Source organism: Micromonospora sp. WMMD737 (genome assembly GCF_049179055.1).
GTDB classification, from domain to species: Bacteria; Actinomycetota; Actinomycetes; order Mycobacteriales; family Micromonosporaceae; genus Micromonospora; species Micromonospora reichwaldensis.
This window is the reverse complement of sequence record NZ_JBMHMH010000001.1, coordinates 575869-688939: the sequence shown is the minus strand read 5'-3', so window position 1 is coordinate 688939 and position 113071 is coordinate 575869. Positions and strand designations below refer to the sequence as shown.

General features: G+C 73.5%; 102 protein-coding genes, 2 pseudogenes and 1 riboswitch (1 of these 105 cut by a window edge). Of the genes and pseudogenes, 39 read left to right on the top strand and 65 right to left on the bottom strand.

The window, feature by feature from the left end:
• On the top strand, window positions 1–240 hold the end of the coding sequence (locus ACN27A_RS02370; protein WP_421449452.1) for a carbohydrate-binding protein. 1104 nt of this gene lie to the left of the window's left edge; the window shows 240 of its 1344 coding nt (coding positions 1105–1344); the start codon falls outside the window, past its left edge; the stop codon is at window positions 238–240.
• Between the two features lie 87 nt (window positions 241–327).
• Here the strand turns inward: ACN27A_RS02370 and ACN27A_RS02365 are convergent, their stop codons facing one another.
• The 9 genes and pseudogenes from ACN27A_RS02365 to ACN27A_RS02325 form a co-directional block, all read right to left on the bottom strand.
• Complete coding sequence (locus ACN27A_RS02365; protein WP_421449451.1) at window positions 328–1011, bottom strand: response regulator; 684 nt, start codon at window positions 1009–1011, stop codon at window positions 328–330.
• Window positions 1008–3070: pseudogene (locus ACN27A_RS02360) on the bottom strand (DUF4118 domain-containing protein). Before ACN27A_RS02360 ends, ACN27A_RS02365 begins: the two are co-directional and overlap by 4 nt.
• A 91-nt stretch (window positions 3071–3161) precedes the next feature.
• Window positions 3162–3359, bottom strand: a pseudogene (locus ACN27A_RS02355) (potassium-transporting ATPase subunit C); the annotation flags it as partial.
• 294 nt (window positions 3360–3653) lie between these two features.
• Window positions 3654–4790, bottom strand: coding sequence for a CaiB/BaiF CoA transferase family protein (locus ACN27A_RS02350; RefSeq protein ID WP_421449450.1), 1137 nt, complete (start codon window positions 4788–4790; stop codon window positions 3654–3656).
• Between the two features lie 181 nt (window positions 4791–4971).
• Window positions 4972–6570, bottom strand: coding sequence for a glycoside hydrolase family 64 protein (locus ACN27A_RS02345; RefSeq protein ID WP_421449448.1), 1599 nt, complete (start codon window positions 6568–6570; stop codon window positions 4972–4974).
• A 119-nt stretch (window positions 6571–6689) separates the two neighbouring features.
• Complete coding sequence (locus tag ACN27A_RS02340) at window positions 6690–8210, bottom strand: family 43 glycosylhydrolase (protein ID WP_421449447.1); 1521 nt, start codon at window positions 8208–8210, stop codon at window positions 6690–6692.
• A 31-nt stretch (window positions 8211–8241) separates the two neighbouring features.
• Window positions 8242–9717 carry a family 43 glycosylhydrolase gene (locus ACN27A_RS02335; protein ID WP_421449445.1) on the bottom strand — a complete coding sequence of 492 codons (1476 nt, stop codon included), beginning with the start codon at window positions 9715–9717 and terminating at the stop codon, window positions 8242–8244.
• 236 nt (window positions 9718–9953) lie between these two features.
• Window positions 9954–10943 (bottom strand): LacI family DNA-binding transcriptional regulator, encoded by a 990-nt coding sequence (locus ACN27A_RS02330; RefSeq protein ID WP_421449444.1) that lies wholly within the window; start codon window positions 10941–10943, stop codon window positions 9954–9956.
• Between the two features lie 257 nt (window positions 10944–11200).
• Window positions 11201–11962 (bottom strand): SIR2 family NAD-dependent protein deacylase, encoded by a 762-nt coding sequence (locus tag ACN27A_RS02325; RefSeq protein ID WP_421449442.1) that lies wholly within the window; start codon window positions 11960–11962, stop codon window positions 11201–11203.
• A gap of 359 nt (window positions 11963–12321) precedes the next feature.
• Here ACN27A_RS02325 and ACN27A_RS02320 point away from each other — a divergent pair, with 359 nt between their 5' ends.
• Window positions 12322–13050 (top strand): DUF899 domain-containing protein, encoded by a 729-nt coding sequence (locus ACN27A_RS02320; protein WP_421449440.1) that lies wholly within the window; start codon window positions 12322–12324, stop codon window positions 13048–13050.
• 19 nt (window positions 13051–13069) lie between these two features.
• Here ACN27A_RS02320 and ACN27A_RS02315 read toward each other — a convergent pair whose 3' ends face one another.
• Window positions 13070–13738 (bottom strand): M23 family metallopeptidase, encoded by a 669-nt coding sequence (locus ACN27A_RS02315; RefSeq protein WP_421449438.1) that lies wholly within the window; start codon window positions 13736–13738, stop codon window positions 13070–13072.
• A gap of 184 nt (window positions 13739–13922) precedes the next feature.
• On the opposite strand from ACN27A_RS02315, the gene ACN27A_RS02310 reads away from it, so the two are divergent.
• The 3 genes from ACN27A_RS02310 (at window position 13923) to ACN27A_RS02300 (ending at window position 20776) form a co-directional block, all read left to right on the top strand.
• Window positions 13923–16346 (top strand): low temperature requirement protein A, encoded by a 2424-nt coding sequence (locus tag ACN27A_RS02310; protein WP_421449437.1) that lies wholly within the window; start codon window positions 13923–13925, stop codon window positions 16344–16346.
• An 81-nt stretch (window positions 16347–16427) separates the two neighbouring features.
• Window positions 16428–19772: a hypothetical protein gene (locus tag ACN27A_RS02305; RefSeq protein ID WP_421449435.1), complete on the top strand. Its 3345-nt coding sequence runs from the start codon at window positions 16428–16430 to the stop codon at window positions 19770–19772.
• Between the two features lie 134 nt (window positions 19773–19906).
• Window positions 19907–20776 carry an LPXTG cell wall anchor domain-containing protein gene (locus tag ACN27A_RS02300; protein ID WP_421449434.1) on the top strand — a complete coding sequence of 290 codons (870 nt, stop codon included), beginning with the start codon at window positions 19907–19909 and terminating at the stop codon, window positions 20774–20776.
• A 54-nt stretch (window positions 20777–20830) separates the two neighbouring features.
• Here ACN27A_RS02300 and ACN27A_RS02295 read toward each other — a convergent pair whose 3' ends face one another.
• From ACN27A_RS02295 to metH, 7 genes are all read right to left on the bottom strand, one after another.
• Window positions 20831–23287 (bottom strand): right-handed parallel beta-helix repeat-containing protein, encoded by a 2457-nt coding sequence (locus ACN27A_RS02295; RefSeq protein WP_421449432.1) that lies wholly within the window; start codon window positions 23285–23287, stop codon window positions 20831–20833.
• 157 nt (window positions 23288–23444) lie between these two features.
• Entirely contained in the window at window positions 23445–24440 is a 996-nt protein-coding gene (locus ACN27A_RS02290; protein ID WP_357577512.1) for a ribonucleotide-diphosphate reductase subunit beta, read from the bottom strand.
• 35 nt (window positions 24441–24475) lie between these two features.
• A complete protein-coding gene (locus ACN27A_RS02285) occupies window positions 24476–26821 on the bottom strand; it encodes a ribonucleoside-diphosphate reductase subunit alpha (RefSeq protein WP_421458351.1) in 2346 nt (781 codons plus the stop codon).
• Between the two features lie 206 nt (window positions 26822–27027).
• A riboswitch (cobalamin riboswitch) is annotated at window positions 27028–27242 on the bottom strand.
• Window positions 27243–27571: 329 nt separating this feature from the next.
• Window positions 27572–28636, bottom strand: a complete 1065-nt coding sequence (locus ACN27A_RS02280) for an N-acetylmuramoyl-L-alanine amidase (RefSeq protein ID WP_357577503.1) — start codon at window positions 28634–28636, stop codon at window positions 27572–27574.
• 169 nt (window positions 28637–28805) lie between these two features.
• Complete coding sequence (locus tag ACN27A_RS02275) at window positions 28806–29147, bottom strand: hypothetical protein (protein ID WP_421449429.1); 342 nt, start codon at window positions 29145–29147, stop codon at window positions 28806–28808.
• A gap of 155 nt (window positions 29148–29302) precedes the next feature.
• Window positions 29303–29545 (bottom strand): hypothetical protein, encoded by a 243-nt coding sequence (locus ACN27A_RS02270; protein WP_421449427.1) that lies wholly within the window; start codon window positions 29543–29545, stop codon window positions 29303–29305.
• 454 nt (window positions 29546–29999) lie between these two features.
• The gene (gene metH, locus ACN27A_RS02265) at window positions 30000–33515 is read right to left on the bottom strand and encodes a methionine synthase (RefSeq protein WP_421449426.1); all 3516 of its coding nucleotides are present in this window, start codon (window positions 33513–33515) and stop codon (window positions 30000–30002) included.
• 261 nt (window positions 33516–33776) lie between these two features.
• Between metH and ACN27A_RS02260 the strand changes: the two genes are divergently transcribed.
• Both ACN27A_RS02260 and ACN27A_RS02255 read left to right on the top strand, forming a co-directional pair.
• Window positions 33777–34646 (top strand): PAC2 family protein, encoded by an 870-nt coding sequence (locus tag ACN27A_RS02260; protein WP_101409578.1) that lies wholly within the window; start codon window positions 33777–33779, stop codon window positions 34644–34646.
• Window positions 34647–34771: 125 nt separating this feature from the next.
• A complete protein-coding gene (locus ACN27A_RS02255; RefSeq protein WP_421449424.1) occupies window positions 34772–35563 on the top strand; it encodes a GntR family transcriptional regulator in 792 nt (263 codons plus the stop codon).
• A 190-nt stretch (window positions 35564–35753) separates the two neighbouring features.
• Here ACN27A_RS02255 and mshC read toward each other — a convergent pair whose 3' ends face one another.
• The 4 genes from mshC to ACN27A_RS02235 all read right to left on the bottom strand — a co-directional run bounded on the left by mshC (window position 35754) and on the right by ACN27A_RS02235 (window position 39470).
• A complete protein-coding gene (gene mshC / locus ACN27A_RS02250; RefSeq protein WP_421449422.1) occupies window positions 35754–36992 on the bottom strand; it encodes a cysteine--1-D-myo-inosityl 2-amino-2-deoxy-alpha-D-glucopyranoside ligase in 1239 nt (412 codons plus the stop codon).
• Between the two features lie 87 nt (window positions 36993–37079).
• Entirely contained in the window at window positions 37080–37898 is an 819-nt protein-coding gene (locus tag ACN27A_RS02245) for an SCO1664 family protein (RefSeq protein ID WP_421449420.1), read from the bottom strand.
• Window positions 37895–38479 carry a DUF3090 domain-containing protein gene (locus ACN27A_RS02240; protein WP_421449417.1) on the bottom strand — a complete coding sequence of 195 codons (585 nt, stop codon included), beginning with the start codon at window positions 38477–38479 and terminating at the stop codon, window positions 37895–37897. Before ACN27A_RS02240 ends, ACN27A_RS02245 begins: the two co-directional genes overlap by 4 nt.
• 277 nt (window positions 38480–38756) lie before the next feature.
• Window positions 38757–39470, bottom strand: a complete 714-nt coding sequence (locus tag ACN27A_RS02235; RefSeq protein ID WP_421449415.1) for a histidine phosphatase family protein — start codon at window positions 39468–39470, stop codon at window positions 38757–38759.
• A gap of 731 nt (window positions 39471–40201) precedes the next feature.
• Between ACN27A_RS02235 and ACN27A_RS02230 the strand changes: the two genes are divergently transcribed.
• Window positions 40202–40798, top strand: a complete 597-nt coding sequence (locus tag ACN27A_RS02230) for a hypothetical protein (protein WP_421449412.1) — start codon at window positions 40202–40204, stop codon at window positions 40796–40798.
• Window positions 40799–41217: 419 nt separating this feature from the next.
• Here ACN27A_RS02230 and ACN27A_RS02225 read toward each other — a convergent pair whose 3' ends face one another.
• Complete coding sequence (locus ACN27A_RS02225) at window positions 41218–42054, bottom strand: undecaprenyl-diphosphate phosphatase (RefSeq protein WP_421449409.1); 837 nt, start codon at window positions 42052–42054, stop codon at window positions 41218–41220.
• Window positions 42051–43103 carry an LLM class F420-dependent oxidoreductase gene (locus ACN27A_RS02220; RefSeq protein ID WP_151454297.1) on the bottom strand — a complete coding sequence of 351 codons (1053 nt, stop codon included), beginning with the start codon at window positions 43101–43103 and terminating at the stop codon, window positions 42051–42053. The genes ACN27A_RS02225 and ACN27A_RS02220 overlap by 4 nt, the downstream gene beginning before the upstream one ends.
• A 177-nt stretch (window positions 43104–43280) precedes the next feature.
• Here ACN27A_RS02220 and ACN27A_RS02215 point away from each other — a divergent pair, with 177 nt between their 5' ends.
• On the top strand, window positions 43281–44252 hold the full coding sequence (locus tag ACN27A_RS02215; protein WP_132237889.1) for an aldo/keto reductase: 972 nt from the start codon (window positions 43281–43283) through the stop codon (window positions 44250–44252).
• 27 nt (window positions 44253–44279) lie between these two features.
• Here ACN27A_RS02215 and ACN27A_RS02210 read toward each other — a convergent pair whose 3' ends face one another.
• The 3 genes from ACN27A_RS02210 to ACN27A_RS02200 are packed head-to-tail and all read right to left on the bottom strand — an operon-like array spanning window position 44280 to window position 46586.
• Window positions 44280–45176: a hypothetical protein gene (locus ACN27A_RS02210; RefSeq protein WP_421449406.1), complete on the bottom strand. Its 897-nt coding sequence runs from the start codon at window positions 45174–45176 to the stop codon at window positions 44280–44282.
• A 22-nt stretch (window positions 45177–45198) separates the two neighbouring features.
• Complete coding sequence (locus ACN27A_RS02205; RefSeq protein WP_421449405.1) at window positions 45199–46260, bottom strand: WXG100 family type VII secretion target; 1062 nt, start codon at window positions 46258–46260, stop codon at window positions 45199–45201.
• Window positions 46257–46586, bottom strand: coding sequence for a hypothetical protein (locus ACN27A_RS02200; RefSeq protein ID WP_132237895.1), 330 nt, complete (start codon window positions 46584–46586; stop codon window positions 46257–46259). Before ACN27A_RS02200 ends, ACN27A_RS02205 begins: the two co-directional genes overlap by 4 nt.
• A gap of 92 nt (window positions 46587–46678) precedes the next feature.
• On the opposite strand from ACN27A_RS02200, the gene ACN27A_RS02195 reads away from it, so the two are divergent.
• Together ACN27A_RS02195 and ACN27A_RS02190 are read left to right on the top strand one after the other, a co-directional pair.
• On the top strand, window positions 46679–47098 hold the full coding sequence (locus ACN27A_RS02195; RefSeq protein ID WP_421449402.1) for a YbaB/EbfC family nucleoid-associated protein: 420 nt from the start codon (window positions 46679–46681) through the stop codon (window positions 47096–47098).
• Window positions 47095–48063 (top strand): SseB family protein, encoded by a 969-nt coding sequence (locus ACN27A_RS02190; RefSeq protein WP_421449400.1) that lies wholly within the window; start codon window positions 47095–47097, stop codon window positions 48061–48063. The genes ACN27A_RS02195 and ACN27A_RS02190 overlap by 4 nt, the downstream gene beginning before the upstream one ends.
• Before the next feature lie 16 nt (window positions 48064–48079).
• Here the strand turns inward: ACN27A_RS02190 and ACN27A_RS02185 are convergent, their stop codons facing one another.
• The 3 genes from ACN27A_RS02185 to ACN27A_RS02175 form a co-directional block, all read right to left on the bottom strand.
• On the bottom strand, window positions 48080–48241 hold the full coding sequence (locus tag ACN27A_RS02185; RefSeq protein WP_421449399.1) for a hypothetical protein: 162 nt from the start codon (window positions 48239–48241) through the stop codon (window positions 48080–48082).
• Between the two features lie 82 nt (window positions 48242–48323).
• A complete protein-coding gene (locus ACN27A_RS02180; protein WP_026874506.1) occupies window positions 48324–48530 on the bottom strand; it encodes a helix-turn-helix domain-containing protein in 207 nt (68 codons plus the stop codon).
• A complete protein-coding gene (locus ACN27A_RS02175) occupies window positions 48530–49009 on the bottom strand; it encodes a DUF2975 domain-containing protein (RefSeq protein WP_357577487.1) in 480 nt (159 codons plus the stop codon). Before ACN27A_RS02175 ends, ACN27A_RS02180 begins: the two co-directional genes overlap by 1 nt.
• Before the next feature lie 139 nt (window positions 49010–49148).
• Between ACN27A_RS02175 and ACN27A_RS02170 the strand changes: the two genes are divergently transcribed.
• Window positions 49149–49340: a DUF5703 family protein gene (locus tag ACN27A_RS02170; protein WP_013734349.1), complete on the top strand. Its 192-nt coding sequence runs from the start codon at window positions 49149–49151 to the stop codon at window positions 49338–49340.
• Between the two features lie 76 nt (window positions 49341–49416).
• Here ACN27A_RS02170 and ACN27A_RS02165 read toward each other — a convergent pair whose 3' ends face one another.
• Together ACN27A_RS02165 and ACN27A_RS02160 are read right to left on the bottom strand one after the other, a co-directional pair.
• Window positions 49417–50070 carry a hypothetical protein gene (locus tag ACN27A_RS02165; RefSeq protein ID WP_311414919.1) on the bottom strand — a complete coding sequence of 218 codons (654 nt, stop codon included), beginning with the start codon at window positions 50068–50070 and terminating at the stop codon, window positions 49417–49419.
• A gap of 60 nt (window positions 50071–50130) precedes the next feature.
• Window positions 50131–51453, bottom strand: a complete 1323-nt coding sequence (locus ACN27A_RS02160) for a M20/M25/M40 family metallo-hydrolase (RefSeq protein WP_421449395.1) — start codon at window positions 51451–51453, stop codon at window positions 50131–50133.
• Window positions 51454–51612: 159 nt separating this feature from the next.
• On the opposite strand from ACN27A_RS02160, the gene ACN27A_RS02155 reads away from it, so the two are divergent.
• From ACN27A_RS02155 to ACN27A_RS02140, 4 genes are all read left to right on the top strand, one after another.
• Window positions 51613–52821 (top strand): RNA-guided endonuclease InsQ/TnpB family protein, encoded by a 1209-nt coding sequence (locus ACN27A_RS02155; RefSeq protein ID WP_421449393.1) that lies wholly within the window; start codon window positions 51613–51615, stop codon window positions 52819–52821.
• Window positions 52822–52971: 150 nt separating this feature from the next.
• Window positions 52972–53580 carry a hemerythrin domain-containing protein gene (locus ACN27A_RS02150; protein WP_421449390.1) on the top strand — a complete coding sequence of 203 codons (609 nt, stop codon included), beginning with the start codon at window positions 52972–52974 and terminating at the stop codon, window positions 53578–53580.
• A 110-nt stretch (window positions 53581–53690) separates the two neighbouring features.
• Window positions 53691–54686, top strand: coding sequence for a LysR family transcriptional regulator (locus tag ACN27A_RS02145; RefSeq protein WP_421449387.1), 996 nt, complete (start codon window positions 53691–53693; stop codon window positions 54684–54686).
• Between the two features lie 19 nt (window positions 54687–54705).
• Window positions 54706–54948, top strand: coding sequence for a hypothetical protein (locus tag ACN27A_RS02140; RefSeq protein ID WP_132237913.1), 243 nt, complete (start codon window positions 54706–54708; stop codon window positions 54946–54948).
• A gap of 48 nt (window positions 54949–54996) precedes the next feature.
• Here ACN27A_RS02140 and ACN27A_RS02135 read toward each other — a convergent pair whose 3' ends face one another.
• From ACN27A_RS02135 to ACN27A_RS02125, 3 genes are read right to left on the bottom strand one after another with little or no spacing between them, the layout of a single operon-like run.
• A complete protein-coding gene (locus ACN27A_RS02135) occupies window positions 54997–55347 on the bottom strand; it encodes a DUF3140 domain-containing protein (protein ID WP_132237915.1) in 351 nt (116 codons plus the stop codon).
• Complete coding sequence (locus ACN27A_RS02130; protein WP_165947855.1) at window positions 55347–55514, bottom strand: hypothetical protein; 168 nt, start codon at window positions 55512–55514, stop codon at window positions 55347–55349. The genes ACN27A_RS02135 and ACN27A_RS02130 overlap by 1 nt, the downstream gene beginning before the upstream one ends.
• 13 nt (window positions 55515–55527) lie before the next feature.
• Window positions 55528–58083 carry an ATP-dependent Clp protease ATP-binding subunit gene (locus ACN27A_RS02125; RefSeq protein WP_421449385.1) on the bottom strand — a complete coding sequence of 852 codons (2556 nt, stop codon included), beginning with the start codon at window positions 58081–58083 and terminating at the stop codon, window positions 55528–55530.
• Window positions 58084–58275: 192 nt separating this feature from the next.
• Here ACN27A_RS02125 and ACN27A_RS02120 point away from each other — a divergent pair, with 192 nt between their 5' ends.
• The 6 genes from ACN27A_RS02120 (at window position 58276) to ACN27A_RS02095 (ending at window position 64269) form a co-directional block, all read left to right on the top strand.
• Entirely contained in the window at window positions 58276–58674 is a 399-nt protein-coding gene (locus ACN27A_RS02120; RefSeq protein WP_421449383.1) for a hypothetical protein, read from the top strand.
• 133 nt (window positions 58675–58807) lie between these two features.
• On the top strand, window positions 58808–59068 hold the full coding sequence (locus tag ACN27A_RS02115) for a hypothetical protein (protein ID WP_089000636.1): 261 nt from the start codon (window positions 58808–58810) through the stop codon (window positions 59066–59068).
• A gap of 9 nt (window positions 59069–59077) precedes the next feature.
• Window positions 59078–60466, top strand: coding sequence for a hypothetical protein (locus ACN27A_RS02110; protein WP_421449381.1), 1389 nt, complete (start codon window positions 59078–59080; stop codon window positions 60464–60466).
• The gene (locus tag ACN27A_RS02105; RefSeq protein ID WP_421449379.1) at window positions 60459–63131 is read left to right on the top strand and encodes an FtsK/SpoIIIE domain-containing protein; all 2673 of its coding nucleotides are present in this window, start codon (window positions 60459–60461) and stop codon (window positions 63129–63131) included. Before ACN27A_RS02110 ends, ACN27A_RS02105 begins: the two co-directional genes overlap by 8 nt.
• Complete coding sequence (locus ACN27A_RS02100; RefSeq protein ID WP_421449377.1) at window positions 63128–63793, top strand: hypothetical protein; 666 nt, start codon at window positions 63128–63130, stop codon at window positions 63791–63793. Before ACN27A_RS02105 ends, ACN27A_RS02100 begins: the two co-directional genes overlap by 4 nt.
• Before the next feature lie 119 nt (window positions 63794–63912).
• Window positions 63913–64269: a YciI family protein gene (locus tag ACN27A_RS02095; RefSeq protein ID WP_421449376.1), complete on the top strand. Its 357-nt coding sequence runs from the start codon at window positions 63913–63915 to the stop codon at window positions 64267–64269.
• 151 nt (window positions 64270–64420) lie between these two features.
• Here the strand turns inward: ACN27A_RS02095 and ACN27A_RS02090 are convergent, their stop codons facing one another.
• Both ACN27A_RS02090 and ACN27A_RS02085 read right to left on the bottom strand, forming a co-directional pair.
• Window positions 64421–65689 (bottom strand): cupin domain-containing protein, encoded by a 1269-nt coding sequence (locus tag ACN27A_RS02090; RefSeq protein ID WP_421449373.1) that lies wholly within the window; start codon window positions 65687–65689, stop codon window positions 64421–64423.
• A gap of 9 nt (window positions 65690–65698) precedes the next feature.
• The gene (locus ACN27A_RS02085; protein ID WP_132237929.1) at window positions 65699–65986 is read right to left on the bottom strand and encodes a hypothetical protein; all 288 of its coding nucleotides are present in this window, start codon (window positions 65984–65986) and stop codon (window positions 65699–65701) included.
• 236 nt (window positions 65987–66222) lie between these two features.
• Here ACN27A_RS02085 and ACN27A_RS02080 point away from each other — a divergent pair, with 236 nt between their 5' ends.
• The gene (locus tag ACN27A_RS02080) at window positions 66223–67002 is read left to right on the top strand and encodes a PIG-L deacetylase family protein (RefSeq protein WP_421449370.1); all 780 of its coding nucleotides are present in this window, start codon (window positions 66223–66225) and stop codon (window positions 67000–67002) included.
• 97 nt (window positions 67003–67099) lie between these two features.
• Here ACN27A_RS02080 and ACN27A_RS02075 read toward each other — a convergent pair whose 3' ends face one another.
• From ACN27A_RS02075 to ACN27A_RS02035, 9 genes are all read right to left on the bottom strand, one after another.
• A complete protein-coding gene (locus tag ACN27A_RS02075; protein WP_421449369.1) occupies window positions 67100–67528 on the bottom strand; it encodes a DUF2267 domain-containing protein in 429 nt (142 codons plus the stop codon).
• 301 nt (window positions 67529–67829) lie between these two features.
• Window positions 67830–68702: a DUF72 domain-containing protein gene (locus ACN27A_RS02070; protein ID WP_357577472.1), complete on the bottom strand. Its 873-nt coding sequence runs from the start codon at window positions 68700–68702 to the stop codon at window positions 67830–67832.
• 48 nt (window positions 68703–68750) lie between these two features.
• Window positions 68751–69149, bottom strand: coding sequence for a TraR/DksA family transcriptional regulator (locus tag ACN27A_RS02065; protein WP_089000644.1), 399 nt, complete (start codon window positions 69147–69149; stop codon window positions 68751–68753).
• 161 nt (window positions 69150–69310) lie between these two features.
• The gene (locus tag ACN27A_RS02060) at window positions 69311–69949 is read right to left on the bottom strand and encodes a uridine kinase (RefSeq protein ID WP_132237939.1); all 639 of its coding nucleotides are present in this window, start codon (window positions 69947–69949) and stop codon (window positions 69311–69313) included.
• Between the two features lie 170 nt (window positions 69950–70119).
• Window positions 70120–70722, bottom strand: coding sequence for a winged helix-turn-helix domain-containing protein (locus ACN27A_RS02055; protein WP_421449368.1), 603 nt, complete (start codon window positions 70720–70722; stop codon window positions 70120–70122).
• 390 nt (window positions 70723–71112) lie between these two features.
• Window positions 71113–71667 carry a winged helix-turn-helix domain-containing protein gene (locus tag ACN27A_RS02050; protein WP_421449365.1) on the bottom strand — a complete coding sequence of 185 codons (555 nt, stop codon included), beginning with the start codon at window positions 71665–71667 and terminating at the stop codon, window positions 71113–71115.
• Window positions 71668–71714: 47 nt separating this feature from the next.
• A complete protein-coding gene (locus ACN27A_RS02045; protein ID WP_421449363.1) occupies window positions 71715–72209 on the bottom strand; it encodes a rhodanese-like domain-containing protein in 495 nt (164 codons plus the stop codon).
• A 110-nt stretch (window positions 72210–72319) separates the two neighbouring features.
• The gene (locus ACN27A_RS02040; protein ID WP_421449361.1) at window positions 72320–72775 is read right to left on the bottom strand and encodes a cysteine dioxygenase; all 456 of its coding nucleotides are present in this window, start codon (window positions 72773–72775) and stop codon (window positions 72320–72322) included.
• A gap of 88 nt (window positions 72776–72863) precedes the next feature.
• Window positions 72864–73241 carry a signal peptidase I gene (locus ACN27A_RS02035; RefSeq protein WP_132237948.1) on the bottom strand — a complete coding sequence of 126 codons (378 nt, stop codon included), beginning with the start codon at window positions 73239–73241 and terminating at the stop codon, window positions 72864–72866.
• Window positions 73242–73304: 63 nt separating this feature from the next.
• Between ACN27A_RS02035 and ACN27A_RS02030 the strand changes: the two genes are divergently transcribed.
• Both ACN27A_RS02030 and ACN27A_RS02025 read left to right on the top strand, forming a co-directional pair.
• A complete protein-coding gene (locus ACN27A_RS02030) occupies window positions 73305–73703 on the top strand; it encodes an ankyrin repeat domain-containing protein (protein WP_421449359.1) in 399 nt (132 codons plus the stop codon).
• Between the two features lie 45 nt (window positions 73704–73748).
• A complete protein-coding gene (locus ACN27A_RS02025) occupies window positions 73749–74702 on the top strand; it encodes a DUF3500 domain-containing protein (protein ID WP_421449358.1) in 954 nt (317 codons plus the stop codon).
• Window positions 74703–74924: 222 nt separating this feature from the next.
• Here ACN27A_RS02025 and ACN27A_RS02020 read toward each other — a convergent pair whose 3' ends face one another.
• The 6 genes from ACN27A_RS02020 to ACN27A_RS01995 all read right to left on the bottom strand — a co-directional run bounded on the left by ACN27A_RS02020 (window position 74925) and on the right by ACN27A_RS01995 (window position 82863).
• On the bottom strand, window positions 74925–75428 hold the full coding sequence (locus ACN27A_RS02020) for a DUF2231 domain-containing protein (protein WP_421449357.1): 504 nt from the start codon (window positions 75426–75428) through the stop codon (window positions 74925–74927).
• Window positions 75429–75592: 164 nt separating this feature from the next.
• The gene (locus ACN27A_RS02015; RefSeq protein WP_421449355.1) at window positions 75593–76333 is read right to left on the bottom strand and encodes a GAF and ANTAR domain-containing protein; all 741 of its coding nucleotides are present in this window, start codon (window positions 76331–76333) and stop codon (window positions 75593–75595) included.
• A 185-nt stretch (window positions 76334–76518) separates the two neighbouring features.
• Window positions 76519–78810 carry an accessory Sec system translocase SecA2 gene (gene secA2, locus ACN27A_RS02010; protein ID WP_311410267.1) on the bottom strand — a complete coding sequence of 764 codons (2292 nt, stop codon included), beginning with the start codon at window positions 78808–78810 and terminating at the stop codon, window positions 76519–76521.
• Window positions 78811–78907: 97 nt separating this feature from the next.
• A complete protein-coding gene (locus ACN27A_RS02005; protein WP_421449353.1) occupies window positions 78908–80722 on the bottom strand; it encodes an ABC transporter ATP-binding protein in 1815 nt (604 codons plus the stop codon).
• Window positions 80723–80774: 52 nt separating this feature from the next.
• Window positions 80775–81863 carry a zinc-binding dehydrogenase gene (locus ACN27A_RS02000; RefSeq protein WP_421449351.1) on the bottom strand — a complete coding sequence of 363 codons (1089 nt, stop codon included), beginning with the start codon at window positions 81861–81863 and terminating at the stop codon, window positions 80775–80777.
• The gene (locus ACN27A_RS01995; RefSeq protein WP_421449350.1) at window positions 81856–82863 is read right to left on the bottom strand and encodes a Gfo/Idh/MocA family protein; all 1008 of its coding nucleotides are present in this window, start codon (window positions 82861–82863) and stop codon (window positions 81856–81858) included. The genes ACN27A_RS02000 and ACN27A_RS01995 overlap by 8 nt, the downstream gene beginning before the upstream one ends.
• Window positions 82864–83071: 208 nt before the next feature.
• On the opposite strand from ACN27A_RS01995, the gene ACN27A_RS01990 reads away from it, so the two are divergent.
• The 5 genes from ACN27A_RS01990 (at window position 83072) to ctaD (ending at window position 88873) form a co-directional block, all read left to right on the top strand.
• Window positions 83072–84070 carry a glucosyl-3-phosphoglycerate synthase gene (locus ACN27A_RS01990; RefSeq protein ID WP_207914435.1) on the top strand — a complete coding sequence of 333 codons (999 nt, stop codon included), beginning with the start codon at window positions 83072–83074 and terminating at the stop codon, window positions 84068–84070.
• A 73-nt stretch (window positions 84071–84143) separates the two neighbouring features.
• The gene (locus tag ACN27A_RS01985; protein WP_421449348.1) at window positions 84144–85301 is read left to right on the top strand and encodes a glycosyltransferase; all 1158 of its coding nucleotides are present in this window, start codon (window positions 84144–84146) and stop codon (window positions 85299–85301) included.
• A gap of 180 nt (window positions 85302–85481) precedes the next feature.
• A complete protein-coding gene (locus ACN27A_RS01980) occupies window positions 85482–85934 on the top strand; it encodes a DUF4383 domain-containing protein (RefSeq protein ID WP_151456370.1) in 453 nt (150 codons plus the stop codon).
• A 104-nt stretch (window positions 85935–86038) separates the two neighbouring features.
• Window positions 86039–86767: an ATP-binding protein gene (locus tag ACN27A_RS01975; protein ID WP_421449347.1), complete on the top strand. Its 729-nt coding sequence runs from the start codon at window positions 86039–86041 to the stop codon at window positions 86765–86767.
• Between the two features lie 105 nt (window positions 86768–86872).
• Entirely contained in the window at window positions 86873–88873 is a 2001-nt protein-coding gene (ctaD, locus tag ACN27A_RS01970; protein WP_421449345.1) for a cytochrome c oxidase subunit I, read from the top strand.
• Between the two features lie 63 nt (window positions 88874–88936).
• On the opposite strand, the gene ACN27A_RS01965 is transcribed toward ctaD, so the two are convergent.
• Both ACN27A_RS01965 and ACN27A_RS01960 read right to left on the bottom strand, forming a co-directional pair.
• Entirely contained in the window at window positions 88937–90079 is a 1143-nt protein-coding gene (locus ACN27A_RS01965; RefSeq protein WP_421449343.1) for a SigB/SigF/SigG family RNA polymerase sigma factor, read from the bottom strand.
• Between the two features lie 228 nt (window positions 90080–90307).
• Window positions 90308–91720: a hypothetical protein gene (locus ACN27A_RS01960; protein WP_421458350.1), complete on the bottom strand. Its 1413-nt coding sequence runs from the start codon at window positions 91718–91720 to the stop codon at window positions 90308–90310.
• 223 nt (window positions 91721–91943) lie between these two features.
• On the opposite strand from ACN27A_RS01960, the gene ACN27A_RS01955 reads away from it, so the two are divergent.
• Window positions 91944–92174 carry a CDGSH iron-sulfur domain-containing protein gene (locus ACN27A_RS01955; RefSeq protein WP_311410258.1) on the top strand — a complete coding sequence of 77 codons (231 nt, stop codon included), beginning with the start codon at window positions 91944–91946 and terminating at the stop codon, window positions 92172–92174.
• A 182-nt stretch (window positions 92175–92356) separates the two neighbouring features.
• Here the strand turns inward: ACN27A_RS01955 and ACN27A_RS01950 are convergent, their stop codons facing one another.
• From ACN27A_RS01950 to ACN27A_RS01940, 3 genes are read right to left on the bottom strand one after another with little or no spacing between them, the layout of a single operon-like run.
• Entirely contained in the window at window positions 92357–93445 is a 1089-nt protein-coding gene (locus ACN27A_RS01950) for an iron-containing redox enzyme family protein (protein ID WP_421449341.1), read from the bottom strand.
• A gap of 51 nt (window positions 93446–93496) precedes the next feature.
• A complete protein-coding gene (locus ACN27A_RS01945; RefSeq protein WP_421449338.1) occupies window positions 93497–95257 on the bottom strand; it encodes a thiamine pyrophosphate-binding protein in 1761 nt (586 codons plus the stop codon).
• On the bottom strand, window positions 95250–96374 hold the full coding sequence (locus ACN27A_RS01940) for a Vms1/Ankzf1 family peptidyl-tRNA hydrolase (protein WP_421449336.1): 1125 nt from the start codon (window positions 96372–96374) through the stop codon (window positions 95250–95252). The genes ACN27A_RS01945 and ACN27A_RS01940 overlap by 8 nt, the downstream gene beginning before the upstream one ends.
• A 142-nt stretch (window positions 96375–96516) precedes the next feature.
• Between ACN27A_RS01940 and ACN27A_RS01935 the strand changes: the two genes are divergently transcribed.
• A complete protein-coding gene (locus ACN27A_RS01935; protein ID WP_421458349.1) occupies window positions 96517–97065 on the top strand; it encodes a hypothetical protein in 549 nt (182 codons plus the stop codon).
• A gap of 47 nt (window positions 97066–97112) precedes the next feature.
• Window positions 97113–97973, top strand: a complete 861-nt coding sequence (locus tag ACN27A_RS01930; protein WP_421449334.1) for an alpha/beta fold hydrolase — start codon at window positions 97113–97115, stop codon at window positions 97971–97973.
• 4 nt (window positions 97974–97977) lie between these two features.
• Here ACN27A_RS01930 and ACN27A_RS01925 read toward each other — a convergent pair whose 3' ends face one another.
• Complete coding sequence (locus tag ACN27A_RS01925) at window positions 97978–98316, bottom strand: DUF3817 domain-containing protein (protein WP_421449331.1); 339 nt, start codon at window positions 98314–98316, stop codon at window positions 97978–97980.
• A 183-nt stretch (window positions 98317–98499) separates the two neighbouring features.
• On the opposite strand from ACN27A_RS01925, the gene ACN27A_RS01920 reads away from it, so the two are divergent.
• Window positions 98500–99978: a glutamate--cysteine ligase gene (locus ACN27A_RS01920; RefSeq protein ID WP_132238122.1), complete on the top strand. Its 1479-nt coding sequence runs from the start codon at window positions 98500–98502 to the stop codon at window positions 99976–99978.
• An 81-nt stretch (window positions 99979–100059) separates the two neighbouring features.
• Here ACN27A_RS01920 and ACN27A_RS01915 read toward each other — a convergent pair whose 3' ends face one another.
• Window positions 100060–100746 carry a GNAT family N-acetyltransferase gene (locus ACN27A_RS01915; protein WP_421449329.1) on the bottom strand — a complete coding sequence of 229 codons (687 nt, stop codon included), beginning with the start codon at window positions 100744–100746 and terminating at the stop codon, window positions 100060–100062.
• Between the two features lie 360 nt (window positions 100747–101106).
• On the opposite strand from ACN27A_RS01915, the gene ACN27A_RS01910 reads away from it, so the two are divergent.
• The gene (locus ACN27A_RS01910) at window positions 101107–102105 is read left to right on the top strand and encodes a hypothetical protein (protein ID WP_421449327.1); all 999 of its coding nucleotides are present in this window, start codon (window positions 101107–101109) and stop codon (window positions 102103–102105) included.
• 72 nt (window positions 102106–102177) lie between these two features.
• On the opposite strand, the gene ACN27A_RS01905 is transcribed toward ACN27A_RS01910, so the two are convergent.
• Entirely contained in the window at window positions 102178–103350 is a 1173-nt protein-coding gene (locus ACN27A_RS01905) for a zinc-dependent alcohol dehydrogenase (protein WP_421449325.1), read from the bottom strand.
• Between the two features lie 26 nt (window positions 103351–103376).
• Entirely contained in the window at window positions 103377–104330 is a 954-nt protein-coding gene (locus tag ACN27A_RS01900) for an SRPBCC family protein (protein WP_421449322.1), read from the bottom strand.
• Window positions 104331–104544: 214 nt separating this feature from the next.
• Here ACN27A_RS01900 and ACN27A_RS01895 point away from each other — a divergent pair, with 214 nt between their 5' ends.
• Window positions 104545–105390: a CHAP domain-containing protein gene (locus ACN27A_RS01895; protein ID WP_311410246.1), complete on the top strand. Its 846-nt coding sequence runs from the start codon at window positions 104545–104547 to the stop codon at window positions 105388–105390.
• A 93-nt stretch (window positions 105391–105483) separates the two neighbouring features.
• Here ACN27A_RS01895 and ACN27A_RS01890 read toward each other — a convergent pair whose 3' ends face one another.
• Window positions 105484–106446: a trypsin-like serine peptidase gene (locus ACN27A_RS01890; RefSeq protein WP_421458348.1), complete on the bottom strand. Its 963-nt coding sequence runs from the start codon at window positions 106444–106446 to the stop codon at window positions 105484–105486.
• A gap of 492 nt (window positions 106447–106938) precedes the next feature.
• On the opposite strand from ACN27A_RS01890, the gene ACN27A_RS01885 reads away from it, so the two are divergent.
• The gene (locus ACN27A_RS01885; protein ID WP_421449320.1) at window positions 106939–107421 is read left to right on the top strand and encodes a cation:proton antiporter regulatory subunit; all 483 of its coding nucleotides are present in this window, start codon (window positions 106939–106941) and stop codon (window positions 107419–107421) included.
• Between the two features lie 39 nt (window positions 107422–107460).
• On the opposite strand, the gene ACN27A_RS01880 is transcribed toward ACN27A_RS01885, so the two are convergent.
• Entirely contained in the window at window positions 107461–108600 is a 1140-nt protein-coding gene (locus ACN27A_RS01880) for a helix-turn-helix domain-containing protein (RefSeq protein WP_421449317.1), read from the bottom strand.
• A complete protein-coding gene (locus tag ACN27A_RS01875; protein ID WP_421449315.1) occupies window positions 108587–108823 on the bottom strand; it encodes a hypothetical protein in 237 nt (78 codons plus the stop codon). The genes ACN27A_RS01880 and ACN27A_RS01875 overlap by 14 nt, the downstream gene beginning before the upstream one ends.
• 156 nt (window positions 108824–108979) lie before the next feature.
• On the opposite strand from ACN27A_RS01875, the gene ACN27A_RS01870 reads away from it, so the two are divergent.
• Window positions 108980–110248 carry a hypothetical protein gene (locus ACN27A_RS01870; RefSeq protein WP_421449313.1) on the top strand — a complete coding sequence of 423 codons (1269 nt, stop codon included), beginning with the start codon at window positions 108980–108982 and terminating at the stop codon, window positions 110246–110248.
• On the opposite strand, the gene ACN27A_RS01865 is transcribed toward ACN27A_RS01870, so the two are convergent.
• On the bottom strand, window positions 110228–111262 hold the full coding sequence (locus ACN27A_RS01865; protein WP_421449311.1) for an NAD-dependent epimerase/dehydratase family protein: 1035 nt from the start codon (window positions 111260–111262) through the stop codon (window positions 110228–110230). The genes ACN27A_RS01870 and ACN27A_RS01865 overlap by 21 nt on opposite strands.
• Before the next feature lie 65 nt (window positions 111263–111327).
• On the opposite strand from ACN27A_RS01865, the gene ACN27A_RS01860 reads away from it, so the two are divergent.
• Window positions 111328–111606: a hypothetical protein gene (locus ACN27A_RS01860; RefSeq protein ID WP_421449309.1), complete on the top strand. Its 279-nt coding sequence runs from the start codon at window positions 111328–111330 to the stop codon at window positions 111604–111606.
• A gap of 176 nt (window positions 111607–111782) precedes the next feature.
• Here the strand turns inward: ACN27A_RS01860 and ACN27A_RS01855 are convergent, their stop codons facing one another.
• Window positions 111783–113006: a pectate lyase gene (locus ACN27A_RS01855; RefSeq protein ID WP_421449307.1), complete on the bottom strand. Its 1224-nt coding sequence runs from the start codon at window positions 113004–113006 to the stop codon at window positions 111783–111785.
• Between the last annotated feature and the right edge of the window lie 65 nt (window positions 113007–113071).

Here is a 113071-nt window from a genome sequence, read left to right as displayed (position 1 = left end):
TGCCTCAACGCCGGACTGGTCGTGCAGGGCACCACCATCCGGGTCCCGTACGACAAGCAGGTCCCCGGGCTGCCGGCGCAGCCCGGCGCCGGGGGCGGCCACATGGCCCCGGCGACGGTGGCCCAGGCGTGGAACACCTACCGGGGCGGCCTGAAGGGCCTGATGACCTGGTCGCTGAACTGGGACGGGTCGAAGGGCTGGACCTTCGGCGACAACGTGCGGGCCCTCCAGGGCCGCTGAGCCACCCGTCACCCGGGCGTCGACCGCCGGCCGCACCCCCCGCGGCCGGCGGTCGGCACCTCGGAACGCGCGGCGCCGACGCCGCGGTCAGGGCCGGAACCGGTAGCCCATGCCGGGCTCGGTGATGAGGTGGCGCGGGCGGGCCGGATCGTCCTCCAGCTTGCGGCGCAGCTGGGCCATGTACTGGCGCAGGTAGTTGGTCTCGTTCTGGTACTCGGGACCCCAGACGTCGTGCAGGAGCTGGCGCTGGCTGACGAGCTTGCCCGGGTGACGCAGCAACTGTTCGAGCACCCCCCACTGGGTGGGGGTGAGCCGGACGTCGGCGCCGTCGTCCCGGGTGACCGTACGGGCGGCGAGGTCGACGGTGTGCCGGCCGACGCGCAGCGTGGCGGTGGTCGCGTCGGCGCTGACGTGCAGTCGCCGGGTCACGGCGCGGATCCGGGCGAGGAGTTCGTCGATGCCGAAGGGCTTGGTGACGTAGTCGTCGGCGCCGGCGTCCAGGGCCGCGACCTTGTCCTGGCTGCCGGCGCGGCCGGAGAGCACGATGATCGGCACGTGCGTCCAGCCCCGCAGGCCCCGGATGACCTCCACCCCGTCGATGTCGGGCAGGCCGAGGTCGAGCACCACCAGGTCGGGTGGGTCGCTGGCGGCTGCCTTGAGCGCCGCCGTGCCGGCCGCGACGGCCTGCACCTCGTAGCCCCGGACCCGCAGGTTGATCCGCAGCGCACGGACGATCTGCGGCTCGTCGTCGACGACCAGGATGCGGGTCATTCCTGCTGCCCCTCCGCGGCGCTCGGGGTGGCGGCGGGTAACCGCAGCACCATGGTGAGGCCGCCCCCGGGGGTGGTCTCGGGAGTGATGCTGCCACCCATCGCCTCGGCGAGGCCGCGGGAGAGGGCCAGGCCCAGGCCGACGCCGGTGGCGTTGTCCCGGTCGCCCAGGCGCTGGAACGGCAGGAAGACGTGCTCCCACTGGTCCTGCGGGATGCCGGGGCCGACGTCGAGGACGCGCAGCTCCACCTGGCCGGCGTGGGCGCTGGCGGTGATGGCCGGGGGCCGCCCGGGCGGGCTGTGCCGCAGCGCGTTGGCGACGACGTTGACCAGCACCCGCTCCAGCAGCCCCGGGTCGGCGACGGCGGCGGGCAGGTCGGCGGGGATGTCGGTGCCGACGTCGGCGGCCTGCGGGCCCAGCTCGTCCAGGGTTCTCGGCACCGCGTCCTCCAGCCCGATCGGCACGCGGGTCACGCCGAGGGCACCGGCCTGCAGGCGGCTCATGTCCAGCAGGTTCGCCACGAGCCGCCCGAGCCGGTCCAGGGACTCGTCGGCGGTGGCCAGCAGCTCGTCCCGGTCGTCGGCGTCGAACTCGACGTCGGGGCTGCGCAGGCTGCTCACCGCGGCCTTCGCCGAGGCCAGCGGCGTACGCAGGTCGTGGCTGACCGCGGCGAGCAGCGCCGTACGCATCCGGTCGGCCTCGGCGAGCGGCCGGGCGCTGGCCGCCTCCTCGGCGAGGCGTTCCTGCCGCAGCGCGACCGCTGCCTGCGCGGCGAACGCCTCCACGACGCGCCGGTCCGCCGCCTCCAGCCGCCGTCCGGAGAGCCGCGCAGGACCCCACCGGCCACCGTGGCCAGCGTCTGCGCGTCGGCGGAGGCGCGCGCCGCCTCCCTGGTGCGCCGCGCCGCGACGTCGACGACCCCGCTGACGGCCACGGCGACGGCGACGAAGACGCCCAGGGCGAGCAGGTTGTCGGCCTCGGCGATGGTCAGCGTGCGGAACGGAGGCGTGAAGAACCAGTTGAGCAGCAGGGAACCGCCCAGCGCGGCGACCAGCGCCGGCCACAGCCCGCCGACGAGCGCGACCCCGACGACGCCGGTGAGGAAGAGCAGGATGTCGTTGGTGAGGCTGAGGTCCGGCAGGGCCCGCAGCAGGACCGTCAGCAGCGGCATGCCGAGCCCGGCGAGGCCGAAGCCGAGCAGCCGGCGCCGCCGCGACAGCGCGGCCGGCACGCCCGCGCCGCGCCGCCCCCGGCCCATCTCCGGGTGGGTGACCAGGTGCACGTCGATCGGCCCGGACAGCGCGGTGGTGGTCACCCCCACGCCACGGGAGATCAGCTGGGCGAACCGGCCGCGCCGGCTCGCGCCGAGCACCAGCTGGGTGGCGTTCACGCCCCGGGCGAAGTCGAGCAGCGCCGCCGGGATGTCGGCGCCGAGCACCTGGTGGTACGTGCCACCGAGGCTCTCCACCAGCACGCGCTGCCGGGCGAGCTGCGCCGGATCGGCGCCGGCCAGCCCGTCGCTGCGGGCGACGTGCACGGCCAGCAGGTCCGCGCCCTTGCTGCGGGCCGCGACCCGCGCGGCGCGGCGGATGAGCGTGGCGCCCTCCGGTCCGCCCGTGAGCGCCACCACCACCCGCTCGCGGGCCTCCCAGGTCTCGGAGATGCCGTGCTGGGTGCGGTAGGCGCCAAGCTGCTCGTCGACCTTGTCGGCCAGCCACAGCAGGGCCAGCTCGCGCAGGGCCGTGAGGTTGCCGACGCGGAAGTAGTTGCCCAGGGCCGCGTCGATCCGGTCCGGCCGGTAGATGTTGCCGTGCGCCATCCGGCGGCGCAGCGCCTCCGGGGTCATGTCGACCAGCTCGACCTAGGTCACCACCCGACGCGGCAGCACCTCCAGGTCGCCGACCATCGCGGCGGTCTGGGCGCGACCGTGGGTCTCGACCAGGCCGACCACCACGTCGGTGCCGCGCTCGGCGCGCCGCCGGGCCTCCTCCAGCATCGCGTACGTCTTGCCGACGCCGGGCGCGGCCCCGAGGTAGATGCGCAGTTCTCCCCTGGGCACGCAGCCATCCTCCCTGATCACCGGCACGGCCGGTCGTCGGACCACGGACCACGGGTGGGGCGGGGCGCCCGGCCCCGCCCCACGCCGCCCCTCACGCGACGGGCAGCGCCTCGTCGAGGGCGAGGTTGAGGGCGAGCACGTCGACGGCGGGGGCGCCCATGAACCCGAGCACCCGGCCCCGGGTGTGCGCGGCGACGAGGCGCCGGACCGCCGCCGGGTCCGCGCCCCGCTCACGGGCCACCCGCGCCACCTGGATGTCGGCGTACGCCGGACTGATGTGCGGGTCGAAACTCCGTGCCCGCGCGCCGGACAGGGGTCGTCACGCGATCATGACGGCGGCGGCGCGTTTCTTGACGCGTTCTTCACGCGGCCGGGTCGCGGCGGTGACGCCGCTCACCGACGCCCTCCGCCCGGAGCACGCGGACGGGGACGCCGCAGCCGCGCGAGGTCCGACTACCGGTCGGGCGGGGACGGGCGTCAGCCAGGCGGGCGCGCGTCAGCCAAGCGAGCGGGCGTCAGCCAGGCGGGTGTCAGCCGGGCGGACGTCAGCCGGGCGGGCAGGCGTGAGTCGCTCGGGCGGGCGTCAGCCGGCCAGCCAGTTCCGGATCTCGTCGCCGTGCTCGTCGAGGCCCGGCGGCGGCAGGTCGTAGCGCGCCGGGGTGGCGCTCAGGCCGATCGGGTGGCGGATGCCGGGCACGCCGCCGGTGGTGACGACCGGGTCCAGCCCCAGTTCCCGCGCCAGGTCGACGCCCCCGGCGACCGTGTTGATCGGGGCGCACGGCACGCCCGCCGCGCGCAGGTCCCGGAACCACTCGTCGCGGCTGCGCAGGACCAGTCGCGCGACCAGGAGGGGCCGCAGGGCCTCCCGGTTGACCGTCCGGTCCTGGTTGCGCCCGAACCGGGGGTCGTCGGGCAGGCCGGGCAGGCCGAGGACCTGGCACAGCTTGCGGAACTGGCCGTCGTTGCCGGCGATGACGACGAGGTCGCCGTCGGCGGTGGGCAGCGGCTCGTACGGGAAGAGGCTCGGGTGCCCGTTGCCCATCCGGAACGGCGTCGCGCCGCCGGCGACGTGGCCGCTGGTCTGGTTGACCAGGCCGGACAGCGCGGAGGAGAGCAGGTCCACCTCGACGTGCTGGCCGGTGCCGCAGCGGTCGCGGTGGTGCAGCGCGGCGAGGATGCCGACGGCGGCGTGCAGGCCCGCGATCACGTCGAACACGGCGACCCCGGCCTTGTAGGGCGGACCGTCCGGCTCGCCGGTGAGGCTCATCAGGCCGGACGCGGCCTGGACCACGAGGTCGTAGCCGGGCAGGTTGGCACCGGCGCCGGCGCCGAACCCGCTGATCGAGGCGTAGACGATCCGCTCGTTGACGGCGGCGACGCTGTCGTAGTCGAGGCCGAAGCGCCGCAGGCCGCCGGGCCGGAAGTTCTGGATCATGACGTCGGCGCGGCGGGCCAGTTCCCGGGCGACGGCCAGGTCGTCGGGGTCGGCGAGGTCGAGGGCGACGGACCGCTTGTTGCGGTTGACGCCGAGGTAGTAGGTGGAGGTGCCCTCCCGCACGGGCGGCAGCCAGGCCCGGGTGTCGTCCCCGCCGGGCCCCTCGACCTTGACCACCTCGGCGCCGAGGTCGGCGAGGAGCATTGTCGCGTACGGTCCGGCGAGGATCCGGGAGAAGTCGGCCACGAGGATGCCGCTGAGCGGCCCGGGCCCTTGCTCCCCCATCGCCGCTCCCCTTCCCGTCGACGCCCCGGCCGGCGCGGCGGATCGTGGCACCTGCCGGGTGCCGACGGCCGGCGCTCCGATGGCAGGACCACGATGGCACAGCGGGCGCGACGCACGTCGGTCGCCCCGACGGTCCGGGCCGGGGCGGATGGCGACGGGTCGCCGCCATCCGCCGGGCGGGTCAGCCCTTGCGCCACTTCTGGTTGGCGGTGCCCGCGCAGTCCCAGAGCTGGAGCTTCGCGCCGTCGGCGCTGTTCCAGTCCCGGATGTCGACGCACCTGCCGGCCTGGATGTTGACCAAATCGCCGGCCGCGGTCAGGGTGAACCGCTGCGCGCCCGTGCCGTTGCACGTGTAGAGCTGGACGACCGCGCCGTTGCCGGTCGCGCCGCCGTCGACGTCCATGCACTTGTCGTTCTGGCTGCGCAGGGTGTCGCCGGTGAACGTCCACTTCTGCGCGGCGGTGCCGTTGCAGTTCCACATCTGCAACTGCGCCCGGTCGACGAAGTTCGAGTTCGGCACGTCGATGCACTTGTTGTTCCAGTTGCTCAGCACGGGCACCCCCGTGCCGGGGTTCCCCGGCCCGCCGCTCCCGGCCCCGAACGGGCTCAGGACGAGTCCGGCCGCGCGGGGGTCGCCGTCGTGGACCAGGGACTCGAACGCGCCGACGTCGTCGAAGGCGAAGGCGTACGCCTTGCCGTCGACCATGTTGGCGTGGATGACGCGGGCGTAGTGGTTCGTCGGGTTGTTGCGGTAGAACTGGGCGGCGTCGGTGCTGGGCTGGGTGTCGATGGTGCCGAGCGTGCCGCGGTTCAGCGCGGCGCAGAGCGTCCGGGAGATCGGGCCGACGACCGGGTCGTTGGGTGCGGGCAGGTCCCCGTCGCAGCCCCAAACGCTCGCCGAGGAGGGCCGGTTGAAGGAGGCGACCCGCTGGCCGGCGCTGTTGGTGAACGTCATGACGTTGCCCGAGGTTCGCCCGAAGTAGCGGGTGTTCGGCTGGTCGGCGAACGGCACCACGGTCAGCGTCCTGGTCGTGTACGCGTTCCAGGCCGACGCGATGTAGGAGTCCAGGTAGGTGGCGCTGAACAGGCCGGCGCCGGCCGCCTTGCCGGGCGCGAGAACCCGCAACACGGTCCCGTCGGAGCGGGTGTGGACCGTGTTGGCCCAGCCCGGCTGGGACCGGATGCCCTCGATGATCGCGTTGCGGCCCCCGGCCACGACGTCGCCGGTGCGCTTGGTGACGCCGGTGGCACCGGTCACCGTGACCGCGTGCGGCACCGCGAACATGTCGACCTGCGAGCTGTTGAGCCACAGTCCGGCGTCGTTGTAGGTGAACTCGCTCCAGTCGAACAGGATGTCGCGGTTGGCGTCGCCGGCCGCCCACGGCGCGGGTTGCACGAGGCCGTCCGGGGTGAGGAAGAACTTGAGCTTCTCGCCGAAGGAGAAGTAGACGCGGCCGGAGAACCCGCGCGGGAACCGGATGGTCGTGCTGCCGCCGTTTCCGGGCCCCGGGATCGACGCGTCCGGCGCGGGCGACGGCGGGAGCTGCCCGCCCGACCACGGGACGAAGGTGCCGCCCTGGTTGACGTAGCCGAGGCGGCCGCTGGAGAGCTGCACGCCGATCACGTACAGGTGGACGGCCTCGCCCCGACCGGTGCTGTTGGTGACCGTGACGGGCAGCAGCGCGGGGCCGACGGCGTGGGCGGGGGCGGCGGCGAGGGTCACCGGGACGGCGGCGATCAGCGCGGACACGGCGGCGAGCAGCCTTCTTCGAAACTTCACGAAAAGTCCTCCTCGGGGTGGCGGCGGAGTGAGAGAGCGCTCTCTCAGCGTCGCGCCGAGGCGGCTCTCCTGTCAATAGACACTGGCCGATGCGACCCGCGCGCCGGCTCGTGGACCGCCTACTCCAGGTGGAAGGTGGCGGAGGCTCGGTCGGCGCTCGAACTCACCGCCTCGAGCTGGAGCAGTCCGGCCCGGTGGCGCACGTACCGGCCCGGGAAGTTCTGCGACTCGAGGGAGAGCCCGGCCCCGGCGGCCAGGCCGGACCGCCGGTGGAAGCTCGCGTCGCCTCGGAAGAGCGTAGAGCCGTCGTCGCGCTCGACGTACAGGGCGAAGTCACGGTGGCGCAGGTAGTGGCCCGGGAGGTTGGTCGACTCCAGCGACGCCGATCCGGCGCCAGCGAGGCCGGCGACGATGCGGAACTGTGAGTCGGCCAGGCTCGTCACGTTCGGCTCGACGCGGGCCCGGTAGTCGTAGTGCCGGACGTAGCTGGTGGTCAGGTCGTGCGAACGCAGCCGGACGGGCGTGGCCCCGTCGGGCACCGGGATGCCGAAGTTCGGGGTGCCGTCGGCGTTCCAGTACAGCTTCTGAATCCTGGTCCGCCGGTTCGGATCATTGAGCGGATCGCCCACGATGTCCCGGTAGTTGCGGTCGTGGTAGACCAGGATGTCGCTCTGCCCGTCCTCCGAGACGGTGAAGGAGTTGTGGCCGGGGCCGTACTGGCCGGTGGCCGGGTTGCTGGCGAACACCGGGGTCGGGCTCCTGCTCCAGGAAGCGGCGTCGAGCAGGTTCGCGGTGGCGGAGGCACTGAGCATCCCGAGGCAGTAGTTGGCGTCCGTGGCGCTGGCCGAGTAGGTCAGGAAGAGGCGGCCGTCGCGCTGGATGACGGCGGGTCCCTCGGCCACCCGGAACCCGCGGGTCTCCCAGTCGTACGTCGGCACGACGAGCCGGGTCACCGTGCCGGTGATCTGCCACGGGTTGCCACCCATCCGGGCGAGGTAGACGTTGGAGTTGGTGGAGACGCCCGGCTCCTGCTGTGCCCAGGTCAGATAGCGCACCCCGTTGGCCACGAAGGTCGAGGCGTCCAGGCTGAAGGTGTCCCACGGGGTCGTGATCCGGCCGCGCTCGGTCCACGACCCGGTCCGTGGGTCCGGGCTCGCGTTCTCCAGCACGTACATCCGGATCCGCCACACGTCGTCGGTCCGGCCCGCGGCGAAGTAGACGTACCACCTGCCGTTGATGAAGTGGATCTCCGGCGCCCAGATGTGGGCGCCCATCTCGCCGTTGGCGTGCCGGTACCAGATCGTCGTCTCCGCCGCCGTCGCCCGCCCCTGCAACGTGCTGGCCCGGCGCAGCACGATCCGGTCGTACTGCGGCACCGTCGCGGTCATGTAGTAGTAGCCGTCGGTGTGCCTGACGATGTGCGGGTCGGCCCGCTGCTCCGCCAGCGGGTTGATGTGGTTAACCGCCGGTGCGGCGTGCGCCGGCCCGGCCATGGGCAGGCCGAGCGGCATGGCGAGGGCCAGCACCGCCGCGGCCAGGGCCGACCGCAGACGCGGCACGGTACGGCGGCCGGCGCGCTGCGTACCGGCGGCCCGGTGGACGACGCCGCCGCAGGGGCGGGGTGGACGGGATGGCTGCATCTGTCCTCCACGGGGTTGCGGCGGCCGTCGATCAGTAGAGGTAGGGCCAACCGGCCGCGTCGTAGCCGATCCTGTTGACGCCGAGCAGCGACGCCCCGTTGTCGGCGTAGTAGTGGTAGAAGAGGTGGTCGCCGTCGGTGTCGGCGAGCACGGCCTGGTGGCCGGGGCCGTGGACGCCGCCGTGCGAGGCCAGGACCTGCGTGCCGCCGCCGGAGAGCATGTCGCGGCCGGCACGGTCGACGAACGGCCCGGTCGGGACGGCGGCGCGGCCGACCATCACCCGGTAGGTGCTGCCGGCGCCCTGGCAGCAGCGGTCGAACGAGACGTACAGGTAGTACCAGGCGCCACGCTTGACGATGACGGGCGCCTCGACGCCCGGCCCGTAGTTGGCCAGACTGTGCATCGCCGTGCCCAGCCGACGCCCGGTTGCCGGGTCGATCTGGATCAGCTTGATGCCGGACCAGAACGAACCGAAGCTCAGCCACCAGCGGCCCTGGTCGTCGACGACGAGGTTCGGGTCGATGGCGTTGAAGGCGTCCGTGGTGCGTGACTCGACGACCAGGCCCTCGTTGGTCCAGCTGCCCGACGCGCCGGTGGTGCTGGTGGCGAGGAAGATCGCCGACCGGTTCGAGCCGAAGGTCGAGGCCGAGTAGTACAGGTGGTAGCGGCCGTCGCGGTACGACAGGTCCGGCGCCCAGAGGTTACGCGCGCCGCCGGTGTAGGTGGAGATCCACGGCGCACCGCCGGGAAAGACCGAGCCGGCGTTGCGGAAGGTGACCCGGTCGGTGGAGGTCATCAGCGCGACGTCGTTGCCGGTGTGGGCGACGAGGTAACCGCCCTCGGGGCGCCTGACCACGGTCGGATCGTGCACGCCGATGTCGCCGGTGACCCTGCCGGGCTGCGGGTAGGAGGCGGGCGGGATGCCCGTGGGCGGCGGTGTCGTGGTGGGCGGGGCGCCGCCGAGGCGGACCAGTTGCCACTGCTGGTTGGCCCCGTCGAGATCACGGTAGGCGGCCAACATCCCACCATCCGCCGTCGACCAGTCCCACCCGTCGACGACCTTGCCGCTCGACCGGTTGACGAACCGCACGTACCCGCCCACCGAATCCTGCAACCGGAACTGCTGCGTCGCCACCCCGGTGTCGGCCCGCTGCACCAACCGCGTCCCGTCCGCCGCCCCCGGCAGATCCAACACCTTCCCACTGTGCCGCGAACGAACCTTGTAGAAACCGTCACCCACGTGCACGAACTGCCACTGCTGCACCGCCAGGTCGTTACGCGCCCACTGATTCACCGGCGCGTCGTCAGCCGTCGACCAGTCGAAGACATCCATCGCCTTCCCGCTGTGCCGGTTCACGAACACGTACGTCGCCCCGGTGTCCACCGCCGCCGCCCACGCCGACGACCCCACCACCACACCAGACCCCAGCAACACCACCACCGCCACCACGGCAGCGGACAACCACCACCCACCGCCCGTCCGTGGCATCTTGTCTGCCAGCTTCATCGACTTCCTCCGTTGGCTTCCGGACCGACGCCGGACGAGCAGGTCGCGACACCGGCGCGACGACGCGCCGTTCGTGGGCCGTGCGGGCTCGTGCCGCCGGCAAGGAGCAGGATGAACCGGAACACGTGACGGTGGCGTTTCGCGTCACGGCGCAGCAACAGCAGTGTTGGCGTTAACATTGATGGCTGTCAAGGGCTTCGGGCGGCCGGACCGCACCGCCGGGACGGCCGGCGTGATCAGCGCCGTGGCGGGGCGGCGACGCTGCGACGGGAGACCAGGGAGGGCGCGACCGTCTGCCGCAGCGGGCCCGCGACGTCGGATTCCATCTGCGCCAGCAGCAGGTCCAGGCTCGCCCGGGCGACCGCGGCGAAGTCGGGCCGCACGGTGGTCAGCGGCGGGATGAAGTACGCCGCCTCCGGCACGTCGTCGAAGCCCACCAGGCTGATGTCGTCCGGCACCCGCAGGCCGTGCTCGTGCAGCGCCCGCAGCACACCGAGCGCGAGGTGGTCGTTGGCGGTGAACACCGCAGTGACCTCGGGCATCCGGGCCAACATCTGTCCGCACCGGTACCCCGCCGCCGCCGACCAGTCCGCCGGCAGCAGCGGCGGCAACTCGGCGCCCGCCGCCTGCAACGTCTCCCGCCATCCGTCGATCCGGCCGGCGCTGTCGAACCAGTCCGGCGGGCCGGAGACATGCCAGACCGTCCGGTGCCCGGCGTCGAGGAGGTGCTGCGTGGCGGCGCGGGCACCGGCGACCTGGTCGACCGTGACCAGGGGCACCGGACGGCGCGGGTCGCCGTCGACGGTGACCAGCGGAACGTCCTTGGGAAGCCGTTCGAGGGCCTCCCCCGCCGACTCGACGGGCGCGATCACCACGATGCCGGCGACCCGGTGCGCGAGGTGCCGCTCCACCGCCGCCGAGATCGACTGGTCGTCGAGGTCGCTCACGCTGCCGACGCTGACCGCGAATCCCGCCTCGGCGGCCGCCTGGTCCAGGGCCGCCAGCAGCGAGGCCGGGCCGAAGAGGGTGGTGTTCTGCGCGACCACGCCGATCACCTGGGACCGGCCGGTGACCAGCGCCCGCGCCGCGCGGTTGGGCCGGTAGCCGAGTTCGGCGATGGCCGCCTGGACCCGCAGCCGGGTCTGCTCGCGTACGTTGGGGTGCCCGTTGAGGACCCGGGACACCGTCTGGTGCGAGACGCCGGCGAGGCGAGCCACGTCCGTCATCGCAGGACCGCGCACGGCCACCTCACCTCTCCCGCCCCGTCCGGCGACTGCGCCACGTCCGACTTCGACGGAGGGCCTCCGTGACACGGCAACACCCTCGCCGCCGCCAGCCGGCGCGTGTCGGTTGGCCGGGGCTGGACCGCCGACAGTCTACGTCAGCGGTACCGCCGGCCCCGGTACGGCTGAGCCGGCGACCGGGGCGCAGGCCCGCGACACGGCCCAAGCCGGCGTCCCGCACCGGACGCTCCCGCGCGTCGTCACGCCGGGTCGGCGCCCCAGGCGGCGTGCACCAGGGCGGGAAGCACCTGGGCGGCCGGACCGCGCAGGTTCACGTCGGACACGGCGTCCAGGGGCGTCTCCTGCGGGTTGACCTGCAGCACGGTGGCGCCGAAGCGGGCAGCCACCTGGGGGATCTCGGCGGCGGGATACACCAGGCCCGAGGTGCCCACGGTCACCAGCAGGTCGCACGTGGACGCCGCCTCCACGGCGGCCTCCAACGCGGCGGTCGGCAACGCCTCGCCGAACCACACCACCCCGGGCCGGACGGGACCCGCGCAGCGCGCGCACCGGGGCGGAGGTACGCGCCGGCCGTCGCCCGGTTCCCCGGCGGCCTCGTGCGGCGTCGGCGCCGGACGGGAACAGGCGGAGCAGCGCGGCGCGAAGAGGCTGCCGTGCAGGTGGATCGGTGCGAGCGAGCCGGCGCGCTCGTGCAGGTCGTCGACGTTCTGCGTGACCACGACCGCGCCGGGCAGGCGTGCCTCGATCGCGGCCACGGCCACGTGACCGGCGTTCGGGCGGGCCCGCCGCACGGTGACGCGTCGCCACTCGTACCAGCCCCAGACCAGCGCGGGATCCTCGCGGAACGCCTCCGGCGTGGCGAGCCGCTGCGCGTCGAAGCTGCGCCACAGACCGGTGAGGGCGTCGCGGAAGGTCGGCACACCGCTCTCCGCGGAGACGCCCGCGCCGGTGAAGACCACGACGCGGCGCGCCTGCGCCAACAGCGCTGCGGCCTCCCGCATCGACCGCTCCCCCATCGCGCCTGCCCCCTTCGACCCGGACCCGTCGGGCAAGACTAGTGCGGTCTCGATGACGGTCGGGCGGCGCAGCGCCGGCTGTCGAACCCCGGGCGCTGGGGGTGGCGCGGGCTTCTTCGATGATGCGCACTTCGCCGGCCCACGCCCGCCCCGTTTCCCGACACGCGGACCGGCCGGGCGGCAAGGGCGAACCGGCCGACCTGCGCAATTGCTCCACCGGCCGGCACGAATCGCCGGAACGGTCACCGGAAATGGGAATCCCACGACACCGGGTGAGGGCTGGTGTGATCGCGTACGGCCCGACAAGAATGGGCCAGGCGCTCCAGCGGAAAGGCGTGTCGTCGATGATTGCACCGAAGGTCGTGTCCCGGGACGAGTGGGTCGACGCCCGAAAGGAACTGCTCGACCGCGAAAAGGAGATCACCCGCCTGCGGGACAGGGTCACCGCGCTCCGGCGCGAACTGCCGGCAGTCGCCGTCGAGAAGGACTACTCCTTCACCGGCCCCGCCGGCGCCGTCCGGCTAGCCGACATGTTCGAGGGACGACGACAGTTGATCGTCTACCATTTCATGTTCGACCCGGAATGGGCCGAGGGATGCACGAGTTGCTCGCTGCTGGTCGACAACTTCGGGCACCTCACGCACCTGCACGCCAGTGACACGACCCTCGCCGTGGTATCCCGCGCCCCGTTCACGACCCTCGCGGCATTCAAGAGCCGGATGGGCTGGCGCTTTCCCTGGTACTCCTCGCACGGCAGCGACTTCAACTACGACTTCCACGTCACCATGGACCCGGCAGTCGCCCCGGTGGAATACAACTACAAGGACGCCGAGACCCTGGCGGCCCAGGGCCTCACCCACCATTTGCAGGGCGAGGCCCACGGCCTGAGCGTCTTCGTCCGCGACGGCGACCGGATCCTGCACACCTACTCCGTGTACGGCCGCGGCCTCGACCCGCTGCTGAACACGTACAACTATCTCGACCTCACGCCGCTGGGCCGGCAGCGCTACGTCAACGAGTTCCCCCACCACGACACCTACGACACGGACGCGGCCGGCAGCCACACCCACTGACCACCCGCCGCGCCGTCGGTCATTCCGGCACGCAGTTGTTGCTCTTGCGCTTGACCGTGTACTCGGTGTCGTCGTGGGTGATGCCCGACGGCACCCCGTCGAAGTGCGCCTCGACCTTCTCCCAGCCCCGGCGCTGCTCGTAGTGCAGGTGCGGCGCCCCGGAGTTGCCGGTGCTGCCGACCCGCCCGATCTGCTCGCCCTGGGCGACCCGCTGACCGACCCGGACCAGCGGCGGTTCGAGCAGGTGCAGGTACTGCGTCTCCCACTTGCCGCCGTGGTCGATCTTCACCCAGTAGCCGCCGCCGCGGCCACGCGACCCGTCCGGGTCTTCGGGCGTACGGCCACCGAGCGATCCGTTGATCCCCGCCACCGTGACCTCCCCCGCGTAGGACACGAGCACCGGCCGTCCCCACGCCCTGCCCTCGGTCGGGAACATGTCCACGTCGTAGTCGTCGTGACCGGGATAGGTGCCCAGTTGCCAGGTCTCCCCGCACGCGACGGGAAGCTGGAACAGCGGGCGCGGACCCGCCGGCCGCAGCAGCGGCACCACCACCGCGACGACGAGGACGGCGACGGCGAGGACCACCGCGACCGCGCCGGAGACGAGCACGATCCGGGTGCGGCGGCTGCGGACGCGGCGGTGGGTGCGGGGGGTGGTGGGGCGACCGGTCGTCACCGGCCCGAGCATGGCAGACGCCGGCAAGGCGCCCCGCCCCGGGCGGCCGGCGGCAGCCGCGGGCCCTTCGACGGTACGGCGGCCCAGCGCGCCGGTCGACGACCTGCCCGCCCGACGGCTCCCCGGAGGCACCGGGCGCGGCTTCGGCGATCCCGCGTGGCACCCGCCCGCTGGTTGGGAGAGTGGGCGGGTGGCGATGAGCGCGTCGGGGGCCGGGCGGATCCGCGCCGCGGTGTCCGGGCGGATCCAGCCCGGCCCGGGCGGGGTGACACGCCCGGAACTGTTCCTCGACCTGGTCTTCGTCTACGCGTTCTTCAACGTCACCGAGCTGATGTCGGCGAACTTCCACCCCGTCGGGCTGTTCGAGGGTTTCCTGGTGGTCGCGCTGCTGTGGCGGTGCTGGGCGTCGTACGCCTGGCTCGGCAACACCGTGCGTTTCGACCGGGGCGTCATGCCACTGGTCGTCTTCGGGGCGGCGGCCGGCATCTTCGTGGTCGCGGTGTCCCTGTCGGCGGCTTTCACGGACCGGCCGGGTGGCCTGTGGGGTCCCCTCGTCTTCGCCGTCGCGTTCGTCCTGGTGCGCCTCGTACCGTTGGCGGTCACCACCCTCGCCGGGTTGAACGCCGGCGACAGGCCCCTGTTCACCCGACGCGCGTGGTTGCCGCTGTGCGTCACCTCGCCGCTGCTGCTGGTCGCCGCGTCCCTGCCGGCGTTGCTGCCGGACCGGCCGCCGGTGCGCCTCGCGCAGGTGGTGCTGTTCACCGTGGCTACCGCCGTCGACTACGCCGGCCTGGCGGGGCTCGGCTCGCGCGACTGGCGGCTCGGGTCCGTCGGGCACTGGGCGGAACGGCACAGCCTGATCGTGCTCGTCGCCCTCGGCGAGACGATCATCTCGATCGGCACCAGCCGGGGACTGGTCGGCGATCCGCCCATCACCTGGTCGGTGCTCGGCGGATCGGCCCTCGGCGTCCTCGTGGTGATCATGCTGTGGTGGACCTACTTCGACCTCGCCCGGTTCGCCGCCGAACAGTCGCTGCGGCGAATGCCCGGCGGCACCACGTCGCTGGTGGGCCGCGACGCCTACGCGCTGCTGCACCTGCCGATGGTCGGCGGCCTGATCCTGCTCGCGCTCGGCCTCAAACACGCCCTGAGCGCGACGGAGGTGAGCACCGCAGGCCGCTGGGGCACGGGCAGCGTGCTCGCCCTGCACGGCGGGGCGCTGCTCTACCTGCTCGGGCTGCTGGCCTTCGAGAAGCGCGGGTTCGACCTGGTGGGGCGCAGCGTGGTGCTCGGCATCGGGCTGCTGCTCGCCGCCGCACCGGTGGCTTTGAACGCGCCGGCGCTGGGATCGCTGGCGATCCTCGCCGCCTGCCTGGGCACCGCCGTGATCGCCGACCGTACCGTCTTCGCGCGTCGGCACCACTGGCTGCACGAGGCGGTCGCCGGCACGGTGCGGCGGGTGACGGTGGTCCGCCCGCACCAGCTCTTCCTCGACCTGATCGTCGTGTACGCGTTCATCCAGATCACCGTCCTGGTGACCCGCCAGCCGTCCCCGGCGGGGCTGGCGCAGGGCCTCGGTGTCCTGGCCCTGCTCTGGTGGTCCTGGTGCCTGTACGCCTGGCTGGAGAGCGTGGCACCCCGCGACACCACCCTGCTGCGGGCGACGGTGCTGGCGGCGGGCGCGGTGATCCTCGTGCTCGGCGTCGCCATCCCGCAGGCGTTCAGCCGCGTTCCCGGTGGGCTTCCCGGCCCACTGATCGTGATGGCCTGCTACGTGGCGCTGCGGGTACTGCACCTCGCCGCGTTCTTCCGGGTCGCGAGGGGCGATCCGGCGCTGCGAGCCCAGGCGACCCGGACCACTGTGCCCACCGCCGCGGCGCTGGCGCTGCTGGTGGGCGCGACGCTGACCTTTCCCCCGATCGGCCAGCCCATCTCGCTGCTCAGCGCGGCGTGCTGGACGGCCGCGGTGGTGGTGGACCTGGCGGGCGGCTACCTGACCGGTGCCAGGGACTGGGGGATCCGCTCCATCGCGCAGTGGACGCACCGGTACAACCTCGTCGTGCTCGTCGCCCTCGGGGAGGGCTTCATCTCCACCGGCGTCGCACTGGCCGAAACGTCGATCTCGGCGGCGTCCCTGGTCACCGTCGCGTTGATCGTCGCCCTGCTCGCCGCCCTGTGGTGGACGTACGTCGGCACCGACCGCGTCCTCGACCGGCGGCTGTCGCAGGTGTCGACCGGCCCACGCGGCGCGGCCCTGGCCCGGGACGCCTACACCTACCTGCACCTGCTGACCGTCGCCGGTCTGATCCTGGTCGCCCTCGGCCTGACGACGGCGCTGGCCCAGGCGGCCCAACGGCCGGGCGCGCCGCTGGCGTCGCTGGGACACGCCGCCCTGCACGGCGGCGTGCTCGTCTTCCTCGCCGGCGACCAACTGATCTGGCGACGCGCGACGGGCCGGTTCTGCCGGCGACGGATGCTCGCGCTGCTGGTGGTGGCGCTCGCCGCTCCGGCGACCGCCGCGCTGCCCAGCCTCGCGTCGCTGGTGCTGCTCGCGGCGGTCGGCGTCGCGGTCGCCACCACCACCTCGCTGCGTGCCGCCGCGCCGCCCGGCGGCCGTTGACCGGTGGAGCGGCGGTCCTCGGCAGGCGCCGGGCGGACGACGGGTCGGCGGGGCGGCCCGGCGACCGCCACAATGGGCGGCGTGCGGAGATCGACACGACGGCTGCTCGGCGAACTGGACGTGCTGGCCCACCGCGAGCGGATGGCGACGCTCGCCCGCCGCGCCCGCGAGGCGGCCGCCACGGGCGAGCTGCCGGAGATCCTGGCGGACCTGCGCGCCGAGGCGTCGTCGTACCACCGGTTCCTGGCCGTCACCGCCGCCGAGATCGTCGGCGACCACGCGGCGGTGCGGGCGGCGCTCGGCGACCGGCACGGCACGATCCGCGCGGTCGCCGTGAAGGCGGGCCTGCGCGCCGGCTGGCTCGCCGGCGACGACCTGCGCGCGCTCGTCCGGGACGCGCCGGCCGACCTGTGCCACCTCGTCTACCGGTCCCTGCGGCACCTGCACCGGCCGGCGGTCGCCGACGACCTGGTCGACGGCGTGCTGGGGCGCTTCGGGGCCGCCGAGGCGGTCGCCCTGCTGCCCGCCTGCGGGGCGGACACCGTCCGCCGGCTGCTGCCGGTCGTCGAACACGCGTTGTCGGGCTCGGTCTGCCTGGCCCGTCGCCACGGCGACGTGGTGCTCGACCACGCCGAGTCGACGCTGCCCCATCTCCACCCCGCCGAGCGGGACCGCTGGTGGACGGAGCACGGCACGAGGATCCTGGTCGCCGGCCGGCGCCGACCGGAGCGCGCGCTGACGCTCCTCGAACGGTACGCGCCCACCGGGTACCTCCCCGGCGACCTCGCGTACTACGGGCCGCTCGCCGCGTCGGCGCCGCGACGGATGCTGGCCCTGCTGACCGCGCCCTCCCGCGCGGACTGGGTGGCTCACCAGTGGCTGCCCCCGGCGCTGCTGCGTCGGCTCGCCCGGCTGCCGCAGGCGGACCTGGTCGCGCTGGGCCGGCGGGTACGCGGCCACAACAACGCCCTGGACCGGCTGCTGGGGGCGCTGCCCCCGGCGCGCCGGGGCGACCTGTACGACGCCGTGTTCGCCGACGTCGAGACGGCCACCCTGATCCCCGACGCGTCGCTGATGGAGGTGCTGCCGCACGACTGGCGGGAGCGGGAGGCACGCCGGGTGCTCGCCCTCGACGACGTCCGCCACGACGAGGCGCAGGTGCGGTCGTGGAGTGCCCTGCTGCCCTGGCCGGCGGCGTCGGCGGCCCTCACCCCCGCCCTGCGCGCCGCCGACGCGCACGACCGGGCCGTCGCGTACCAGCTGCTCCTGGCCGCCGCCCGGCGCAGCCGCCACCCCGCGGCGGCGGCCGAGGCCCTGACCTGGCTGGATCGGCTGCGCAACGAGCAGGACCCGGTCCGGGCCGTGGCGCTGACGGAGCTGGCGAACCTGGCCCCGTTGCTGCGCGCGGACGCCGTCGAGGCGCTGACCCGGATCACCGTCGACGCCACGACCACCCGCGACGCCTCGACGCGCACCCTCGCCGCGCTCGGCACCCTCGCCGCCCGGGTGCTGGGTCGGCACGTCGACGAGCCGGCCCTGCTGCGGTGGGCGCTGGACACGCTCGACCGGCTCTTCGGCGGGCACCGGCTGCCGCCGCTCGGGCGCTTCGACGAGACGCTGCGGCGCGGCCAGGAGGTGCTGGTCTTCGCCCGGCTGCGCGGATGGGTCGAGGCCGGTGTGGCCCGGGGGCAGTTCACCGCGTTGTTCGCGGTGACCCGGGCACTGGGGCGGCGGGCCTGGCAGCTGCCCGACCTCCAGGAGCTGCTGCGCCGGGCGACGACCCCCGGCACCGTGGCCGCCGTCGTGCGGGAGGCCGTCGAGCTGTGGCTGGCCGACCCGAGGACCCGGGCGCAGCGCGTGGCGTACGTGCTGGACTCCGACAGCTCCACCGTCACCCTCCCCACGGTGTGGCGGACCGTCAGCGCCCGACGTACCGACCTGCTCGACCGGGTGCTGCGTCACCCGCCGAGGGGGGCCTTCCTCACCGCCGGCACCCGCTGGATCCCGGGCCGGCCGGTGCACGTCGAGCGGTGGCTGCCGCGCCAGCAGGAGGCGTTCGTGCGGCTGCAGGCGCGCCTCGCCGCCGACGCCGGCACCCCGCTGCACCACCGGGCCGCCGCCGTACGGGCCGCCGCGCGGGTGCCCGACGCCGGGCGGGAGCTGGTGCTGCGCCACGTCGGCTCGCCGAACGTCACCCTGGCCGAGGCGGCCCTGGAGTCGCTGCCGTGGACCGACCGGCCCGCCGAGGCGCTGCCGCTGCTGCTGTCGCACGCCGACGACGAACGGGCCAGGGTCGCCCTGTACGCCGCCACCCGCGCCGTCCGCTTCACCCGCCCGGCCGACCTGGTGGCCCCGCTGTCCGGCGTCGCCCTGGGGCGGGGCAAGGTGACCAGCCGCAAGCAGGCGGTCCGGCTGCTCGGCCGCTTCGGTCCCCCGGAGGCGATGGCGGTACTGGTGTCGGCGTGGCGCCGACCCGGCCAGCACCGCGACGTACGGGCCGCGATCGTCGACGCCGCCCGGCAGCGACTGCACGCGCCGGAGAGCTGGCCGATCCTCGAAGAGGCGATCGTCGGGAGCCGGGAGGAGTCGCTGGCCGTGCTGGCGACCCCGCCCGGCGGAATCGCCGCACCGGATCGCCCCCGCTACGCCGCCCTCGTCGCCCGGGCCTGCGCGAGCCCCGACCGGGAGCTCAGCCGGCTGGCCTGGCCCCGGCTCGTGCACTGGCTGCCCTGGGCGCCCGACCTCACCGACCTGCTCACGGCGGCGCTCACCGACCTGGACGGGCAGCACGACTGGCAGTCGGTGCGCCTGATGCTGCCGGCGGTGCTCCGTCACCCGGACCGCCCCGAACGGGAGGTGCCCGTCGCCGCGCTGGACGCCCTCGTCCGGATCGACGGCGCCGACGCGGACCTCGGTGGCCCCGCCGGGGACCGCCCCGCCCGACGGCGGATCGACGACATCGTGGCCACGGCGGCCTGGACGCTCGGGCCACCGGTCGACCCCGCGCCGGTGCGGCGGGCGGCGGCGGAGCTGGGCCGGCACCGCGCGTACGTGGCCCAGGCGGGCACCCTGCTGACCAGCGCGCTGCCGCTGAGGGACACGACGTCGGCGCAGCTCACCGCCGAGATCCTCACGATCGCGGAGCTGGTGGCGGGCCGGCCGGCGCTCGCCGCCCGGCTCGCCCACCTGCTCGCCCAGCGCACCGCCTCCCCGGCGGCCCTGGACGCCGAGCCGACACTCGACACGGCCCGCGCCCTCGCCGCCCGGGGCGAGGACACCACCGGCCTGTTCGCGGTGGCACTGGCCGGCGCCGGCAGGGCGTTCGGCTGGTCCGCTCCCTGGCGCGACGTGCTCCACCTGCTGCGCGGACATCCGGTCGCCGACGTCCGCGACGCCGCCTTCGACATCTCGATGCAGGCGACGTGATCCCCTGAGGCTCGCCGGGACGACGGCCGTACGGCGATGTCCGCCTGCCCCGGTGCCCGCCGCCGCCGAAGCGGGGCAGCGGCCGTCCATGATGGCCGGTAGGGTGTCGTGGCCATCGACACGGGGGATCACGAATGAACGTGCGTAGGAATGCTCGTCTCGTCCTGGGCGTCGCCGTGCTCGGCGCCGGCGTCGCCGTCGGGCCGGCCGCCGCCGTCGCCGCGCCCGCGCCCGAGACCGCGAAGCTCGCCGCGGTCACGGAGAAGGACCCGGAGACGGGCAGGAACAAGCGGTACCAGGTCGGCCCGGACGAGGTCGCACCGGTCGCGCTCGGCGTCACCAACGTGGGCGACACCGCGACCAGGGGCCTCGTCGTCCAGCTGCGCGTCTACAACGACATCGACTTCGCCGCCAGGTACGACAACTGCTGGTACGCCGTCAACAGCAACCAGGACACGGCCTGGTGCGAGTTCGACGACCAGCTCGACGTCGGGGCCACCCTCGCGCTCACCGGCCCGGTCGTCAAGACCGCAGCCGGGGCCCAGGCGGATCGGCTCCCCGCCATCGTGTTCCGCTGGACGAGCAAGGAGTGGGCCGACGGGCACGGCGGCGTGCAGGCCCTGGCCCAGCAGGACGCGGGGCTGGACACCACGGCGGTGCGGGGCACCGGCGGCACGCTGAGCCTGACGGCGAGGACGCTGCCGATCTCGGCCAACAAGTCTCCGCTCAACTTCGCCTACGTGGGGCTCACGACCCCGCCGTCTCCCGAGCCGACCCCCTCGGCCACCACCTCGCCGACCGCCACGCCCTCCGGCGTGCCGAGCGCCGTGCCGACGACTCCCGGCACCAGCCCGGCCGCCCCCGGTGACGGTGGCGCGGGCGGCGGGCTGCCGGTGACCGGCGCGGGCACCACCACCCTGGCGGGCATCGGCGTCACGCTGCTGCTCCTGGGTGGCGGTGGCTACCTCGTCGCCCGCCGTCGCCGTACCCACTTCTCCGCCTGACGCACGCGGAAGCGCCCCCGATCCCCGCGGGTCGGGGGCGACCGGCGGGCGCGGTCAGTCGTCGGCGGCGGGGATGTCCTGCGGCAGCAGCGTACGCAGTTGCTCGGCGGTCGGCGCCGCCACGTCCGCGAGCCGTCCCGCCTGCCGTTCGATCATGGCGTTGAACAGCTTCCGCGCGCCCCGGCCGTTGCCGAACACCGGGTCGCGGACGGCCTCGACGAGCCGGTCCAGCAGGGCGTCGGCCGCCGGCGCGGTCAGGTCGTAGCCGTGCTGCCCGGCCAGCGCGGAGATGATGGCGAGCAGCTCGTCGGGGGCGTAGTCGACGAACTCGATGGTCCTGGTGAACCGGGACGCGAGGCCGGGGTTGGTGGCCAGGAACTGCACCATCTCCTCGGAGTAGCCGGCGACGATGACGACCGTCTCGTCCCGGTGGTCCTCCATCAGCTTCACCAGCGTGTCGATCGCCTCCAGCCCGAAGTCCGAGTTCGTGCCGAACGTGCGGGCCAGCGCGTACGCCTCGTCGACGAAGAGCACCCCGCCGAGGGCCCGCTCGAAGGCCGCGGCGGTCTTCAGCGAGGTGCTGCCCAGGTACTCGCCCACCAGGTCGACCCGCGCCACCTCGACGACCTGCCCCTTGGCGAGGACGCCGAGCTGCGCGAGCAGCCGCCCGTAGATCCGCGCGACGGTCGTCTTTCCGGTGCCGGGTGACCCGGCGAAGACGAGGTGCCGGCTCACCGGCGGCACCGGCAGGTTGGCCCTGCGGCGCTGTTCGCCGACGCGGATGAGCTGGATCAGCGTCCGCACGTCCCGCTTGACCGCGGCCAGGCCGATCATGCCGTCCAACTCCGCCAGCACGGCGTCGACGTCGACGCCGCCCGACGCCGGACGGGCGGGCATGCCTGCCTCGTCGGCGGAGCCGGCCCGGTCCCCGGGAGCGGGCACGACCGGGGCGGCCGGCTGTTCCGGGGCGGTCACCGACACCCGCGGGCGGTCGGCGCCCCGGACGGGCTCGCCGGCCACGTCGACGAACTCGCACCGGTCGACCAGCACCGGGGCGTCGGTCTCCACCTGCACGCCGTCCCCGCCGCAGGCGCGCAGCGTGCTGGCCCGCAGGGTCAGCCGGGACTGCTCCCGCAGCAGCAGCCCGGGACCGGTGGTCCCGGTTACCGTGCTGCCGGTGAGGTGCAGGGCGGCCTCGCCCGCCCCGGTCACACCGACGGCGCCGCCGGAGAACACCGCGTCGGTGAGGGTGACCGCGATCGCGTCGGTGCCGACCAGCCCCACCGGGGCGTTCTCCACCCGGACGTTCGTACCGGTGAGCCGGCCCGCTCCCCCGGCGGCGATCCCGCTGCTCGTCGCGCCCCGGACGGTGGCGCCGTCGAGGCGCACGTCGGCCTCGACGGTGCCGTCGAGCACCACTCCCGCCTCGCCACCGTCGACCGTCAGGTCCGTCAGGGTCGGGTCGCCGCCCTGCACGATGACCCCGTAGCGGCCCGGAGCCTCGATCCGCACGCCGGTGTACCGGCCGGCGGCGGCCCGGACCAGCAGCGCGTCCTCCCGCGACCGGAGCAGGACGCCGCCGCGCACCAGCGGCGCCGCCCCGTCGACCACGGCGATCGCGGGCAGCCGGCTGGCCGTCACGTCGCAGTCGGTGAACGTGCCACGCGCACCGCTGACGTAGATGCCGTTGCGGCCGACGCCCTCGATCCGGCAGCGGCGCACGTCAGGCTCGGCGCCGCCGGAGACCTCGACGCCGCAGCCCTCCAGGTCCGTCAGCTCGCACTCCTCGACCAGCCCCCCGGCGGACCCGCTGAACACCAGCCCGCTGCCGCGTCCGCCGGAGACCCGGCACCGCCGCACCGTCGGCCGGGACCGGCCGCCCGCGGTGACGGCCCCGACGCGTACGCCCGTGAAGTGGCAGTCCTCGACGGTGCCGCCACCGCCCTCGAAGGCATCGAAGCCCCGGTCGGTGTCCCGGACGTGGCAGTGCCGCACGGTGGGTCGGCTGTCCCGTTTGGACAGCACGGCGTACTCGTCGAGGTCCCACAGCCGGCAGTTCTCGACGACCCCGCTGCCGTCGACGAACGCCACGCCCCGACGCATCCCGCTGACGTCGCACATCCGCACGTGCGCGGTGCTCCGCTCGCAGAGCACGGCGTTGAAGGCCTGCCCGGTGACGACGCACGACTCGACCGTCAGGGCGGCGCGGAGCGCCGACACCGTCGCCGGCGCGTCGGCGCTCCACGTCCGCAGCGTCAGCCCCTGGAGCACGACCTGCGCGTCCTCGCCGTACACGACGGGCGCGGCGGCGCCGCTCTCCACCAGCACCGGCGGCCCGCCCGCCACCGCCGCCCGGATCGTGACGGCCTTCGACCGCACGACGATCTGCCCGTCGTAGCGGCCCGGCTCCACGACGACCACCGCGCCGTGCGGTGCCGCCGCCACCGCCGCCCCGATGTCCCGGTAGGCGTTCGCCCTGCTCAGCGAAACCAGCAGCGTCCGCACACCCACGTGACCCGTCCCCCCGCCCAGACCGCGCCGCCGACGGTGGCGAGGCACCAGGAGCATAGATCGGGCCCGCCGCCCGTCCGCCGCCCCCGGGCTCGACCTGAGCGTTCCCGTGCCCATGCCCGGCGCGACGGCCGCACGGCCTGCGCGGCCCCCGTGCTCAGAAGTCGTCGTCGAAGGCCACCGTGCCGCTCACCCCGACCTGGTACGCCGACACGCGCCGCTCGAAGAAGTTCGACAGCTCCTGGACGTCCTGCAACTCCATGAACGCGAACGGGTTGGTCGACCCGTAGTGGGCGGGTATGCCCAGCTGCGCGAGCCGCCGGTCGGCGACGTGTTGCAGGTACTCGCGCATGTCGGCCAGGGAGAGCCCGGGCACGCCCTGGCCGAGCAGGTCCTCGGCGAACTGGACCTCGCACTCGACGGCCTCGGCGAGCATCTGCCGCACCTGGGCGGCCAGCTCGTCGTCGAACAGGTCCGGCTCCTCCCTGCGGACCGTCTCCACCACGTCGAAGGCGAAGGCCATGTGCATGGACTCGTCGCGGAACACCCAGTTGGTGCCGGAGGCCAGGCCGTGCAGCAGCCCCCGGGAGCGCAGGAAGTAGACGTAGGCGAAGGCGCCGTAGAAGAACAGGCCCTCGATGCAGGCGGCGAAGCAGATCAGGTTGAGCAGGAAGGCCCGCCGGTCCTCCCGGGTACGCAGCTGGCGCAGCTCGCCCAGCGAGTCGATCCAGCGGAAGCAGAACTCGGCCTTGCGCCGGATCGACGGGATGTTCTCGATGGCGGCGAACGCGGCGAAGCGTTCGGCCTCGTCGGGCACATAGGTGTCGAGCAGGTTGAGGTAGAACTGGACGTGCACGGCCTCCTCGAACAGCTGCCGGGACAGGTAGAGCCGGCCCTCCGGCGAGTTGACGTGCTGGTAGAGGTTGAGCACGAGGTTGTTGGCGACGATGGTGTCGCCGGTGGCGAAGAACGCGACGAGGCGGCTGACCAGGTGCCGCTCGGCCGGGGAGAGCCGGTCGAGGTCGGCGAGGTCGGCGTGCAGGTCGACCTCCTCCACCGTCCAGGTGTTGCGGATGGCGTCGCGGAAGCGGTCGAAGAAGTGCGGGTAGCGCATCGGGCGCAGGGTGAGATCCATCCCCGGGTCGAGCAGCATGTGTGTGGTCCTCGGTTCGCTGGTGGTCGGGGTGGTCACTGGCAGGCCTCGCACGACTCGGGGTTCTCCAGGGAGCAGGCCAGCGCCTCGTCGACGGTCGCCACCGGCGCGACGAGGCCGGCGGCACGGGCCGGCCCGACGGGCGCGACGGTGGCCTGCTGGATCCGGGTGGCCGGCCGCGACCGCAGGTAGTAGGTCGTCTTCAAGCCGGCCTTCCAGGCGTACAGGTACATAGAGGAGAGCTTGCCGATCGTCGGCGCGGCCAGGAACAGGTTCAGCGACTGCGACTGGTCGATGTACGGGGCGCGGGCCGCGGCCAGGTCGATCAACGCCCGCTGCGGCAGCTCCCACGCGGTACGGAACAGCTCCCGCACCTCGGCCGGCAGTTCCGCGACGTCCTGCACGGAGCCCTCGGCGCGCTTGATCGCCGAACGGATCCGCTCCGTCCACAGGCCCCGGGCCTTCAGCTCGCGTACGAGAGCCGTGTTGACCTGGAGGAACTCCCCCGACAGGGTCTCGCGCTTGAACAGGTTGGACACCTGCGGCTCGATGCACTCGTAGCAGCCGGCGATCGAGGCGATGGTGGCGGTCGGCGCGATCGCCACCAGCAGCGAGTTGCGCAGCCCGTACGCGGCCACGCGCTCCCGCAGCGCGTTCCACCGTGCCGTCTGGGTGCCCGTGACGCCCCACAGGTCGGGTTGCAGCTGCCCGCGCGCCGCCCGCGTCTGCCCGTACGCCGGGTGGGGGCCCGAGCGTCGCGCCAGGTCGGCGGAGGTCTCCAGCGCCGTCAGGTACAGCTCCTCGCTGATCCGGGTGGACAGCTCCCGGGCGGCCGGCGAGTCGAACGGCAGTCGCAGCGCGAAGAACACGTCCTGAAGGCCCATCAGGCCGAGCCCGACGGGCCGCCAGCGGGGGTTGCTCGCCGCCGCCTGCGCCGTCGGGTAGTAGTTGATGTCGATGACCCGGTCGAGGTACGTCACGGCGGTGCGGACGGTGGCGCGCAGCCGCTCCCAGTCGATGCCGTCCGCGCCCAGGTGGGCGGCGAGGTTGACCGAGCCGAGGTTGCACACGGCGGTCTCGGCGTCGCTGGAGACCTCGACGATCTCGGTGCACAGGTTGGACAGGTGCACCACGTTGCCCGCCTCGGCGGTCTGGTTGCACAGCCGGTTCGCGGCGTCCTTGAACGTCATCCACCCGTTGCCGGTCTGGGCGAGGGTACGCATCATCCGCCCGTACAGCTCCCGCGCCGGGACCTGCCGCACGTAGCGGCCCTGCTCCTCGGCGGCCCGGTACGCGGCGTCGAACTCCTCGCCCCACAGGTCCGGCAGTTCCGGCACCACGTCCGGGTCGAACAGCGACCACACCCCGTCGGCCTCCACCCGGCGCATGAACTCGTCCGGGATCCAGTTGGCCAGGTTGAGGTTGTGGGTGCGCCGGGCGTCCTCGCCGGTGTTGTCGCGCAGTTGGAGGAACTCCTCGACGTCCGGGTGCCACGGCTCCAGGTAGACGCAGGCCGCGCCCTTGCGCCGGCCGCCCTGGTTGACCGCCGCCACCGAGGCGTCCAGCGTCCGCAGCCACGGCACGATCCCGTTGGACTGCCCGTTGGTGCCCCTGATCAGCGCGCCCCGGGAGCGCACCCGGGAGAAGGCGATGCCGATCCCCCCGGCGAACTTCGACAGGTTCGCCACCTGCGCGTACCGCTGGTAGATCGAGTCGAGCTCGTCGCGCGGGGAGTCGACCAGGTAGCAGGAGGACATCTGGGTGTGCCGGGTGCCGGAGTTGAACAGCGTCGGCGAACTCGGCAGGTACGCCAGGCTCGACATCAACCGGTAGAACTCGATCGCCTCGTCCGGTGCCTGCGACAGGCCGCAGGACACGCGCAGCAGCCAGTACTGCGGGGTCTCCAGCACCAGCCGGCTCGTCGGGTGGCGCAGCAGGTACCGGTCGTAGACCGTACGCAGCCCGAAGTACTCGAAGCGCAGGTCGCCGCGCGGGTCGACGGCGGCGTCGAGGGCACCGGCGTGGGCGGCGACGAAGGCCGCGGTGTCGTCACCGATCAGGCCCTCGGCGTGGCCGTGCCGGATCGCCTCGCTGAAGGAGCCGATGCCCTGCCGGCGGACCTCCTTGTCGACGTAGCCGGCCAGCAGGCGGGCGGCCAGCCGCGAGTACTGCGGCTCCTCACCGATCATCTCCGCGGCGGTCTGGATGGACAGCCGGTCCAGTTCGGCGGTCGTCGCCCCGTCGTACAGGCCGCTGATCGTCCGGGTGGCCACCCGCAGCGGGTCGACGTCGGCGAGGTCGTCGGCCCACCGCTCGACCGCGCGGACGATCCGGTTGACGTCGACCGCCTCGGTGCCGCCGTCGCGCTTGCGGACCCGCATCTGCGGCCGCCGCTGGCCCACCACGGCCGCATCGTCGGCCGGAAAAACCTCGGTGACTGTCACCACTCACTCCTCGCGAGCCTTGATCCCAGACGGATTTCCTGGGCACGCGCGGAGCGGACACCGACGACGACGCGCCGCAGGGCAACGCGTCGGGATGGCGTCGGCCGTCCCACGCGGCCTCGGACCGCCACACACCCGGAAGCGGGCGTACGGCGCACTGGCAGGTCTTCGGACTCGCGGGCGCGACCGGATAAGCCGGTCTCCTACTGGCCGTCGCTTCCCAGGCCGCTGGCGGCCCAGTGCTGATGACGGCGGTCGTTCCCACTCACCGCTGCGGGGCAGTCCCGGATTCCCACCGGGTTCCCTCTTGCCTCGACCACTCCGGATGAGCGGCCGAACCAGCTGCGCCGACACCATATATAGGGTTGGCGCCGTTGTCACACCCCACATGTCGGTCCCGGGCGTGTCGTCGGCGGCACGGGTCACACCCGTCGATCGCCAGCCAGAAGCCCGCGTCGATGCACCGGCCATGAGCTAGCGCCGCGACACGGTGCCGCAGCGCCGCTCTACCGCGGCGCCCCGCAAACGGTGATCAGGACGCCATGGACCCCAGAACCGCGGGTCACGTCCATGGCGTCCTGATCACGATCGGGTGGGGCTGTCGGCGCGCTGGTGGCGGTGGAGGAGGGCCGCGAGGCGTGGCGCGGCGGCGCCTTCCGAACGCCCGGCCTCAGCTCGGCGGTGTTCCTAGACCCGGGTGACCCGGACGGCGTCGGCCACCACGTAGCCGGTGGTGCTGGTCCAGCGGCTGACCGCGACCAGGTTCCGGTCGCCGGCAGCCAGCCCGAAGGTGCCCAGCGAGCGCCAGACGCCGCCGCTGGAGCGCTGGTCCACGTTGACCGTACGGTTGCCCGAGGCGGTGACGACGACGTGCGGGGCCGAGCTGTTGTAGCCGGGGTCGGCCGGGTGCCGCACCTCGACGCGGTAGTTGCCGGCCGCCGGGATGTTCACCTTGAACCAGGCGGAGTCGCTGGCCAGCGTGGGGTTGGCGAAGCGGTAGTCGGCCCCGTAGCGCTGGGCGGAGTACGAGGAGGTGCCCCAGTTGGTGCTCGCCGTGAACCGTCCCGCCGTGGTGTTGTCCACGATGGTGCTGAACGTGGGCGGGTTGGGCGCGCTCAGGCCGAGGTAGGCGGCGATGCCCTCGGCGTGGCCACGGGCGGTGGCGGTGATGAAGTCGGCGCGCTTGAGCAGGTTCGAGTCGGCGACGGAGTCGATGAAGAGGTTCTCGGTCAGCACCGCGGGCATGGCCGACTCGCGCAGCATGTGGAAGTTCGCGGTCTTCAGCCCCCGATCGGTGACCCCACCGATCGTCCGCATGCCGCCGATCACCCTCGGGTGCAGGGCGTTGTGCAGGTTGACGGTGGCGGCGTCCGACGTCGGGTAGCGGTAGCTCTCGAAGCCGGTGCCACCGCCGGAGTTGATGTGCACGCTCACCAGCAGGTTCGCGCCCCACGCGTTGGCGTCGTCGGTGCGGTACGCCAAACTGCGGGTGATGTCGGTCGTGCGCGACATCCGGACGTCCACGGCCCAGTTGGCCAGCAGAATGTTGCGCAGTTGCAGGGAGATGTCGAGCGTCAGGGCCTTCTCCTGCAGCCCGTTGCCGACCGCGCCGGGGTCGGTGCCGCCGTGGCCCGGGTCGATGTAGACCTTCGGCAACGCCGCCCACGCGGGGCCGGCGACCATGGGGACGGCCGCGGCACCGGCGACGGCCGCAAGGAGGGTACGCCGCCGCAGCGTCCGGTTGTCGAACATGTGCACCTCGTCATCGGAAGAGATCGACAGTGCCCGCAATATAGCGGCAGGTCGATGTCCGATGAAAGATGTCTACGCCAACTGATCTGGGCTCCGAAGGTTTCCTCCCCCTAGGGTCGTCGTGCCGTCACCACCGGCGATCGAGGGCCTACGCAGTCGTCGGACGCGCTCACGTCAGGGCACAGGGGGACCCGCAGTACGGGCAGAACGCGCGCTTGGCGTTCGACGTCACCTCGACATCGCACCGTGCACAACGGCCGTTCTCCCACAGCCCCTGGTCGATCCCGAGTCCACCGTCGTAGTAGTCACGGTCCGGCCAGGCGACCAGTTCCATGTCGAGACCCGGCTCGTCCTCGTAGTCGGTGACAGCGACCAGGGTCAGCGTGGTGCGCACGCCGTACTGGTCCTCGGTGAAGTGCGGCAGCACACGCCGCAGGACATCAACGAGTTCAGCAACCGGCAGCGCCACCAGCTGCTCGGCAAGACGTTCACGATCCTCGTCGGTGGACACGCGACCGACCATACGTCTCCGCGCACCGCCGCCGCCGGCCGCGTAAATCCCGGGCCCACCCTACGGAGTCACGACGCAAGGCTGGCCGTTCCTGGACCTCAGAAACCGCAGCCTGCGCAACTCGTCGGCGGCCGACCCGATCCCCATCCGGTTAGTCACTCACGCGTCTGCTTGCGGCTCTGATCCCTCACCTCCGCAGCGCAACTGAGCAACGACCTGGCCAGCGCCTCCGCCCGGTCCGCCGACAACCACAACGAACCGTGTGGCACGTCGTCATCGGGACCGGCCAACCCTTCCGTCAGAGTCTCCGCTGGCACTTCGACGTCAAGTCGAACGAAATGATGCCCCCTGCGGTAGTCGACGAAGGCATCCAGGTACCGGTCATCATCGAAGGTCACCGCCGCATGCTGCCACGACAGGGATGCCACCTCACCCCTCAGCCTCGACCGCTTCGTCCGAAAGAACAACGACGGGTCGGTGAGCTGCGAGAGAGCGGAACTCGCACTACGGCGTACCGGATGTGCCGCCCTCGCTCCCATAGGCTGCGTCACGCGAGAGGCCTTCGTCGCCCCCACCACCCCTACCACGCAGGCTGCCGCGCTTCGCTCTCCGAGCTTCCCGGTCGATCTGCTGGGCGGCACGCCTGGCCAATCGCAACTGCTCCTCGCGATCCAGCACCCGTGATGCTCCCCGACGCCGAGCCACCACCGCCACACCGGCGATAGCCAGCAGCAAGAATGCAACGACTCCCCATGCCGCGCCAGTCATACCCGCACGGTAACCAACACAGCCAACACCCTGCCATCCCGCCGTCGACCCCCGACGACCTGACCCGTAGCTCAGGCCTACGCGTCACTTGGCGTTGAAGTAGCTCGCCTCCGGGTGGTGCACCACGATCGCGTCGGTCGCCTGCTCCGGCATCAGCTGGAACTCCTCCGACAACTGCACACCGATCCGCTCCGCGCCCAGCAGCTCCACGATCTTCGCCCGGTCCTCCAGGTCCGGGCAGGCCGGGTAGCCGAACGCGTACCGGCAGCCCCGGTAGTCGGTGCGCAGCAGACCCGCCAGGTCCGCCGGGTCGTCGTCGGCCACCGTACGCCCGCCCGGCAGGGTCAGCTCGGCGCGGATCCGCCGGTGCCAGTACTCCGCGAGGGCCTCGGTGAGCTGTACGGACAGCCCGTGCACCTCCAGGTAGTCGCGGTACTCGTTGCGGGCGAACATCTTCGCCGTGTACTCGCTGATCGGCTGCCCCACGGTGACCAGCTGCAACGCCACCACGTCCAGCTCGTCGCCGCGCGGGCGGAAGAAGTCGGCCAGGCAGAGCCGCCGCTCCTGCCGCTGCCGGGGGAAGGAGAACCGCGCCCGCTCGGAGTGCCCGTTCTCGTCCAGCAGCACCAGGTCGTTGCCCTCGGCGTACGCCGGGAAGTAGCCGTACACCACGGCCGCCTCCAACACCTGGTCGGCGATCAGCCGGTCCAGCCAGTAGCGCAGCCGGGGCCGGCCCTCGGTCTCCACCAGTTCCTCGTAGGACGGTCCCTGCCCGCTGCGGGCGCCCCGCAGGCCCCACTGCCCGAGGAAGGTGGCCCGCTCGTCGAGCAGCGCCGCGTAGTCGGCCAGCGGCACGCCCTTGACCACCCGGGTGCCCAGGAACGGCGGGGCGGGCACCTCCACGTCGGTGGCCACGTCGGAGCGCACCGAGGCGTCGTCCAACTCCGGCAACGACTCGCTGACGATCGCCCGCTGCCGCTCGCGGCGCGCCCGTCGGGCCGCCAGGGCCGCCTCCCGCTCCGCGTCGATCACGGGCGCCCCGCCGCGCTTGGCCGTCATCACCCGGTCCATCAGCGACAGTCCCTCGAAGGCGTCCCGGGCGTAGTGCACCTGGCCGGGGAACATCGCCCGCAGGTCGTCCTCGACGTACGCCCGGGTCAGGGCCGCGCCGCCCAGCAGCACCGGCCAGCGCTCCGCGACCCCGCGCGACGCCATCTCGGCCAGGTTCTCCTTCATGATCACCGTGCTCTTGACCAGCAGCCCGGACATGCCGATCGCGTCGGCCCGGTGCTGCTCGGCGGCCTCCAGGATCGCGTTGATCGGCTGCTTGATGCCGATGTTGACGACCTCGTAGCCGTTGTTGGACAGGATGATGTCGACCAGGTTCTTGCCGATGTCGTGCACGTCCCCGCGCACCGTGGCCAGCACGATGCGGCCCTTGCCGCCGTCCTCGGCGGTCTCCATGTGCGGCTCCAGGTACGCCACGGCGGTCTTCATCACCTCGGCGGACTGGAGCACGAACGGCAGCTGCATCTGACCGGAGCCGAACAGCTCACCGACGACCTTCATGCCGTCGAGCAGGATGTCGTTGATGATGGACAGCGGGCTGCGTCCCTGCGCCATCGCCGCGTCCAGGTCGGCCTCCAGGCCGTTGCGCTCCCCGTCGATGATCCGCCGCTTGAGCCGCTCCTCCAGCGGCAGCGCGGCCAACTCCTCCGCCCGGCCGGCGCGCGCCGACGCCGCGTCCACGCCCTCGAAGATCTCGATGAACCTCTGCACCGGGTCGTAGCCCTCGCGGCGGCGGTCGTAGACGAGGTCCAGCGCCACCTCCCGCTGCGCGTCGGGGATCTTGTTGAACGGCAGGATCTTGCTGGCGTGCACGATGGCGCTGGTCAGGCCGGCCTCGCGGCACTCGTGCAGGAAGACCGAGTTGAGCACCTGCCGGGCCGCCGGGTTGAGTCCGAACGAGACGTTGGAGATGCCGAGGGTGAAGTTGACGCCCGGCCAGCGGCGGGCGATCTCGCGGATCGCCTCGATAGTCTCGATGCCGTCGCGCCGGGTCTCCTCCTGGCCGGTGGCGATCGGGAAGGTCAGCGCGTCGATCAGGATGTCCGCGCGGTCCATTCCCCACCGCCCGGTGAGGTCGTCGATGAGCCGCCCCGCGACCCGCACCTTCCACTCGGCGGTGCGCGCCTGCCCCTCCTCGTCGATGAGCAGCGCCACCACGGCGGCGCCGTGCTCCTTGACGATGGGCATCACCCGGGCGTAGCGGGACTCCGGCCCGTCACCGTCCTCGAAGTTGACCGAGTTGACCACGCACCGGCCGCCGAGCATCTCCAGGCCCGCCTCGACCACCTGCGGCTCGGTCGAGTCGAGCATGATCGGCAGGGTGGAGGCGGTGGCGAAGCGGCCGGCGAGTTCCCGCATGTCCTGGGTGCCGTCGCGGCCGACGTAGTCGACGCACAGGTCCAGCAGGTGCGAGCCGTCGCGGGCCTGGCTACGGGCGATCTCCACGCAGGCCCGCCAGTCGCCGGCGAGCATGGCCTCGCGGAACGCCTTGGAGCCGTTGGCGTTGGTGCGCTCCCCCACCATCAGCAGGGAGGCGTCCTGGGCGAACGGCACCGGGTGGTAGACCGACGAGACGCCGGCCTCGTGCCGCGGCTCGCGGGGTGCCGGGCGCGTGCCGTGCAGGCGCTCCGAGAGGACCTGGATATGCTCGGGGGTGGTGCCGCAGCAGCCGCCCACCAGCGAGACGCCGTACTCGGTGACGAAGCGCTCCAGCGCGTCGGCCAGCTCCACGGGGGTCAGCGGGAAGTACGCCCCGTCGGCGGTCAGCACCGGCAGGCCCGCGTTCGGCATCACCGACAGCGGAATCCGGGAGTGCCGGGAGAGGTAGCGCAGGTGCTCGCCCATCTCGGCCGGTCCGGTCGAGCAGTTCAACCCGATCAGGTCGACGCCCAGCGGCTCGATGGCCGCCAGCGCCGCCCCGATCTCGCTGCCCACCAGCATGGTGCCGGTGGTCTCCACGGCGACGTGGCAGATGATCGGCACCGTCCGGCCGAGCCGGGCCATCGCCCGCTTCGAGCCGACGACGGCGGCCTTGACCTGGAGCAGGTCCTGGCAGGTCTCCACGATTAGCGCGTCCGACCCGCCCTCGATCAGGCCCTCGGCGTTCTCCTGGTACGCGTCGCGCAGGGTCGCGTAGTCGGCGTGCCCCAGGGTGGGCAGCTTGGTGCCCGGGCCGATCGAGCCCAGCACGAAGCGGGGCCGCCCGGGGGTGGCGTACGCGTCGGCGGCCTCCCGGGCGAGGCGGGCCCCGGCCTCGGAGAGCTCGCGGATGCGGTGCTGGATGTCGTACTCGGCCAGGTTGGCCAGGTTGGCCCCGAAGGTGTTGGTCTCGACGCAGTCCGCGCCGGCGGCCAGGTACGCCTCGTGCACCCCGCGCACGACGTCCGGTCGGGTGGCGTTGAGGACCTCGTTGCAGCCCTCGTAGCCCTCGAAGTCGTCCAGGGTGAGGTCGGCCGCCTGCAGCATCGTGCCCATCGCGCCGTCGGCGATGAGGATCCGGTCTGCCAGTACGTCGAGCAATGAGGTGCGCACAGGATCAGGTTAGTGCCGTCGCCCGCCGATGGATTCCCCCGCACGTGCCTTCCCACATTGTGTCAGCGGGATCACGCTGTCCGGTTCATCGTGGTATGGCCGGCCGCAGCCGGGCTCGACCGGCGCGGCCGACGGGCCGCATCCCGCCCCGACACGTAGGCTGACGGACGTGAAGGACAACAGCGACAGCACCACGCCCGGCGGGCGGACGACCGGGTCCGGTCCCGGCGCCGCCCCCGACGAGCAGGGTGAGGTGACGGCGTGACCGAGTTCGACGGACTGCCGGTGCTGCGGTCCCCCGTGGCGATCGCCGCGTTCGAGGGCTGGAACGACGCCGCCGACGCCTCCACCGCCGCCGTCGAGCACCTGGAGCAGGTGTGGCAGGCCCGGCAGGTCACGGAGCTGGACCCGGAGGACTTCTACGACTTCCAGGTCAGCCGCCCCACGATCACCATGGCCGAGGGCGAGACCCGCCGGGTGGAGTGGCCGACGACGCGCTTCATGGTGGCCAGCCCCGAGGGCACCGAACGGGACGTCGTGCTGATCCGGGGCATCGAGCCGAGCATGCGGTGGCGCACCTTCTGCGAGCAGGTGCTGGAGATCTGCCACAGCCTGGAGGTCGAGCGGGTCGTCGTGCTCGGCGCGCTGCTGGCCGACGTGCCGTACACCCGGCCGCTGCCGATCAGCGGCAGCGCCTCCGACGCGGAGGCCGCCCAGCGCTACCAGCTCACCCCCACCCGCTACGACGGGCCGACCGGGATCGTCGGCGTGCTGCACGACGCCTGCAACAAGGCCGAGGTCGACGCCGTCTCGTTCTGGGTGCACGTGCCGCACTACGCCAACAACCCGCCCTGCCCGAAGGCCACCCTCGCCCTGCTGCACCGCGTCGAGGAGGTGCTCGACCTGCCGGTGCCCATGGCCGACCTGGCCGAGGAGGCCGCCGAGTGGGAGCAGCGGGTGCGCAGCGCCGCCGAGCAGGACGCCGAGCTCGGCGAGTACGTGCGTGAGCTGGAGGAACGCGTCGGCGACGCGGGCATCACCCCGCTGACGGGTGACGAGATCGCCCAGGAGTTCGAGAAGTACCTGCGCCGCCGCGGCGGCTCCGCCGGCCCCACGGCCGGCTCCTGGTAGCTCCCTCCCCTGCCGCACCGGCCCCGGACGCGCGTCGTCCGGGGCCGGTCTTTTGCGTGTCCGGGGTGGCGCCGTCACCACCCCTAAGGCATCCTAGGAACCTAGCTGTCATCGAGGAGGCGAGCATGCAGATCAACCCGGGGGCGGCCGAGTTCCCGCACCGGCAGATCGCCGCGCAGCTCAAGACCCAGATCCGCCGCGGCGACTGGGCACCGGGCGAGCGACTGCCGTCCATCCCGGCCATCGCCGAGATGTTCGGCGTGGCGAAGCAGACCGTGCAGCGCGCCGTCGACCAGCTACGGGTCGAGGGCATCCTGATCACCAAGCCCGGCTCCGGGACGTACGTCCGAGGCACCCGGCGGCGGCTCAACCGGCTCTCCCGGGGCCGCTACGGCGGCTTCCGCGGCTACCACACCGACCTGGCCGCGCGGTACCGGCAGCAGCTCGTCTCCGTCGGCAGGGCCCCCGCCCCGCCGGAGGTGGCCGACGCGTTCGGGGTCGCCGACGGCACCGACCTGCTCTGCCGCCGCCACCTCGTGCGCACCGAGGACTCCCCCGTCGAGGTGGGCGCCTCGTGGTTCCTGCCCGCCGACACCGCCGGCACCTCACTCGAACGCGCCGAGGCGTTCGGCCGGCCGCTCTACCAGGAGGCCGAGGAGGCCACCGGCCGGCGGTACGTCTCCGCCACCGACACCATCAGCGCCCGCCAGCCCAGCCGGGAGGAGGCCGAGATCCTCCAGATCCGCCCCGACACCCCGGTGCTGCACCTGCTGCACGTGGCCTACGACGGCCACCGCAAGCCGATCGAGGTCGCCCAGGCCACCTGGCCCGGCCCGGTCACCACGCTGACCGAGGAGTACAAGATCCCCGCCCCGGCCCCCGACCCCACCCCGGACCCGGGCCTGATCCTCGGCTGACCGCCCCACCCCACCCCGCCCCACCCCACCCCGCCCCGGCCCGCCCCGCCCCGGCCCGCCCCGGCCCGGCCCCGTCGATCATGCACTTCTGGTGGGCAGTTCCGCCGTTAAGCACCTTTTGCGGGGCACCACTACTGCATGATCGACCGGCGAGGGGTGGGGCCACGGCGAGAGCGGGAGCGAGGGCGGGTCAGAGGTGGATGCCGAGGAGGGCGTCCAGGGTGGCGGCGAAGAGGGCGGGGGCGGCCGGGTCGTCGGCGGTGCCGGCTAGAGTCGCCTCGGCCCATTCGTCGGCCAGCACCAGGGCGCCCGGCGAGTCCAGGTCGTCGGCGAGGCGGGCGCGTACGCCGGCCAGGAACTCCTCGCCCGACGGGCCGGCGGGCGCGGCGGCGGCCCGCCGCCAGCGGGCCAGCCGCTCCAGCGACGTCGCGAGCAGCTCGTCGGTCCAGGCGCGGTCGGTGCGGTAGTGCCCCGAGAGCAGGGCCAGCCGGACCGCCATCGGGTCGACCTGGTCGGCGCGCAGCCGGGAGACGAAGACCAGGTTGCCCCGGGACTTCGACATCTTCTCGCCGTCGAGGCCGATCATGCCGGCGTGCACGTAGTGCTGCGCGAAGGGCGCGGCGCCGGTGAGCCGCTCGGCGTGCGCGGCGGAGCACTCGTGGTGAGGGAAGATCAGGTCGTTGCCGCCGCCCTGCACGTCGATCCGGTCGCCGAGCAGGTTGAGCGCGATGACCGTGCACTCGATGTGCCAGCCGGGACGGCCGGCGCCCAGCTCGCCGCCCGGCCAGGACGGCTCGCCCTCGCGGGCGCCCCGCCACAGCAGCGGGTCGAGCGGGTCGCGCTTGCCGGCCCGGTCGGGGTCGCCCCCGCGCTCGGGGAAGATCTCCAGCATCTGCTCCCGGGTCAGGTTGGACTCGTAGCCGAAGCGGGGGGTGGCGGCGATGTCGAAGTAGACGTCCCCGGTGCCGTCCTCCAGGCGGTACGCGGCCCCGTCCTTGAGCAGCAGGAGGACCTTGTCGGCGATGTCGGGGATCGACTCCACCGCGCCGACGTAGTGCGCCGGCGGGATGATCCGCAGCGCCTCCATGTCCTCGCGGAACAGCGCGGTCTCCCGCATCGCCAGGACCTTCCAGTCCTCGCCGTCCCGCTCGGCCCGCTCCAGCAGCGGGTCGTCGATGTCGGTGACGTTCTGCACGTAGTGCACGTCCCGGCCGGCGTCCCGCCACACCCGCTGCACCAGGTCGAACGCGATCATGGTGGCGGCGTGGCCCAGGTGCGTGGCGTCGTACGGGGTGATGCCGCAGACGTACATGGTCGCGGTGCCGGCCGGATCGCTCGGGTGGGCGCCCTGCCGCGCCGAGTCGAACAACGACAGCGGCTGGCCCCTGCCCGGCAGCCGCGGCACCTCATGTCCCGCCCAAGAGTCCATGACCGTCAGCCTAACCAGCCGGCGCGGCGCGGCAGGCCCGGCCCACAGTGATCAACATGACAGCGCCGCGGGACGGACCGGGCGCGCTCACATGGGGGGCCAGGGCACCGCCGGCCAGTCCTGCGAGGGCTGCGGGAACAGGCCGGTGCGCCGCAGCCGGTCGACCCGGGCCGCCAGCTCGGCGACCTCCCGGATGGTCAGGTGCTCGGCCAGCTCGGCGCCCAGTGCCCCGGAAAGCTGGCCGGCGAGGGCGTCGAGCATCTCCACGGCGTCCGCCGGCAGTTGCCGCCCGGCCCAGCCCCAGAGCACCGTGCGCAACTTCTCCTCGACGTGGAAGCTCACCCCGTGGTCGACGCCGTAGATCCGGTCGTCCGGACCGACCAGCACGTGCCCGCCCTTGCGGTCCGCGTTGTTGATCACGGCGTCGAGCACCGCGAGCCGGGCCAGCCGCGGATCGTCGGCGTGCGCCAGCGCGTACGGTGTGCCGTCGTCGTCGCGGGCCGCCGCGATCGGGAACCACCGGGGCGGCAGCGCGTCGGCCGGCACGAACCCGACCAGGGGCTCGGCCTCCTCCGGCTCGTCGATCCAGAGCTGACACGATCCCGGGCCGAACGGGCCGTCGCGCAGCACGGTCGGCGGCACCAGATCCCAGCCGGTGGCCCGGGAGACCACGTACGCCGAGACCTCCCGGCCGGCCAGCGTGCCGTCCGGGAAGTCCCACAGCGGGCGCTCGCCCCGCACCGGCTTGTAGACGCAGCGGGCCGTCACCCCGTCGAGGGTCAGGATGCCGCGCAGGGTGGTGTTGGAGGCGTCGACGAGCCGCCCCTCCAGGTCGAGGTGGCCGTCACGCAGCAAGCGGAGCGCGGCCTCGCCGTCCTGTCGGGGCTGGAGATCCGACGACGTCACCGGTGATAACCGTTGTGGCGCGGGCAGAGATGACCGGCGGGATCGAGAGGCTGGCCGCAGAGCGGGCACGGGGGACGACCGGCGTTGACCACCCGCCGGGCCCGCTCGATGAACTGTCGGGTCGCCTCGGGGGTCAGCCGCACCCGGAGCCGGTCGAGATCCTCGTCCGGTTCCTCGTCCTCGTCCTCGGCGTCCTCGTCGTCGTCGGGCTCGCCGAGCTCGACCTCGACCTCGACCTCGCCCACGGCGATGGCCTCGATCACCACGGTCGCGGTGTCGACGTCGAACGCCAGCCCGAGCGTGCCGACCCGGAACTCCTCGTCGACGGGCGTGTCCAGCGGGTCGTTGTCGCCGACGACGGCCACCGGCTCGGGCAGCTCCACCCCGAAGCGCCGCTGCGCCTCGGAGAGCAGCTCCTCGAGCTTCTCGGCCAGCAACGACACCTGGACCTTCTCCAGCGCGACGCTGACCAGCCGGCCACCGCCGCGCGCCTGGAGGAAGAACGTGCGCTCCCCCGGCGGCCCGACCGTCCCGGCGACGAACCGCTCCGGCGGCTCGAAGGCGTGCACCTGGTGGGTCATACCCACGACCCTATCCGGCGCGCCACAACGCCGCGCACCCCACCGACGCGAATCGCCGTACCCCCGCCGCGCCCGGCACACCGTGTGCCGCACCCGGGCGTGGCGGCCGGCGAGACCCCGGGCCCGCGCCGCAGCGCGGTCGCGGACGGGACTCTCGGCCCGCACCGGCGCGCGGACTCCTCGTCGGCCGGGGCGGGCGTCGCGGACGGGACGGCGGCCGCGCCCCGGCACCGCCCCGCCCCGCCGCGAGGCCGTGGGTCGGGGCGCCACCGGCCCGTCACCGACCCGCCCCCGCGCCGCCGCCGACCGGCGCGTCCGAGTCGGCCGCGCCGGCCGCCCGCGCCGTCCGTCGGCGCCGCTTACGCGGCGGCGGCACCAGCCCGGCCAGGTCGCCGCCGGTGTCGTTGAGCCGCATCAGGAACGGCCGCAGCGGCGTGTAGCGGATCGCCGTCACCGAGGCCGGGTCGGCCACGATCCGCTGGAACAGATCCAGGTGTACGCCGAGCGCGTCGGCGACGATCGCCTTGATCACGTCGCCGTGGCTGCACGCCAGCCAGACCGCCTCGGGGCCGTGCTCCGCCGTGATCCGGGCGTCCCACGTACGCACCGCGGTGACCGCCCGCGCCGCCATCGCCGCCATCGCCTCCCCCTCCGGGAAGACCGCCGCGCTCGGGTGCTGCTGGACCACCGGCCAGAGCGGGTCCTTGGCGAGCTTCTTCAGCGGCTGCCCCTCCCAGGCGCCGTAGCCGCACTCGATCAGCCCCTCCTCCACCACCGGGGCGACCCCGGGCAGCGCCAGTTCCAGGGTCTGCCGGCACCGGATCAGCGGGCTGGTCACCACCGCCGCGAGCGGCACCGCCCGCAGCCGCTCGCCGACCGCGCTCGCCTGGGCCCGGCCCGTGTCGTCCAGCTCGACGGGCTGCCGGCCGGCCAGCCCGCCGTCGGCGTTCGCGGTCGTCCGGCCGTGTCGCAGAAGCAGAAGGGTCGCCACGGGACCACCCTATGACCTGTGTCCGGCCACGGGTGCCTCCCCGGTGCGCGGTATGACCCGCGCTCCCCCATCTGCACTACGGCCCCGGGCCCGACTCACCTCGTCGGCGTCGGCGTCGGCGTCGGCGGATCTTGGAACGAGAGTGCCCCTCCAGGGGCCGATCCTCGCCAAGATCTCGTAACCGGGGTCGGCCCGACAGGCTTGGCTAACCGTTGACCATGCCCGGGGGCACCAACGGACACATTACCCCGACACGCCCCGCATGTCCGGTTCATCCCCTGGCACGTGGCTTCGCCGCCCCTGCACCCGACCGACCGACCTGTCCGGCACAATCCGGAGCGCCCACCACGACCCGCACCACGCCGTCCGAAACGAGTCGACAACGAGACGCATGTCCGGTTTTGAGGTGTGACCGGGGGCATCGTGGGGGCGGAATCGTGGCCGACCCCGGGTCGTTACACCATGCGTTCGACCGAGTAAGGGCACGCCTCGCCTCGCGGGCAGGTGGCCGGCCCGGGCCCCGGAATGATGGCGGCCGGCCGGTCGTTACACATGGTCCCGGCCCACGTGCAGGGCATCCCCCTCCGCCCCACGCGGCCGACGCTGATCTTTCCTCCGGCAGGACGCCGGAGGTTCCCCGTTGTTCATCGAGCGCCGGACGGTGCTTGCACCCGCACACAGAGCCGATCCCCCTTCGGTGTGTGGTGCCAACCCCCGAATGGAGCGTCCCCATGAACACGTTCATCCGTAACAGCGTTCTCGGCATTGCTGGTCTCGCGTTCGCCGGTGGTGTGGCCGCCGGCCCGATGACCGGCAGCACCCCGACGACTGTGGACACCACGCCCGTGGCGGCTGTGGCCGTGCAGGCTGACAAGCCGGCCGTGGACAAGGGCAAGCTGATCCCGCACGGCGTGCAGGGCGCCCAGTCGCGTATCGACCTGTCCGACGAGCAGGTCGCCAACGTCAAGGCCATCATCGCGGCGACGAAGAAGGCCGGCATGGACGAGCGTGCCGCGGTGGTGTCGATCGCTACCGCGTTGCAGGAGTCGAAGCTGGAGAACCTGGGTCACCTGGGTGACCGCAACGACCACGACTCGCAGGGCCTGTTCCAGCAGCGCCCGTCGTCGGGTTGGGGCACGGTGGAGCAGATCACCGATCCGGAGTACTCGACGACGGCGTTCCTGAAGGGTCTGAAGCAGGTCGACGGGTGGCAGGACATGCCGCTTACCAAGGCCGCGCAGACGGTGCAGGTCTCGGCCTACCCGGACCACTACGCCCAGTGGGAGCAGCAGGCCGCCGACCTCGTCGCCGAGCACTGGAACAGCTGACACAGACTTTCCACCACAAGGGGGATCGCTGGCCGGCACCCGAACACGGGGTGCCGGCCAGCGGCACATCCACCCCGGCACACCCACCACTGACAGACCCACCACCCCACGGCCGGCACCCCGACAGGGCGCCGGCATCTCCCCCACCAGATCTTGGACAGTTACCGCTCACACCCGACGGCAACCGTCCAAGATCTCGACCTGAGGACGCGGCTGACGGAATCCGGCGAGGGGGCATACGCTCCTCGGCCTTCGGGTCGCCGCGGTTGTGGTCCGGGTGCGAATCGCGGCGCCAGACGCCAGAGCGCCAGAGCGCCAAGGCGCCAGGCAGGCAGGCAGTGACGGTCGGCGGTGGTCGGACACGGGCCAGCCCCCGTCCGGTGGTGCGGGGACGGGGACGGGGGCCGGGCGCGGGCGGATCAGGTGGCGCTGATGGTGCCCGTCATCAGCAGGGCGAGCACCAGGGTGCCCACCGCGACCCGGTACAGCACGAAGACGTACAGGGTGTGGTGGGCGACGTAGCGCAGCAGCCAGGCGATGGCCGCGTACCCGACGCCGAAGGCGATGATCGTGGCGACGACCATCTGTACCACGCTCGGCACCGACGTGCCGGGCGCCGCCGGCTCGAAGACGTCGCCGACGCTGAAGATCCCGGACATCACCACCGCCGGGATGGCCAGCAGGAACGAGTAGCGCGCCGCCGCCTCCCGGGTGAGGTTGAGGAACAGCCCGGCGGTGAGCGTGCCGCCCGAGCGCGACACCCCCGGGATGAGCGCCATCGCCTGGGCGAAGCCCATCACCACGCCGTCGCGCATCTTGAAGTTCACCAGGGTGCGGGTCTGCCGCCCCCAGTACTCGGCGAACGCCAGCACGAACGCGAACACGATGAGCGTGGTCGCCACCAGCCACAGGTTCCGGCCGGCGGTGCGGATCTGGTCCTTGAAGAGGAAACCGAACAGCCCGATCGGGATCGAGCCGACGATGACGTACCAGCCCATCCGGTAGTCGAGGCTGGAACGCACCGACTTGTCCCTGATGCCGACCAGCCACGTCCGGGTGATGCGCCAGATGTCCTTGGCGAAGTAGATCAGCACCGCCGCCTCGGTGCCCAGCTGGGTGACCGCGGTGAACGACGCTCCGGCGTCCCGGTCGAAGAAGATCGCCGAGGTGATCCGCAGGTGACCGGACGAGCTGACCGGAAGGAACTCGGTCAGTCCCTGGACGATGCCCAGGACGATGGCCTCGACCCAGGTCACTCGCCGACTCCCGAGAGGTCCAGCGCCTCGGCGACGGTACGCAGGGTGTGCACGCCGCTGTCCCGGTCGGCCGCGAACAGGGTCACCGACAGGGTGGTGACGCCGGCGGCGGCGTACTCCCGCATCCGCTCGGCGATGCGCTCCTTCGGGCCCAGCAGCGAGGTGCGGTCGATGAACTCCAGCGGCACCGCGGCGGCGGCGTCGCGCTGCCGCTTGGCCAGGTAGAGATCCTGCACCTCGCGGGCGGCGTCGCCGTAGCCCATCCGGGTGGCGAGCTGGTTGTAGAAGTTCTGCTGGCGGCTGCCCATGCCGCCGACGTAGAGGGCCGCGTACCAGCGGACCAGCTCGGCGCAGGTGGCGATGTCGTCGCCGACCACCACGGGCACCGACGGGACCACGTCGAAGCCGGCGAGCTCCTTGCCGGCCTTCGCCCGGCCGGCGCGCACCGACGCGAGCTGCTCCTCGGCGAACTCGGGGGCGTAGAAGATCGCCAGCCAGCCGTCGGCGATCTCGCCGGCCAGCTCCAGGTTCTTCGGGCCCACGGCGGCGAGGTAGATCGGGATGTGCTCGCGCGGCGGGTGGAAGCCCAGCTTCAGCGCCTTGCCCGGGCCGTCGGGCAGCGGCAGCGTGTAGAACTCGCCGTCGTACGCGACGGACTTGCGGGCGACGGCCAGCTTCACGATGTCCACGAACTCGCGGGTCCGCGCCAGCGGCTTGGCGAACCGTACGCCGTGCCAGCCCTCGGAGACCTGCGGGCCGGACACGCCGAGGCCCAGCCGGAACCGGCCGCCGGACAGCGCGTCGATGGTCGCCGCGGTCATCGCGGTCATCGCCGGGGTACGGGCGGGGATCTGCATCACCGCGCTGCCCAGGTCGATCCGTTCCGTCTGCCCGGCCATCCAGGCGAGCATGCTCGGCGAGTCGGAGCCGTAGGCCTCCGCCGCCCACACCACCGAGTAGCCGAGCCGGTCCGCCTCCTGGGCGAAGGCCAGGTGATCGGCCGGTGTGCTCCACGCTGTCTGGTATCCGAGGCTGAGCCCGAGTCGCACTAGGTCCTCCCCCATCCGCACCACAGGTCGCATCAGGTTACGCAATGCCGCAAGTCGACCCGTTCACCGGTCGCCACCCGCGGGGGCGGTGCCCGGACGGTCGGAAACGCGACGCGCCCGGCACACTTGACGGGAGCGAGGATATCGGCGGGCCCTCGTTCGAAATAAGGTTCACCCATGCAACAGCGACCGCTCGGCCGAAGCGGGCTGGCGGTTTCGCGGCTCGCGCTCGGCACCATGACGTGGGGCCGGGACACCGACGCCGACGATGCGGCCGCCCAGCTGAAGAGTTTCCTCGACGCGGGCGGCAACCTGATCGACACCGCCGACGTCTACGGCGACGGCGACGCCGAGTCGGTGATCGGGTCGCTGCTGGGCTCCCTGGTGCCGCGCGAGGAGCTGCTGATCGCCACCAAGGCGGGCCTGCGACCGGGCAGCGGCCGGCGTCGGGACGGTTCCCGGGGGCACCTGTTGCGCACGCTGGACGCCTCGCTGCGCCGGCTGGGCACGGATCACGTCGACCTCTTCCAACTGCACGGCTACGACCCCGACACGCCGCTGGAGGAGACGCTCGCGGCGCTCGACCACGCGGTGGCCAGCGGCCGGGTCCGCTACGTCGGGGTGTCGAACTTCGCCGGCTGGCAGACCGCGCGGGCGGCGGCCTGGCAGACCGCCTGGCCGGGGCGCGCCCCGGTGGTGGCGGCGCAGGTGGAGTACTCGCTGCTGGAGCGGGGCGTGGAGCGGGAGGTGCTGCCCGCGTGCGAGGCCCTCGGGCTGGGGGTGCTGCCGTGGTCGCCGCTGGGCCGCGGGGTGCTCACCGGCAAGTACCGGCACGGCCGGCCCGCCGACTCGCGGGCGGCCTCGCCGCACTTCGAGCGCTTCGTCGCCACCTACCTGGAGCCCCGCTGCTCCAGCATCGTGGAGGCGGTCGCCATCGCCGCGGGCGGGCTGGGCGTCTCCCCGACGGAGGTGGCGCTGGCCTGGATCCGCGACCGGCCCGGGGTGGTGGCCCCGATCCTCGGCGCGCGGACGGTCGGGCAGCTGCTCGGCGCGCTCCAGGTCGAGCGGGTGACCCTGCCGGAGGAGATCGTCACCGCGCTGGACGACGTGTCGGCGGTGCCGGTGGGCTACCCCGAGCGCGACGGCTGACCCGCGTCGCGCGGCACGGGCGCGCGGTCAGTCCGTGGGGCGCTGGCCGGGCAGGTCGCGTACGGCGGCGAGGAAGCGGGACTGGTCGTCGCGGGTGGCCGGGTTGACGATCCGGATCCAGGACCCGTCGTCGAACACGATGGTGGACGGGAACTGCATGAGGCGGGCCCCGTGCTCGGACTCGATGCGGGCGATGCGCCGCCGCGGCACGCTCCACAGCACCTGGGGGCGCCGCCGGTCCTCGCGGTCGGGGTCGGGGCGGCGACCCATCCGCAGCAGGTGCAGGTGGGTGTCGGTGACCGCCAGCGGGGTGCCGGTGTAGCGCTCGAGGAAGAGCAGCAGGCTGCCGGCGAGGGTGGCCAGGTCGCCGCTGAAGACGTACCGCCGCCGGTAGGCGATCTCGGCGAGCTGGTCGGCCAGCGGGCGGTAGCGGCTGAGCCGGAACAGCGCCCGGAAGGCCTCCTGCTCGTCGGTGAGCGGAAGCGGCTCCCGGGGCGCGCCGCCCGGCGCCGGCTCCGGCTCGGCCGGCTCCGGGGTGCCCGCGGCGAGCACGGCGGCCTTGCCGGGCAGCAGCAGGACGCCCGCGGCGATGCGTACGGGCGTCAGCACCGCGTCCACCCAGGCGACCGGGTTGACGATGTTGAGCAGCCCGAACAGCGCGCGCGGGTCGAGCGCCTCGGCCAGCTCGGCGTTGACGCGGTCGGCGAGCTGGCTGCCGGCCCGGTGGTTCTCCGGGGTCCGGACCGGTGCCAGGCCGACGTAGCGGATCTCCTCGTCGGGCAGCAGGGGCGCCACCAGGGCGCGCTCGGGCTCGTCGGTGGTGCGGAACTCGTCGCGCAGCTCACGGGCCTTGTCCCGGGCGGCCCGCGCACCGCCCAGCACCGCGTCGGTCAGCCGGCCCAGCCGACTGCGCCCCTCGGACACGCCCCACCCCCTCGATCGACCGTCACCTGCCGGCCGGCTGCTGCGCCGGCGGCTGCCCGAAGACATTCTGGTCGATCCACTCGGCGCCGCCCTGCACCGCCGCGTCGACCTTGTCGCCGACCTGGTCCATGCCGGGCACCGACAGGCCGGAGACCATCGCGACGGTGCCCCAGGTGGCGCCGTGCACGACGGAGTTCGGGATGTTCCACGGCAGGTTGGTGGCCCAGTCCCGGCCGATCATCCGCGCCCCGTCGGCCATGCCGTGCGCCCGCAGCGCCCCGAGGCGCTCGAAGGTGCTCATGTCGAACGGCGAACCGGACTTGCCGAGCTTCCAGGTGCCCTTGGCCGGGTCCATGAACTTGTGGTGCCACTTGTCGGCGGCGCCGGCGGCGCGGCGCTTGTCGGCGTACTTCTGGCCGGCGCGCAGCGCCTTCTGCTTGTCGACCAGCTTGTCCAGGTGGTTGCGCAGCTTGCGCAGGTGGAGCAGGACCCGTTGCAGCAGCCGGATGACCTTCTGCAGGTGCGTCGCCAGCGGCCGGATGATCTTCAACATCCGGGTCAGCGCGATCATGCCCCGGGTGACCCCCAGCGCCACGCCGGCCGCCCAGGACGCCCCGGCGGTGAACGGGGCCATCAGCAGCGCGGTGACCAGCGTCACCAGCAGGAAGTTGACGAACTCGACGCAGATGTCGACCAGGACGTCGTGCACCGTCTGGAGCGCGTCGGCCACCCCGCGCAGGTACTCGGCCGTGGCGGCGAACTGCTCGGCGACGTCCAGCAGCTGCTGCTCGACCTCGGCCAACCGCCGCCCGTACGCCTGGCCGGACGGGGAGCGCCAGCCGGCCTGCTCAGCCTCGCGCACGCTGCGGTGGCCCATCGCCAGCTCCCGCACCTGCGTGGCCAGCGCGTCCCACTCCGTGGCCTTGGCGCGCAGCGCGGCCGGCTCGCCGTCGACGAGGTCGACGAGCTGGATCAGCGGCCAGGCGAGGGTGCGGCAGACGCTGTCGACCACCTTGTCCACGCCGGACAGGGCGTTGTCGATGCCGTTCCAGAGCTCGACGGCGGTGCCCGCCGGCCCACTCACCGGGGCATCCCGGCGCCGATGGCGCGGAAGGAGGAGTCGATGTCCTGCTCGTTGCGCTCGTAGGCCTCGGCCGTCCCGCCCAGTGCGCCGCCGACCCGCTCGAACGCGTCGTGGCCGGACCGGAACAGCTCCATCCCCCCGGTGACCTGCTCGGCGTACTTCTCGCGGAGCATGTCGCTGACGAACGGCAGGTGCCCGAAGGCCCCGTCCGGTATGTCCCCCGCAGACGTGATCCGGCTCTCCAGCGCGGTCAGCGAGGTGGCCACCCGCTTCGCCGCCGCCTCCAGCCGACGCACCGCCTGCACGTCGACGTCGATGTCAGGCACGCCGTTCCTCCCCCACTCGCCCGGCGGGACGACGATACGATCATGCCGCCGCCGGGCGCCACCCCGGAGGGCACCGCGCACGGGAGGTTCTCATGTCTGACCCGCTGTCCGCGTTCGACGCACTCGCCGGACGGCTCGCCGACATCGAACGCCGCTTCGCCGGGCTCACCGACGACCTGGACGAGCTGAGCGCCACCGCCACCGACGACAGCGGCCTGGTCACCGCGACCGTCGACGCCACCGGCGAGCTGGCCGATCTGAGCCTCGCCCCGACCGCGCTGCGGGTGGGCACCGAGGACCTCGCGGCCATGGTGCTGCAGGCGTACCGGCAGGCCCGCGCGGCGGCGACCGCGCAGCTCGAAGAGCGCACCGGGGGTCTCCACGCGACGCTCGGCGCGGGCCTGAACGGGATCTTCGGCACCCCCGGCGACTTCGCCTCGCTGGGCCGCCTGGAGGAGGCGATGGGACGGCTCGGCCGGCTCGACGGCCGCCTGCCGGGGCCGCCGGCATGACGTCGCCGGGCTGGCCAGACATCGTCGCCCGGCTCCACGACACGCTGTCGGGCTGCGACCGCGACACCGACCTGGAGCTCGCCGCCGGCCCCCGCCGGCTGCACCTGATGGTGCGCCGGGACACCGTGCGCGGGGTCTGCCCGCCCTACGACGAGCGACGCCTGGCCGAACTCGGCTGGCAGGCGCCGCGCGGGGCCGGCGGTTGGTGGTACGAGACGCCGCGCACCGCCGAGGGCCTGCGCTGGTGGAGCGGGTTCGCGGCGCAGACCGCCGCCACGGTGCTCACCACGGAACCCGCAGCGCTGTCCTGCCAGATCCTCCCGCCCACCGGTCCCCGGGTGCGCCCGGAGCCGACCGTGCCCCGCGTCCGGGCCGCGGAGCCCGTCACCGGGGCCGGACACCTCGCCGCCGGAGCCGAACACCCCGTCGCCGGAGCCGGGCAGCCCACTGCCGGAGCCGGACACGCCGCTGCCGAAGCCGAACGCCCCGGGGCCGGCACCGCGCGCGTGCCCGACCCGTCGCCTGCGGAACCGCCCACGGCTTCGCCCGCGGGCCCCGCTGCGGACGAGGCGCGGAGCGGGGCGGACCCGGGCGGGCCGTCCGTGCTCGACCTGCTGAGCGAGGCCGGCGCGCGGCGGGACCTGCCCGGCTACCTCGGCATCCTCGCCGCCGCGGCGGTCTGCGTACCGCTGGCGGCGGAGCCGGGGCCCGACCGCGAGGTGCCGTGGACGATCGTCACCGACCCGACCGGCGCGCCGCTGCTGCCCGTCTTCACCTCCCCCGACGCGCTGACCGCGTTCGCCGGGGAGGGCGTGCCGTTCGTCGCCGTGCCCTGCGCGGACCTGCTCGCGGACTGGCCCGACCCGGCGTGGGGGCTGGTGGTGGACGCGGGCACCCCGCGCGCCCTGGCCCTGGGGGCGGCGTCGCTGGCCACGCTGCTGGCGGCCAACCCGGCTGCCGGCTGACCGCCGGTCGGCGGCCCTACCGCGACCGGCCACGCCGCGCGAGCCGCACGGCGAACACGACCGCGCCGACGACGAGCACGACGCCCAGGAACTGGAGGCCGGGCGAGTCGTCGGCCTCCCCGAGCACGACGCCGGCGACGCCGAGCGCCGCGACGAGGAGTGCGAGCAGGTACGTCATGGCGTCTCCCTGGTGGCGGCCGGGGTCTCGGATTTGCCGGCGGGCGGTTCGTGGTCGATGGGCCGGGGCGTGGCGCGCGGGTTCACTCGTCGACCCACTCGAGCAGGTCACCGGGCTGGCAGTCGAGCACCCGGCACATGGCCTCCAGGGTGCTGAACCGGACGGCCTTGGCCCGGCCGTTCTTCAGGACCGCCACGTTCGCCGGCGTGAGTCCGACGCGCTCGGCGAACTCGCCGACGCTCATCTTGCGTTTGGCCAGTTCGACGTCGATGCGTACGACGATGGGCATCAGATCACCGCCTCCATGTCGGTGCGCAGCGTCGTGGCCTGCCGCAGCAGCGCGCGCATGACCACCATCAGCAGGCCCAGCACGGCGACGCCCACCAGCAGCAGGAACAGCAGGAGCGGCAGCCCGGGGTCCGTGGCGTTGAAGCCGACGTAGAGGAAGACGCCCAGCAGCACGACCCAGGCGGCGACGATCGCCCAGACGATCGCGTCCACCCACGCCAGCGAGGCGTCGGTGAAGATGCGGTCGCGCTTGACCAGGGTGAGCAGCTTCCAGGTGGACACGACCACCACCTGGACGCACAGCACCCAGAACACCGCCACGGCGGTCATCGGCCACCTGAGGTAGGCCTGCTCCGGGGACTCCTCGGCCATGTGGGCGAACTGCCCGGGCAGCGAGAAGGTCTGGAGCATGACCAGGATCCCGAACAGCACGACGAGGAAGACTCTGAGCGGGGCTACCGCTCGATGCTCGTTGAACATGCATCGACTATCGCTCTTAACCTATCGAAAGTCAATCGGTTCGGCGATGGCCGGAAGTCCGGACGGCCGCGCCTCGCAGCGGCGCGGGTCACCGGTGAGGGGGTGGCGAAGGCCTCCCGGGCTGGGCAGCATGGAGGTCATGGACTACGAGTACGCGCCGCTGCGGCTGCCGCCGAACGTCGACCGGTTGACCGCCGCGGCGCAGTTGGCGATCCAGGCGGAGTTCTCCGGGTGGGAGTTGGCGCGGGTACGGCTGTACCGCGACGGCACGCGGCAGGTGGTGCTGCGCCGCCGCCGGGTCAACCAGCCGCAGCCGGGACTGTCGTACTGACCACGACAGCAAGGCCCGGGGCCGACCGTCGGTCGGGCCCCGGGCCTGCGCCGCCTGACCGGCGGGCCGTCACCGCCTAGTGGGCGTGGTCGTGCTCCTCGTCGAGCTCCATGAAGGGGTGCTCGTCGAGCCGGCCGACCAGCCGGTCGTCGGCCGCCGGCTGGAACGGGCCCACCGGGTCGTCGTCGTCGAACGACTCCAGGTCGACCGGGGTGCCGACCTCGCTGACCATCACCACGCCGTCGAGCGGCTCCAGCTCCGGCACGTCCAGCGCGCCCAGCGAGCCGTCACCGCTCTGGAGCAGCTCCAGCACCGCCTCGCCGACCCCCTCGACGGGCTCCGGCTCGTCCTCGGCCGGGGTGCCCTCCCGCCGGGCGGCCTCGGCGACCCGGATCAGCGCCGACACGCTCGGCACCCGGTAGTCGCGCCGCTGCCGTACCGAGATCACCCGCGGGTGCGGGTCGGTGGGCTCCACGCCCTCCGCGGCCCCGAAGCGCTGGTCGGCCTCCTCCGGGTCGATCGACTCGACGTCCCACGGGGTGACCTCGCCGAAGGCGTCCAGGAGTTGCTCGTCGTACGCGAAGGACGCGTTGTTGAGCGCGACGTACGCCTGCCAGACGTCGTCGTCGTCGACGCGGCCCTGTGCGGCGCGGACGGCGGCCAGGTGGTGGCGGGCCGCATCGATCACGCGCTCGAGGGCGGCGTCCAGCTCACCGTGCTGGTCGGTCATGTGGGTCAGTCCCTTCACGATCAGTGGTTCCCGCCGGGACACCGGGGTTCCTGGCGGGGGCTAGCAGGTGCGGAGGAACCGGTCGAGAACCCGCACGCCGAACTGTAGTCCGTCCACCGGAACCCGCTCGTCGATGCCGTGGAACAGCGCGGAGAAGTTCAGGTCGGCCGGCAGCCGCAGCGGCGCGAAGCCGAAGCAGCGGATACCGAGCTGCGAGAACGCCTTCGCGTCGGTGCCGCCGGAGAGCATGTACGGCACCGGCCGCGCCCCCGGGTCCTCCGCGCGCAGCGCGGCGGACATCGCGTCGACCAGGTCGCCGTCGAACGTCGTCTCCAGCGCCGGCTGGCGCTGGAGGTACTCGATGACGATGTCCGGGCCGACCAGCTCGCGCAGCTGCCGCTCCAGCAGCTCCGACTGCCCCGGCAGGCTGCGGCAGTCGATGGTGGCGGTGGCCCGGCCGGGGATGACGTTGTCCTTGTACCCGGCGGCGAGCCGGGTCGGGTTGGCGGTGTTGCGGATCGTCGCGCCGATGATGTTGGCGATCGGCCCGAGCTTGGCGATGGCGGTCTCCGGGTCCTCCGGGTCCAGCTCGACGCCGAGCAGGTCGGAGACCTCCTCCAGGAACGCCCGGACGGTGTCGGTGACCACCACGGGGAAGCGGTGCCGGCCGACCCGGGCCACCGCCTCGGCGAGCGCCGTGACCGCGTTGTCGTCGTGGATCATCGAGCCGTGCCCGGGGCGGCCCTTGGCGTGCAGGCGCAGCCAGTCGATGCCCTTCTCGGCGGTCTCGATCAGATAGAGCCGCTGGCTGTCGTTGACCGAGTACGAGAAGCCGCCGACCTCGCCGATGGCCTCGGTGCAGTCGTCGAGCAGACCGCGGTGCCGCTCGACCAGGAAGTGCGCGCCGTAGTCGCTGCCCGCCTCCTCGTCGGCGGTGTACGCGAGCACGATGTCCCGGGGCGGGCGGACCCCGGTGCGCTGCCAGTGCCGCACCACCGCCAGCACCATCGCGTCGAAGTCCTTCATGTCGATGGCGCCCCGGCCCCACAGGTAGCCGTCGCGCAGCTCACCGGAGAACGGGTGCACCGACCACTCGTCGGCGTCGGCGGGGACGACGTCGAGATGGCCGTGCACCAGCAGCGCCCCGCGGCTCGGGTCGGTGCCGGGGATGCGGGCGACCAGGTTGGCCCGGCCAGGCGCCGACTCGTGGATGACGGACTCGACGCCCACCTCGGCCAGCTTCTCCGCCACGTACTCGGCGGCGAGGCGTTCCCCGGCGCTGGTGTCGTTGTCCCCGGTGTTGGTGGTGTCGATCCGCAGCAGGTCACGGCAGAGGTCGACGACCTCGTCGGTGGGGTCGGGTCGGGCGAAGTCGCTCGTCATCAGACTCCTTCTGTGAGTGTCCCGGGCCTTCGGGCCGGGGAGGGGGAACGGGACCTCCTGCAAGACAGGTCAGGGATGGCAGGGTCGCCGTCAAGGCCGACAGAAGTACCGCACGGATACCGCAGGTCCGGTTCCAAACTATCGTGTTAGCTTGTGAAAGTGACCTCAAGGGTGAAGCGGGCCTACAAGTTCCGCTTCTACCCGACGGCCCAGCAGGCAGAGCTGTTGAGCCGAACGTTCGGGTGCGTGCGCAAGGTCTACAACCTGGCCCTGCACGCCCGGACCGAGGGGTGGTACCAGCGGCAGGAACGGGTCAACTACAACGCGACCAGCGCGATGCTGACCGCTTGGAAGAAGACTGAGGAGTTGGCTTTCCTCAACGAGGTCTCCTCCGTGCCGCTGCAGCAGACGCTGCGGCATCTGCAAAGCGCCTTCGCGAATTTCTGGGACAAGCGCGCCCGCTATCCGCGCTTCAAGTCCAAGCGCAGGTCGCGAGCTTCCGCCGAGTTCACCCCCAGCGCGTTCCGCTGGAGAGACGGCCAGCTCACTCTGGCCAAGATGACCGACCCGCTGGCCATCGTCTGGTCGAGGTCGCTGCCCGAAGGGCAGTCCCCGTCCACCGTGACCGTGTCCCGCGATTCGGCCGGCCGCTGGTTCGTGTCCCTGCTCTGTGAGGACCAGATCGAGACCCTCCCGGCCGCCGAGAGCGCAGTAGGCATCGATGCCGGCCTCGAGCACCTGCTGACCCTGTCCACCGGGGAGAAGATCGCCAACCCCCGGCACGAACGGGCCGACCGCACTCGGCTGGCCCGCGCCCAGCGAGAGCTGGCACGCAAGGAGAAGGGCTCCCACAACCGGGCCAAGGCCCGGCTCAAGGTGGCCCGCGTCCACGCCCGCATCGGCGATCGCAGGCGTGATCACCTGCACAAGCTCACCACTCGACTCGTGCGCGAAAACCAAACGCTCGTGATCGAGGACCTGACCGTGCGCAACATGGTCCGCAACCACCGCCTGGCCCGCGCCATCAACGATGCGGCCTGGCACCAGTTCCGCGAGCTGCTCACCTACAAGTGCGCCTGGTACGGCCGGAACCTCACCGTGATCGACCGCTGGTACCCCTCCTCCAAGGTGTGCTCGACCTGCGCAGCCGTCGCGCGGAACATGCCGCTGAAAGTGCGGGCCTGGACGTGCCAATGCGGCACCACCCACGACCGCGACGTCAACGCGGCACGCAACATCCTGGCCGCCGGGCTGGCGGCTGCTGCCTGTGGAGCCGGTGTAAGACCTCAACGGGAACCCTCCCGGACGAGGCGGTCGGCGATGAAGCAGGAAACCCCTGGGGCGACCCAGGGAACCCGCGCCCTCTAGGGCGGGGAGGATGTCAACGCTTCTTCATACCAGCCGGATCGACCGGCACTCGGCGGCCGATCCAGGCGGTTTCGCCGCCGACGCCGCCGGGTACCGCCGCTCGCGACCCGCTCCCCACCACCTGCACCGCCCGCCACAGAGGAGGGCATCATGACCGTTCCCCTGCCACCGCTGCCGCCGACCGGAGAGGACGAGGGCTTCCGGCCGGGCGGCCGCAGCATCGCCGACATCCTCGACGCCGAGCACCGGCAACTGCGGGAGCTGCTGCGGCGGCTCACCGACCCGGGCCCGGAGCCCGCCCCCGAGCGCGGCCTGGAGGTGCTCACGGCGGCGCTGTCGCGGCACCTGTCCGCCGAGGAGCAGTACCTGCTGCCCGCCGTCCGGGCCGCGCTGCCCGACGCGGCGGAGCGGATCGACCGGGCCATCGCGGACGACCGGGCCCTGCTGACCGCACTGAAGGCGCTCGCCGACGAGGGGCTCGCCGACGTCGCCGCGCGGGTCCACCGCCACGTCGAGGAGGCGGGCGCGCTCGTCGCGGCGCTGCGCGAGGTGGCCAGCGCCGAGGAGCTGATCCGCCTGGGCAACCGGCTGGAGATCGCCGAGGAGGCGGCCCCGACGCGCCCGCACCCCGGCACCCCGGCGACGCCGCCGTGGAACCGGGTCGTCGAGCCCGCGATGGGCGTCGTCGACAAGGTCCGCGACGCCGTCACCGGCCGACCCACCTACCTGGCCGACCTCACCGAGCGGCCGCCGGGCTGAGCCGGCGGCGGGCGCGGGCGCGGGGCGCCGGAGCGGATCGGGCACACATTGGGATGCGTTGATCCGTCCAGGGCCTTCCGTCGGCCGCTACGGGGTCATACCGTCACGGTATGAATCTGGAGCTGCGACACCTGAGGGTGGTCTGCGCGATCGCGGAGACGGGGAGCGTGACCAAGGCGGCATCGACGCTCGGCCTGGCCCAACCGGCACTCACCGCCCAGCTCCAGCGCATCGAGCGGACCCTGGGCGGGCCGCTGTTCGAGCGGGACCGCCGCGGCGCCCGCCCGACCGCCCTCGGCGAGCTGGTGCTCGCCCGGGCGCGGGTGCTGCTGCCGGCGATGAAGGGCCTGCAGGACGAGGCGGCGCGACTGGCCGGGGCCGGGGACGCGCCCCGCCGCTACCGGTTCGGCGGGGTGAACAGCCCCATCCTCGGCCGGCTCGTGCACCGGCTCGCCGCGGAGCCTCCACCGGCCCAGATCACCACCCACGCCTCCTGGTCGGCCGACGAGCTGGCCCAGCTCGTCGCGGGCGGCCGGCTGGACTTCGCGCTGATCGGGGTGTGCGGCGACGCGGCCCCGCCCGCCGAGCTCGGATTGAGCTGGCGGGAGGTGGCCGTCGACCCGGTGCTGGTGCTGTTGCCGGAGCAGCACCCGCTGGCCGGGCACGCCGAGGTGAGCCTGGTGGACCTGAGCCACGAGCAGTGGGTCGCCGCGCCCGGCGACGGCTGCTTCGGCGACTGCTTCGCCGCCGCCTGCGCCCGCGCCGGCTTCACCCCCCGCAAGGTGTACGAGACCGACGTGCGCTGCTGCATCGACATGGTGGACTCCGGCGAGGCGATCGCGCTCTGCCAGGCCACCTTCCGCCCGGTCGCCGGGTTGGTCACCCGGATGCTGGCCGGGACGCCGCTGCGCTGGCGGCTGATGCTGGGCTGGCATCCCGACTCCCCCGCCGCCCGCGACGCCGAACTGGTGCTGGAGTTCGCGCTGGCCGCGTACACCGACTCGCTGGCGGCGCACCCGGAATACCTGGCCTGGCTGCTGCGCAACCCGACCTACGGGGCGCGGAGGCTGACGGCCGCCGGGGCCGACGGGGTGCGAACGGCGTAGCGCCGGGTATCAGGCGGACATGACCGATGCCTACCCCGCCGCCGACGACCGGGAGATCCTCCGGCAGGCCGCCGCCACGCACACCGCCGCCGCCCGCGACGTGGAGGCGTTCCTGCGTCGCCTGCCCGAGGTGCCCGACCCGGCGGACGTCACGGAGTACGCCAACCTGCTGACCCGCGAGGAGCGGGCGCGCGCCGACCGCGAGGCGGCGGCCGACGCCGCGGGCCTGACGATCGGCAGCCTGGAGAGCGACCACGGTTGACCACGGCGGGCGGCGCCCGGTCCTCCCGGGCGCCGCCCGACCGCCGGCTCAGCGTTCGACGAGGACGTCGTGGCCCAGGTCGAGCAGGGCGTGCCGCCACTCGTCGTCGGCGTTGCCGCGGGGCGGCTTCTCGTCCAGCAGGGACTGGATCTCGTCGATCGCGTCCCGCATCACCCGGATGTCCTCCGGCGTGAGGTCGACCTTGCGTTTGGCCAGCACCCGCAGGATCCGCCGGCCCATCCCGGGCAGGTCGAGGTCCGGGTCGGGCCCGAACGACTCCTCCCCGGAGCCGCGGGTGAGCAACCACTGCCGCAACTGCTCCGACGGGACGTTCACCTGGGCGTGGAAGTCGTCCCAGAGCACCTCCACCTCGGGTTCGAGCCGCTGCTCGCGTACCATCAGCCCTCCTCTCGACGGCGGCGGTCGGACTCCGCCGGCTCCGGGTCGTCGCCCTGCTGGCCCACGCCCTCCGGCGGCATCCGCACCCGGGCGGGGTTGGCGGTCGGCGGGGCCACGATCGGATCGGTGCGCTCGCTCTCGTCCCGGGTCTCCTCGGGTTCGCTCATGTCCGCCCTCCGGTCATCGGGGATGGGACGTCGTGGCCGGGGTGTAGCCGCGCTCGCCGGCCGTCACGTCGAAGGCGAGTCGCCCGTCGCGGGCGTCCACGGTGATCTTCTGGCCGGGTGAGACCGCCGACTCCAGCAGCATCCGGGACAGCTGGTTGTCCACCTCCCGCTGGATGACCCGGCGCAGCGGCCGGGCGCCGAACTCCGGCTGGTAGCCGTGCTCGGCGATCCAGTCGACGCCTGCGGTGGTGAAGTGGACCTGGATGTCCTGCGCGTGCAGGCGGCGGCGGGTCTCCTCCAGCAGCAGGCCGGTGATCTGGCGCAGCTGCTCGGCCTCCAGCCGGCGGAAGATGATCACCTCGTCGATGCGGTTGAGGAACTCCGGCCGGAAGTTCTCCTGGAGCCGGCGCATCAGGCGCTCGCGCAGCTCGTCGCGCTCCTGCTCGCCGCCCTCTGCGCCGGTGCCGAACCCGACGGCGCGCTGGGCGCCGGTGATCAGTTCCGAGCCGAGGTTGCTCGTCATGATCAGTACGGTGTTCTTGAAGTTGACCGTACGGCCCTGGCTGTCGGTGAGCCGCCCGTCGTCGAGCACCTGGAGCAGGATGTTGAACACGTCGGCGTGGGCCTTCTCGATCTCGTCGAGCAGCACCACCGCGTACGGGCGGCGGCGGACCGCCTCGGTGAGCTGGCCGGCCTCCTCGTAGCCGACGTACCCGGGCGGGGCGCCGACGAGCCGGCTGACCGTGTGCCGCTCCTGGAACTCGCTCATGTCCACCCGGACCATCCGGTCGGCCTCGCCGAACAGCGCCTCCGCGAGGGCCCGGGCCAACTCGGTCTTGCCGACGCCGGTGGGCCCGAGGAAGAGGAAGCTGCCCATCGGGCGGTCCGGGTCGGCCAGCCCGGCACGCGAGCGGCGGACCGCCTCGGCGACCGCGGTGACCGCGTCCTCCTGGCCGACCACCTTCTCGTGCAGGTGGCCCTCCAGGCGCAGCAGCCGGTCGCGTTCCTCCTCGGTGAGCTGGCTGATCGGAATGCCGGTGGCGCGGGAGACCACCTCGGCGATCTCCTGCGGCCCGACGGCCGGCACCTGCGACGAGCCGCCCTCGTCGCCCCGGGCCCGGCGGATCTGCTCCTCCAGCTCGGCGAGCTGGTCGCGCAGCGCGGACGCCTTCTCGTACTGCTCGTCGGCGACGGCCTGCTCCTTGTCCCGGCGTACCTCCTCGAGCTGTGTCTCCAGCTCCCGCACGTCGGACGCCGGGGTGCGGGTGCGCAGCCGGACCCGGGCGCCGGCCTGGTCGATCAGGTCGATCGCCTTGTCCGGCAGGAACCGGTCGGTCACGTACCGGTCGGACAGCTCGGCCGCGGCGACCAGGGCCTCGTCGGTGAACCGCACCTGGTGGTGAGCCTCGTAGCGGTCGCGCAGCCCGCGCAGGATCGCCACGGTGTCGTCGACGGTGGGCTCCGGCACGAACACCGGCTGGAAGCGGCGGGCCAGCGCCGCGTCCTTCTCGATGCTCTTGCGGTACTCGTCCAGCGTGGTCGCGCCGATCACCCGCAGTTCGCCCCGGGCCAGCGCCGGCTTGAGCATGTTCGAGGCGTCCATGCCGCCCTCGCTGCCCGCCCCGCCCGCGCCGACCAGGGTGTGGATCTCGTCCAGGAAGACGATCAGCTCGTCGCGGTGCGCCCGGATCTCGTCGATGACCTTCTTCAGCCGCTCCTCGAAGTCGCCCCGGTAGCGGGTGCCCGCCACCAGGCCGGCCAGGTCGAGCTGGATCACCCGCTTGCCGAGCAGCGTCTGCGGCACGTCGCCGTCGCAGATCCGCTCCGCCAGGCCCTCCACGATCGCGGTCTTGCCGACGCCGGCCTCGCCGATCAGCACCGGGTTGTTCTTCGTCCGCCGGGACAGGATCTCGACGGCCTGCTCGATCTCGTCGGCCCGGCCGATCACCGGGTCGATCTGGTCGTTGCGGGCCAGGTCGGTGAGGTCCTGGCCGTACTGGTCGAGGGTGGGGGTGCCGCGGTCGGGCTTCGGCCCGGTCATCGGCCCGCGCTCGGCGCTGGCCGCCTGCAACGACTCGGGTTGGATCCGGCCGGCGGCGAGCATCCGGCCGGCCGGGGACTCCGGGTTCAGCGGCAGCGCCATCAGGATGTGCTCGGGGCCGATGTAGTTGGCGCCCATCGCCCGGGACAGCTGGTGGGCGTCGAGCAGCGCCCGCTTGGCCGCGGGGGTGAGCGAGAGGTTGGGCGGCACCTCGCCCTTGGGCGCGCCGTCGCCGCGCCCACCGAGCGCGTTGAGCAGCGTGTCCGGGTCGGCGCCGGCGCGCCGGACGAGGTCGCGCAGCGGTTCGCGTTGCAGCGCGGCCCAGAGCAGGTGGTCGGTGTCGAGGTCGGTGCTCTTGCGTTGGGCGGCCCGGCGGGCCGCGTCGGCCAGCATCTCCCTGGCGTCGGCGGTCATCAGCCGGGTGATGTCGACCCGGTGCGCGGGTCGGCGCCCACCCTCGCCCCGGCCGAAGTACCGGGCCAGGAACTCGTCCCAGGGGTCGGAGCCGAAGTCACCGGGTCCCATCATGTCTGTCCTCCGCAGTCGGGCGCGACGGTCGCCAGGGGCTACCCGGCGGTCCGCCCGACAAACGCCACCACTCGCGCCGCGACCCGCCGCGAAGGCCCCGGGCGAGGTGCGAGGAAGGGCCCCTGGTCAACGCCTGCGGTAGAGGAACGGTCCCTTCCTTGCACCTCAGGCGGTGGGTGGGAGGCTGGTGGGATGGAGCCGACGATGCCGCTGCTGATCGTGGACGCCGCCAACGTGGTGGGGTCCCGCCCCGACGGTTGGTGGCGGGACCGCGCGGGCGCGACCGCCCGGCTGCGCGACTCGCTGGCCCCGGTGGCCGCCGCCGGGCTGCCCCCGCAGCTGCCGCCCCCGGTGGAGGTGGTGCTGGTGGTGGAGGGCCGGGCGCGGGACGTGCCGGGCACGGCCGGGGTCCGGGTGGTGGCCGCGCCCGGGTCCGGCGACGACGCCGTCGTCGACCTGGTCGCCGCCGCGCCGCGGCGCCGGCGGCTGGTCGTCACCGCCGACCGTGAGCTGCGGGAACGCGTCGTCGCGCAGGGCGCGGAGGTGTACGGACCGCGCTGGCTGCGGGACCGGCCGGCCCCGCCCGGATAGTCCCGTCAATCGGACTACCCGCGCTTCCGGTCGACAACCGGTCAGCGGGGCAGGAACACTGACAGGGCGGATGTTCTCTCACCGTGAGGGATAGGCTCTAATGGAGGCCTCCCCGCCCCCAGGAGGTTTCGCCGTGGCGAGCGTCGCCGAGCTCAAGGCAGCCATCGATGTCGCGCTGCAACAGATCGGCGACGGCCAGAGCGCCGTGCAGGCGGCCGGAGAGAAGCTGGCCGAGGCGCAGCAGACCCTGGCCGGCGCGCTGGAGGGCAGCGGGCACGAGACCGTCGAGGCGGCCCAGTCCTCGCTGACCCAGGCCAGCCAGGAGCTGGAGGAGTGCCTCGCCGCGACACTCGTCGCCGTCGAGCAGGCGCAACTCTACGTCGCGACGCTCTGAGGCTCGGCCGTGTCCATCGTCGAGGACGTCGGCGCGCAGGTCCGCGCCGCCGCCGATGACCTGCCGCTCGCGCAGCTGGCCCTGGCGCTCGAGAAGTTCGGGCTGGCCGCCGAGCGGCTGCGCTGGGTCCGCCAGGAGTCGGCCGACCCGATGGGGGTGCCGGAGCTCTCCGCCGCCACCGAGCACGCCGAGACCGCCGGCTACGCGCTGCGCGTCGCGCAGGAGCAGCTCTCGGCGTACCTCGCCGCGATCGGGCTGGCCGGCGACGGCTCCCCCGCCCCCGGGCCGCAGGAGCAGCGGCGCCGGCCCGCGCACGACGTGCCGCGGGAGGCGGCCCCCGGGGGCCCGACGCCGGAGCCGGCCGCCGACGCGACGCCCCGCCGCTGGTGGGCGGTACGGGTGGCCGAGCTGACGGGCGGCCGGGAGGGTGCGCCCGAGCAGCCCGACGAGAAGGTCGACGACGCCCGGGAGCTGCTGCGCCGGGTCGTCGGCGGGGTCCGTGCCGGCGACCGCGACCGGCTGCACACCGAGCTGCGTCGCGCGCACGCCGACGTCGGCCTCGGCCTGGCGGCGGTCGCCCCGCCGCTGCTGCGCGAGCTGGCCGGGGAGCTGCTCGGGCGCCCGCCGCGCGCCGAGGACCTCGGACGGCTGCACCGCGAGCTGGACGGCCGGGTGCGGGACCTGCTGCCCGGCCTGCCCCCCGCGGTGCTGGACACGCTGCTGACCCGGATCTGCCGGATGCCTCCGCCCCGGCGCGGCGAGGCGGAGCAGCCGCACGCCGCCGACCCGGCCGTCACCGCGGGAGTGCTCACCGGGGTGTTGCTGGCCCGGCTCGGCCGGGACCTGCCCACCGACGACGAGCGGACCCGGCAGGCCGAGACGGCCCGGGAGCAACGCGCCGCCGCCGAGCGGGACCGGCAGGCGGAGACGGCCCGCGACCGGGCCGACGACGCCGAGTGGCAGCGACGCGCCGCCGCCGCGAAGGGCCGGGTGGCCGCCGCGCGGGAGCGGGTCGCGGCGGCCCGGGAGCGGGCGGAGGCGGCACACGACCAGGCGACCGCGGCCCGGGATCGGGCGGCGACCGCCGGCCAGGCCGCCCCGAAGCCGGACCGGACGACGACACCCGGCCAGCCCGACCCGACGCCGGACCGGGCAGCGGCACAAGGCCAGTCCGGCCCGACACCGGACCGGGCGGCGGCCGGCCGGCCCGGCGGGTCGACGGGCAGCCGCGGGTCGACGGGCGATGGCGGCGCGTCGGCGCGTCGCGGCGGACCGGCCGCCGACGGTGCCGCTGCGGGACGGCCCGGGTCGGCCGGCCGCGTCTGGTCGAGCCCGCCCGCGGGCCGGCCGGCGCCGGGCGGCACCCCGGGACCGCGCGGGCGGGGCGTCGATGGCTGACCGGCGGAGCCAGCTGGTCTCCCGGGTCAGGGGCATGCTGGGCGAGGCCCTCGGCGCCACCCGGACCCGGCTGTCCAGCGCGCAGGCCGAGCTGACCACGGCCCGGGAGCGGCTGGCGAAGGTCCGGCGGGCCGCGTCGGTCGTGCCGGAGCGGGTGGGCGCGCAGCGCGACCGGCGGCTGGCCGAGATCGACGACCGGCACGCCGCGCGCATCGCGGAGCTGGCCCGGCGGGCGGCGGACGCGGCGCAGCGGGAGGCCCCCGGGGCGGCCTCCGCGGACTGGACGCGCTGGCGACCGACCCCGACCCGGCGGGCCGAACCGCCGGGCGCGCTGCGCATCGGCACGGTACGCATCCCCGGCGCCGAACCGGTGCCGGCGCTGGTGCCGCTGCTCGACGCCGGCCACGTCGAGCTGACCGGGGACGACCGGGAGGGCTGCGACGCGGTGGTGTCGGCGCTGCTGCTGCGCGGCGTCGGGCGCGCCGATCCGGGCGCCGTACGGCTGATCGGCTACGACCCCGAGCACCTGGGCGGCGGCCTGGCCGGTTTCGCCCCCCTCGGCACGGCCGGGCTGCTCACCTTCGTCGGCCCGGGCGGGCTCGCCCGGCTCCTCGACGACCTCGTGGAACAGATCCGCCGGATCAACGAGACGGTGCTGGCCGGGGAGTACGTCTCGCTGCGCGAGCTGGCCGCCGCCACCGGTCGCCGGCCCGAGCCGTGGCGGGTGGCGGTGCTGCTGGGCGGGGACGAGCCGTCGCGGCACGAACGCGGCCAGCTCGACCGGGTGGTCCGCACCGGGGCGGCCTGCGGAGTGCACCTGGTGGGGCGGGGCGTGTCGCTGCCCGAGGATCCCACCGTGACCCGGGTGGGCGCGTACGCCGACGGCGCCCGGATCGGCGGGCCGAACGGCCTGCCCGTACGCCTCGATCCGCCGCCCCCGCCGGTCCTGGTCACCGAGACCTGCCGGGAGGTGGCGGCGCGGGTCAACGCCGGCCCCGCCCCGACCCCGTTCACCGACCTGCTGCCGCCGGTGGAGCAGATGTGGCGGGAGGATTCGGCGACCGGGCTGACCGCCCCGATCGGCGAGGGTCCGCACGGCCGGCCGGTGCTGCTCACCCTGGGCGACTACCCGCCGCACGCGTTGATCGGCGGCCCGTCCGGCACCGGCAAGACGAACCTGATCTTCGCCTGGATCGGCGCGCTGGCGGCCCGCTACTCCCCCGCCGAGCTGGAGTTCTACCTGCTGGACTTCAAGGAGGGGGTGTCCTTCGCCCGGTTCGCCAAGGGCCGGCGGGATCCGAGCTGGCTGCCGCACATGCGGCTCGTCGGGATCAACGTCAACACCGACCGGGAGTTCGGGCTGGCGTTGCTGCGCTTCCTCGCCGAGGAGCTGCGCCGGCGGGCCGACGCCGCGAAGAAGCACGAGGTCACCAAGCTCGCGGAGCTGCGCGCGGTCGACCCCACGGGGCACTGGCCGCGGATCGTCGCGGTGGTCGACGAGTTCCAGATGCTGCTGGCCGGGCGGGACGTGGTCGCCCGGGAGGCCGCCGACCTGCTGGAGGACCTGGCCCGGCGCGGCCGGTCCCAGGGCATCCACCTGGTGCTGGCCTCGCAGGACGTGCGCGGCATCGAGGCGCTGTGGGGCCGGCCGGCCCTGGTCGCGCAGTTCACGTTGCGCATCGCGCTGCCGAAGGCGCTGCGGATCCTCGCCGAGCGCAACGACGCCGCCCAGTCCCTGCCGCGCCACCACGCGGTGGTCAACGCGGAGTCCGGCATGGCGGAGGGCAACCAGGTGGCCCGGATCCCGTCGGCCAGCGACTGGGAGACGTGGAGCGAGTTGCAGCACCGGCTGTGGCGGATGCGCCCGCAGGACGCCGCGCCGGCCCGGCTCTTCGACGGCGACGCGATCCCCCGCCTCGCCGACGCGCCGGACTTCCGGGCGCTGGCCGCGCCGGAGACGGGGCACCCGCGTACGCCGGTCGCGCTGCTCGGCGAGATCATCGACGTGCAGTCCCGCTCGGCGGCGTTGCGGCTGCCCCGGGCTCCCGGCCGCAACCTGGCGGTGCTCGGCACCCGGGTGGACGAGGCGTGCGCGGTGCTCGACGCGGCGGCCCGCTCCCTGGCCCGCCAGCACCGCCCCGGCACGGCCCGGTTCTCGATCGCCTGCCTCGACCCGGACGCCGACCCGGCGGCCCGGTCCCTCTACGAGGATCTCGCCGACGACGCCGCCTGGTACGACGAGGAGACGGTAGGCGAGCTGATGGCCGAGACCGCCGAGGGGCTCGGTGCGCCGGGCATGCCGCACTACCTGCTGCTGTTCGCCGTCGACGCGGCGTCCGGGGCGTTGGCCACGCGGATCGGCCGGCGCACCGGGCTGGAGGAGCTGCGCCGGATCCTGCACGACGGGCCGGAGCGGCGCACCCACGTGCTGGCCTGGTGGCGGGGCGTCGCCCGGATGCGGGCCGACCTGGGCGGGCCGGCGGCCCGGACGGACCAGATCGGCGCCTGGGTGGCGCTGGACGCCCACGGCGGCGAGCTGGGTTCGTCACTGTATCCGGGCACCGGGGGCCCGGACTGGTATCCCCGCCCCTGGCGGGGGCTGTTCTTCGATCGGGCGGTGCACCGCACCGGCCAGGTGATCATCCCCTACGGGCCGGCACGATGAACGAACCGGTGACCAGTGAGTCGTACGCGGCCCAGATCCGTCGGCTGGCCGAGCTGAGCGCGCGGGTGCGCGTCCAGCGGGCCGAGGCGCACACCTGGCACGCCCAGCAGTGCGCGGCGGCCGAGCGGGCCGTCGCCGAGGCGGAGGCCGAACTGCGGCGCGCCGAGCGGGAGCTGGTGGACGCGCGCGAGGAGCAGGAACGGGTGGACGCCGAGGTCGCCGACCTGTGGCAACTGCTGCGCGGCCGGCTCGGCGGCTCGGGTCGCCGGGCGGGCGGGCCACCGGCGCCGGTGCCCGGCGCGACGGGCGACCCGGCTCCGCTGCTGGCCGGCGTGCGGGACCTGCTCAACCGCACCCGCCAGCCGGGTGACCTGCCGGGCTCGGTCAACCCGCTGCTGGCGTTGTGCGGGGTGGCGGGCGCGGTGCTCGCGTACGCCCTCGGCAGCGCGGCCCGGGCGGCGGGCGAGCGGTACGGCGGCGAGCTCGGCGTCGGGCTGCCGGTGCTGGCCCTGGTGGTGACGCTGCTGGGTCCGCTTGTCGGTCTGGTGCCGGCGAAGGTCCTCGCCGACCGTCGGCACGCCGTGCTCGGCCCCCGGCCGATGACCGTCGTGCTGGTCGCCGGGCTGGTGACCACGGTCGCGCTGCTCGTCGCCGGCCGCTGACCCACCGTTCCCCGATCGGCCGGGAGGTTGCCGCAGCGCGTCGTCGATCCGACCGCCCGCCGTTCGTGTAGATGGAGGAGGCCGGGTCACGCCGGCCGTTCGACGAGAGGGAGTGTGCGATGCGGAACTTCGTGCTCAACGTGATCCAGCCCGACGGGGACGCCCCGCCCCCGCCGGAGTTCCTCGAGCCGATCATGCGGAACGTCGAGGCCGTCAACCAGGAGATGCGCCGCAGCGGTGTCTGGGTCTTCGGCGCCGGGCTGGAGCTGGCACACACCGCCCGGGTGGTCCGGGTCCGCGACGACGAGACGCTCCTGACGGACGGCCCGTTCGCCGAGGGCAAGGAGCACGTCGGCGGGTTCACCGTGATCGCGGTGCCGGATCTCGACGCGGCGTTGGGCTGGGCGGAGAAGCTGTCCCGGGCGACCACCCTGCCGATCGAGGTCCGTCCGGCGGCCGCCGTCGACCCCGCCTGAGCCGGACCTCTCATCGGCACGCGCCGGAGCCGTGCGGGGCGACCTCGCGGTGGCGACCGTGCCGCCGGGCGGCCCGCCCCCGCAGGCCGGGCCGTGCCGCAGGTGGCACGGCCCGGCCGCTCGTACGGGCACCACGCACCGCCCCGGCCGGTCAGGCGGGGACCAGCACCGCCTCGCGCAGGAGGCGGCGGGCCAGGGTGATCCGGTCGGCGTCGTCGTCCAGGCCCGGCAGGTCGCCGACCCGGACGGGCTCGGCGCCGAGCAGGGCGTGCACGGCCGGTGCGCAGGACGCGGGCAGGGTGATCGTGCGGTCGAACAGCACCAGCGCGACCTTCTCGCCCCGTGGGGTGAGCCGCCAGCGCAGGCCGGGTCGCGGGGCGAGCCGGGTGTCGGCGTCCAGCGCCGCCAGCGCGGCGGCCTGGGCCAGGGGTCGGATGGGCGCGGGCCGGGCGGCCGGCCAGGCGCGCTGCCGCAGCCGGGCGGCGACGGCCGCCGGGTCGGCCCGCAGCAGCCAGTCCCGCAGCGCCTCCACCGTCTCGGTCAGCTCCGGCTCGATCGCGTCCGGGTCGGCGACGTCGGTGCCGAACGGCAGTGTGGCGCGCAGCCGCGGGTCCTCGGCGGCGAGGGCGAGCAGCTCCTCGACCAGGGCGTAGCGGGTCAGCGCCCGGACGCCGACGGTCAGGTGCAGCGAGCTGGACTCCTGGGCCTGCGCGCTGTGCAGCCAGCCGCGCGGCAGGTAGAGCGCGTCGCCGGGGGCGAGCACGACGTCCAGCGCGGCGGGCCCGTCGGCCGTGGCGGCGACCTCGTCGGCCCGGCCGCCCCACGGCTGCTTCTCCAGCGGGTCCGGCAGCACCGGCGGGTGGATCCGCCAGTGCTTGCGGCCGTCGACCTGGAGGACGAAGACGTCGTGGGTGTCGTAGTGGGTGGCGAAACCCTGGCTGCCGGCGGGGGTCAGGTAGGCGTTGACCTGCAACGGCTGCCCGACGGCGGTGCCGAGTTCGCGGGTGAAGTCGGTCAGCGCCGGCCAGGTGCGGTGCAGACCCTGCAGGACGAGGGTGGCGCCGCCGGCGTACAGCTCCAGCACCCGCTCGTCGAGGACCTGGTCGGCGATCTCGGCACCGGCGCCGCCGCCGCCGGTGAAGCGGGCCGCCGGCACGAGCTGGCCGTCCTTGGCGATGCGCAGGAACGGCGTACGCAGGCCGCGGCGGCTGAGCAGCTCGTCGGCGTCGGCGGGGCTGAGCAGGTCGGTGAAGCCGGCCAGGTTGGGCAGTTCGTCGGCGCGGGAGAGCAGCGGGGTGCGTCCCCAGTGGGCGGCGGCGAACTTCGCCGGCTCGACCGACACGCAGCGGGCGAGCGCGGCCGAGGCCTCGGACGGGACCGCCGGGCGGCCGTCGCCGCCCGGCGGGTCGATGTCGGTCACGGCGGTCCGTCAGGCGCTGCCGTCGGCGCCGCCGTCGTGCTGGCCCGGCGTGGCACCGCCGTCGGCGGGACCCTCCGCGCTGCCGTCGGCGCCGCCGTCGTGCTGACCCGGGGTCGCACCGCCGTCGGCGGGACCCTCCGCGCCCTGGTCGGCGCCCTGGTCGGCGCCACGCTCGGCACCGCGGTCGGCGCCGCCGTCGGCGCCACCGTCCTGCTGGCCCGGGGTCGCGCCGCCGTCGGCCGGGCCCTCGGGGCCGCCACCGGCGCTGGTCTGCATGTCGTCGTCGTTGAGTGCCATCGGTGCTCCCTAGGGATGTGCCGCCCCGCCATTGCGCCGGGGTCCGTCGTGCAGCGGGTGGTACCCCACACGCGATCTTCTCTAACCACACCGTAGACGTCCTTTCCGGTTCACACCGGCGGTTCGCCGCGCCCGGTCAGGGTCGCCAGCAGGCACGTCGTGGCGCGCGGTGCGGGGTCGACGCCGACGGCGCCGGGGTTCGCGCCGCCCGGCGCGGCGGCGCCGACGGTGACAGGATGGTCCTGCCCGAGCAGGAGGTGGCGATGACCGAGCCGAGCGGGCCGCGCCCGCTGGAACCGGTGACCGAGCAGTGGCAGCGCGCGCTGGCGATCGTGGCGCACCCCGACGACCTGGAGTTCGGCGCCGCCGCCGCGGTCGCCCGCTGGACGGCGCAGGGCAGACAGGTCGGCTACTGCCTCGTCACCAGCGGCGAGGCCGGCATCGACGCGATGCCCCCGCTGCGGGCGAGGGAGGTCCGGGAGCGGGAGCAACGCGAGTCCGCCGCCCTGGTCGGGGTGGACACCGTGGAGTTCCTCGGCCTGCCCGACGGCGTCCTGGAGTACGGCGTGCCGCTGCGTCGCGCCCTGGCCGGGGTCGTCCGCCGGCACCGCCCCGAGATCGTGATCACCAACAACTTCCGGGACACCTGGGACGGTGCGTACGCCCTCAACCAGGCCGACCACATCGCCACCGGTCGGGCGGTGCTGGACGCCGTCCGCGACGCCGGCAACCGGTGGGTGTTCCCGGAGCAACTCGCCGACGGGATCGAGCCGTGGAACGGGGTGCGCCAGGTCTGGGCCGCCTCCTCGCCGCTGGCCGCGCACGGGGTGGACGTCACCGGCACCTTCGCGCGGGGCGTGGCCTCGCTGCGGGCGCACGACGCCTACCTGAGCGGGCTGGGCGACGGCAGCTTCGACCCCGAGGAGTTCCTCGAAGGGCTCTGCCGCCCCGTCGGCGCCCGACTGGGCGTCCGCCACGGCACCGCCTTCGAGGTCTTCCACTTCGACCTCTGGTAGCGACGGGCCGACCCGTGGCCCCGGTACGGCCGGCGTGAAGCGGCGCGGGGTCCGCTCCGCCGCGGGCGGAGCGGACCGTCGCGAGACGTGCGGCGTGTCAGGGAATGATGTTCGCCATGTCCCGGGGCATCGTGGCCTTCACGTCCTCCCACTCGCCCTGGGTCACGTGGCGGCGCAGGGTGTCCAGCACCACCTGCACCACGCGCTCCGGGCCGCCCTCGGCGTCGTACGGGAAGCCCTGCCGGACCTCCAGCAGGAAGTCGTCCCGGTTGAGCTTGATCGGCACGTCCGACGGCTTCCAGCCGTCGAAGTAGATCCCGCGCACCAGCACCGGGAGCTGCGCGGCGAACTCCACGCTCTCCTGCACCGGCATCCGGTCGCGCAGCAGGTGCAGCACGGTGCGCAGCGCGCAGTAGGACTGGTTGCGTTGCTCCTTGGGCCAGCCGTAGGCCTGCTCGATGTCCTTGAGGATGATGTTGGTCTTGTCCATCGAGGACTCGAATGCGGAATGCAGCTGCTCAGCCATCTGTCCACCCCCGTACGTCGGTCTCCCACCGTCGGTCGTCGTCACGTCGCGGTGGCCCCACCGGGCCGCGCGGCTGCCGGGTCGGACCGACCCGGGCGGGGCGCGGCGCCCACCGGGCGTCGGGGGACGACCCGACGACGTGCAGCACGGGGCCGCGTCGTCGACCCGGGACCACCCGAACCGTCATCTCCACCCACCTCCGTGGTGTCGCCTGCCGCGGCCACGGTCGGCCGCACGCACCGCCCATGCTGCGCGGCGTCGGGGTGAGCGGCCCTCACCCCGACGGAGTGAACCGTCCGGCTCAGTCCGCGTCGAGCAGCCCGGCGAGCGTCGCGGCGTTGGTCTGCGCGTAGTCCCGGTAGCAGTTGTTCATCAGGACGTGCGTCTCCCCGGCGGAGTCGGCCAGCTCGCGCAGCTTCGGCGCCCAGTCGCGCAGCTCCCGGTCGGCGTAGCGGTAGCCGAACTTCTCGTGGATGTCCTTGCTGGTCCACTTGTCGCTGTGCCCGTGGAAGCGGACCACCGCGAGGTCCGCGGTGGCGGCCAGCACCGGGGGCACCGACGAGCGGTGCCCCTGCGGCATGTCCACGCAGACGTACGCGAGCCGGTGCTCGCGCAGGAAGGCGAGGGTCTCGTCGGCGTTGTCGCCGTCGAACCAGGAGGCGTGCCGGAACTCGTAGACCGGGCGCAGCGGGGCGCAGCGCTTCGCCACCTCCAGCAGGTACTGCTTGTTGTCCCGCTTGATGGTGAACCAGGGTGGAAACTGGAACAGCAGCGCGCCGAGCTTGCCCGCCTCGACCAGCGGGTCCAGCGCGGCGAGGAAGCGCGTCCACACCTCTTCGTACGCCTGCGGCGGCAGGTCGTCCGGGTAGAGGTTCTTCTTCCCCGTGTCCGGCCGGAGGTCCTTGTAGAGCGCGCCGACCCGGGTCGGGTGCCCGGTGAGCAGGCTGAACGCCTTGACGTTGAAGGTGAAGCCGGCCGGGGTGCGCTCGGCCCACAGCCTCGCCGTCCGCTCGGCGGGCGGCGAGTAGTAGGTGGCGTCGACCTCGACCAGTGGGAACTGGCGGGCGTAGTACGCCAGCCGCTTCTCCGGGGTGTCGGCGGTCTGCGGGTACCAGCCGGAGTCCAACAAGGTCCGGTCGGTCCAGGAGGCAGTGCCGACCTTGATCTCACCCATCGGTCGACCTCGCCGCGGTCCGGACCGACCGGCAACCGCTGGCGGGAATCAGGCCGCCCGACGTTCCCGGTTCTGCTTGCACTGCACGCAGGTGGTGGCGGAGGGGAAGATCTCCAGCCGCTCGACGGGGATCGCCGAGGTGCAGCCCTCGCAGAAGCCGTAGGTGCCCTCCTCCAGCCGGGTGAGGGCGTGCTCGTACTGGGCGCGGCGGTCGAGGATGGTCCGCAGCAGGGACTGCGCGGTGTCCCGCTCCGCCGTCTTGGTGCCGCTGTCGGCCTGGTCGTCACCGGCGGTGTCACCCACCTCCACCAGCCGCAGCACCTGGCTCTGCAGCACCGCCTGCTCGTACTCCGCGGACAGCTCGTCGTAGCGGGCCTGCAGGGAGCGCCGGATCTGGTCGATCTCCGCCTGGGATCGGCCCGTACCGATCGTGTCGTGGACGAGCATCGCTGCCTGCCTTTCTGGCCTGGAAGATCCGCCGGGGCACCGGGTAGGTGCGCCCGGCGCCGTGGTGGTCTGCGCGCGGGCGGATCACCCGCGCCTTGTGAGCCGGGCGAATACCCCGGCACGTCGGCGGTCAAACCGGCGACTTTTCGGACGTCGTGCCCTCAGGGCGACACCGGGGACTCCACCAGCGCCGGGTGCCGGGGATCGTCGGCGCGGACCACGACGTCGGCGAAGGAGGCCGGTGCGACCTCGTCGGCGTACCGGGCGAAGGCGGGCAGCGTCCACCGCTGCGCGGGGTCGGTGCGCCGGTCCAGGGCGGCCGGGGAGAGCACCAGGTGGACCGTGACGTCGAACGGCAGGCCCCCGCCGAGCAGCAGTGCCCCACTGACCAGCACGACTCCCCCGGGCGGCAGGTCGACGTACGCGGCGCGGCTGGCCCGGTCGGTGGTGGCGTCCCACAGCGAGGGCAGCACCCGCCCCGAGCCGCCGGGCCCGGCCGGGTCGAGCACCTCCCGGCGCAGCCCCGGCTCGTCGACCCAGCCCTCGTAGAACGCGTCGGGGTTGGTCCGGCCGAACTCCAGGCGCACCGACGCGGGGCGGAGGAAGTCGGCGGCGCGTACGTGCAGCACGGGCCGGCCGAGCGCGCGCAGCGGGTCGACCAGCGCGGCGGCGAGTTCGTCCGGGCCGGCAGCCGGGGCGCCGTCGACGGCCACCCGCAGCCGGCCGGGGGCGTCGGTGCCGGCGAGACGCTCGGTCAGCTCGGCGACGAGCAACTCCGGGGAGATGGGGCGGATCCGCATCCGACCATGGTGCCCCGCCGGCCGCCCCGGACGGGACGCGGCAGCCGCTGCTCGCGCAGTCGGCGCCCGCGCGATGGGCGGTGCTCGCTCGGCGGGTGGTGCCCGGGCGGTGGCCGGTGCTCGCGCAGTCGGTGCCCGCCCGGTGGTTGGTGCTCGCGCGGTGGGTGGTGTCAGCCGTTGCGGTCGATGGTGACGCGGGCGTCGTCGGCGAGCCGGTAGCCGACGCCGTAGACGGTGGTGACCAGCGGGACGTCGACGCCGACCTTGCCGCGCAGCCGGCGGACGTGCACGTCCACGGTGCGCACGCCGGCGTGCTCGTAGCCCCAGACCGCGTTGAGCAGCTGCAACCGGGTGAAGACCCGGCGGGGGTGGGCGACGAGGTGCAGCAGCAGGTCGAACTCCAGCCGGGTCAGGGGCAACGGCTCGCCGTCGCGCAGCACCGACCGGGACGAGGCGAGGATGTGCAGGGTCGGAATGGTGGCGGCGACCGGGCGCGACGGCGACCGGCCGGCGGGCACCGGGTCGGGGCGGCGTTCGACGGTGGCGGTGATGATGGTGCCCTCGCCGCGCTCCAGCATCTCCCGGGCGGCCTCCAGCAGCCGTCGGGCGGGCGCGGTCAGCGACTCCTCGGATGCCAACGGGATGTTCAGGGTCACCGTGAGCATCGGTGCGGCGGTGTTGGCGGGACGACGCTGGCCCCCCGGGGGTCGTCCGGGAACAGCGGGCTGGGACGTATGCCATCCGGCGCGCGACGAGGCGGGGCTGACCGACATGGTCCTCCTTGGCTGGTCCGGGTATCTCCCCACGGCCCGGGACGCCGCTCCATCGATGCTTCCCGGCGCCCGGGCGAGGGTCAAGGGGCGGCTGCGTTGCATGAATGTGACAATTGACGAACGCATCGGAGCCGGATGCTCGCTCTGCGTACGAAGCCTGATGATTACAGCAGAGCCGCCGGGTTGACCCGATAGGGGGGTGCCCGCCCGGTTCACGGTGGTCGGCGCGGGTGCGCCGGGAATGGATGAGCGTGGATCGCGTCAGTCCTCCGGAGGGCCGGCGGCCGGCGATCGGGGTGCCGCGCGGCGTACCGGCGACGGGACACCGCGGCCCCCGGACGCGGCGGCGCGGCGCGCCCGGGGATCGGGCACGCCGCGCGGGTGGCGCCGTCAGCGACTGCGCTCGATCTCGATCCGGGCCTCGTCGGCGAGGCGGTAGCCCACGCCGTAGACGGTGGTCACCACCGGCATGTCCGGGTCCAGCTTGGCGCGCAGCCGGCGGACGTGCACGTCGACGGTGCGCGCCACCGCGTGCTCGTAGCCCCACACCCGGCTCAGCAGCTGGAGCCGCGTGAACACCCGACGGGGCTGCTCCGCCAGGAACAGCAGCAGGTCGTACTCGATGCGGGTCAGCGGGATCACGCGGGAGCCCTGGTGGACCACCCGCGAGCCGGTGGCGATCCGGATCGCCTGGGGGTCCACGACGGCCGGCACCGGCCGGGGCGCCGCCGGCCGGTCCTCGGCGACGCCGGGTCCCAACCGCCCCTCCCCCGACTCGGCGAGTTCGCCGATCAGCTCCAGCAGCCGGGCCAGGCGGGGGCTCACCGGCCCCGGGACGAGGTCGAGGGTGATGGTGACGGTCGGGGCGGAGCGCGGTCGGAGCGCTCCGGCCCGCTCGGGGCGCGCGGACGAGTGGTGTCGGGTGGGGATGGCGACGACGGACATGGAGCCTCCTGGGCGGCGGTGCCGCCACGCCCGGTGGAGCGTGACGGTCAGGACGGCACCCGGCCGGCGGTCACCGGGGGCGCGGGGGTGGGCGTGGGCTGCGGCGGGGTGGGGCCGAGCACGGGCAGGCCGGCGAGCCGCCAGGCGACGAAGCCGCCGACGACGTCCGTGGCGTGGCGCAGCCCGAGATCCTGGAGGGCGACGGCGGCCAGCGAGGAGGTGTAGCCCTCCTGACAGATGACCATCACCCGCAGGTCGTAGCCGACGGCCTGCGGCAGCCGGGCCGGACAGCGGGGGTCGAACCGCCACTCCAGCACGTTGCGCTCGATCACCAGCGAGCCGGGCACGGTGCCGTGGGCGGCCCGCTGGGCGGCCGGGCGGATGTCCACCAGCAGGGCGCCGCCCCGGTGCGCCAGGTGTGCGCGCTCCGGGTCCAGCCGGTCCAGCCGCACCCGGGCGGCGGCCAGGATCTCGTCGATGCCCCGGGAGCCCGGCGGCGCCACCGGGGCCGGACACGCGTGCGGGTCGTCGGTCTGCGGCATGGTCGTTCCCTCCACTGGTTGCTGACGGTGCACGTACGACGGCGGGCCGCCGGCGCGGGGCGGGCGGCGCGCAGGGGGTCGCGGGCGACCCGGGCGGGACGGCGTCGCGCTCACCAGGCCACCCCGGCCTCGGCCACCTCGGCGACGCGCAGCCGGCCGTCGGTGAGCCGGTAGCTGGTCATCCGGCGCAGCGCGGGCCGGTAGACGTGGACGCTCACCGCCGGCTCGTCGTCCCGGTTGGACACCAGGTGCACGTGCCGCGGGCCGAAGCGACGCCCGGACCCGGCCGGCAGCCGGTGCGGGCGGAGCACGCCCCCGCCGACCGTCTCCTCGGTCAGGACCCCGGAGACGACCAGGAACGCGCCGCCGCAGCCACCGTGGTCGTGCAGGTCGGTGCCCTGGCCGGGCAGCCAGCTCAACGCCCACACCTCGTGGTCGGCCTCGTGGGCGAGCCGGGCGTACCAGCGGGAGACCGGGTCGAAGCGCAGCGGCACCGGCCAGCGGACGGGGTCGGCGCCCCACCGCCGGGCGGTGGCGAGCAGGTCGGGCGGGCGTCGGTCGGGCATGGCGGTCCTCGCGGTTCGGCGGTGCGTCGACCAAGCATAGGCTGCAAACCCTATTGGTTTAGTAGGCATTCCCAGAAGCTGGGACGCGTCACCTACGGACCGGCGGGTCCACCCGGTAGCCGGGGATCGACGGCCAGCGCACCGTCAGCACGACCGACTCGCGCTCGGCGTACCAGGAGTGGTCCACGCCCCGCCCCCACACCACGTAGTCGCCGGGCTCGCCGAGCACCACCGTCCGGTCCGGCAACTCGACCCGGAACCGGCCGCTGACCAGCACCAGCAGGGCCGTACGCCGCTCCTGCGTGGCCCATCGGGAGCGCGCCTCCCCCGCCGGATGGACTCCCCACTTCACCTCGACGTCGACGCTGTGCCGGGCGTCGCCCGGCGGCATGAAGTGGCCGAGCAGCCAGCCGGCGTTCGTCGCACCGTCCACGCCCGCGTTGCCCACGTACACCCTGTCGTCCATCGCACGCTCCCCGGTACGCCGGCCGAGCAACGTACCAGGGGGACGTCCGACTAACCTGGACCGGTGAGTGAGGAACTCGACGCGGAGACGCTGGCGTTCGCGCACCGGATGTTCGACCTGGCCCGCGACGGGGCCACCGCCGAACTGGCCGACTACGTCGACGCGGGGCTGCCAGTCAACCTGACCAACGACAAGGGCGACACGCTGCTGATCCTCGCGGCGTACCACGCCCACGCCGAGACCGTCGCCGCGCTGCTCGCCCGTGGCGCCGACCACTCCCGGACCAACGACCGGGGCCAGACGGCGCTGGCCGCCGCCACCTTCCGCAGCAGCGCCGAGGCCGTCCGGACGCTGCTCGCCGCCGGGGCCGACCCGCACCACGGCAACCCCTCGGCGGTGGAGACCGCCCGCTTCTTCGACCTGCCCGAGATGCTCGCGCTGCTGGCCGCGCCGACCGGCTGACGCCGACGCCCGGCGCATCCGGTCCGCGCCCGGTATACAGGGTCGGTGGAGGATCCGCTGCCCGAACAGATGCGCACCGCCGCCACGGCGCTGCTCGCCGCGCTGGACGAACCCGCCCGCGCCCGGGCCGCCCACCGCTTCGACGACGAGGCGGCCCGCCGCTGGCTCGAGTACCGGCCGCGACCCCGGCCCGGGGTCTGCCTGGCCGACCTGGACCGCGCCGGGCGCAAGGCCGCACACCGGCTGCTGGCCACCGCGCTGAGCCCACCGGCGTACGCCCAGGCGATGGCCATCGTCGCGCTCGAGGAGGTGCTGGACCGGGCGGAGGGATGGCGCCGGGGCCGGCACAGCGGCGACTACTGGGTGGCCGTCTTCGGCGACCCGGCCCGCGACGACGCCTGGGCGTGGCGCCTGGAGGGGCACCACCTCTCGGTGAGCATGACCGTGGTGGCCGACCAGGTCTCCCCCGCGCCGATCTTCCTCGGCGCCAACCCGGCCACCGTCCGGTACGCCGGCCGCCCGGTCTCCCGGCCGCTGGGCGTGGAGGAGGATCTGGCCCGCGCCCTGCTCGACGCGATGGGCCCGGCGGGCCGGACGGCGGCGATCGTCGCCGACGAGGCGCCCGGGGACATCATCAGCGCCACCCGTGCCCGGGTGGACGGGCCGCTGGAGCCGCTCGGGGTGCCCGCCGACCGGCTCGGGCCCACCGGGCGGGCCCTGCTGGACCAGCTCGTGGCGCTCTACCTGGACCGGCTCCCACCCGAGCTGGCGGTCCGGGAGGCCCGCCGGCTGGACTCCGGGCAGCTGCACTTCGCCTGGGCCGGCCCGACGGTGCCCGGTCGGCGCCACTACTACCGCGTGCAGGGCGACGACCTGCTCATCGAGTACCACAACACCACCGACGACGGCAACCACGCGCACACCGTCCTGCGCCGCCCGGCCAGCGACTTCGGCGCGGACGTCCTAGCCGCCCACCACGCCGAATCCCACCCCCACTAACCGCCCCACCCCGCTGCCGGCCCCTCAGCCCCGCCCCGCCCGCCCCGCCTCACCCGCCCAGCCTCGTCGATCATGCAGTAGTGGTGCCCCGCAAAAGGGGCGAAGGCGCCTCAACCGGCCACCACAACTGCATGATCGGCGCCGCTGGGGTGGGCGCCGCTGGGGTGGGCGGGGGGGGGCGGCACGGGCAGGCGGGTGGGCAGGCGGGTGGGCAGGGTGGTGTCAGGGGCGGTGGTGGGCCAGGTCGACGGTGGAGTCGGAGGCGCTGGAGAACGCGTCGAAGGTGGTGGGCTCGGCCCGGCGACCGGCGTCGAAGCGGCGGACCAGCCGGGCGCCCAGCGCGACGCCGACGGCGCCGATGCCCAGCGCCACCAGCTCGGTGAGCAGCAGCACGACGGAGGCGCCCCGCTGCGGCGCGTCCGCGCGGACGAGGCAGGAGATCAGGAACAGCGCGGCCATCGCCACGTTCACCAGGTTGAAGGTGACCGCCGTGCGCCGGGTCCGGTCGACCGGCACGTCCCACAGGTCGATCATGCCGGCCACGGCGGTCAGCGCGGCGGCGACCAGCGCGGCCACGGACGTCCAGTAGCCCACCTCACCGAGGAAGGCCGGGCCGCCGAGCACGTCGGTCAGGTCGAACACGGTCGCGCTCACGAAGAGCCCGAACGGGAACGTCACCAGCATCGGTTGGATCGGGTGCCCCTGCACCCGCAGCCGGCTCTGCATGGTTCCTCCCCAGGTAGGCACACGTCACCAGTCCAGGGTGCTACCCGGGCGCCCGTACGCCGAAACGACACGCGGCCCACCGGCCACCGCCGTCACGCAGGTCCCGGTAGTCACGCCGGCCACGGAGGGCCACGGCGCACCCCGGCCCCAAACGGCCGGAGCGTTCAGTTGTCCCGGGGGCGCGAGACGGTGGCGACCAGCCGGTCGGCCACCTGCCGCAGCGGGATGTCCAGCGACGACGCCGCGCTGCGCAGCACGTCGAGCGCCTCGCCGGCCGCGCAGCCGCGCTGGGTCATGATCACGCCGATCGCCTGCCCGATCACCCCGTCGCCGAGCACCGAGGGCTCCAGTTCCCCGACCTCGGCCGCCTTGCGTGCCCGGTCGCGGACCGCCGCGAGGAGCAGCCCGGCGTGCTCGGCGAGCAGCATCGCGGTGAGTTGGTGCCCCGGGGTGAGCAGGTCGGCGGCTCCGGCGTACAGGTTGATCGCCCCGATCACCTGTTCGTCGACGTCGACCGGCGCGGAGATCACCCCGTGCACGCCCAGCTCCCGGGCCCGCGGCGTCCAGGACGGCCAGCGCGCCTCGCGGTCCAGCCGGTCGGAGAGGATCATCTCCCGCCGCCGGATCGCGTCCATCGCCGGCGAGTCGGGGCCGTGCCGCAGGTCGTCCAGCCCCGCCAGGCGCGCGTCGGAGGCCGCCACCCCGGCCGGTTCGCCGGCGCGCAGCGCGGTGAAGCCGCACCAGCTCACGCCGGCCACGGCCCCGCGGGCGGTACGCACCAGCGCGTCCAGCGCCTCGTCGAAGTCCTCGACCGCGATCAGGGCGGCCGTCAGCTCGCGCAGCAGGGCGGCGGTCTCCAGGACACCGAGCCGCTCCACCGCCGGGTCCCACATCTCCAGGTTCACCGCTCCACAGCCCCCACCGTCCCGGCGTGCGCTCCCGCACGGCCGACCGGCGCCGTCACGTGTTCCATCGTCTGGTCTCTCCCGACTCCTCGGACCCGGCCTACTACCCTCGCAAACCGGGATCGAAACGGCGCAAAAGGGGGCCCCTTCCGGCGCCCGGAGGCGTCGGAAGGGGCCCCGGAGCGTCAGCGCGACGCGGAGCTGAGCCGCCGCCCCACCGAGGCGATCAACCGGTCCAGCTCCGAGCCGAACGGGTTGTCGTGCACGAGGTACGTCCAGGTCGCGCTCGGCCGCACCAGCTTCGCCTCGTCCGGCTCCCAGTCGTCGGTGAACTCGGTCTCCTCGAAGGTCTCGATCGTCCGCCGCTCGATCTCCGGGATCAGGTTGTTGAACGCCGGCACCGCCGCCCGGTGGAACTCGTCCAGCGGGTCGAGCCGACCCAGGGCGCGCAGGTGCACGCCCTCGCGTACCTCGGAGAGCTCCGCGAGGTGGTCCGTCCAGAGCCGGTCGAGGTGGTAGAGGGCGATCGAGCGGGCGACCCGGGCGAGCAGGTCCTCGTCCATCTCGCCGGCCTTCTCCGGCACCCGGTCCAGCAGCATCAGCGCCGCCACGTCGCTGGTCAGCAGCCGTTCCCGGCGCTCCGCGAGGGCCTTGCGCTGCTGCTCGATGACGACGCTGTAGCGCCAGGTGTTGCGGTGGATCTCGTGGTTGACGCCCTCGGCGACCCGCTGGGCGTGCTCGACGGCGTACTCGACCTGGTCGTCGGTGACCAGGCCGTCGGCGTTCATCCGGGGCGAGGCGGGAACGGCGTCGCCGGCGTGCCGGGCGACCAGGTCGTCCTCCAGGCTGACGAAGAAGACCGAGCCGCCCGGGTCGCCCTGCCGCCCGGCCCGGCCACGCAGCTGGTCGTCGACGCGCCGGCTGTCGTGCCGGCCGCTGCCGATCACGTAGAGGCCGCCCAGCTCGGCGACCCGGTCCCGGTCGGCCTGGTCGCTGCCGCCGAGGCGGATGTCGACGCCCCGGCCGGCCATCTGGGTGGAGACGGTCACCGCGCCGTACGCGCCGGCCTCGGCGATGATCGTCGCCTCCTCGTCGTCGTTCTTCGCGTTGAGCACCACGCAGGGCACCCCGATGGCGTTCAGGCCGGCCGCCAGCCCCTCGGACTCCTTCACGTCCAGGGTGCCGACCAGCACCGGCCGCCCGCGCTCGTGGTGGCGCTTGATCTCGTCGACCAGCGCCTCCTCCTTCTCGGCCCGGGTGGCGTAGATGCGGTCCGGCTCGTCCTCGCGCACGCACGGGGTGTTCGGCGGGATCACCGCCACCTCGAGGCCGAAGAACTCGCGGAGCTGGTCGCCGACCAGCACCGCGGTCGCCGTCATGCCGCACACCTTCGGGTAGAGCGCGATGTACGCCTGCACGGCGATGGTGCCGAGCACCTCGCCCTCGGCGGTGGCGTCGAGGCCCTCCTTGGCCTCCACGGCCGCCTGGAGCCCGTCCGGCCAGCGGCGACGCTGGGCGACCCGGCCCCGCATCTCGTCGATCAGCTCGACGGAGCCGTCGCGGACGATGTAGTCGACGTCGCGGTGCAGCAGGGCGTGCGCGTGCAGCGCCACGTTCACGGCGGAGAGCTGCGCGACGTGCTCCTCGTCGTACAGGTCGATGCCGAGCTTGGCCTCGACGGCGGCCAGGCCGGCGGCGGTGAAGGCGACGCTGCGGCCGTCCTCGGCCACCGTGTAGTGCTTGCCCTTGCGCAGGCCCCGCACCTGCGCGGCGGCGGCGTGCACCGGGTCCTGCTCGCCGGCGACCGAGCCGGCGAGGACCATCGGCACCCGGGCCTCGTCGATGAGGATCGAGTCGGCCTCGTCGACGATCGCCGTGCGCAGCGGCGGCTGCACCCGGTCCTCCACGTCGGTGACGAGCTGGTCGCGCAGGTAGTCGAAGCCGGCCTCGCTGACCGAGACGTAGGTGACGTCGCAGGCGTACGCGTCGCGCCGCTCCTGCGGGGTGGACGCCTCGTTGACCCAGCCGACGCTCAGGCCGAGCAGCTTGTAGACCGGCTCCATCCAGAGGGCGTCGCGCCGCGCCAGGTAGTCGTTGACGGTGAGCACGTGCACCGGGCCGTTGCCCAGCCGGACGTGCCCGTAGGCGGCGATGGTCGCGGTGAGCGTCTTGCCCTCACCGGTGGCCATCTCGGCGACCTTGCCCGAGAGCAGCGCCATCGCGCCCAGCAGCTGCACGTCGTACGGCCGCTGGTCGAGGCCGCGGCGGGCGGCCTCGCGGCCGATCGCGCAGATCTCCTCGTAGCCCGTGGCCTTACCGGCGGCCTCGGTCAGCTCGGCGTCGTCGAGCGCCGACAGCTCGTCCTCGCGCGCCTCGACGGCCGGCAGCAGCTTCTCCAGCGGCCCCAGGTCGACCGTCGTCCCCGGGCGCTGGAGGAACCGGCGGAACCTGGTCTTCAAGCGTTGCGACACACCCATGAGCGGCAACGGTACGCGACCGGAGCCCGCGTTGGCGGCCCGCCCGGCGCGCCGCCGCGCGGGTGTCGTCGCCGGGCGGGTCGCGGGCGTGGACCGCTCAGCTCACCAGGAGCTGGTGCGTGGCCAGCTCACGGTAGAGCGGGCTGGTCCCGGTCAGCTCGTCGTGGGTGCCGGTGGCCGCCACCCGGCCGCCGTCGAGCACCACGATCTGGTCGGCGTCGACGACGGTGGAGAGGCGGTGCGCCACGATCAGCAGGGTGCGCCGGGCGGCCACCGCGTCGATGGCCCGGCGCAGCGCGGCCTCGTTGCGGGCGTCGAGGTTGCTGGTCGGCTCGTCGAGCAGCAGCACCGGCGGGCCGGCCAGCAGGGCGCGGGCGATGGCCAGCCGCTGCCGCTCGCCGCCGGAGAGCAGCACCCCGCCCTCGCCCACCTGCACGTCGAGCCCCTCGGGGGCGCGCTCGGCGAGGTGGCCGAGGTTGACCTCGTCGAGCACCGCGCGCAGCCGGGCCTCGGTGGCCTCCGGCGCGCTGATCAGGAGGTTCTCCCGCAGCGTGCCGGCCAGCACGGGCGCGGACTGCTCGACGTAGCCGATCCGGGCGCGCAGCGCGTCGCGGGGCAGGTCCCGCACGTCGACCCCGTCGATGCGCAGCGCGCCCCCGGTGACCTCGTAGAAGCGCTCGACCAGCGCCAGCAGCGTCGACTTCCCGGCGCCCGACGGGCCGACCAGGGCGGTGCGGGTGCCGGCCGGCACGGTGAAGCTCACCTCGTGCAGCACCGGCGGGCCGCCGGGGTAGCCGAAGCCCACCCGGTCGAACTCGACGGACGCCGGGGCCCCGCCGGGCAGCGCCCGGGCCGGGACGGGCGCGGGCCGGTCGGCGGCCCCCTCGACCGGCACGGCGAGCATCTCCTCGATGCGCTGGAGCGCGCCCAGCCCGGTCTGCAGCTGGGTGTAGGCGTGCACCGCCTGCCCGAGCGGAAGGACCAGGAAGAACAGGAACATGATGAAGGCGACCAGGTCGCCGACGGTGATCGCGCCCGCCGCCACCCGCGCCCCGCCCACCCCGAGGACCAGCAGGAATGCCCCCTGGATGGTGACGCTGCTGGCGGGGCCGACGAACGCCTGCACCCGGGCCACCCGCAGGCCCGCCGCGTACGCCCGCGCGGCGCTGACGCCGATCGCGTCGGCCTCGCGCCGCTCCGCCCGCGCCGCGCGGATCGTCCGGGCGGCGGAGATGGCGCGCTCCACCGCCGAGGTCATCTCGCCGACGCGCTCCTGGGCGGCGCGGGCCAGGCCCCGCACCCGGTGGGCGAAGGCGACGGCGATGGCGATGCCGGCGGCCACCCCGAGCAGGGTCACCCCGAACAACACCGGGTCGAGCAGGACCATCGCGCCCGCCGCGCCGAGCACCATCACGGCGCCGGTGACGACCTCGAACAGGCCGGAGGTGACCACCGCGCGCAGCAGGGTGGTGTCCGAGCCGACGCGGGAGAGCAGGTCGCCGGTGCGGCGGCGGTCGTACTCGGCGATCGGCAGCCGCAGCAGGTGGCCGGTCAGCCGCCGCCGGGTGCCCAGCACGACCCCCTCCGCGGTGCGTTGCAGCAGGTAGTCCCGCACCCCGCCGATCGCCGCGGCCACCAGCACCAGGGCGACAAGCGCCGCGACCAGGCCGCCCACCGATCGGCTGCCGGAGAGCCCGTCCAGCACCGAGCGGGTGAGCAGCGGTTGTGCCAGGGACGCCGCCGCGCCGGCCAGCGACAGCGCGCCCACCACGGCGAGGGTGCCGCGGTGGGCGCGCAGGTACGGCAGCAGGGCGGCCAGGCCGATCCGCCGGTCGTCCACGGGGGTGCCCGGACCGCCGGCGGCGGTCGGCACGGGGTCGTCGGCGGTCGTCACGGGAGCGGCGGCGGTCATGGCTGGCACGGTATCGGGCCGCGCCACCCGCCCCGGGGGCGACGCGGGGACCTCAGGCGGTCAGTACCACCTGGAGCTCCTGGCGGCGCCGCTCGGCGAGGTCGGTCAGCAGGGCCGGGGCCTGCTCGAACGGCACCACCGCCGAGACGAGGTGCTTGCGGATCACGTCCCCGTACGCGCGCAGCAGGTCGATCGTCTCGGCGGAGAGGCGCTCCCGGTCCCAGGTGGGGGCGAGCCCGCGCGGCACCCGGCCGATCTGTGCGCACCGCAGCGACAGTCCGTTGTGGTGGAACTCCTCGCCGAACCGGACCGCGTCCGCGCCGGCCTGGTAGAACGCCAGGTCGACGACCGTGCCCTGGGGGCGCAGCAGGCGCAGCGCGAGCTGCAACGCCCACGCCTGCCCCCGGCACTGGAACACCACGTCGGCGCCCCGGTCGCCGGGCCCGTGCGCCCAGCGGGTCTTGAGCACCACCGCCGGGTCGTCCGCCTCCGGGTCGAGGGTCTCCAGGCCCAGCGCCTCGGCGACGGCCCGCCGCTGCGGGGTCGGGTCGAGCACCACCACCGAGGCGGCGCCGTGCCGCTTGGCGAACAGGGCGGTGAGCAGGGCCACCACCCCGCTGCCGACGACCGCGATCCGGCGGCCCCGCACCCCGTCGCCCAGCGACCGCACGTCGGCGCCGTGCAGGTCGGCGGCGGCGTGCAGCACGCCGTTGGCGCAGATCGGCCCCATGTGCGCGACGTAGACGCCGAGCAGCGGGTCGAGGTCCTCGGGCAGCGGCACGAACCGCTCGGCGACCGGGTCGGCGACCCAGCCGGTGCGGTGGCCGTACGTCATCGCGCCCACGGTGCCCACGGCGACGGCGGGCGTACGGCTCTCCACCACCCGGCCGACCTGCATGTAGCCCAGCCGGGTCACCGGGTACAGGGTGCTGGCCGCGCCCGGCTGGAAGAGCCCGAGGTCGGCGTTCCAGGTGACGTTGAGGTAGGGGTTGGTGCCCTTGACGTAACTGAGTTCGGTGCCCGCGGAGACGCCGCTGAACAGCGTCTCGACCCGGAACGTGCCGTCGGTCAGCTCGGCGGCGTCCTGCTCGACCAGCTCCACCCGGCCCGGGCCGCTGACCACCACGACGTGGTCACGCATCGACGGTCACCCCCGTGGCGAGCGGCGCGGCGACGGGCGTGTCCAGCCGTACGGGCCGGCCGGTGCGGGCGGAGTCGGCGACCGCGAGGGCGAGCCGCTGGGTGCCGAGGGCCTCGGCGTACGGGACGCGGACGTCGTCGCCGACGCCCCGGACCGCGTCGACGAAGGCCCGGTCCACGGCCACCCGGGCGGCCTCGGGGTCGGCGTCGAAGCGGCGTTCCCCGTCGGCGTCGCGCACGACCAGCCCGTCCTCGCTGAGCGAGAGGGCCAGGCCGTCGGCGAGGATCTCCAGTCCGGCGCGGTGCTTCCAGCCGAGCACGCAGGCGGCGGTGAGCGTGCCGACGGCGCCGCCGGCGAAGCGCAGCGTCGCGGTGGTCACCGAGTCGATGTCGGCGCCGTCGACGGGCGGCGGGGTGCCGTTGCCGTACGCCGTGACCTCGGTGGCCTCGCCGACCAGGCACCGGACGAGGTCCAGCACGTGGGCGGCCTGCTCGACCACGGGGCCACCGGAGCGGTCCCGCCGCGACCACCAGGCCACCGGGGGCACCTTGTCCCACCACGCGCCGCTGACCATCCGCACCGGACGGTCGCCGAGCAGTTCCCGGGCCTGCTGCACCACGGGCAGGTACCGCCAGTGGTGTCCGACGCCGGTGAGCAGTCCCCGCCCGGCCACCAGGTCGGCGATCCGCTCGGCGGTCACCAGGTCGACGGCGACCGGCTTCTCGACGAACATCGGCACCCCGGCCGCGACGACCGCCTCCTCGGCCGGCCCGTGGGCGAACGGCGGCACGCAGACGTAGACCGCGTCCGGGCCTGCGGCCAGCAGTTCCCCGACGTCGCCGAAGGTCCGGGCGCCGTGCGCGTCCGCCAGTTCCGCCGCCGCCTCCGGCACCACGTCGGTCACCCCGAGCAGTTCCACGTCCCCGAAGCCGCCCAACACCCGGGCGTGGCGTTGCGCCACCCCGCCGGCCCCAACCAGTCCCACCCGGCACGTGCGCATGAAAGCCCCTTCGCCACAGTTTCACGTTCGACGACTGCACTCCCCCCGCGTGCGCGCAACCAAACGTTCACCAGGGCGGAACCCGGTCACGTCACTGTCGTGATCAAGCTGTTAGGCATGCTGCGGTTAGCGCGAGTGCGGTAGTGGGAAAAACAGGGAAGGTTTTTCCGCCACGATCTGGGGGGTGCCTGTGCGGAATACGGAAACGATGGTGTCACCGGTGGTGGAGGCGTGGGCCACCTATCGCACCACGTCGGCGGGTGACTGGCCGGCGCGGCGGTTGATCCGCGCCAAGGGGGACAGCAGGGTCAGCGTGGTCCTGCCGGCCCACAACGAGGAGGCCACGGTCGGCGCGATCGTGTCGACGATCCGCGAGCACCTGATGGAGCGGGTGGCCCTGGTCGACGAGCTGATCGTGGTGGACTCGCGGTCCACCGACCGCACCGCCAGCGTGGCCCGCGCCGCGGGCGCGGAGGTGGTCAGCCAGGACGCGATGACCCGGGGCCTGCCCCGGCTGACCGGCAAGGGCGACGCGCTCTGGGCGGGGCTGGCCGCGGCCGAGGGCGACGTGGTGGCGTTCGTCGACGCCGACCTGCGCGAGTTCCGCCCGCACTTCGTGACCGGGCTGATCGGCCCCCTGCTGACCGATCCCTCGGTGGACTTCGTGAAGGGCTTCTACCACCGCCCGCTGGTCGGTGCGTCGAGCGTGGAGGCCGACGGCGGCGGGCGGGTGACGGAGCTGATGGCCCGGCCGATGCTGAACCTGTTCTGGCCCGAACTGGCGGGCTTCGTGCAGCCCCTCGCCGGTGAGTACGCCGGCCGCCGGGAGGTGCTGGAGCGGGTGCCGTTCGTCTCCGGCTACGGGGTCGAGACGGCGATGCTCATCGACCTACTCGAGCTGGTCGGGTTGGACGCGCTGGCCCAGGTGGACCTGGGCGAACGCAAGCACCGTCACCAGGACACCGCCGCGCTGGGCCGGATGTCGGCCCAGATCATGCTCACCGCCTGGTCGCGGTTGCAGCGGCGCGGCTGGGCGGCACCGGGCGCGCTGCCCGCCGCCCTGCTGACCCAGTTCCGGCGCGGCGGCTCCGACGCCCTGCCGAACCTGGACCGGGAGATCGTCGTCAGCGACGTCTCCGTCGAGGAGCGGCCGCCCCTGGCCGAGCTGCGGCACCGGATCCCCCGCCGACGGGTCGCCGCGGCGTGAACACGCGACCCCCCGTGACCGCGAACGACCGGGCGCGGACGGCCCAGGCCCCCGCCGAGGGAAGGAATCCCGCATGAGCCTCACCGTCCTGATGAACGCCGGTCCGTGGCTGTCCGTGCCGCCGCCCGGCTACGGCGGCATCGAGAACGTGATCGCGACACTGGTGCCGGAGCTGCGCCGCCTCGGCGTACGGGTGGTGCTCGCGTCGGTCGACAGCAGCACCCTGCCGGTCGACGAGAAGTTCTCCGTCTTCCCCGACGGGCAGTTCCACGCCCTGCAACGGCCGTACAACCAGGTCTGCGGCATCTCCCAGGCGCACCTGTTCGGGGTGGTGCGCGCGTTGCACTCGCGCGACGACATCGACCTGGTGCACGACCACGTGGAGGCGGTCGGCCTGGCGACGCTCGCCGCGATGGGCCCGGACGCGCCGCCGGCCCTGCACACGCTGCACTGGGACCTGGCCAAGCACCCGGCGCTCTACGGCAACCTCGACGGCGGCGACCGGGTCCGGGTCAACGGGGTCTCCGCCTCGCAGCTGGCCCGCGCGCCCCGGGCGTTGCAGGAGCACTCGGTGGGCCACGTGCACCTGTCCACCCCGCTCGCCGTCGACGCGGACCGGCGGCCCCGGGCGGAGAAGGGCGACTACCTGATCATCCTGGGCCGGATCAACCCGGGCAAGGGCCAGGACGTGGGCGCGCGCCTCGCCCGGCGGGTGGGGGTGCCGCTGGTGCTCGCCGGGCCCGTCGGCCCGTACCACCGGCCGGAGGACCTGGCCGCCGCCGGGGACGAGGCCCGGCAGAACCCGGACGTCCGGTTCTTCTACGACGAGGTGGCGCCGCACGTCGACGGTGACCTGGTCCGCTGGGTGGGCACCGTGGCCGGGCAGGAACGCGACGACCTGCTGGCCGGCGCCCGGGCCTCGCTGTTCCCGCTGCGCTGGGAGGAGCCGGGCGGCACGGCGGTGGTCGAGTCGCTGGCCCTGGGCACGCCGGTGGTGGCCACCGCCCGGGGTTGCCTGCCCGAGCTGATCGAGCACGGCCGCACCGGCCTGCTCACCACGGACGAGGAGGAGCTGGGCGACCTGCTGCTGGCCGCGAGCCTCCTGGATCCGGACGAGTGCCGGCGCGAGGCCGCCGTCCGCTTCACCCCCGCGGTGATGGCCGAGAAGTACGTGGCCCTCTACGAGCGGGTCCGCCAGCTCGCCGCCGCACCGCGCCTGCAACCGGCCTGACCGGCGATCCGCAACCAGGGGCCGGCCCGCCGTCACGGTGGGCCGGCCCCGGTCGCGTGCCGACGCCCGGATCGCGTGGATGGCCGATCGTCCGCTGGTGGGGTTTGCCGGTGGGAGCAGCGGGAAGGCGCGATCCACTCAGCGTTCTCGCACAGTGAGGAGACGGCGGTGACCGGTCCCATGGCGCACTCCCGCGCCCGGCACAACCCGGCCGACGGCAGGGCTCCCGTCCGGCGGGCCGCCACCGCCGTGGCGGTGGTCTTCCTCCTGGTCGGCGTGCTCGGCTTCGTGCCGGGCATCACCAGCAACTTCGGCGACCTGCGCTTCGCCGGGCACGACTCCGAATCCAAGCTGCTCGGCCTGTTCCAGGTCTCGGTGCTGCACAACATCGTCCACCTGCTCTTCGGGGTGGCCGGGCTGCTGCTGGCCCGCACCGTCACGGGCGCGCGGACGTACCTGGTCGGCGGCGGCGCGATCTACCTGGTGCTCTGGCTCTACGGCCTGGTGATCGACCACGACAGCGCGGCCAACTTCATCCCGGTCAACAACGCCGACAACTGGCTGCACCTGTTCCTGGGCCTGGGCATGATCGCGCTCGGCATCCTGACCACGCGGGACCGGACCCGCCGGTGACGCATCGTGACCGGCCCGGGCGGCGGCGCCCCGGCCGGTCCGGTTTGACCCTCCGCCCGGTCGGGTAGTTCGCAGATCACCCGACGACGCGAAACGAGGGCACGATGCCGAGCCGGATCACCTGCGAGGTGCACGACGAGTCGCCAGTGACCGTCGTACGCCTCCATGGCGACCTCGGCATCGACACCATGCGCACGGTGCGGGGCGTGCTGGACGACTGCCTCGCCAGCCAGCCCGACGCCCTCGTGGTCGACCTCGCCGACGTCACCTTCCGTGACCGGCTCGCCCTCTCGGTCTTCGCCGCCACCGCCCGTCGGGCAGCCGACTGGCCGGCGGTGCCCGTCGTGCTGTGCGCCCCGCCGCCCGAGGCGGCGACCTGGCTGGCCCAGTCGACCGCCTGCCGGGTGGTGCCCGTGCGGCGCGACTGCGACGAGGCGACCCGGGTGGCGAACGCGGCGGCGGCGCCCCGGCTGCGCGCCCGGCTCGAACCGGTGGCAGGGGCCTGCCGGCGGGCGCGGGAGCTGGTCACCGACGCGTGCGCCCGCTGGAACCTGCCGGAGGCCGTCGGGCCGGCGTCGCTGGTGCTCAGCGAGCTGGTCGGCAACGTGGTCCGGCACGCCGGCACGCCGATGCAGGTGACGCTTACCCTGCGCCGGCCGTACCTGCACCTGGTGGTCGCCGACGGCAGCCGGACCTCGGTCCGGGTCGGCACCGGTGACCTGCGGGCCGAGGGCGGCCGGGGGCTGATGCTCGTGCGCGAGACGGCCCAGCGGTGGGGCAGCGCGCCGGCCGGCGACGGGAAGGTCGTCTGGGCCATACTGCCCGCGAATTGACAGAATTTACCACTCTCGCCTGAATGACCCCTGTCGCCTGGTTTCATGGGTAGAGGGGCGGGTAGCCGCGCCGTCCTATCTGTCGTCTGGCGGGGTGAGAGTCACATGCCCAAGCGGGTAACCACGGAACCACGCGACCGGGGACCGGCGATCCTGGCGCCGGCACGCTTCGGTGGCTACCCCGGGCCGCTGCGCAAGGCGCTTCCCGGCGGCAAACTGACCCGGTTCCTGGCCACCACCGATCACAAGCAGATCGGCCTGCTCTACCTGCTGACCTCGTTCGGCTTCTTCCTGGTCGCCGGGATCCAGGCGATGCTGATGCGCGCCGAGCTGGCCCGGCCCAACTTGCAGTTCCTCTCCGCCGAGCAGTACAACCAGCTCTTCACCTCGCACGGCGCGGTCATGCTGCTGCTGTTCGCCACCCCCGCGGCGTTCGGGTTCGCCAACTACATCGTGCCGATCCAGATCGGCGCCCCCGACGTGTCGTTCCCCCGGCTCAACGCCCTCGCGTACTGGCTCTACCTGTTCGGCGGCCTGATGGTGCTCGGCGGATTCCTCACCCCGGGCGGCTCCGCCGACTTCGGCTGGACCGCGTACTCGCCGCTGAGCAGCCAGGAGCACTCCCCCGGCGTCGGCGCCAACATGTGGGTGATCGGCCTGGTGATCTCGGGGCTGGGCACCATCCTCGGCGCCGTCAACCTGATCACCACGATCCTCACCCTGCGCGCGCCCGGCATGACCATGTTCCGGATGCCGATCTTCACCTGGAACATGCTCTTCACCAGCGTGCTGGTGATCCTGGTGTTCCCGCTGCTCGCCGCCGCGCTGATGGCGCTCTCGGCGGACCGGCTGCTCAACGCCCACGTGTACGACCCGGGGACGGCCGGCCCGATGCTCTACCAGCACCTGTTCTGGTTCTTCGGCCATCCCGAGGTCTACATCATCGCGATCCCGTTCTTCGGCATCATCACCGAGATCATCCCGGTCTTCTCCCGCAAGCCGATCTTCGGGTACACCGGCCTCGTGCTGGCCACCATCGCGATCACCGTGCTGTCGATGACCGTGTGGGCGCACCACATGTTCGCCACCGGCCAGGTGCTGCTGCCGTTCTTCAGCATCCTGAGCTACCTGATCGCGGTGCCCACCGGGGTGAAGTTCTTCAACTGGATCGGCACCATGTGGAAGGGGCAGATCACCTTCGAGACGCCGATGCTCTTCGCGATCGGCTTCCTGGTCACCTTCCTCTTCGGCGGCCTCACCGGGGTGCTGCTGGCCAGCCCGCCGGCGGACTGGCACACCCACGACACGTACTTCGTCGTCGGGCACTTCCACTACGTGCTGTTCGGCACCGTGGTCTTCGCGCTCTTCGGCGGCTTCTACTTCTGGTGGCCGAAGATGACCGGGCGGCTGCTCGACGAGCGGCTGGGCAAGGCCCACTTCTGGACCATGTTTCTCGGCTTCCACGGCACCTTCCTCGTCCAGCACTGGCTGGGCAACGAGGGCATGCCCCGCCGGTACGCCGACTACCTGCCCAGCGATGGGTTCACCGCCCTGAACACCTTCTCCAGCATCTCCGCCTTCGTGCTCGGCGCGTCCACGCTCTTCTTCATCTGGAACGCCTGGAAGTCCTGGCGCTACGGGGCGATGGTGAACGTCGACGACCCGTGGGGCTTCGGCAACTCCCTGGAGTGGGCCACCACCTGCCCGCCGCCGCTGCGCAACTTCGACCGGATGCCCCGCATCCGCTCGGAGCGGCCCGCCTTCGACCTCAAGTACGGCCCGCTCGTCGCCGACCTCGGCCGGGACCTGCCCCAGCGCGCCACCAAGCCGCCGCAGGAACTCAGCGACGAGTTGCACCGCGAGAAGCACGTGCCCGAGGCGCCGGCCGCCGAGGGGGCGCACGGCGCGCGGGAGGCCGCCGCGTTCCAGCCCGCGGCGCAGTCCGGGGCCCGTCCTGTGGACGTCCCCGAGCCGGACGAGATCCGTCGGCCCAGCTTCGAGCAGACCGACGAGCCGGAGGAGACCCGCCCCGACGCCGACCGGGAGCCGCCGGCCAGGGAGCGCTGGCGGCATCCGCGCGGGCCCGGCGACACGCCTGAGCGCTGAGCGGGCGTACGCGAGAGAGGGCCGGCACCCCGGGGGTGCCGGCCCTCTGCGGTACGTGCGTGCTCAGCCCTCGCGGGTCGCCGCCAGGCCCGCCGCCGTGAGCGAGCGGCGCACGGCCGGCTGGACGCGGGTCAGCCGCAGCGGCACCCCGGTGCGGGCGGCGGCCTCGCGGCCCGCCATCAGCGCGGCGATGCCGCCGGCGTCGAAGCCACCGGCGCCCACCAGGTCGACCACCACCTCGGCGGGCTGCCCGGTCACCGCCTCCAGCATCGCCCGGCGGAGCTGGTCCGCGCCGTCCCGGTCGACCTCCCCGCCGACCTCCACGACCACCCGGTCGCCGTTGTGCCGCACCGAGATCCTGGTCTTCGCCGGCTCGGCCGACTCGGCGGTCCCGTTCTGCCACGGCGGCGGGGCGTCGGCCAGCATCGCCTGGCGCAGCCAGGTCAGCGCCCGCGACAGCAGCCGGGAGACGTGCATCTGGGAGATGCCGAAGCGGGCGGCGATCTCCGCCTGGGTCTGGTTGCCGTAGAAGCGCATGGCCAGGATGCGCCGCTCCCGCCAGGGCAACCGGTGCAGCAGCCCGCTGACCGTCACCCGGTCGTCGACGGACTCCAGCGCGTTGTCGGACTCGCCGACCAGGTCGCCGAACTCCGCCGAACTCTCCCCGCCGACGGGGGCGTTCAGCGAGGCCGGGCTGTAGCCGGCGGCCGACTCCAGCGCGGCGAGGATCTCCTCCTGCGGGGTCTCCAGCCGTTCCGCCAGCTCGGCGACCGTCGGGGCCCGGGACAGCTCGCTGGTCAGCGCGGAGGTGGCCTGCCCGACCTCCAGGATCAGGTCGCGCAGCCGGCGCGGCACGTGCACGCCCCAGGTGCGGTCGCGGAAGTGCCGCTTGATCTCGCCGACGATGGTGATGGCCGCGTACGCGGTGAAGGAGCCCCGCTCCGGGTCGTACCTGTCGACGGCGTTGACCAGGCCGAGCCGGGCGACCTGCTCCAGGTCCTCCAGCGGCTCGCCCCGCCCCCGGTAGCGGCGGGCCAGCCGGCCCGCGAACGGCAGGGCGAACCGGACGAGGTCGTCACGTGCCTCCTGGCGTCGTTCGGGCGGTAGCCCCTCGATCCGCGCCGCGTACGCCAGTGCGGCCGCGTCGAGGTCCTCCAGGCCCCGATCGGTCGGAGGTGGTGTGGTCGTGGTGGTCTGTCCGAACATCCGCGCCTCCCTCAGGAAGGTCCCCCGCCCGGATTCAGGAAACCGGTCGTGCGCGCGCGTGGTCGCACCACGCCCGGGCCGGAAAATGGGTCACATGACTGGGATGTCAGCGGGCGACGGCGCCACGCCGGACGGCGTGATCAGGCCGTCGCAGCCAGCGGTGTTCCCGCTCCGTAGGTACTCAATCACGGGACCCGGGGTTCGCGAGGATGTTTCGAAAGGGCCGACTCAACAGACGAGTAACCCCTGGTGGGAGCCGCCGTCGCGCAGCGCCGTGAGGGCCTCGGGGACGGTCATCGGCGGCGGCGTCGGCAGGTCGTACGGCTGCGCCCGCAGCACCTCCGTCGCCCGGCGGGTGGGTACCGAGGTGACCGGGTAGCCGCGTGCCGAGGTGCGGTCCAGCGCCCGCCGGCGGCGCCCGAAGCCGGCGACGGCCAGCCACTGGGGCAGCCCGGCCAGCGCCGGCGACCGCAGGCCGGGTGGCTCGGGCAGCACGTCCACCGAGCTGAACGGCTCGCTCCCGGCGAGCCACCACTCCGCCGCCTCCACGCTGCGCCGGGTGGCGTTCTCGCACCAGTACGGCACCATCCCGGCCCGCACCACCTGCCACGGGTCGAGCAGCCGGCCGCACTCCACCACCAGCCGGTCGCCGGTCTTGCCGGCCGCGCGCAGCCAGCGCCGGTACAGGTCGGCGGTCGCGGCGCTGAGCGCCTCCGGCCGCGGCACGAGGACCCGGTGCAGCGGATGCCCGTGCCCGCCGGTCCACTCCTGGACGCCGGCCTCGAAACCGGACTCCACGCCGTGCTCCGCCGGCTCGGGCGGCGAGGCGACCTCCGGCGGCTCCCAGTGCGCGCCGTCCCCGCCGGCCGAGCGGAGCACCTGGCGCAGGGCGTGGCTGTCCGGGTGGAAGTCGACCGGGTCGAGGCCGCTGCCCGGGCAGCCGACCTGGAAGCTGTGCCCCGGAGCGGAGTCGAAGACCGGCCAGGTGCGGGCGTCGCGCAGCAGCAGCACCGGGGCGCCGGGCTCCAGCCGGTCGGCCAGGAACCGCGCGTACGCGGCCGGCAGGGACCGCCACCGGGCCGCCAGCGACACCGTGGCGCCGGCCAGCGCGCCCCGGCTCGCGGGGCAGTGCACCTGGCGGACGTGCAGGTCGGCGTTGCCGCCGAGGAGACGGGCGGTGAGCGCGGCGCCGTGGTCCAGGGCGGCCTGCGGCCGGTCGACGGCGCCCTGCGCCCAGTGCACGGTCATCTCGAACCCGGCCGGTAGCCAGGGCACGCCGAGCGCCATCGCCAGGTGCGCGGCCGCGCCGTGCGGGGAGCCGACCAGGGCGCCCGGGTAGCGGCGGCGCGGGTACTGCTCGGCGAACCAGCGGGCGACCCGACCGGCGTCGACCTCGGCGGTCTGGCCGGGGGTGAGCGCCACCCGGCCGGCCGCCCGGATCACGGCCGCCCGCCGCACGGGTTCGGGCGCGCCGACGAACCGCGACAGCGGCCCCGGGTGTCCCGGGTGTCCGAGGTCGGCGCAGTCGGTGCCGCGCAGCGCCCGCGCGGTGGCGGCCACCAGGACCCGCGCGGCGCTGCCGGCGGCCACCACCCGGTCGCCCGCCAGCCCGGCACCCTCGGCCGTGAGCCCCTTGCGCACCTTGGGCCCCGGCTCCACCTTGCCTCGTTCGCTCACCACGCGGCCCGGCTTCCCGTCCCGATGGGGTTCAAACGGGGCATCCCCCACCGGGCGGGAGCAATCAGAAGATCCCGGGCGGGGGACCGCCGAACCGCCGAACCGGGTGACGCTGGCGGTCACGCACCGCGACGGCACGCCGGTGAGCAGGGGTTTCATTGCCGGAGCAAGGGGCACTTCAGCGCCCATGCGCACCGATGACGACACTCCCGCGGCGGCCACCATCACCCCCTACCAGGACGGGCCGCTGCTGGTCCGGGGCGACTTCGCCCTGGTCACCCCCGACGGGGAGACCATTGACGCGCGGCGGGGCACGGTGGCCCTGTGCCGCTGCGGCAAGTCGGCGCTCAAGCCGTTCTGCGACGGCACCCACAAGGCCGTCAACTTCCGTGCCGCCCCCACCCGCGAAACCCCCTGACCCGCCCCGCCCCGCCCCGCCCCGCCCTACGGCCGCGTCGATCATGCACTTCTGGTGGGCGGAAGCTGACGTTTCGAGGCTTTTGCGGGGCGCCACAACTGCATGATCCACGGCCCGCACGGCGGGCGGGGCGCGCAGCGGGACGGGACGGGGCGGGGTGGGCGGGGTGGAGAAGGCCGGGGTCAGGCTACGGCGGCGGGTAGGCCGCCGGGGCGCGGGCGGTCGCGCAGGTCGATACGGATCGGGGCGGCGGTGGCGCGCAGGGAGGTGCGGCCGGCGGTCCAGGCGTCCAGCAGGTGCGCAGCGAAGAGCCGGTCCACCGCCAGCGCGGCGGCGGCGCCGAAGATGACGTCCGGGGCGAGCGCCGGCTCCACCCGGACCAGCCCGCCGCACAGGTCGTACGCGGCGATCTGCTCGTGCACCGCGTCGGCCTCGACGTGCTCGTCGTAGAAGCGCGTGGCCGCCTCGCCCAGGCCCAGGCGGCGCAGCCCGTTGCCGTACCGGCGGTTCGGCAGCGAGGAGGTCATCTCGTACGCGGCGAGGTGCCCCAGCAGCGCCCCGCGCAGCCGCCGGTGCAGCCCGAACAGCGACATGAGGTTGTTGGTGGCCAGGGTGACCGCCGGCACGGCGTCCAGGTGGGCGGCGTAGCCGGTGTCCAGCCCCAGCTCGGCCAGGGTGACCCGGAACAGCTCGGCGTGCATCCGGTCGAGGCGCCCGTTGCCGTACTCGTCCATCTGGATCTCCACCAGGGCGGCCTTCGCCGGCCCGCCGAGGCGGGGCAGGGCCCAGCTGTGCGGGTCGGCCTCGCGCAGGTGGTAGATCGAGCGGTGCGTGACGAACTCCCGGAACTGGGCCAGCGACGCCCGGCGTTGCAGGTGTCCGGCGAGCGACGGCCCGTCGTCGGCGGCGACCACGTCGGCCAGGGCCGCCGGCACCCCGCCGGGCAGCGCCGCCGGCAGGGGGCCCACCAGCCCGCGCACCGCCGCCTCGAAGTGCCGTTCGGCGTACGCGCGCAGCGCGAGCAGGGACGGCTGCCACTCCCAGTCCTCGTCGACGCCCTGCCAGCCCCGGTAGTGCAGCTCGTAGCAGCAGAAGAGGGTGAGCTGGAGGTCCTCGTCGGTGAGGGCGTCGGCGGTTTCGAGCCCGGCGCCGAGCCCCGCCGGAAGGTCGTGCGGCGCCCGCCGCAGCGCGTCCAGCAGCGCCGCCGACACCGGCCCACGGGGCTGCGGCAGGGGCGCGGGGCCGTACCGGCGGTCCGGGGCTTCTGACAAGGTGACCTCCAGCGTCGTACTGCCCGTCCTCAGTGCCCCCCGACCGGGGCGTTAAACGAGGTCGTCGACCTCCACGGCCACCCCGGCGGCGAGCATCCGGTCGCGTACCCGCCGGGCGGCGTCGCCCTCGGCGAACACCTCGCGCAGGTCCGCGAAGGCGGGCTCGGGCGGCGCCAGCCGCACCGCCGGGTCGACCACCGCCTCCAGTACGCAGGGCCGGTCGGCCGCCAGCGCCTCGTCCCAGGCCGCCCCCACCAGTTCGGGCCGGTCGACCCGCACCCCGTGCAGGCCGAGCAGCCGCGCCCAGCCGGCGTACGGCACGTCGGGCCGGCGGCGCGTCGGGTCGGTCGGCGTACGGCCGCCGCCCATGCCGGACAGGTCCCGGTTGTTGAGCACCAGCACCACCAGGCGGGGATCGCGCCACTCCTGCCAGTGGTGTGCCACGGTGATCAGCTCGGCCAGCCCGTTGAGCTGCATTGCGCCGTCGCCGAGCAGGGCGACCACCGGCTGGTCCGGGGCGGCGAGCTTGGCCGCCACGGCGTACGGCAGGGCGCAGCCCATCGTGCCGAGCGTGCCGCAGAGCTGCGCGTTGACGCCCGGCGGCAGCTCCAGGTGCCGGGCGTACCAGTACATGACCGATCCGACGTCCACGGCCACCGCCCCGCGCGGCGGGACCCGCGTGGAGAGTTCGTGCAGCACGAGCTGCGGGTTCACCGGCTCGGCGGGGGCGCCGGCCCGGTCGGCCCGCTCGGCCCGCCACCGGTCGACCGAGCCCTCGACGGTCTCCCGCCACCGGGCGTTCGGCCGGTCGGGCACCCGGGCAAGCAACGCTCGCAGCGTCTCCTGGGCGTCGCCCACGAGCGGCACGTCCACCGGGTAGCGGGTGCCGATCCGGCGGCCGTCGATGTCGATCTGCACCGTGCGGGCCTGCCCCGGCATCGGGAAGTAGTCCGTCCACGGATCGTTCGTGCCGATGAGCAGCAGCGTGTCGCAGCCGCCCATCAGCTCGGCGGCGGCCGGGGTGCCGACCTCGCCGAGCACGCCGGCGTGGAAGGGCAGCCGTTCGTCGAGCACCGGCTTGCCCAGCAGCGAGGTCGCCACCCCGGCGCCGAGCCGGTCGGCGAGGGCGACGATCTCTCCGGCCGCGCCCCGGCCACCCTGGCCGACCAGGATGGCGCTGCGCCGGCCGTTGGCGAGCAGCTGGGCGGCCGCGTCCAGGTCGGCGTCGTGCGGCAGGACCCTTGCCAGCGGCTCGCCCGGCGTCGTCGAGAGCACCCCGGCGGCGTGGGACTGCAGGTCCGGCACGGTGGCCTCCTGCAACTGCCGCGGCAGCACCACGCAGACCGGGCTGCGGGTGGCAGCGGCGGTGCGGAACGCCTGGTCGAGCAGGGCCGGCACCCCGTCGGGGACCCGGCCGTAGCGGACGAACTGGTTGCACACGTCGGCGAACAGCCGGCTCAGCCCGATCTCCTGGTGGGCGCCGCCGAGCGGGCCGGAGACGTCCTCGCCGACGATCGCCACCACCGGCTTGCTGTCCAGCTTGGCGTCGTAGAGGCCGTTGAGCAGTTGCACGGCGCTCGGCCCCTGGGTGGCCAGGCAGACCCCGATCCCGCCGGTGAACTTGGCGTGCCCGGTGGCCATGTAGGAGGCGGTCTCCTCGTGCCGGGCCGGCACGAACGCCGGGTCCCCGCCCGAGGCGTCCAACGCCTCGACCACCGGGGCGATGGCCTCCCCGGGGTAGCCGAAGACCCGCGGCACCCGCCAGGCGCGCAGTCGCTCGACCACCAGGTCGGCCACCGTACGCTCAGCCATCGCCACGCCCCGGCGTGCCGGCGTCGACGTAGCGCAGCACCGCCCCGACCCCGTCGGTCAGCTCCGGCGCCTCGTCCGGGCCCAGCACGGTCAGCTCGGCGTCGGTGCCGACCAGCGCGCGTACGAGGGCGGCGTCGGCGCGGACCTTCTCCGGGTCGCGTACGGACATGGCGGCGAGCTGCCCCGGGTGGGTGGCGATCTCGGTCGGGTCCGGCCCGATCCAGAGTTCCCCGGTGGCGGACGGGTCGTCGACGATGAGCATCGTCTCGACCTGGTTGCGTTGCAGGGCGGACACCACGGCGTCCAGCCCGGCGCCGACGTCCTCCTGCATGCCGAACCGGTCCAGCACGGCGGTGATCCGCTGGTCGGCCACCTCGGCGATGGTCTGCACGGTGAGGTCGTCGAGCAGGCTCTGGTCGGCGCCGCCGCCCCGGGACCCGGCGTCGGTGCGCACCATCAGGTCCTGCCAGCGTTCGGGCATCTGGGCGGCGATCACGCCGGTGGCGCGCACGTCGCCGGCGACCACCACCACCTCGGCGCCGACCTTCTCGGCCAACTCCACGGTGGCGGCGGTGACATCGCCCGCGTTGTGGTGCCAGGCCTCCATGGCGGCCCGCTGGTGGTGCGACTGGGACCAGCCGCCGGGCTGCACCCGGCGCAGCTGGAAGTCCTCCCGGCCGCTCACGTGGGCCCGGCGCGGCACGCCGCCGGCGCTGATCGCCATGGCGTCGGCGCCGGTCCGGTCGACCAGCACGCGGACCCAGGCCACCTGCTCGCCGCGTTGCGCCAGCATGGGCATCACGTGCGGCAACGAGGTGTACGCGGCGAGGTCCCGCAGCGGCGGGGCGGAGAGGTACTCCGACAGCACCACCCGGCCCCGGGCGCCGAAGACCGCCAGCCCGTAGCTGCCGGGCATCGGATCGTGTCCCCGCACGACGCGTTCGACGGCGTCGATGGTGTCCACGTCGGCGCGCTGCTGTTGAAGTTGGTCACGCAGGCCCCGCCAGCGCAGATCGAGCGCCGCGTGGGCGTCCTCGACGTTGGCGGAGGCGTCCAGGTACACCGAGACCCACGGTCCCGGCCGGTCGTAGAGCGGGCGCAGGAAGGACAGCTGCATGCTCGACCCCTTTCCAGCTCGGCCCCCCGCTTACCCGTGCCGCTGCGGTTGTCACCTGGCCGCCGCGAGCGCGTGACCGCATTTCATTCATGTCGTTCAACCCGGACGGCCGATACCATGAGTGAACGCAACCGGACTCTGGGTGGTGGAAATGGACAGCGACCTGCACATCCGTCGGATCGTCCATCCGACCGGCCGGATCGTCACGGGGCGGATCGTCCGGCTGATGGACGGCTACCCGCGCGAGGTGCGCATCGGGCAGCCGGTGCTGGTCGCGGTGCTCGCGGCGGCCGGGATCGCCGGCCTGCTGATGGCGCTGGCCCGCTCCCTGCTCTCGGCCGGCTCCGGCGCGGCCCGACGAAGCTTCAAGGACCTGAAGAAAGGCCCGGAATACCTGGTCACCCCGGTGCGGCTGCGCGACGCCGCCGGACGGCTCTGCGAGGTCGAGCTGCACGGGCACCTGCCGCAGAGCGCCCTGCACCCGGCCGACCATGTGCAGCTCACGTTGCGCCCGCAGGGCGACCCGGACCTGCCGCCGAAGATCGAGCGGATCGTGAACCTGACGACGGGCCAGTTGCTCACCCCGCGTACCGCCACCCTGTGGTCGCACCTCGGGCCGCCGCTGCTGCTCCAGGCGGTGCTGGGCGCGCTGCTGGTCGCCGCCGTGCTGGCCTGGTCGGCGCTGACCTGACGGCCGGCGCGGTTTCCGGCGGCGCGCCGGCGGGCACCGTGCCGGACATGTTCGAGGGATTCACGCTGGAGCGGATCGACGTCGGCGAGGTCCAACTGCGGGTACGCCACGGCGGCTCGGGGCCACCCGTGGTGCTGCTGCACGGCCATCCGCGCACCCACGCGACCTGGCACCGGGTCGCGCCGCTGCTCGCCCGCGAGCACACCGTCATCTGCCCGGACCTGCGCGGTTACGGCGGCTCGTCGAAGCCGCCGAGCGACCCGGGGCACACCACGTACGCCAAGCGGGCGATGGCCCGCGACGTGGTCGGCCTGCTCGACGCGCTCGGCCACGACCGCGCGGCGGTGATCGGGCACGACCGGGGCTGCTACGTGGCGATGCGCACGGCGCTGGACCACCCCGAGCGGGTCAGCCGGCTGGGCGTGCTCGACGGGGTGCCGATCGGCGAGGCCCTGGCGCGCGCCGACGCCCGGTTCGCGGCCCGCTGGTGGCACTGGTTCTTCCTCGGCCAGTCGGACAAGCCGGCGGAGCGGGTGATCACCGCCGACCCGGACGCCTGGTACGGCGGGTCGCCGGCGGCCATGGGCGAGGAGGCGTACGCCGACTACCGCCGGGCCATCCACGACCCGGCGACGGTGCACGCCATGTGCGAGGACTACCGGGCCGGGCTCGGCCCGGACCGGGCGGCCGACGACGCCGACCGGGCCGCCGGGCGGCGGATCGCCTGCCCGGTGCTGTTCTGCTGGTCGGAGCGGGACGACATGGTCGACCTGTACGGCGACCCGGCGGCGATCTGGCGGGACTGGGCCGACGACGTGCGGGTGGCCGCGATCGAATCGGGCCACCACATGGCCGAGGAGGCCCCGGAGCAGCTCGCCGCCGCGCTGGCCGGGTTCCTCGCCGGCTGACCGGTCAGCTGACGGGGGTCAGCGGCCGGTCCGGCTCGCCCGCGGTGCGCAGCATCCCGCGCCGGGCGGCCCAGCGCTCGAAGATCAGGGTGGCGAACGGCGGTACGGCGCAGGCCAGGGCCACGAGGGTGGGCCAGGGCCGCCACCGGTGCAGCCGGGCCATCGCGAGGACCAGCAGGCCGTACGCGACGAAGAGCGCGCCGTGGATCGGGCCGAAGATCTGCACGCCGATCTCGTTGCCCGGGGGGCCGTACTTGACGGCCATGCCGATCAGCAGGGCCAGCCAGGAGCAGGCCTCGGCGATCGCCGCCGCCACGAAGAGCCTGGTGATCTTCTCGCGCATCGTCACTCCCCCACCGGTTGCCGCACATGCTAACCACCCCGTCGGGCGCGCCGACGGCACGACGGGCGGAGGCGACAGGGATCACGCGGGCCCGAGCTGGGTACGTACAAGGAGCTTCGGGTCTTCCCCGGCCCGCCCTGGGCGTGCGAGGTTAGGGGAACCAACGGTGACAGGGCGGTGACCATGGGCGAGGACGTCGGCGTACGGACCTTCAGTCGCGAGGACCGGGCCCGCTATCGCGAGAAGGTACGGCGGTGCCTGGACGTCTTCGCCGAGATGCTCCGGGAGTCCCGGTTCGACGTCGAACGGCCGATGACCGGGCTGGAGATCGAGCTGAACCTGGTCGACGACGACTCGATGCCGACCATGCGCAACGCCGACGTGCTGGCCGCCATCGCCGACCCGGACTTCCAGACGGAGCTGGGCCAGTTCAACGTCGAGATCAACGTGGCGCCCCGCCGGCTGGCCGGCACCGGCACCCGCGAGTTCGAGGAGAGCGTGCGGGCCAGCCTCAACGCCGCCGAGACCAAGGCGCGGGAGGTGGGCGCGCACATGGTGATGATCGGCGTCCTGCCGACGCTGCGGCCGGAGCACCTGACCGCCGAGACGCTGTCGGCCAACCCGCGCTACGCGCTGCTCAACGAGCAGATCTTCGCCGCCCGCGGTGAGGACCTGCGGATCGCGATCAACGGCGTGGAACGGCTCGCGGTCACCGCCGACACCATCACCCCGGAGGCGGCCTGCACGAGCACCCAGTTCCACCTCCAGGTCAGCCCGGCCCAGTTCGCCGACTACTGGAACGCCGCGCAGGTGGTCGCCGGCATCCAGGTGGCCCTCGGGGCGAACTCGCCGCTGCTCTTCGGCCGGGAGCTGTGGCGGGAGACCCGCATCCCGCTGTTCCAGCAGGCCACCGACACCCGGCCGGAGGAGATCAAGGCCCAGGGCGTACGCCCCCGGGTGTGGTTCGGCGAGCGCTGGATCACCACGGTGTTCGACCTGTTCGAGGAGAACGTACGCTACTTCCCGGCGCTGCTGCCCGTCTGCGACGCGGAGGACCCGGCCGAGGCCCTGGCCCGGGGGGACGTGCCGAGGCTCGCCGAGCTGCGGCTGCACAACGGCACCGTCTACCGCTGGAACCGCCCGGTGTACGACGTGCTGAAGGGCCGCCCGCACCTGCGGGTGGAGAACCGGGTGCTGCCGGCCGGGCCGACGGTGCTCGACACCGTGGCCAACGGCGCCTTCTACTTCGGTCTCGTCCGGGCGCTCGCCGAGGCCGACCGGCCGCTGTGGTCGCAGATGTCGTTCAGCGCGGCCGAGGAGAACTTCAACGCCTGCGCCCGCTACGGCATCGACGCCCAGGTCTTCTGGCCCGGCCTCGGCTATCTCCCGGTCACCGAGCTGGTGCTGCGCCGGCTGCTGCCGCTGGCCCACCACGGGCTGGACCGGTGGGGCCTCGACCCGGCCGAGCGGGACCGGCTGCTCGGCGTCATCGAGCAACGGTGCCTGACCGGCCGCAACGGGGCGAGCTGGCAGGTGGAGACCCTGCACCGGTTGGAGTCCGCCGACCATCTCGACCGGCCGGAGGCGCTGCGGGAGGTGGTGCGGCACTACGTGACGCTGATGCACACCAACCGGCCGGTCCACGAGTGGCCCATCCCCTGACCGGGCCGCCACGAGCCGCCGTCCACCGGTCGGCTCCGCCCGCCGTCAGGCCCGGCCGGCACGTCAGGCCGGGCCGGCACGTCAGGCTGGGCCCCGGTCCTCGCTGAGGTACGCCCCCGACAGGTCCGAGCGCACCGTCCAGCCGAGCGCGCGGTACAGGGCGCGTCCCTCGTCGGTGGCGACGAGAATCCCGGTGCGCATCCCGAGCCTCGCCGCGTGGTCGCAGAGCGCCCGCATGACGGCGCTGCCCAGCCCGCGTCGCCGGTGGGCGGGCTCCGTCTCGACCTGGTCGACGATGCCGAACTCCCCGGCGGCGGCCAGCCGCCCGACGGCCGCCCTCTGCCCGTACGCGTCGAGGACCGTCGCGACGACGACCCCGCCCTCGGCGACGACCCGCGTCGAATACGGTGCGGGCGGCTCGGCCGTGTCCGGGGTCAGCGGCGCGCTCATGAGGTGTCCGGCGATGTCCAGCGTCCAGGCGTCGGGCAGGGCGGCGCGCAGGCCGGCGCGGTCCCCGCTGACCTTGATCCAGGTGCCCGGACCCGCCAGCTTCCGGCCGAGCCGCCCGAGCGAGTCGGCGTCGTAGGTGTGCAGCACGTGGCGTACGCGGTGGCCGGGCCGGCCCACGTCGATCCGGAAGCCGCCGGGGACCGCGACGGGGGCGGGCGTGGCCCTGGAGACCGCCCAGCCGCGCCCCCAGGCCATCACCAGCTCGGACACGGTGTGCGGCGGACCGTCCACGGCGGTCCTGGCGAGTGCGTCGGGCATGGGTGGTCCTCTCGCGGCAGTCGTCGCTCGCCCGCCAGCTTATTGCAAAGTCTTGGCAACAAGGGTCGCACGGTCGCCTTCCCGATCGCCCGACCGACGACAGGCCGGACGGGCGGACGGCACCCCACGCCTGTTGCGGCGCCGACCCCTGACGATCTCCAAGGCGCTTGATCCACGCGCCTGCGGCGGAGGCGGGCAGCCGGACCGTCCTGAAGTTGCCCGGCACCCGGAGCGGGCGAAACGGCCCGGGAGATTGCGCACGATGGAAGAACCGCGCCGACGGCGGCCACCCCATGATGAAACGCGGACATCGACCCGCGCCCCCTCCCACCGGCCCCTCCCCCACCCCGAGGAGCGCACGTGACGCAGACCCAGAGGTCTTCCCGGCGACCCGACGCGCCCGTCCGACTCAGCCCCGACACCGCGCGGAGCGGGACGTCCGCGTTCGTCAACGGGCACTTCCCCCGGCGGCGAGGGTTGATCATCCTCCTCAGCGTCCTCGGCGGGTTCCTGCTGACCGTCATCTGGTCGGCGGAGTTCGTGGACCGGACCATCGGCGACAACGTCGCCAACACACTGCTCGGCCACGACGCCAAGGAGACGCCCATCCAGGGCATCGCGGCGGGCATCCTGTTCGCCTTCGTCTCCGGCATCGCGGGCACGTTCACCGCATGCAACATCGCCGCGTTCGGCGCCCTGGCCCCGCTGACCGGCACCATGGGCAGCAGGTTCAGCCGGATCGTCGCACCGCTGAAGCCGCTGGGCTGGATGTCGGTGGGCATGGTCGCGGTGTCGGCCGCCTACGGCGCGGTCGTCGGCCTCGTCGGCACGTCGATGCCGCAGTTCTCCACCGCGCCCAACGCGCCCGGCGGGCTGTCGCCGAGGAGCATCCAGTCCATGGTCGTCTTCGGCGCGATCGGGCTCATCATGATCTATCTCGGTCTGGCCGCGCTGGGTGTCGTGCCGGATCCGTTCGCCCGGATCGCCCGCCGGTTCCCCAACGCCCCGATGGTGTTCATGGGCGCACTGATCGCCGGCTTCCTGATCGGCCGGCCCTTCGCGTTGTTCCGGCAGATGTTCCGCGACGCCGCCGAGAGCGGCAACCCGCTCTACGGCGCGGCGGCGTTCACGCTGCAGTCCCTGGGCAACATCGTCATCATGGCGGTGCTGTTCCTGCTGCTGGCCTGGCTCGCCGGTTCCCGCCTGCAACGCTGGTTCAGCGCCCGGCCGAGCCGCCTGGCGGTCCTGACCGCTGTCGCGTTCATCGTCGCCGGTGCCTTCACGTTCCTCTACTGGGACGTGCGGCTGCTCGCCCGCCGCGAGATCATCCCCTGGTACCCGACGGCCCCCTGGGCCTGACCCGGTCCTGACGAGGCCCGGGGACGGCCGGATTCCGCCGCCCCGGGCCCCGTCGGCGCTCGGTGCCGGGGCTCAGACCTTGAGGACGACCTTGGTGCACTCGTCCTGCTTCTTCTGGAAGATCTTGTAGCCCTTGGCCGCGTCCTTGAGCCGCATCCGGTGGCTGATGATGAAGCTCGGGTCGATGTCGCCGCGCTGGATGCGGTTCAGCAGCGGACGGGTGTAGCGCTGGACGTGACACTGACCGGTACGCATGATCAACGACCGGTTCATCAACGCGCCCATCGGGAACTTGTCGACGACGCCCCCGTACGCGCCGATCACCGAGACGACGCCGCCGCTACGGCAGGCGAGGATGGCCTGGCGCAGCGCGAACGGGCGTTCCGTCTCGACCCGGGCGGCCTGCTTGGCCCGGTCGTACGCGTACACGGCGGTGTTGCCGTGGTGCCCCTCCAGGCCGACGGCGTCGATGCAGGCGTCGGGCCCCCGCCCGGCGGTCATCGCGTTGAGCGCGTCGAGCACGTCGGTGTCGTCGTAGTTGATGGTCTCCGCGCCGGTGTGCTCCTCGGCGAGCCGCAGCCGGTACGGGTACCGGTCGATGACGATCACCCGCTCCGCGCCGAGCATCCGGGCGCTGGCGGCGGCGAGCAGGCCCACCGGGCCGGCCCCCCACACGGCGATCACGTCGCCCGGCTTGATGTCGCACATCTCCGCGCCCATGAAGCCGGTGGGCAGCACGTCGGCGAGCATCACGGCCTGGTCGTCGGGGACCTCGTCGGGCACCTTGACCGGGCCGACGTCGGCGAACGGCACCCGGGCGTACTCGGCCTGGCCGCCGGCGTAGCCGCCGAGCAGGTGGGAGTAGCCGAAGATGCCGGCCGGCGAGTGCCCCATGATCTTCTCGGCCACCCCGGCGTTGGGGTTGGAGTTCTCGCAGACCGAGAAGAGCCCGCGCTGGCAGGAGGAACAATGCCCGCAGGCGATCGGGAACGGCACCACCACCCGGTCGCCGGGGCGCAGGTTGCGTACCTGCGGACCGACCTCCACGACCTCGCCCATGAACTCGTGGCCGAGGACGTCGCCCTTGCGCATGGCGGGGATGTACCCGTGGTAGAGGTGCAGGTCCGAGCCGCAGATGGCGGTCGAGGTGATCCGTACGATCGCGTCGCGCGCGTTCATGATGGTCGGGTCGGGCACGTCGACGACCTTGACGCTGTCCTTGCCCATCCAGGCGGTGGCCTTCATCGTTCGTCCTCTCGGGTGGCGGGCGGTCAGCGGCGGGCGATGGGCAGCGGCTGGGCGGGGCGTTGCATGACCTGCTGGCGCACGGAGATGCCGTCCGGGCTGCCCTCGGAGCGGACCACCTCGCCGGTCTCCACCACCTGCTTGAACCGGCGCAGGTCGTCGCGTACCTGCTGCTCGGGTTCCTCGCCGAAGAGCTTCGCCACGGCCCGGCCCAGCGCGCCGGCCGGCGGGGCGTAGCGCAGCCGCACCCGGACCTCGGTGCCGCGATCGCCCGGCGCGGGCACGAACCGGACCCGACCCGCGTTGGGCACGCGGGTGCCGGGCAGCGACCGCCAGGCGAGCGACCGGTTCGGCTGGTCGTCGACGATCTCCGCGTCCCACTCGATCCGGCGGCCGGCCGGGCCGTGCGCGGTCCAGTGCGACCGGCGCAGGTCGTCGGCGCGTACCGACTCCAGGTGGGACATGAACCGGGGCAGGTTCTCCAGGTCCCGCCAGAAGCGGTACGCCTCGGCCGGGGACCGGTTGACGGTGACCGAGACCTCCATGTCGATCACCCGCCGGTGCGCGGCCCGGGCCCGTCCGGCGCGTACGGCGGCGATCAGGTCGACGGCCGCGATGCCGGCGACGGCGGCGGTGGTGAGGCCGACCCGCCGGCGCCGCTCGCCGCACCGGTCCGCCCAGGCCCGTCCGAGCAGGGTGAGGTCCAGCGCGTCGCCGGCCACCCGGGTCCACGCCCAGCCGGCCGGGCTGCGGCCGGCGAGCAGGCCCGCCGCGTGGACCAGTTCGCGGGCGCCCACGGCGGCGACGACCGCACGGGCGGCGGGTGAGTCGTCCACCCCGGTCAGCCGGGCCACCGCGCGCGGGGCGAACAGGCTGCCGGCGCCGAGGGCGAGGCTGACCGCGCCCAGCAACCGGGGCAGCCCGGCGCCCTGGCCGCGTCGTCCCCGCTGGTCCAGCATCATCGGATCGGTCTCGTCCACGTCGCACCACCGTCAGGTCGTCCTGACCCGCCCCCGCGGCAGGCCCGGCGGCGGGAAGCCGCCACGCCTGACGCTATGCCCGCGAATCGCCCGATGAACCCCGAATCTCGACAGACCCCCGCGCCATCCGCGCGCCGCGATTGAGGGGTATGGCGGATGATCTATGCCTTGTAGCGTGGGTCCCCCATCACCCACCCCCAGGAGGGAAGTGATCATGCCCACGGTCACCGTTCGCGTCCTCGGTGCCCTCAGCGCCAGCGTGCTGAGCGCGACTCTCGGCGTCCTGGCGGTCGCCGCGCCCGCGCAGGCCGCGTCCCGCGACGGAGCCTGCAACACCGGCGAGTTCTGCTACTACTACAACAGCAACCACGCGGGCTCGATCTCCGATCACGCCGGCTCGCTGGCCGACTACGGCACCGCCCAGCCGGGCTGCTACGAGTTCAAGGGCGCCGGCAGCGGCAAGGGCCAGTGCATCAAGAACAACGCCGCCTCGGCGTGGAACCGCACCGGAAAGACGGTGCGCGTCTACTACAACACCGGCTACAACGGTTCCCACGCGTACCAGGACTTCGCGCCCGGGGCGAAGAAGAACCTCAGCTCCACGCTGAAGAACAACAACGCCTCCCACCAGCTGATCTCCGCCGGCGCCAGCTACCCGGCCAAGGACGACTACCCCTACAAGGGTCAGACCTCGGGCATCGATCCCTGGAACTTCTACAAGGGGCAGTGCACCAGCTTCGCGGCCTGGGCGGTGCGCAGCCGGGTCGGCGTCGCCTTCCACAACCAGTACAAGGGCCAGGCGCGGTGGGGCAACGCCAAGGAGTGGGTCGCCGCCGCCGGACGCGCCGGCGTGCCGGTGTACAACAGCCCGAAGGCCGGTGACGTCGCGGTACGCCTGGGCGGCACCTACGGTCACGTCGCGTTCGTGACCAGGGTGAACGCCAACGGCACCTTCGAGATCGACGAGTACAACTACGTTTCCGCCGACCGGTACAGCCACCGGACGGTCTCGGTGGGCACCGCCAACAACCAGTTCTCGAAGTTCATCCGCTTCAAGTGACCCCGCCCCCCGGACGGGAACTTCCCCGCCGTTGACGGAGCAGCGCGCGCAGAGCCCCGGCCGTGTGGCCGGGGCTCTGCCGTTAACGTGCCCTTACGCCGGGGAGAGACCCTCCGCAAAGTCGTAGAGGCTCTTGATGTCGTCGTCGAAGTACGGACCGTCGAACTGACCGTTGCCCGGGTTGTCGCCGTGACTCACGACGCTGTTGATGAACCCGAGACCATTCTGGTCGTTGTATTCCTGGAGCCAGGGACCGCCGCTGGAGCCGTAGGTCATGTTGCACCACATCCGGATCTGCTGGCCGCCGGCGTGCCAGGTGCCGCTCTGGCAGAAGTACTGGCTCTCGCCGCCGCCGAGGTTGGACGGATAGCCCAGCGCGGTCATCAGGGAGATGTTGTAGCCCCAGTTCCAGCGCATGCCGTGGCCGCCGACCGTCTCGACGACCTTCAGGCCCCAGTTACCGCCGTTGTGCATGATGGCGATGGCCATGTCCTCGTCGTAGCTGCTGCTGTTGATCCACGCGGTGCGGGCCGCGAGCTGGTACGCCACGAACGTGCCGAACGGCCGCGCGCCGTCACGGTAGCGCGGCACGAACTGCCAGTTGCTGTACCACTGCCCGCCGGCGCCCTGGTGCACGCAGTGCCCGGCGGTCATGACCAGTCGCGCCTTGCCGCTGGCGACCGCGCTCGCCGAGCACGAGGCGCCGCCACCGTTGGGCGTGGTGAAGTAGACCTTGCCGACGACCGCCGACTCGTTGAGCTGGATGCCGACGTCGGCGCCGCTGGCGGCGCTCGGTCGCACCGGCGCGACCGATCCCGCCGGCCCGTCGGGCTTCGGCGCCCGGCTCGTGGACTCGGTGGCCTTCGCCGACTTCGCGATGTCGAGGTCGACGGCGCTCGCCATCCGCTGCGGCGTCCAGTACCTGGCGACCTCCTCGGCGATCTTCTCGTTGGTGATCGCGCGACCGTCACTGGTGCGGGCGACGGCGGTGGTGTTGCCGTTCCTCTCGACCGTGGTCGGCTTCGCCTGGGCGACCGCCGGAGCGGTCACGACCATCGCGAGTGCCAGGCTGGCCGATGCGGACCAGCGCAGGGTTGATCTCAACAGTTGCCCCCTTTTTCGGGTACTCCAACTCGGACCAGCGAAACCTATCGATCAGATTGCTTTGATCACAACGTGATGGAATGACAGGTAATTGACATTGACTTCGTGGCGACCGAAAAGGACCACGGCCGGCGGCAAACAAAGCGTCCCCACCCCGAACAGAAGCCTCGAAATTGACTCGCAAATCCCATCGCCGCGAATCCGCGCTTTCGATTCCAGGACGTTTGTCGCTGCCGACAGTCGGGAATTGCAGTTGCCTCCCGATGGAATTCCTCACCCACGGGAACGGCGCCGACAACTGGCCGCCGGAGCCGGAGCCACGCCGTGAGCAGCGCACCCACGGCCGGCAGGCCCGCTGTGAGCGATCGTCACGATCCCGGCCGAAGCACTAGTCTGGGCGGCAAGGTGCTCGACCGCGGCGCCTCATCCTCGGAGGGCGGAAACATGGACCTGGAGAGGACCCGGCTGTTCGGCGTGGGAGAGTCGTACGGCTTCACCACCGCGACGGGCCAGCGAGGCGCGGTGATCGTGCACTTCGACGGCCGGCGCGACATCGTGCTCTACGACCCCGCCGACCCCGAGACCGCCCAGCACACGTTGACGCTGGAGAGCACGGAGTCGCGGACGATCGCCGACCTGCTCGGCCTTCCGCTGGTCATGGACAACCTGACGGAACTGGTCCCGCCCCTGGAGGGCGTCGAGACCGTACGCATGCCGATCCCCGCCCGGTCGCCGTACCTCGGGCGCGCGCTCGGCGACACGCGCGCGCGGACCCGCACCGGCGCGTCGATCGTCGCGGTGGTCCGCGACGGTCACGTGATCCCGTCGCCGGGTCCCGACCTCACCCTCCAGGCCGGTGACTCGCTGGTGGCCGTCGGCGACGGCGCCAGCCTCGTCGCGATCCGCGAACTCCTCACCAACGGCTGAACCGCCAGCGGCACGCCGGTCGCCCGGCGCGGCACCGGATCAGCGGGTCAGGCCCACCAGCGTCGCCAGGCGCGCCACTCCGGCCGGCGACGGGTGGGCCCGGGCGACCTCGGCGACGACCGTACGCGCCAACGGCCGGCACCGGACCTCGGCGGGCGCGACGGCATCCGCGTCGACCAGGACGCGGGCCGCGCCGCACAGGTCGCCGACCTGGAGGTACGCCCGGGCAGCGTCCACCAGGTAGGCGGCCCGGTACTCGGCCGGCAGCCGCCGCCACGCCTCCCGCCGTACCGCCTGCTCGTGCCGGCGCACCGCCTCCCCGGCGTCCCCCCGCTCCAGAGCCGCGACCACCCGGGCCGCCTCGACGGCGCCCGACCCGAAGCCGGTCCGGTGCGGGTCGTCACCGACCCGCGCAGCCACCCGCGCGGCCCGCTCGACCAGCTCCTCGCTGCGGCCGGCGTCGCCACAGCCGGCGGCGGCCAGCGCGGCCTGGATCAGCAGGGTCCCCTGCACCGCCTCCGACGCGGGCGCGACGCGACGCGCGGCGGCCAGCGTCGCCACCAGCGCCAGCCGGTCCCGGCCCAACGCGCGCAGCGCCTGACCGACCGCCACGGTCGCCGCCCCCGCCAGCGCCGCATCGCCACCCGCCACGGCCACCGCCCGGTCGGCGGCCAGCCACCCCAGATCGGCCTCGCCGAGCTTCACCAGCACCGACGAGGTGATCCGGTACGCCTGCACCAGCAGCCCCGGATCCTGCCCCCGCGCGCCCTGCGCGGCGTGCAGCAGCCTCGGCAGCAGCCGCACCACCTGCGCGTAGTGCCCGTGCTCGTAGGTCAGCCAGGCGTGCGCGACGTGCCGGCCCGTCTCCGCCACGGACGCCGTCGCCCCGTGGTCGTCGTAGCGGGCGAGGGCGGCGCGGATGCCGTCCACCCCGTCCACCGGGCCGGCCGCGGCCGGCGGCGGGCGGTGCTCGCCGAGCAGCACCATCGGGTCGACCCGCAGCACCCGGGCGATCTCCTGGATCACCGGATAACGGTCCAGCGGCCGTACACCCCGCTCGGTCTTGTCCACCCAGCTCTTCGACCTGCCGAGCCGGTCGGCGAACATCTGCTGCGTCATCCGCCGCCGCGCCCGCCAGCGGGCGACGCGGCGGCCGATCGGCTCGTCAGCGCTGGTCACGCCGCCACCGCCGGTCCGGCACCGCCCGGGTGGTCTCCTCCACCGGTACGCGCTCCGCCTCGGCCTGATCCAGGAGGCGCTGCTTGGCCGCCTCCCGCTCGGCGGCCTCGGCCTGCTCACCCCGGCTCATCGAGTCATCGCTCTGCATGTCGCGCGCCATCGAAAGCAAGGCGCCGAAGGACCATGCCGACAACACGTCGCGAGCGGTGTCCGTCTTGTCCATCGCGCGGGGGTTCAGCCATGGGGGTCTCCTCGGTAGGCTGCGATTGAAGATCCTGCTGAAAGCTGTGGCGTCCAGTGAAGTCGAGAAGAATGCGGACGCCCATGCAAAGGTGGTGCAACGGCAGGGCAATCCGATGCAACGAACGCTCGGAGAATCATGGTGACGACGGTGGGCCAGTGGACGGGACGCCTTGCCTGCGCGCTACAGGCGTCGGCCGGCATGACGAACGAGGGTTTCGCGGATTGGCTCGGCATCGCGGTCAGGACGGTCGCCTACTGGCACAGCCGACCCGACACAGTGCCGGGCAACGCGAATCAGGAACTGTTGCACACCGCTCTGAAACGGCTTCCCGCCGGTGCGCAATCGCGCTTCCTTGCGGGGATCGGTGACCCGTCATCGAAGCCGGGTGGCGTCAACGGTGCCGATGTGGTGAGCGATGCTGCCGATGCCATCAGCAACGACTCACTCCTGGCCAGGATCGGCATTCCGCATGACTCGATCGAGTCGATGCAGCAGGACATGGCGCTACTGGCCCGTTCGGGCAGCATCGCCGCCTTCGACATGTTCGCGAACGCCAGGCGGCTGCGTGACGAGGCGCGAGCGCTTGCCGACCGGACGCGCAGGCCACGAGATCTGACCCACCTCTACGTCCTCATCGCCCAGGGCACGTCGCTCATGGCCTCCACCGCCTTCGACCTCGGACGCTGGGTCGAGTCGACGACGCTGGCGCGAGCGGCGACGCAGTACGCGGATCTCGCCGGACACCCCTCGCTGAAAGCGTGGACGTACGGCTTACGGATGACGCTCGCGAACTGGCGCAACGAGCCGGATGCGGCACTCGGCTACTTCGAACGAGCAATGCGAGTAGCTCCCGAGGGCGAGCCAAAGATGAGACTGCGCCATATCGCGGCCCGCTCTCACGCCCTGCTCAATGACGCCGGAACGGTGACCGACATCTTGGCGGCAGCCCGACGGGACCGGGAGGTCGCCGAGAATCGACCTGACGAACTCGCAGCAACTACCGGCGGCGAGTTCGCATTCGGGGATGCACGCGCTGCGGCGTGCGCTGCCGCAGCTTGGCTCGACCTCGGCAACGGCGAACGGGCCGCAGCGCGTGCCGACGAGGCACTGAGGTTGTTTCAGGCGCTGCCCGCTGCGCGCCGATCGTACTCACAGATCAGCGGGGCGAACATCGACATCGCCGCCGCCTACCTCCATCTAAACGACATCGATGCTGCCACTGACGCACTCTCCACGGTCCTGGACCTGCCTCCGCACAAGCGGAACGTGTCGTTGACCGGCCGACTGGCGCGGATCACGCGGCTGCTGAGCCAGGCACCCTGGAACGGCGATGCCCAAGCCCGCCAGCTCGCAGAGCGCATCGCAGCGTGGCTGCCCGAAACCTCAACCCGCCGGCTCGCCTGAGCGGTGCCAGTCAGCCAACACCTGCGCTTCCTTCCACCGGGCGATGCCGATGTCCGCAGCGCGGTCGTGTGCGCTCTCCGCATTGCTGTCGACCATCCATCGCCACGTGTCCCGCACAGTGAGATCCAGTGGCCGGCAGCGGAGGCCGGCGGCCTGGGCACGGGCAGTGTCAACTTGCCAGACCCCATTGGAGGTGCGCCAGAGCGGGAGTTCCGACCACTGCCGAACGCCCTCCTCGAGTAGGAAAAGGTCCGGCACCCACTCGAAGGACCCCTCGGAACGAGTCGCATGGGCGCAGGCCGTCAACAGACCGCCGAACGTGGCACTGCCAATGGGAGCGCAGACGTTGAAGACGCCGGACGACCGGTCAGCGATCATCCGCAGTGTGAACGCGGCCAGATCGCGGCAGTCAACGGGTTGGATGGTGCGGTCAGGCGAACCGGGTGCCAGGATTTCGCCGCCGGCAGCCACCCTCCGCAGCCACCACGGCAGCCTGCCTACGTACTCCCGTGGGCCGAGGACCACACCGGGCCGCAGGACCACCGTCCGCTCCTGGCCGAACGCGGTTACTGCTGCTCTTTCACAACCTGCTTTCTGGTAGCCGTACCGAGTTGGTCCGTTCTCCGTGTCGATGCCGTAGTCCGGGCCGGCGTCGGGTGGGCAGGCGAGCACCTCGGATCGCTCGCTGAGTGGCTCGACGGGCCAGTCCCCATACACGCTGACGGTGGACATGAAGACGTACTGGCCGGTGACCGGTGCAAGCATGCGCGCCACGTCAAGGACGTTCCTCGGCACGTAACCCGACGTGTCGACAGCAGCGTCCCAGGGCCCTGCGGCGGCGAGAGCGGCAAGATCATCCGAAGAGCTCCGATCACCACGAATCGGCCGTACAGCTTCCAGGAACGGGTCTGAGGTACCCCGGTTGAACGTGGTCACCTCCCAGCCGGCCTCGACGGCGGCGCTGACGATCGCGTGGCCTACGAACCAGGTTCCACCGAGCACCAACAGACGCATGTCGTCATCATGCCGAACACGTCCAGGAAGACGGTCGGACTGGGGTGACTCGCATGGTCGCTGCGGTGGATGCCGTTCAGGGCGGTGCCGCCCTACCGACGGCGGTGGCGCTGATCGCGGCTGACACCTGCGAGCGGATCCTCGACCAGAGCATCCCCGCCGAGGTGGGAACGCACCGTCTCTACGTGGTGGGACACGAGGGCAGCCCGCTGGACGACCTGCTCCCGACGGTCGCCGCCCTGGCCGCACATCACGACGACGACCTCGGCGGGCAGGCCGACGACGACCTGCAAAACCCGGCTCGCCGCGCTGGCCCGGACCATCCTGAACCGCCTGACAGCTAAAAATTCCGCTTGAGGCTGCGCTGCCCGGGGGCCTGGGCGACCGCCGACAACGCGTGCGCCTGGTTGCCTGCTCTGCGACCCCATGCCCATCCGTTGGACTCGCCCCCGTACGACGGACACAGAAGGGGCGCCCGCCTGGCGGCGGGCGCCCCTTCGTGAACAGACGTGCCCAGTGACTACCGGAAGGTGACGTCACTCCTGTTGACCTTGCAGTTGGCGTCGTTCCAGCCCTCGCCGAGGTAGCTGGGTTCGCTGCCCTTGGGCACACCCTTGTACTTGCCGCAGATGGTGGCCGAGCCGATCACGACCACGCGAGTGATCGTCGCGGTGTCGTTCCAGTTGCTGTTGATGCCGGCGAGCATGTCGATGTCGTCGACGAGGACGTTGTCGATACGCACGTGACGGGTGTGCGAGGTGGAGCAGTTGCCGCAGCCGCGGTACAGCTTGCCGGACCCCTTGAGGTAGAAGCCGGAGATGCTGACCGTGCCGTTGCCGTTGTGCTGGAAGGTCTTGTCGCTGCCGTTACGCGCCCCGCCACCGATGACGTAGGAGGTACCGCCGTTGGTCTGCTTGAAGGTGGCGGCGTCCTCACCGATGTCGTTCCACCACACGTTGCGCAGCGTGCAGGTGCCCTCGCAGTGCACGCCGTCACCGGCGGGCGAACCGAGGATGACGTTCTGCAGCGTGCCACCATTGGCGATCTTGAACATCGGGTCCTGCGACTCGCCCTGCCCACCGTCACCCATGCAGCAGTACGTCTTCATCCCGCCGTCGAAGGTGCCGGAGACGCTGACCGTGCCCGAGATGCTCACCGAGCCGGCCGACGACGGCCACGCACCAGTCGGCGCGCCGGGGTTGCTGGTCGGGCTGGGAGTCGGAGCGCCGGTGGGGCTGGAAGTAGGAGCGCCGGTGGGGCTGGAGGTCGGGGTCGACCCGCCGCTGGAGTACGTCTCGAACTCGGCGATCCGAGGAGTGCCGGACGCGCTGGTGATGACAAAGGAGATCTTCTTCAGCGACGTCGAGGAGAAGTTGATGGTGCTCGGGGCGCTGCTGCCGCTGGCCAGGACGGAGCCCGTGTCGTGGTTCTTGAGCTGCCAGCCGCTGATCGCGCCGCCGCCCGAGGCCTGCACGATGACGGCCGAGGACACCGTCGTGGCGCTGCCCCACTTGACCGAGACCGTGCCGGTCGAGCCGCTCGGCGACCAGTAGGTGCTGGGGTTGCCGTCGATGACGTTGCCATAGCTGGTACCACTGGCCTTGCTGGAGCCGTCAGCGCCGGCGCCGAGGCTCAGGTTCGTGGCGGCCGAGGCGTTGGGAACCTGCAGCGCCAGGGCGACGACGGCACCTGCGACCGCGGTGGCACCACCGGCCAGCCACCGCGTGGCGACTTTGCGTCTCATCTGAGTTCACCTTTCAGGCATGAGCACGGGGACGGGAAAGCGCTTTCCGCCAACGATAGAGACTG

Bases quoted from the DNA above. Each gene is read 5' to 3' on its own strand.
- ACN27A_RS02325 (WP_421449442.1), bottom strand. From the start codon at position 11,962: ATGCGGGAGGCCGCAGCGCTGTTGGCGCAGGCGCGCCGCGTCGTGGTC.
- ACN27A_RS02000 (WP_421449351.1), bottom strand. From the start codon at position 81,863: ATGCGTGACCACGTCGTGGTGGTCAGCGGCCCGGGCCGGGTGGAGCTG.
- ctaD (WP_421449345.1), top strand. From the start codon at position 86,873: ATGCCCAAGCGGGTAACCACGGAACCACGCGACCGGGGACCGGCGATC.
- ACN27A_RS01955 (WP_311410258.1), top strand. From the start codon at position 91,944: ATGCGCACCGATGACGACACTCCCGCGGCGGCCACCATCACCCCCTAC.
- ACN27A_RS02130 (WP_165947855.1), bottom strand. From the start codon at position 55,514: ATGAGCGAACCCGAGGAGACCCGGGACGAGAGCGAGCGCACCGATCCG.
- ACN27A_RS02080 (WP_421449370.1), top strand. From the start codon at position 66,223: ATGGTCCTGCCCGAGCAGGAGGTGGCGATGACCGAGCCGAGCGGGCCG.
- ACN27A_RS02350 (WP_421449450.1), bottom strand. From the start codon at position 4,790: ATGGGGGAGCAAGGGCCCGGGCCGCTCAGCGGCATCCTCGTGGCCGAC.
- secA2 (WP_311410267.1), bottom strand. From the start codon at position 78,810: ATGGGTGTGTCGCAACGCTTGAAGACCAGGTTCCGCCGGTTCCTCCAG.
- ACN27A_RS01975 (WP_421449347.1), top strand. From the start codon at position 86,039: ATGCCGAGCCGGATCACCTGCGAGGTGCACGACGAGTCGCCAGTGACC.
- ACN27A_RS01945 (WP_421449338.1), bottom strand. From the start codon at position 95,257: ATGGCTGAGCGTACGGTGGCCGACCTGGTGGTCGAGCGACTGCGCGCC.
- ACN27A_RS02315 (WP_421449438.1), bottom strand. From the start codon at position 13,738: ATGCTCGGGCCGGTGACGACCGGTCGCCCCACCACCCCCCGCACCCAC.
- ACN27A_RS02140 (WP_132237913.1), top strand. From the start codon at position 54,706: ATGACCGATGCCTACCCCGCCGCCGACGACCGGGAGATCCTCCGGCAG.
- ACN27A_RS02330 (WP_421449444.1), bottom strand. From the start codon at position 10,943: ATGACGGACGTGGCTCGCCTCGCCGGCGTCTCGCACCAGACGGTGTCC.
- ACN27A_RS02045 (WP_421449363.1), bottom strand. From the start codon at position 72,209: ATGCCGCAGACCGACGACCCGCACGCGTGTCCGGCCCCGGTGGCGCCG.
- ACN27A_RS02300 (WP_421449434.1), top strand. From the start codon at position 19,907: ATGAACGTGCGTAGGAATGCTCGTCTCGTCCTGGGCGTCGCCGTGCTC.
- ACN27A_RS02065 (WP_089000644.1), bottom strand. From the start codon at position 69,149: ATGCTCGTCCACGACACGATCGGTACGGGCCGATCCCAGGCGGAGATC.
- ACN27A_RS02170 (WP_013734349.1), top strand. From the start codon at position 49,149: ATGGACTACGAGTACGCGCCGCTGCGGCTGCCGCCGAACGTCGACCGG.
- ACN27A_RS02310 (WP_421449437.1), top strand. From the start codon at position 13,923: ATGAGCGCGTCGGGGGCCGGGCGGATCCGCGCCGCGGTGTCCGGGCGG.
- ACN27A_RS02105 (WP_421449379.1), top strand. From the start codon at position 60,459: ATGGCTGACCGGCGGAGCCAGCTGGTCTCCCGGGTCAGGGGCATGCTG.
- ACN27A_RS02255 (WP_421449424.1), top strand. From the start codon at position 34,772: ATGCAGATCAACCCGGGGGCGGCCGAGTTCCCGCACCGGCAGATCGCC.
- ACN27A_RS01895 (WP_311410246.1), top strand. From the start codon at position 104,545: ATGCCCACGGTCACCGTTCGCGTCCTCGGTGCCCTCAGCGCCAGCGTG.
- ACN27A_RS02285 (WP_421458351.1), bottom strand. From the start codon at position 26,821: ATGCGGGTCCGCAAGCGCGACGGCGGCACCGAGGCGGTCGACGTCAAC.
- ACN27A_RS01920 (WP_132238122.1), top strand. From the start codon at position 98,500: ATGGGCGAGGACGTCGGCGTACGGACCTTCAGTCGCGAGGACCGGGCC.
- ACN27A_RS02365 (WP_421449451.1), bottom strand. From the start codon at position 1,011: ATGACCCGCATCCTGGTCGTCGACGACGAGCCGCAGATCGTCCGTGCG.
- ACN27A_RS02020 (WP_421449357.1), bottom strand. From the start codon at position 75,428: ATGCAGAGCCGGCTGCGGGTGCAGGGGCACCCGATCCAACCGATGCTG.
- ACN27A_RS02120 (WP_421449383.1), top strand. From the start codon at position 58,276: ATGGAGCCGACGATGCCGCTGCTGATCGTGGACGCCGCCAACGTGGTG.
- ACN27A_RS02240 (WP_421449417.1), bottom strand. From the start codon at position 38,479: ATGACCCACCAGGTGCACGCCTTCGAGCCGCCGGAGCGGTTCGTCGCC.
- ACN27A_RS02070 (WP_357577472.1), bottom strand. From the start codon at position 68,702: ATGGGTGAGATCAAGGTCGGCACTGCCTCCTGGACCGACCGGACCTTG.
- ACN27A_RS01990 (WP_207914435.1), top strand. From the start codon at position 83,072: ATGGTGTCACCGGTGGTGGAGGCGTGGGCCACCTATCGCACCACGTCG.
- ACN27A_RS01890 (WP_421458348.1), bottom strand. From the start codon at position 106,446: ATGGTCGTGACCGCTCCGGCGGTCGCCCAGGCGAAGCCGACCACGGTC.
- ACN27A_RS02195 (WP_421449402.1), top strand. From the start codon at position 46,679: ATGTCTGACCCGCTGTCCGCGTTCGACGCACTCGCCGGACGGCTCGCC.
- ACN27A_RS02095 (WP_421449376.1), top strand. From the start codon at position 63,913: ATGCGGAACTTCGTGCTCAACGTGATCCAGCCCGACGGGGACGCCCCG.
- ACN27A_RS02180 (WP_026874506.1), bottom strand. From the start codon at position 48,530: ATGCCCATCGTCGTACGCATCGACGTCGAACTGGCCAAACGCAAGATG.
- ACN27A_RS02055 (WP_421449368.1), bottom strand. From the start codon at position 70,722: ATGTCGGTCAGCCCCGCCTCGTCGCGCGCCGGATGGCATACGTCCCAG.
- ACN27A_RS02035 (WP_132237948.1), bottom strand. From the start codon at position 73,241: ATGGACGACAGGGTGTACGTGGGCAACGCGGGCGTGGACGGTGCGACG.
- ACN27A_RS01905 (WP_421449325.1), bottom strand. From the start codon at position 103,350: ATGAAGGCCACCGCCTGGATGGGCAAGGACAGCGTCAAGGTCGTCGAC.
- ACN27A_RS02060 (WP_132237939.1), bottom strand. From the start codon at position 69,949: ATGCGGATCCGCCCCATCTCCCCGGAGTTGCTCGTCGCCGAGCTGACC.
- ACN27A_RS02340 (WP_421449447.1), bottom strand. From the start codon at position 8,210: ATGCAGCCATCCCGTCCACCCCGCCCCTGCGGCGGCGTCGTCCACCGG.
- ACN27A_RS01875 (WP_421449315.1), bottom strand. From the start codon at position 108,823: ATGGACAAGACGGACACCGCTCGCGACGTGTTGTCGGCATGGTCCTTC.
- ACN27A_RS01870 (WP_421449313.1), top strand. From the start codon at position 108,980: ATGGTGACGACGGTGGGCCAGTGGACGGGACGCCTTGCCTGCGCGCTA.
- ACN27A_RS01925 (WP_421449331.1), bottom strand. From the start codon at position 98,316: ATGCGCGAGAAGATCACCAGGCTCTTCGTGGCGGCGGCGATCGCCGAG.
- ACN27A_RS02100 (WP_421449377.1), top strand. From the start codon at position 63,128: ATGAACGAACCGGTGACCAGTGAGTCGTACGCGGCCCAGATCCGTCGG.
- ACN27A_RS02185 (WP_421449399.1), bottom strand. From the start codon at position 48,241: ATGACGTACCTGCTCGCACTCCTCGTCGCGGCGCTCGGCGTCGCCGGC.
- mshC (WP_421449422.1), bottom strand. From the start codon at position 36,992: ATGGACTCTTGGGCGGGACATGAGGTGCCGCGGCTGCCGGGCAGGGGC.
- ACN27A_RS02125 (WP_421449385.1), bottom strand. From the start codon at position 58,083: ATGATGGGACCCGGTGACTTCGGCTCCGACCCCTGGGACGAGTTCCTG.
- ACN27A_RS01940 (WP_421449336.1), bottom strand. From the start codon at position 96,374: ATGCAGCTGTCCTTCCTGCGCCCGCTCTACGACCGGCCGGGACCGTGG.
- ACN27A_RS01980 (WP_151456370.1), top strand. From the start codon at position 85,482: ATGGCGCACTCCCGCGCCCGGCACAACCCGGCCGACGGCAGGGCTCCC.
- ACN27A_RS02160 (WP_421449395.1), bottom strand. From the start codon at position 51,453: ATGACGAGCGACTTCGCCCGACCCGACCCCACCGACGAGGTCGTCGAC.
- ACN27A_RS01855 (WP_421449307.1), bottom strand. From the start codon at position 113,006: ATGAGACGCAAAGTCGCCACGCGGTGGCTGGCCGGTGGTGCCACCGCG.
- ACN27A_RS02075 (WP_421449369.1), bottom strand. From the start codon at position 67,528: ATGGCTGAGCAGCTGCATTCCGCATTCGAGTCCTCGATGGACAAGACC.
- ACN27A_RS02215 (WP_132237889.1), top strand. From the start codon at position 43,281: ATGCAACAGCGACCGCTCGGCCGAAGCGGGCTGGCGGTTTCGCGGCTC.
- ACN27A_RS02085 (WP_132237929.1), bottom strand. From the start codon at position 65,986: ATGGCACTCAACGACGACGACATGCAGACCAGCGCCGGTGGCGGCCCC.
- ACN27A_RS02190 (WP_421449400.1), top strand. From the start codon at position 47,095: ATGACGTCGCCGGGCTGGCCAGACATCGTCGCCCGGCTCCACGACACG.
- ACN27A_RS02165 (WP_311414919.1), bottom strand. From the start codon at position 50,070: ATGACCGACCAGCACGGTGAGCTGGACGCCGCCCTCGAGCGCGTGATC.
- ACN27A_RS02290 (WP_357577512.1), bottom strand. From the start codon at position 24,440: ATGCTGCTCGACCCGGGGATGGATCTCACCCTGCGCCCGATGCGCTAC.
- ACN27A_RS02005 (WP_421449353.1), bottom strand. From the start codon at position 80,722: ATGACCGCCGCCGCTCCCGTGACGACCGCCGACGACCCCGTGCCGACC.
- ACN27A_RS01985 (WP_421449348.1), top strand. From the start codon at position 84,144: ATGAGCCTCACCGTCCTGATGAACGCCGGTCCGTGGCTGTCCGTGCCG.
- ACN27A_RS02050 (WP_421449365.1), bottom strand. From the start codon at position 71,667: ATGTCCGTCGTCGCCATCCCCACCCGACACCACTCGTCCGCGCGCCCC.
- ACN27A_RS02335 (WP_421449445.1), bottom strand. From the start codon at position 9,717: ATGAAGCTGGCAGACAAGATGCCACGGACGGGCGGTGGGTGGTGGTTG.
- ACN27A_RS02175 (WP_357577487.1), bottom strand. From the start codon at position 49,009: ATGTTCAACGAGCATCGAGCGGTAGCCCCGCTCAGAGTCTTCCTCGTC.
- ACN27A_RS01995 (WP_421449350.1), bottom strand. From the start codon at position 82,863: ATGCGCACGTGCCGGGTGGGACTGGTTGGGGCCGGCGGGGTGGCGCAA.
- ACN27A_RS02150 (WP_421449390.1), top strand. From the start codon at position 52,972: ATGACCGTTCCCCTGCCACCGCTGCCGCCGACCGGAGAGGACGAGGGC.
- ACN27A_RS02320 (WP_421449440.1), top strand. From the start codon at position 12,322: ATGATTGCACCGAAGGTCGTGTCCCGGGACGAGTGGGTCGACGCCCGA.
- ACN27A_RS01915 (WP_421449329.1), bottom strand. From the start codon at position 100,746: ATGCCCGACGCACTCGCCAGGACCGCCGTGGACGGTCCGCCGCACACC.
- ACN27A_RS02040 (WP_421449361.1), bottom strand. From the start codon at position 72,775: ATGCCCGACCGACGCCCGCCCGACCTGCTCGCCACCGCCCGGCGGTGG.
- ACN27A_RS02280 (WP_357577503.1), bottom strand. From the start codon at position 28,636: ATGTTCGACAACCGGACGCTGCGGCGGCGTACCCTCCTTGCGGCCGTC.
- ACN27A_RS02135 (WP_132237915.1), bottom strand. From the start codon at position 55,347: ATGGTACGCGAGCAGCGGCTCGAACCCGAGGTGGAGGTGCTCTGGGAC.
- ACN27A_RS02230 (WP_421449412.1), top strand. From the start codon at position 40,202: ATGAACACGTTCATCCGTAACAGCGTTCTCGGCATTGCTGGTCTCGCG.
- ACN27A_RS01965 (WP_421449343.1), bottom strand. From the start codon at position 90,079: ATGTTCGGACAGACCACCACGACCACACCACCTCCGACCGATCGGGGC.
- ACN27A_RS01930 (WP_421449334.1), top strand. From the start codon at position 97,113: ATGTTCGAGGGATTCACGCTGGAGCGGATCGACGTCGGCGAGGTCCAA.
- ACN27A_RS01885 (WP_421449320.1), top strand. From the start codon at position 106,939: ATGGACCTGGAGAGGACCCGGCTGTTCGGCGTGGGAGAGTCGTACGGC.
- ACN27A_RS02145 (WP_421449387.1), top strand. From the start codon at position 53,691: ATGAATCTGGAGCTGCGACACCTGAGGGTGGTCTGCGCGATCGCGGAG.
- ACN27A_RS01865 (WP_421449311.1), bottom strand. From the start codon at position 111,262: ATGCGTCTGTTGGTGCTCGGTGGAACCTGGTTCGTAGGCCACGCGATC.